108 protein-coding genes, 3 pseudogenes and 2 riboswitches (1 of these 113 running past the window's edge) are annotated in these 115343 nt (G+C 42.4%); of the genes and pseudogenes, 58 read left to right on the plus strand and 53 right to left on the minus strand.

Annotation, left to right across the window (positions count from 1 at the left end):
• Window positions 1-426 precede the first annotated feature (426 nt).
• The 5 genes from pssA to pmbA all read right to left on the minus strand — a co-directional run bounded on the left by pssA (window position 427) and on the right by pmbA (window position 6482).
• Window positions 427-1272 (minus strand): CDP-diacylglycerol--serine O-phosphatidyltransferase, encoded by an 846-nt coding sequence (gene pssA / locus VQ643_RS01245; protein ID WP_414197445.1) that lies wholly within the window; start codon window positions 1270-1272, stop codon window positions 427-429.
• A gap of 128 nt (window positions 1273-1400) precedes the next feature.
• Window positions 1401-2417, minus strand: a complete 1017-nt coding sequence (ilvC, locus tag VQ643_RS01250) for a ketol-acid reductoisomerase (protein WP_414197447.1) — start codon at window positions 2415-2417, stop codon at window positions 1401-1403.
• Between the two features lie 43 nt (window positions 2418-2460).
• Window positions 2461-2952: an acetolactate synthase small subunit gene (gene ilvN, locus VQ643_RS01255; protein WP_414197449.1), complete on the minus strand. Its 492-nt coding sequence runs from the start codon at window positions 2950-2952 to the stop codon at window positions 2461-2463.
• Between the two features lie 2 nt (window positions 2953-2954).
• Window positions 2955-4679, minus strand: coding sequence for an acetolactate synthase 3 large subunit (locus VQ643_RS01260; RefSeq protein ID WP_414197451.1), 1725 nt, complete (start codon window positions 4677-4679; stop codon window positions 2955-2957).
• Between the two features lie 453 nt (window positions 4680-5132).
• Entirely contained in the window at window positions 5133-6482 is a 1350-nt protein-coding gene (gene pmbA / locus VQ643_RS01265; RefSeq protein WP_414197452.1) for a metalloprotease PmbA, read from the minus strand.
• A 76-nt stretch (window positions 6483-6558) separates the two neighbouring features.
• Between pmbA and yjgA the strand changes: the two genes are divergently transcribed.
• A complete protein-coding gene (gene yjgA / locus VQ643_RS01270) occupies window positions 6559-7077 on the plus strand; it encodes a ribosome biogenesis factor YjgA (protein ID WP_414197453.1) in 519 nt (172 codons plus the stop codon).
• 29 nt (window positions 7078-7106) lie between these two features.
• On the opposite strand, the gene tldD is transcribed toward yjgA, so the two are convergent.
• Both tldD and VQ643_RS01280 read right to left on the minus strand, forming a co-directional pair.
• The gene (gene tldD / locus VQ643_RS01275; RefSeq protein ID WP_414197454.1) at window positions 7107-8549 is read right to left on the minus strand and encodes a metalloprotease TldD; all 1443 of its coding nucleotides are present in this window, start codon (window positions 8547-8549) and stop codon (window positions 7107-7109) included.
• Window positions 8549-9409, minus strand: coding sequence for a carbon-nitrogen hydrolase family protein (locus tag VQ643_RS01280; RefSeq protein ID WP_414197455.1), 861 nt, complete (start codon window positions 9407-9409; stop codon window positions 8549-8551). Before VQ643_RS01280 ends, tldD begins: the two co-directional genes overlap by 1 nt.
• Before the next feature lie 100 nt (window positions 9410-9509).
• Between VQ643_RS01280 and VQ643_RS01285 the strand changes: the two genes are divergently transcribed.
• From VQ643_RS01285 to ppk2, 3 genes are all read left to right on the plus strand, one after another.
• Window positions 9510-12137 carry a DEAD/DEAH box helicase gene (locus VQ643_RS01285; protein ID WP_414197456.1) on the plus strand — a complete coding sequence of 876 codons (2628 nt, stop codon included), beginning with the start codon at window positions 9510-9512 and terminating at the stop codon, window positions 12135-12137.
• The gene (locus VQ643_RS01290) at window positions 12103-12744 is read left to right on the plus strand and encodes a 2'-5' RNA ligase family protein (RefSeq protein WP_414197457.1); all 642 of its coding nucleotides are present in this window, start codon (window positions 12103-12105) and stop codon (window positions 12742-12744) included. Before VQ643_RS01285 ends, VQ643_RS01290 begins: the two co-directional genes overlap by 35 nt.
• Window positions 12745-12896: 152 nt before the next feature.
• Complete coding sequence (ppk2, locus tag VQ643_RS01295) at window positions 12897-13868, plus strand: polyphosphate kinase 2 (RefSeq protein ID WP_414197458.1); 972 nt, start codon at window positions 12897-12899, stop codon at window positions 13866-13868.
• A gap of 45 nt (window positions 13869-13913) precedes the next feature.
• Here the strand turns inward: ppk2 and VQ643_RS01300 are convergent, their stop codons facing one another.
• Both VQ643_RS01300 and VQ643_RS01305 read right to left on the minus strand, forming a co-directional pair.
• Window positions 13914-14549: a hypothetical protein gene (locus tag VQ643_RS01300; RefSeq protein WP_414197459.1), complete on the minus strand. Its 636-nt coding sequence runs from the start codon at window positions 14547-14549 to the stop codon at window positions 13914-13916.
• A gap of 6 nt (window positions 14550-14555) precedes the next feature.
• Window positions 14556-15212, minus strand: a complete 657-nt coding sequence (locus tag VQ643_RS01305; protein WP_414197460.1) for a hypothetical protein — start codon at window positions 15210-15212, stop codon at window positions 14556-14558.
• A gap of 115 nt (window positions 15213-15327) precedes the next feature.
• Here VQ643_RS01305 and VQ643_RS01310 point away from each other — a divergent pair, with 115 nt between their 5' ends.
• Complete coding sequence (locus VQ643_RS01310; RefSeq protein ID WP_414197461.1) at window positions 15328-15594, plus strand: YebG family protein; 267 nt, start codon at window positions 15328-15330, stop codon at window positions 15592-15594.
• On the opposite strand, the gene VQ643_RS01315 is transcribed toward VQ643_RS01310, so the two are convergent.
• Entirely contained in the window at window positions 15591-15920 is a 330-nt protein-coding gene (locus VQ643_RS01315; protein WP_414197462.1) for a DUF1820 family protein, read from the minus strand. The genes VQ643_RS01310 and VQ643_RS01315 overlap by 4 nt on opposite strands.
• A gap of 203 nt (window positions 15921-16123) precedes the next feature.
• On the opposite strand from VQ643_RS01315, the gene VQ643_RS01320 reads away from it, so the two are divergent.
• The 4 genes and pseudogenes from VQ643_RS01320 (at window position 16124) to VQ643_RS01335 (ending at window position 19238) form a co-directional block, all read left to right on the plus strand.
• A complete protein-coding gene (locus VQ643_RS01320) occupies window positions 16124-17416 on the plus strand; it encodes an NCS2 family permease (protein WP_414197463.1) in 1293 nt (430 codons plus the stop codon).
• Window positions 17416-18516 (plus strand): tRNA (uridine(54)-C5)-methyltransferase TrmA, encoded by a 1101-nt coding sequence (trmA, locus tag VQ643_RS01325; RefSeq protein WP_414197464.1) that lies wholly within the window; start codon window positions 17416-17418, stop codon window positions 18514-18516. Before VQ643_RS01320 ends, trmA begins: the two co-directional genes overlap by 1 nt.
• Window positions 18517-18754: 238 nt before the next feature.
• A pseudogene (locus tag VQ643_RS01330) lies at window positions 18755-18949 on the plus strand (hypothetical protein); the annotation flags it as partial.
• A gap of 64 nt (window positions 18950-19013) precedes the next feature.
• Complete coding sequence (locus VQ643_RS01335) at window positions 19014-19238, plus strand: Ail/Lom family outer membrane beta-barrel protein (RefSeq protein ID WP_414197654.1); 225 nt, start codon at window positions 19014-19016, stop codon at window positions 19236-19238.
• Window positions 19239-19269: 31 nt separating this feature from the next.
• On the opposite strand, the gene rsmI is transcribed toward VQ643_RS01335, so the two are convergent.
• Window positions 19270-20130 carry a 16S rRNA (cytidine(1402)-2'-O)-methyltransferase gene (rsmI, locus tag VQ643_RS01340; protein ID WP_414197465.1) on the minus strand — a complete coding sequence of 287 codons (861 nt, stop codon included), beginning with the start codon at window positions 20128-20130 and terminating at the stop codon, window positions 19270-19272.
• Between the two features lie 125 nt (window positions 20131-20255).
• On the opposite strand from rsmI, the gene VQ643_RS01345 reads away from it, so the two are divergent.
• Genes VQ643_RS01345 through VQ643_RS01365 form a run of 5 tightly spaced genes read left to right on the plus strand, consistent with a single transcriptional unit; the run spans window position 20256 to window position 24052 of the window.
• A complete protein-coding gene (locus VQ643_RS01345; protein WP_414197466.1) occupies window positions 20256-21992 on the plus strand; it encodes a penicillin-binding protein activator in 1737 nt (578 codons plus the stop codon).
• Entirely contained in the window at window positions 21979-22353 is a 375-nt protein-coding gene (locus VQ643_RS01350) for a YraN family protein (RefSeq protein ID WP_414197467.1), read from the plus strand. The genes VQ643_RS01345 and VQ643_RS01350 overlap by 14 nt, the downstream gene beginning before the upstream one ends.
• Before the next feature lie 26 nt (window positions 22354-22379).
• Entirely contained in the window at window positions 22380-22967 is a 588-nt protein-coding gene (locus VQ643_RS01355; RefSeq protein WP_414197468.1) for a phosphoheptose isomerase, read from the plus strand.
• A complete protein-coding gene (locus VQ643_RS01360; RefSeq protein ID WP_414197469.1) occupies window positions 22967-23494 on the plus strand; it encodes a BON domain-containing protein in 528 nt (175 codons plus the stop codon). The genes VQ643_RS01355 and VQ643_RS01360 overlap by 1 nt, the downstream gene beginning before the upstream one ends.
• 30 nt (window positions 23495-23524) lie before the next feature.
• Window positions 23525-24052, plus strand: a complete 528-nt coding sequence (locus VQ643_RS01365) for a GNAT family N-acetyltransferase (RefSeq protein ID WP_414197470.1) — start codon at window positions 23525-23527, stop codon at window positions 24050-24052.
• Between the two features lie 51 nt (window positions 24053-24103).
• Here VQ643_RS01365 and VQ643_RS01370 read toward each other — a convergent pair whose 3' ends face one another.
• The 7 genes from VQ643_RS01370 to rplM form a co-directional block, all read right to left on the minus strand.
• Window positions 24104-24547, minus strand: a complete 444-nt coding sequence (locus VQ643_RS01370) for a ClpXP protease specificity-enhancing factor (protein ID WP_414197471.1) — start codon at window positions 24545-24547, stop codon at window positions 24104-24106.
• A 2-nt stretch (window positions 24548-24549) separates the two neighbouring features.
• Window positions 24550-25170 carry a glutathione S-transferase N-terminal domain-containing protein gene (locus VQ643_RS01375; protein WP_414197472.1) on the minus strand — a complete coding sequence of 207 codons (621 nt, stop codon included), beginning with the start codon at window positions 25168-25170 and terminating at the stop codon, window positions 24550-24552.
• Window positions 25171-25268: 98 nt separating this feature from the next.
• Complete coding sequence (locus VQ643_RS01380; RefSeq protein ID WP_414197473.1) at window positions 25269-26054, minus strand: cytochrome c1; 786 nt, start codon at window positions 26052-26054, stop codon at window positions 25269-25271.
• Complete coding sequence (locus VQ643_RS01385) at window positions 26054-27265, minus strand: cytochrome b (protein ID WP_414197655.1); 1212 nt, start codon at window positions 27263-27265, stop codon at window positions 26054-26056. The genes VQ643_RS01380 and VQ643_RS01385 overlap by 1 nt, the downstream gene beginning before the upstream one ends.
• Before the next feature lie 8 nt (window positions 27266-27273).
• Window positions 27274-27867: a ubiquinol-cytochrome c reductase iron-sulfur subunit gene (gene petA, locus VQ643_RS01390; RefSeq protein WP_414197474.1), complete on the minus strand. Its 594-nt coding sequence runs from the start codon at window positions 27865-27867 to the stop codon at window positions 27274-27276.
• 264 nt (window positions 27868-28131) lie between these two features.
• Entirely contained in the window at window positions 28132-28524 is a 393-nt protein-coding gene (gene rpsI / locus VQ643_RS01395) for a 30S ribosomal protein S9 (protein ID WP_414197475.1), read from the minus strand.
• Between the two features lie 15 nt (window positions 28525-28539).
• The gene (gene rplM / locus VQ643_RS01400) at window positions 28540-28968 is read right to left on the minus strand and encodes a 50S ribosomal protein L13 (protein WP_414197476.1); all 429 of its coding nucleotides are present in this window, start codon (window positions 28966-28968) and stop codon (window positions 28540-28542) included.
• 299 nt (window positions 28969-29267) lie between these two features.
• Between rplM and VQ643_RS01405 the strand changes: the two genes are divergently transcribed.
• The 5 genes and pseudogenes from VQ643_RS01405 to VQ643_RS01425 form a co-directional block, all read left to right on the plus strand.
• Complete coding sequence (locus tag VQ643_RS01405) at window positions 29268-30401, plus strand: ATP-grasp domain-containing protein (protein ID WP_414197477.1); 1134 nt, start codon at window positions 29268-29270, stop codon at window positions 30399-30401.
• Window positions 30394-31524, plus strand: a complete 1131-nt coding sequence (locus VQ643_RS01410) for a hypothetical protein (RefSeq protein ID WP_414197478.1) — start codon at window positions 30394-30396, stop codon at window positions 31522-31524. Before VQ643_RS01405 ends, VQ643_RS01410 begins: the two co-directional genes overlap by 8 nt.
• Before the next feature lie 90 nt (window positions 31525-31614).
• On the plus strand, window positions 31615-33363 hold the full coding sequence (gene dauA / locus VQ643_RS01415) for a C4-dicarboxylic acid transporter DauA (protein ID WP_414197479.1): 1749 nt from the start codon (window positions 31615-31617) through the stop codon (window positions 33361-33363).
• Window positions 33364-33396: 33 nt separating this feature from the next.
• Window positions 33397-33846, plus strand: a complete 450-nt coding sequence (locus tag VQ643_RS01420) for a hypothetical protein (protein WP_414197480.1) — start codon at window positions 33397-33399, stop codon at window positions 33844-33846.
• A 12-nt stretch (window positions 33847-33858) separates the two neighbouring features.
• Window positions 33859-34038, plus strand: a pseudogene (locus tag VQ643_RS01425) (CPCC family cysteine-rich protein); the annotation flags it as partial.
• 62 nt (window positions 34039-34100) lie between these two features.
• Here VQ643_RS01425 and VQ643_RS01430 read toward each other — a convergent pair.
• Entirely contained in the window at window positions 34101-34658 is a 558-nt protein-coding gene (locus tag VQ643_RS01430; RefSeq protein WP_414197481.1) for a hypoxanthine-guanine phosphoribosyltransferase, read from the minus strand.
• Window positions 34659-34799: 141 nt separating this feature from the next.
• On the opposite strand from VQ643_RS01430, the gene upp reads away from it, so the two are divergent.
• The 3 genes from upp to VQ643_RS01445 all read left to right on the plus strand — a co-directional run bounded on the left by upp (window position 34800) and on the right by VQ643_RS01445 (window position 37660).
• Window positions 34800-35438 (plus strand): uracil phosphoribosyltransferase, encoded by a 639-nt coding sequence (upp, locus tag VQ643_RS01435; protein ID WP_414197482.1) that lies wholly within the window; start codon window positions 34800-34802, stop codon window positions 35436-35438.
• Between the two features lie 3 nt (window positions 35439-35441).
• The gene (locus VQ643_RS01440) at window positions 35442-36707 is read left to right on the plus strand and encodes a uracil-xanthine permease family protein (protein WP_414197483.1); all 1266 of its coding nucleotides are present in this window, start codon (window positions 35442-35444) and stop codon (window positions 36705-36707) included.
• A 92-nt stretch (window positions 36708-36799) separates the two neighbouring features.
• Entirely contained in the window at window positions 36800-37660 is an 861-nt protein-coding gene (locus VQ643_RS01445) for an alpha/beta hydrolase (RefSeq protein WP_414197484.1), read from the plus strand.
• Here VQ643_RS01445 and VQ643_RS01450 read toward each other — a convergent pair.
• The 6 genes from VQ643_RS01450 to nadC are packed head-to-tail and all read right to left on the minus strand — an operon-like array spanning window position 37657 to window position 43078.
• Window positions 37657-37965, minus strand: coding sequence for a putative quinol monooxygenase (locus VQ643_RS01450; protein ID WP_414197485.1), 309 nt, complete (start codon window positions 37963-37965; stop codon window positions 37657-37659). The two genes, VQ643_RS01445 and VQ643_RS01450, sit on opposite strands and share 4 nt — an antisense overlap.
• A complete protein-coding gene (hemH, locus tag VQ643_RS01455; protein ID WP_414197486.1) occupies window positions 37946-38974 on the minus strand; it encodes a ferrochelatase in 1029 nt (342 codons plus the stop codon). Before hemH ends, VQ643_RS01450 begins: the two co-directional genes overlap by 20 nt.
• 11 nt (window positions 38975-38985) lie before the next feature.
• Window positions 38986-40320, minus strand: a complete 1335-nt coding sequence (locus tag VQ643_RS01460) for an MATE family efflux transporter (RefSeq protein WP_414197487.1) — start codon at window positions 40318-40320, stop codon at window positions 38986-38988.
• Window positions 40321-40331: 11 nt separating this feature from the next.
• A complete protein-coding gene (gene trxA, locus VQ643_RS01465; RefSeq protein ID WP_414197488.1) occupies window positions 40332-41210 on the minus strand; it encodes a thioredoxin in 879 nt (292 codons plus the stop codon).
• A gap of 15 nt (window positions 41211-41225) precedes the next feature.
• Window positions 41226-42221 carry a methyltransferase gene (locus VQ643_RS01470; protein WP_414197489.1) on the minus strand — a complete coding sequence of 332 codons (996 nt, stop codon included), beginning with the start codon at window positions 42219-42221 and terminating at the stop codon, window positions 41226-41228.
• 8 nt (window positions 42222-42229) lie between these two features.
• The gene (gene nadC / locus VQ643_RS01475) at window positions 42230-43078 is read right to left on the minus strand and encodes a carboxylating nicotinate-nucleotide diphosphorylase (RefSeq protein WP_414197490.1); all 849 of its coding nucleotides are present in this window, start codon (window positions 43076-43078) and stop codon (window positions 42230-42232) included.
• Window positions 43079-43204: 126 nt separating this feature from the next.
• Between nadC and VQ643_RS01480 the strand changes: the two genes are divergently transcribed.
• The 3 genes from VQ643_RS01480 (at window position 43205) to VQ643_RS01490 (ending at window position 45479) form a co-directional block, all read left to right on the plus strand.
• Complete coding sequence (locus tag VQ643_RS01480) at window positions 43205-43687, plus strand: L,D-transpeptidase family protein (RefSeq protein ID WP_414197491.1); 483 nt, start codon at window positions 43205-43207, stop codon at window positions 43685-43687.
• A 129-nt stretch (window positions 43688-43816) separates the two neighbouring features.
• Complete coding sequence (locus tag VQ643_RS01485) at window positions 43817-44641, plus strand: DUF1266 domain-containing protein (RefSeq protein WP_414197492.1); 825 nt, start codon at window positions 43817-43819, stop codon at window positions 44639-44641.
• Between the two features lie 43 nt (window positions 44642-44684).
• Window positions 44685-45479 carry a DUF1266 domain-containing protein gene (locus VQ643_RS01490; protein ID WP_414197493.1) on the plus strand — a complete coding sequence of 265 codons (795 nt, stop codon included), beginning with the start codon at window positions 44685-44687 and terminating at the stop codon, window positions 45477-45479.
• Here VQ643_RS01490 and VQ643_RS01495 read toward each other — a convergent pair.
• Complete coding sequence (locus VQ643_RS01495) at window positions 45476-45730, minus strand: DUF1289 domain-containing protein (protein WP_414197494.1); 255 nt, start codon at window positions 45728-45730, stop codon at window positions 45476-45478. The two genes, VQ643_RS01490 and VQ643_RS01495, sit on opposite strands and share 4 nt — an antisense overlap.
• A gap of 393 nt (window positions 45731-46123) precedes the next feature.
• On the opposite strand from VQ643_RS01495, the gene nrdA reads away from it, so the two are divergent.
• From nrdA to yfaE, 3 genes are all read left to right on the plus strand, one after another.
• Entirely contained in the window at window positions 46124-48400 is a 2277-nt protein-coding gene (nrdA, locus tag VQ643_RS01500; RefSeq protein ID WP_414197495.1) for a class 1a ribonucleoside-diphosphate reductase subunit alpha, read from the plus strand.
• 71 nt (window positions 48401-48471) lie between these two features.
• Window positions 48472-49602 carry a class Ia ribonucleoside-diphosphate reductase subunit beta gene (nrdB, locus tag VQ643_RS01505; protein ID WP_414197496.1) on the plus strand — a complete coding sequence of 377 codons (1131 nt, stop codon included), beginning with the start codon at window positions 48472-48474 and terminating at the stop codon, window positions 49600-49602.
• A 2-nt stretch (window positions 49603-49604) separates the two neighbouring features.
• Window positions 49605-49877, plus strand: coding sequence for a class I ribonucleotide reductase maintenance protein YfaE (gene yfaE, locus VQ643_RS01510; protein ID WP_414197497.1), 273 nt, complete (start codon window positions 49605-49607; stop codon window positions 49875-49877).
• On the opposite strand, the gene VQ643_RS01515 is transcribed toward yfaE, so the two are convergent.
• On the minus strand, window positions 49874-50383 hold the full coding sequence (locus VQ643_RS01515) for a hypothetical protein (RefSeq protein WP_414197498.1): 510 nt from the start codon (window positions 50381-50383) through the stop codon (window positions 49874-49876). The two genes, yfaE and VQ643_RS01515, sit on opposite strands and share 4 nt — an antisense overlap.
• 21 nt (window positions 50384-50404) lie before the next feature.
• Between VQ643_RS01515 and VQ643_RS01520 the strand changes: the two genes are divergently transcribed.
• The gene (locus VQ643_RS01520) at window positions 50405-51253 is read left to right on the plus strand and encodes a DUF4349 domain-containing protein (RefSeq protein WP_414197499.1); all 849 of its coding nucleotides are present in this window, start codon (window positions 50405-50407) and stop codon (window positions 51251-51253) included.
• A 38-nt stretch (window positions 51254-51291) separates the two neighbouring features.
• Here the strand turns inward: VQ643_RS01520 and VQ643_RS01525 are convergent, their stop codons facing one another.
• Window positions 51292-51786 carry a TIGR00645 family protein gene (locus VQ643_RS01525; RefSeq protein ID WP_414197500.1) on the minus strand — a complete coding sequence of 165 codons (495 nt, stop codon included), beginning with the start codon at window positions 51784-51786 and terminating at the stop codon, window positions 51292-51294.
• A gap of 1187 nt (window positions 51787-52973) precedes the next feature.
• On the opposite strand from VQ643_RS01525, the gene VQ643_RS01530 reads away from it, so the two are divergent.
• Entirely contained in the window at window positions 52974-53633 is a 660-nt protein-coding gene (locus VQ643_RS01530; protein ID WP_414197501.1) for a hypothetical protein, read from the plus strand.
• Window positions 53634-53712: 79 nt separating this feature from the next.
• Here VQ643_RS01530 and VQ643_RS01535 read toward each other — a convergent pair whose 3' ends face one another.
• On the minus strand, window positions 53713-55134 hold the full coding sequence (locus VQ643_RS01535; RefSeq protein ID WP_414197502.1) for an FAD-dependent oxidoreductase: 1422 nt from the start codon (window positions 55132-55134) through the stop codon (window positions 53713-53715).
• Between the two features lie 32 nt (window positions 55135-55166).
• A complete protein-coding gene (gene gltB, locus VQ643_RS01540; RefSeq protein WP_414197503.1) occupies window positions 55167-59612 on the minus strand; it encodes a glutamate synthase large subunit in 4446 nt (1481 codons plus the stop codon).
• Between the two features lie 248 nt (window positions 59613-59860).
• Here gltB and trmL point away from each other — a divergent pair, with 248 nt between their 5' ends.
• Window positions 59861-60325: a tRNA (uridine(34)/cytosine(34)/5-carboxymethylaminomethyluridine(34)-2'-O)-methyltransferase TrmL gene (gene trmL, locus VQ643_RS01545; protein ID WP_414197504.1), complete on the plus strand. Its 465-nt coding sequence runs from the start codon at window positions 59861-59863 to the stop codon at window positions 60323-60325.
• 720 nt (window positions 60326-61045) lie between these two features.
• Window positions 61046-61315: an outer membrane protein gene (locus VQ643_RS01550; RefSeq protein ID WP_414197505.1), complete on the plus strand. Its 270-nt coding sequence runs from the start codon at window positions 61046-61048 to the stop codon at window positions 61313-61315.
• Between the two features lie 57 nt (window positions 61316-61372).
• Here VQ643_RS01550 and aceF read toward each other — a convergent pair whose 3' ends face one another.
• Together aceF and aceE are read right to left on the minus strand one after the other, a co-directional pair.
• Entirely contained in the window at window positions 61373-63325 is a 1953-nt protein-coding gene (gene aceF / locus VQ643_RS01555; protein WP_414197506.1) for a dihydrolipoyllysine-residue acetyltransferase, read from the minus strand.
• Window positions 63326-63337: 12 nt separating this feature from the next.
• Window positions 63338-65986 carry a pyruvate dehydrogenase (acetyl-transferring), homodimeric type gene (gene aceE, locus VQ643_RS01560; RefSeq protein ID WP_414197507.1) on the minus strand — a complete coding sequence of 883 codons (2649 nt, stop codon included), beginning with the start codon at window positions 65984-65986 and terminating at the stop codon, window positions 63338-63340.
• Between the two features lie 406 nt (window positions 65987-66392).
• On the opposite strand from aceE, the gene VQ643_RS01565 reads away from it, so the two are divergent.
• The 5 genes from VQ643_RS01565 to VQ643_RS01585 all read left to right on the plus strand — a co-directional run bounded on the left by VQ643_RS01565 (window position 66393) and on the right by VQ643_RS01585 (window position 72375).
• Entirely contained in the window at window positions 66393-66995 is a 603-nt protein-coding gene (locus VQ643_RS01565; RefSeq protein WP_414197508.1) for a nitroreductase family protein, read from the plus strand.
• Window positions 66996-67063: 68 nt separating this feature from the next.
• Window positions 67064-69997 (plus strand): bifunctional [glutamate--ammonia ligase]-adenylyl-L-tyrosine phosphorylase/[glutamate--ammonia-ligase] adenylyltransferase, encoded by a 2934-nt coding sequence (gene glnE, locus VQ643_RS01570; protein WP_414197509.1) that lies wholly within the window; start codon window positions 67064-67066, stop codon window positions 69995-69997.
• Between the two features lie 47 nt (window positions 69998-70044).
• Window positions 70045-70968 carry a branched-chain amino acid transaminase gene (locus VQ643_RS01575; RefSeq protein WP_414197510.1) on the plus strand — a complete coding sequence of 308 codons (924 nt, stop codon included), beginning with the start codon at window positions 70045-70047 and terminating at the stop codon, window positions 70966-70968.
• A gap of 134 nt (window positions 70969-71102) precedes the next feature.
• Window positions 71103-71621, plus strand: a complete 519-nt coding sequence (locus VQ643_RS01580) for a tetratricopeptide repeat protein (protein WP_414197511.1) — start codon at window positions 71103-71105, stop codon at window positions 71619-71621.
• 112 nt (window positions 71622-71733) lie between these two features.
• Complete coding sequence (locus VQ643_RS01585; RefSeq protein WP_414197512.1) at window positions 71734-72375, plus strand: c-type cytochrome; 642 nt, start codon at window positions 71734-71736, stop codon at window positions 72373-72375.
• Window positions 72376-72434: 59 nt separating this feature from the next.
• Here the strand turns inward: VQ643_RS01585 and murU are convergent, their stop codons facing one another.
• Complete coding sequence (gene murU, locus VQ643_RS01590; protein ID WP_414197513.1) at window positions 72435-73109, minus strand: N-acetylmuramate alpha-1-phosphate uridylyltransferase MurU; 675 nt, start codon at window positions 73107-73109, stop codon at window positions 72435-72437.
• Window positions 73106-74134: an aminoglycoside phosphotransferase family protein gene (locus VQ643_RS01595; RefSeq protein ID WP_414197514.1), complete on the minus strand. Its 1029-nt coding sequence runs from the start codon at window positions 74132-74134 to the stop codon at window positions 73106-73108. Before VQ643_RS01595 ends, murU begins: the two co-directional genes overlap by 4 nt.
• Window positions 74135-74260: 126 nt before the next feature.
• Here VQ643_RS01595 and VQ643_RS01600 point away from each other — a divergent pair, with 126 nt between their 5' ends.
• The 7 genes from VQ643_RS01600 to glpE all read left to right on the plus strand — a co-directional run bounded on the left by VQ643_RS01600 (window position 74261) and on the right by glpE (window position 81745).
• Window positions 74261-77017, plus strand: a complete 2757-nt coding sequence (locus VQ643_RS01600) for an LPS-assembly protein LptD (RefSeq protein ID WP_414197515.1) — start codon at window positions 74261-74263, stop codon at window positions 77015-77017.
• On the plus strand, window positions 76998-78293 hold the full coding sequence (locus VQ643_RS01605; RefSeq protein WP_414197516.1) for a peptidylprolyl isomerase: 1296 nt from the start codon (window positions 76998-77000) through the stop codon (window positions 78291-78293). Before VQ643_RS01600 ends, VQ643_RS01605 begins: the two co-directional genes overlap by 20 nt.
• Window positions 78290-79279 carry a 4-hydroxythreonine-4-phosphate dehydrogenase PdxA gene (gene pdxA / locus VQ643_RS01610; RefSeq protein WP_414197517.1) on the plus strand — a complete coding sequence of 330 codons (990 nt, stop codon included), beginning with the start codon at window positions 78290-78292 and terminating at the stop codon, window positions 79277-79279. Before VQ643_RS01605 ends, pdxA begins: the two co-directional genes overlap by 4 nt.
• A 114-nt stretch (window positions 79280-79393) precedes the next feature.
• Window positions 79394-80206 carry a 16S rRNA (adenine(1518)-N(6)/adenine(1519)-N(6))-dimethyltransferase RsmA gene (rsmA, locus tag VQ643_RS01615; protein WP_414197518.1) on the plus strand — a complete coding sequence of 271 codons (813 nt, stop codon included), beginning with the start codon at window positions 79394-79396 and terminating at the stop codon, window positions 80204-80206.
• 4 nt (window positions 80207-80210) lie between these two features.
• Window positions 80211-80591 (plus strand): Co2+/Mg2+ efflux protein ApaG, encoded by a 381-nt coding sequence (apaG, locus tag VQ643_RS01620; protein WP_414197519.1) that lies wholly within the window; start codon window positions 80211-80213, stop codon window positions 80589-80591.
• Window positions 80591-81406, plus strand: coding sequence for a symmetrical bis(5'-nucleosyl)-tetraphosphatase (locus VQ643_RS01625; RefSeq protein ID WP_414197520.1), 816 nt, complete (start codon window positions 80591-80593; stop codon window positions 81404-81406). Before apaG ends, VQ643_RS01625 begins: the two co-directional genes overlap by 1 nt.
• 21 nt (window positions 81407-81427) lie before the next feature.
• Window positions 81428-81745, plus strand: a complete 318-nt coding sequence (gene glpE, locus VQ643_RS01630; RefSeq protein WP_414197521.1) for a thiosulfate sulfurtransferase GlpE — start codon at window positions 81428-81430, stop codon at window positions 81743-81745.
• 122 nt (window positions 81746-81867) lie between these two features.
• Here the strand turns inward: glpE and ahpF are convergent, their stop codons facing one another.
• Together ahpF and ahpC are read right to left on the minus strand one after the other, a co-directional pair.
• Window positions 81868-83421 (minus strand): alkyl hydroperoxide reductase subunit F, encoded by a 1554-nt coding sequence (gene ahpF / locus VQ643_RS01635; protein ID WP_414197522.1) that lies wholly within the window; start codon window positions 83419-83421, stop codon window positions 81868-81870.
• Window positions 83422-83535: 114 nt separating this feature from the next.
• Window positions 83536-84099 carry an alkyl hydroperoxide reductase subunit C gene (gene ahpC, locus VQ643_RS01640; protein WP_414197523.1) on the minus strand — a complete coding sequence of 188 codons (564 nt, stop codon included), beginning with the start codon at window positions 84097-84099 and terminating at the stop codon, window positions 83536-83538.
• Between the two features lie 217 nt (window positions 84100-84316).
• On the opposite strand from ahpC, the gene VQ643_RS01645 reads away from it, so the two are divergent.
• The 3 genes from VQ643_RS01645 to VQ643_RS01655 all read left to right on the plus strand — a co-directional run bounded on the left by VQ643_RS01645 (window position 84317) and on the right by VQ643_RS01655 (window position 89163).
• Entirely contained in the window at window positions 84317-85564 is a 1248-nt protein-coding gene (locus VQ643_RS01645) for a multifunctional CCA addition/repair protein (protein WP_414197524.1), read from the plus strand.
• A 190-nt stretch (window positions 85565-85754) separates the two neighbouring features.
• Window positions 85755-87527 (plus strand): acyl-CoA dehydrogenase C-terminal domain-containing protein, encoded by a 1773-nt coding sequence (locus VQ643_RS01650; protein ID WP_414197525.1) that lies wholly within the window; start codon window positions 85755-85757, stop codon window positions 87525-87527.
• A gap of 226 nt (window positions 87528-87753) precedes the next feature.
• On the plus strand, window positions 87754-89163 hold the full coding sequence (locus VQ643_RS01655) for an aspartate ammonia-lyase (RefSeq protein ID WP_414197526.1): 1410 nt from the start codon (window positions 87754-87756) through the stop codon (window positions 89161-89163).
• A 61-nt stretch (window positions 89164-89224) separates the two neighbouring features.
• Here the strand turns inward: VQ643_RS01655 and VQ643_RS01660 are convergent, their stop codons facing one another.
• The 3 genes from VQ643_RS01660 to VQ643_RS01670 all read right to left on the minus strand — a co-directional run bounded on the left by VQ643_RS01660 (window position 89225) and on the right by VQ643_RS01670 (window position 93370).
• Window positions 89225-89740 carry a hypothetical protein gene (locus VQ643_RS01660; RefSeq protein ID WP_414197527.1) on the minus strand — a complete coding sequence of 172 codons (516 nt, stop codon included), beginning with the start codon at window positions 89738-89740 and terminating at the stop codon, window positions 89225-89227.
• Window positions 89741-90220: 480 nt separating this feature from the next.
• Complete coding sequence (locus tag VQ643_RS01665) at window positions 90221-92644, minus strand: Lon protease family protein (protein WP_414197528.1); 2424 nt, start codon at window positions 92642-92644, stop codon at window positions 90221-90223.
• 102 nt (window positions 92645-92746) lie between these two features.
• The gene (locus VQ643_RS01670) at window positions 92747-93370 is read right to left on the minus strand and encodes a LysE/ArgO family amino acid transporter (RefSeq protein ID WP_414197529.1); all 624 of its coding nucleotides are present in this window, start codon (window positions 93368-93370) and stop codon (window positions 92747-92749) included.
• 140 nt (window positions 93371-93510) lie between these two features.
• Here VQ643_RS01670 and VQ643_RS01675 point away from each other — a divergent pair, with 140 nt between their 5' ends.
• Window positions 93511-94392 (plus strand): LysR family transcriptional regulator ArgP, encoded by an 882-nt coding sequence (locus VQ643_RS01675; RefSeq protein ID WP_414197530.1) that lies wholly within the window; start codon window positions 93511-93513, stop codon window positions 94390-94392.
• 75 nt (window positions 94393-94467) lie between these two features.
• On the opposite strand, the gene gdhA is transcribed toward VQ643_RS01675, so the two are convergent.
• Window positions 94468-95811: an NADP-specific glutamate dehydrogenase gene (gdhA, locus tag VQ643_RS01680; protein WP_414197531.1), complete on the minus strand. Its 1344-nt coding sequence runs from the start codon at window positions 95809-95811 to the stop codon at window positions 94468-94470.
• A 221-nt stretch (window positions 95812-96032) separates the two neighbouring features.
• On the opposite strand from gdhA, the gene VQ643_RS01685 reads away from it, so the two are divergent.
• The 5 genes from VQ643_RS01685 (at window position 96033) to VQ643_RS01705 (ending at window position 99933) form a co-directional block, all read left to right on the plus strand.
• Window positions 96033-96587: a ZrgA family zinc uptake protein gene (locus VQ643_RS01685; RefSeq protein WP_414197532.1), complete on the plus strand. Its 555-nt coding sequence runs from the start codon at window positions 96033-96035 to the stop codon at window positions 96585-96587.
• A 2-nt stretch (window positions 96588-96589) separates the two neighbouring features.
• Entirely contained in the window at window positions 96590-97291 is a 702-nt protein-coding gene (locus tag VQ643_RS01690) for an ABC transporter ATP-binding protein (RefSeq protein ID WP_414197533.1), read from the plus strand.
• Window positions 97291-98559: an ABC transporter permease gene (locus VQ643_RS01695; protein ID WP_414197534.1), complete on the plus strand. Its 1269-nt coding sequence runs from the start codon at window positions 97291-97293 to the stop codon at window positions 98557-98559. Before VQ643_RS01690 ends, VQ643_RS01695 begins: the two co-directional genes overlap by 1 nt.
• Window positions 98556-99038: a DUF3299 domain-containing protein gene (locus VQ643_RS01700; protein ID WP_414197535.1), complete on the plus strand. Its 483-nt coding sequence runs from the start codon at window positions 98556-98558 to the stop codon at window positions 99036-99038. The genes VQ643_RS01695 and VQ643_RS01700 overlap by 4 nt, the downstream gene beginning before the upstream one ends.
• Before the next feature lie 60 nt (window positions 99039-99098).
• Window positions 99099-99183, plus strand: a riboswitch (glycine riboswitch).
• Window positions 99184-99279, plus strand: a riboswitch (glycine riboswitch).
• A gap of 24 nt (window positions 99280-99303) precedes the next feature.
• The gene (locus VQ643_RS01705) at window positions 99304-99933 is read left to right on the plus strand and encodes a trimeric intracellular cation channel family protein (protein WP_414197656.1); all 630 of its coding nucleotides are present in this window, start codon (window positions 99304-99306) and stop codon (window positions 99931-99933) included.
• On the opposite strand, the gene VQ643_RS01710 is transcribed toward VQ643_RS01705, so the two are convergent.
• Genes VQ643_RS01710 through VQ643_RS01725 form a run of 4 tightly spaced genes read right to left on the minus strand, consistent with a single transcriptional unit; the run spans window position 99934 to window position 102881 of the window.
• Window positions 99934-101349 (minus strand): hypothetical protein, encoded by a 1416-nt coding sequence (locus tag VQ643_RS01710; protein ID WP_414197536.1) that lies wholly within the window; start codon window positions 101347-101349, stop codon window positions 99934-99936.
• 16 nt (window positions 101350-101365) lie between these two features.
• Window positions 101366-101842, minus strand: coding sequence for a hypothetical protein (locus VQ643_RS01715; protein ID WP_414197537.1), 477 nt, complete (start codon window positions 101840-101842; stop codon window positions 101366-101368).
• Window positions 101824-102450, minus strand: coding sequence for a hypothetical protein (locus VQ643_RS01720; RefSeq protein ID WP_414197538.1), 627 nt, complete (start codon window positions 102448-102450; stop codon window positions 101824-101826). Before VQ643_RS01720 ends, VQ643_RS01715 begins: the two co-directional genes overlap by 19 nt.
• Window positions 102447-102881 carry a type IV pilus modification PilV family protein gene (locus VQ643_RS01725; protein ID WP_414197539.1) on the minus strand — a complete coding sequence of 145 codons (435 nt, stop codon included), beginning with the start codon at window positions 102879-102881 and terminating at the stop codon, window positions 102447-102449. The genes VQ643_RS01720 and VQ643_RS01725 overlap by 4 nt, the downstream gene beginning before the upstream one ends.
• Before the next feature lie 173 nt (window positions 102882-103054).
• Here VQ643_RS01725 and VQ643_RS01730 point away from each other — a divergent pair.
• Window positions 103055-103186: pseudogene (locus VQ643_RS01730) on the plus strand (transposase); the annotation flags it as partial.
• A gap of 826 nt (window positions 103187-104012) precedes the next feature.
• Here the strand turns inward: VQ643_RS01730 and VQ643_RS01735 are convergent.
• Genes VQ643_RS01735 through VQ643_RS01765 form a run of 7 tightly spaced genes read right to left on the minus strand, consistent with a single transcriptional unit; the run spans window position 104013 to window position 110629 of the window.
• Window positions 104013-104429, minus strand: coding sequence for a type IV pilin protein (locus VQ643_RS01735; protein ID WP_414197540.1), 417 nt, complete (start codon window positions 104427-104429; stop codon window positions 104013-104015).
• Window positions 104430-104438: 9 nt separating this feature from the next.
• Window positions 104439-105038 carry a hypothetical protein gene (locus VQ643_RS01740; protein WP_414197541.1) on the minus strand — a complete coding sequence of 200 codons (600 nt, stop codon included), beginning with the start codon at window positions 105036-105038 and terminating at the stop codon, window positions 104439-104441.
• On the minus strand, window positions 105035-105871 hold the full coding sequence (locus VQ643_RS01745; RefSeq protein ID WP_414197542.1) for a PilW family protein: 837 nt from the start codon (window positions 105869-105871) through the stop codon (window positions 105035-105037). The genes VQ643_RS01740 and VQ643_RS01745 overlap by 4 nt, the downstream gene beginning before the upstream one ends.
• Window positions 105868-106377 carry a type IV pilus modification PilV family protein gene (locus VQ643_RS01750; RefSeq protein ID WP_414197543.1) on the minus strand — a complete coding sequence of 170 codons (510 nt, stop codon included), beginning with the start codon at window positions 106375-106377 and terminating at the stop codon, window positions 105868-105870. The genes VQ643_RS01745 and VQ643_RS01750 overlap by 4 nt, the downstream gene beginning before the upstream one ends.
• Window positions 106378-106387: 10 nt before the next feature.
• A complete protein-coding gene (locus VQ643_RS01755) occupies window positions 106388-106744 on the minus strand; it encodes a hypothetical protein (RefSeq protein WP_414197544.1) in 357 nt (118 codons plus the stop codon).
• Window positions 106741-110136, minus strand: a complete 3396-nt coding sequence (locus VQ643_RS01760; RefSeq protein ID WP_414197545.1) for a pilus assembly protein — start codon at window positions 110134-110136, stop codon at window positions 106741-106743. Before VQ643_RS01760 ends, VQ643_RS01755 begins: the two co-directional genes overlap by 4 nt.
• Window positions 110137-110155: 19 nt before the next feature.
• A complete protein-coding gene (locus VQ643_RS01765) occupies window positions 110156-110629 on the minus strand; it encodes a Tfp pilus assembly protein FimT/FimU (protein WP_414197546.1) in 474 nt (157 codons plus the stop codon).
• A gap of 190 nt (window positions 110630-110819) precedes the next feature.
• Here VQ643_RS01765 and VQ643_RS01770 point away from each other — a divergent pair, with 190 nt between their 5' ends.
• The 4 genes from VQ643_RS01770 to lnt all read left to right on the plus strand — a co-directional run bounded on the left by VQ643_RS01770 (window position 110820) and on the right by lnt (window position 114674).
• Entirely contained in the window at window positions 110820-111797 is a 978-nt protein-coding gene (locus VQ643_RS01770) for a PhoH family protein (protein ID WP_414197547.1), read from the plus strand.
• Window positions 111790-112245, plus strand: a complete 456-nt coding sequence (gene ybeY / locus VQ643_RS01775) for an rRNA maturation RNase YbeY (RefSeq protein WP_414197548.1) — start codon at window positions 111790-111792, stop codon at window positions 112243-112245. Before VQ643_RS01770 ends, ybeY begins: the two co-directional genes overlap by 8 nt.
• Window positions 112246-112269: 24 nt before the next feature.
• The gene (locus tag VQ643_RS01780) at window positions 112270-113103 is read left to right on the plus strand and encodes an HlyC/CorC family transporter (protein ID WP_414197549.1); all 834 of its coding nucleotides are present in this window, start codon (window positions 112270-112272) and stop codon (window positions 113101-113103) included.
• Between the two features lie 62 nt (window positions 113104-113165).
• Complete coding sequence (gene lnt / locus VQ643_RS01785) at window positions 113166-114674, plus strand: apolipoprotein N-acyltransferase (RefSeq protein WP_414197550.1); 1509 nt, start codon at window positions 113166-113168, stop codon at window positions 114672-114674.
• A gap of 17 nt (window positions 114675-114691) precedes the next feature.
• Here the strand turns inward: lnt and VQ643_RS01790 are convergent, their stop codons facing one another.
• Both VQ643_RS01790 and VQ643_RS01795 read right to left on the minus strand, forming a co-directional pair.
• Complete coding sequence (locus VQ643_RS01790) at window positions 114692-114988, minus strand: PilY2 family type 4a fimbrial biogenesis protein (protein WP_414197551.1); 297 nt, start codon at window positions 114986-114988, stop codon at window positions 114692-114694.
• Window positions 114981-115343, minus strand: partial view of a pilus assembly protein gene (locus VQ643_RS01795; RefSeq protein ID WP_414197552.1) — the final stretch only. Its footprint extends 3117 nt past the window's final position; only the last 363 of its 3480 coding nucleotides appear in the window; the start codon falls outside the window, past its right edge; it ends in the stop codon at window positions 114981-114983. Before VQ643_RS01795 ends, VQ643_RS01790 begins: the two co-directional genes overlap by 8 nt.

Below are 115343 nucleotides of genomic sequence, written 5' to 3' on the forward strand. Positions count from 1 at the left end.
GCATGTGTTAGGCCTGCCGCCAGCGTTCAATCTGAGCCATGATCAAACTCTTCAGTTAAATCTTGTGAAGCTAAAAGCTTCTAATTTTGGCTCAGCAATCTAAATAAACTCTTGTGAATTCACAGAGTTACTTGTGTTGCTGATAAATCTTGCGATCCTCAGTCTTTCTACACAAGCACCCACACGAATTGCTTGATTCAATTTTTAAAGAACTGTGATTAAGACAACTCGTCGTCTCAATCGAGGCTGCGTATCTTACAGCAACCTAACTTAGTGTCAAGGATTATTTTAAACTTTCGTTTAACTTCTTTGTGAAGTAAAAACCCTTGAAACTTCAACAAGATCAACCGTTTAACCTGCTACCCTGTTGGTGGACGCGCATTCTACAGCACGCCCATTCATTGTCAACAATTAATTTAAAAAAGATTAAACTTTTTTCGTCTTACGTCTTCTACGCGCACGCTCTACTAAATAAAGCGGTCCTGATAAGGCGTAACAGAAGAAAACTATAAAGAGCACACGTGGCGTATCCATAGAAAGAATGGAAATCGCCAGCACTACGATTAAGATAACAACAAAGGGCACCCGCTCTTTAAAGTTAAAATCTTTAAAGCTGTAGTATTTGACATTACTCACCATAGCCAAACCAGCTGCCGCCACTAAGCCTGCAAAGAAGATTGTTAATATGACGGGAATTTGCTCTCCTGCAAAGCCTGACTTTGCATCAAACACTACTACCGCCCAAACACAGCCTGCCACCACGCCTGCCGCCGCTGGTGATGCCAAACCAACAAACCAACGCTTATCCACCTTGCCAATTTGCGTATTAAAGCGCGCTAAACGCAGTGCAGCACAAGCTGCATAAATAAAGGAAATACTTAAGCCAATATTACCTAAAGTATGCAATACCCATTGATGCGCCAAAAGTGCAGGGGCCAAACCGAAAGCCACCATATCAGCCAAAGAGTCATACTCTGCACCAAATGCGCTTTGCGTATTGGTCATGCGTGCAACACGCCCATCAAGCCCATCCATCAACATGGCAATAAAGATAGCAGCCGAGGCTGAAGTAAAGTCACCTTTAATAGCGCAAATAATTGCGTAAAAGCCGACAAACAAATTAGCGGTAGTGAAAAGATTAGGTAATAGATAGACACCGCGATGCCGCACCTTTTTACCCTCTTCGTCATGCCCTTCTTCTATGTGCTCATCCACAAATGGCACATTCTCTACCCCCGATACTTTTCCGTTTTCTTCGGGACTATTTGACATAAATACACCTTAACTAAATAGAAATGCTTGGCTTATTGTAAGACTCATTGACCCTTTTGTACTAGATTAGTGCAATAGAAACAAAAAAGCGCAGCCGAAGCTGCGCTTTTTGTGATACTGAGCAATGATTAGTTTTTGCTCTTATCCACGATTTTGTTAGCGGCAATCCACGGCATCATTGCACGCAGTTTCTCGCCAATAATCTCAATACCATGAGCCGCATTATTACGACGATAGGCTGTCATTGATGGATAGTTAGCAGCACCCTCTGTAATAAACATTTTCGCGTATTCGCCATTTTGAATGCGTTTTAGTGCATTACGCATAGCTTGACGTGACTCTTCGTTAATTACTTCTGGGCCTGTTACATACTCACCATACTCTGCGTTATTAGAGATAGAGTAGTTCATATTGGCAATGCCGCCTTCGAACATCAGGTCTACAATTAGTTTAAGCTCATGCAAGCACTCAAAATAAGCCATTTCTGGTGCATAACCGGCTTCTACTAAGGTGTCGTAACCAGCTTTAACTAACTCTACACAACCACCGCAAAGTACAGCTTGCTCACCAAATAGGTCAGTTTCAGTTTCGTCTTTAAAAGTAGTTTCAATAATGCCTGTACGTCCACCACCTACGCCGCTAGCATAAGAAAGCGCAACATTTTTTGCGTTGCCTGATGCATCTTGGTAAATAGCGATAAGGTCTGGAATACCACCGCCTTTTACAAACTCAGAACGTACAGTATGGCCTGGTGCTTTAGGCGCAATCATGATTACGTCTAAGTCTGCACGAGGTACAACTTGGTTGTACAGAATGGAGAATCCATGAGCAAAAGCTAAGGTTGCGCCTTTTTTCAAGTTTGGTTCTAGCTCTTCACGGTATAGCTGACCTTGAAACTCATCTGGGGTTAAGATCATTACTAAATCAGCTTGCTTAACAGCATCAGCAACGCTCATTACCTTTAAGCCATGTGCTTCTGCTTTTTTTACAGAAGATGAGTTAGTACGCAGACCAACAACAACATCTACACCTGAGTCTTTTAGGTTGCATGCATGGGCATGACCTTGTGAACCGTAACCGATAACGGCTACTTTCTTACTTTGAATGATAGAGAGATCGCAATCTTTATCATAATAAACTTTCATGGAACACTCCTAAATTAAGCGCTTTGCGCTCTTATTTTAACTATTACAGACTCAGTACTTTATCGCCGCGCGCAATACCTGTTACACCACTACGTACAACCTCAACCACTGAAGCTGCTCCAATGGCTTGGATAAAGCTATCAAGTTTGTCCGATGTACCTGTTAACTGTACGGTATAAACGCTTGGTGTCACGTCAACAATTTGCCCACGAAAGATATCCGCTGTTCGCTTAATCTCTGCACGCTGTGAGCCATTTGCTTTAATTTTGATCAGCATAAGCTCACGTTCAACGTGAGCACTTTCTGACAAATCAACTAACTTAACCACCTCAATTAATTTATTAAGGTTTTTCGTGATTTGCTCAATCACTTCTTCACGGCCAATAGTAGTCAACGTCAAACGTGATAACGTTGGATCTTCTGTCGCCGCTACGGTTAAGCTTTCAATGTTATAGTTGCGCTGAGAAAACAAACCTACAACTCGAGACAATGCGCCCGGCTCGTTTTCCATCAACAAAGAAATAATATGTCTCATGGTTAGGTACGCTCCGTTTTGCTCAGCCACATGTCGCGCATGGCGCCACCACTAATTTGCATTGGATACACATGCTCACTAGTGTCAACCTGAATGTCTAAGAACACCAAACGGTCTTTCATTGCAAAAGCTTTTTCCATTGCAGGTTTTAAGTCTTCTAATTTAGTGACCTTAATTCCCACATGACCATAGGCTTCCACCAAACGCATGAAATCTGGTAACGATTCCATATACGACTGTGAATGTCGACCACCATAATTCATGTCTTGCCATTGACGAACCATGCCTAGTACGCCGTTGTTCAAGTTAATAATCTTCACTGGCAGACCATACTGCAAACAGGTTGATAGTTCCTGAATATTCATCTGGATACTACCTTCACCGGTAACACAGGCTACGTCATCGTCAGGGAAGTTAAGCTTCACACCCATTGCTGCTGGAAACCCAAATCCCATAGTGCCTAAGCCACCTGAGTTAATCCAACGGTTAGGCTTGTTAAAACGGTAATATTGGGCAGCAAACATTTGGTGTTGACCAACATCTGAAGTAACAAAAGCATTACCTTTAGTAACTTCACATAATACTTCAACAGCTTTTTGCGGCTTAATAACCACGCCATCCCCTTCGTTATAAGGGAACATTTTGCGGTTACCGCGCCACTCTTCAATTTGCTTCCACCAACTAGCAATAGCGTCTTTATTTTGCTTATCAGCTTCTTCTTTAACTACTGATAGCATTTCTGTTAGCACGTTATGCACAGGCCCTACAATAGGAATGTCGGCCTTGATGGTTTTTGAAATCGAAGCAGGGTCAATATCAATATGAATAATTTTCGCATTCGGGCAGAATTTGGTAGCACCATTGATCACACGATCATCAAAACGGGCGCCCACGGCAAAAACCACATCACTATGATGCATAGTGACGTTAGCCTGATAACTGCCATGCATACCTAACATACCTAAAAACTGACGATCATCGCCAGGATATCCACCCAAGCCCATTAAGGTATTGGTTACAGGCAAATTAAGTAGTTTAGCTATTTGCGTTAAAGGCTCGGCTGCTCCCCCCATAATTACACCGCCACCTGAGTACAACACAGGGCGTTTAGCAGCGATTAAGAGCTCAACCGCTTTGCGAATTTGCCCTGAATGCCCACGCGTGGGCGGCGAATAAGAACGCATTTTTACTTTGCTTGGATACTCATAAGGATATTTATTAACGGGATTCGTCATATCCTTAGGAACATCAATCACTACTGGGCCAGGACGACCTGATTCGGCAATGTAAAAAGCTTTCTTAATAACTTCTGGAATTTCAGCAGGGTCTTTAACAATAAAACTATGTTTCACAATTGGACGTGAAATACCAATCATGTCTGTTTCTTGGAATGCATCGCTACCTACAAGGTGTGAAGGGACCTGCCCAGAAATCACCACCATCGGAATAGAGTCCATAAAGGCCGTTGCAATGCCTGTAATAGCATTGGTTGCACCTGGACCTGAAGTAACGAATACGACTCCCGCTTTACCGGTTGCACGAGCATAGCCATCAGCCATATGCGTGGCTGCTTGCTCATGACGGACGAGGACGTGCGTAATCTCTGGCTCTTTAAATAGAGCATCATAGATATGTAATACGGCCCCGCCGGGATAACCGTAGATATATTTAACGCCTTGATCGCGCAGCGAGCGGATTACCATTTCCGCGCCTGATAAAAGTTCCACTGTTCACACCTCTAAAACGCCAGAATATTGCTCATCAAGCAATCTGTTTAGGTTACTGCTAGTTCAAATTATGAGCGACTGTGGTCGCCGGCAACTTAGCCTCTTGTTCTGAACAACGCAGTAGCGGGAGCTAACTGTGCTTCCCTAACCCAGTGCGAGGTAACGCGAGAAGGGCCTAGCGGGCGGCGCGGGTACGCACCATTTTTCGAACTACTGCGAGAGCCTTTGTGAAGCTGCATCACAGTGAAGGTCTGATTGTTATTATTAAGCGCCTACAAGTCAAGAAAAAAAAGCTTAAAAATTCTATATTTAACGCAAAACACAAAGAAAAATAGCGCAAAACCTGTATTTTTATAGTTAAAAATTACAAATTTTACGCTATTTCGGCAATTTTATTTCAGTTTTATTCACTAAGCGCTATTCGCTTGCGAAATACACTTTTTATCGACTGGCTTAATCTCGTCCAGCAATCATCATCTGCTCTAGCAATACAGATCCAGTACAAACTGAGGAGCGTCGCTCTAGATCACAGCCAACATCAACAATAGATTTAAACATATCACGCAAATTACCTGCAATGGTAACTTCTTCTACAGGAAATTGAATTTCCCCATTCTCGACCCAAAAACCAGAAGCTCCTCTTGAGTAGTCACCTGTTACCATGTTAATTCCCTGCCCCATTAACTCTGTGACTAATAATCCACGGCCCATTTTCTTGATAATCTGGGTTTGATCAAGCTCACCATGAGTAACAAAAAGATTGCGTGCGCCGCCAGCGTTAGCGGTGCTTGGCATACCTAGTTTGCGTCCAGAATAAGTGCTGAGCATGTAGTTTACTAACTGCCCTTTTTCGATAAAATCTTTATCGTAGGTTGCCAGACCATCACCATCAAAGGCGCAGCTTGATAATCCACCGATTAATTGAGGTCGTTCATATAAACTTAACCACTGCGGAAATAGTGACTGTCCAAGCGCATCCAACAAAAAGGAGGACTTGCGATACAGGCTACCACCTGAAATAGCTTGTAGAAAATGGCCAAACAAGCCTGCCGCTACGTTAGCTGAAAACATAACTGGTGCTTTGCAGGTGGTAACAGGACGCGCACCTAAGCGCGCCACTGTTCGTTGCGCTGCCTGCTGCCCAATACGTTGAGGACTCATTAGTTGGGCCGCATCGCGTGCATAATCATACCAATAATCACGCTGCATCTGCCCTTGTTGCTGAGCAATAACCACACAGCTTAAGCTATGTTGTGTACCTGCTTGTCCTGCAATTAAACCATGGCTGTTACCATAGACTGCACAGCTTGAATGGCTATTTAAGCTGGCTCCTTCGCTGTTGCTAATACGGGCATCAAATGCCAAAGCCGCCTGCTCACAAAGCTGTGCTTGTTCAATAGCCTGCTCTGGTGAAATATTCCATGGATGCCATAAGTCCAACTCAGGAAATTGCGTTGCCATAAGGCTAGCATCTGCCAAACCAGAATACTCATCCTCAGACGCATGACGCGCAATAGCTAGAGCGGCGGCCACTGTCTCTTTAATGGCTTGCGCATCAGTACTGCTAGTGCTAGCCGAGCCTTTACGCCGTCCATCATATAGGGTGATCCCAAAACCTTGATCGCGATTAAACTCAACGGTTTCTACTTCGCCTTGGCGTACACTTGTAGATAATCCTTGACTAAGAGAGACAGACACCTCGCAGGCACTTGCCCCTTGTTTTTTTGCCTGATCAAGAACTTCTTGAACTTTAGTTTGTAAGCCTAATAAGGCTTGCGGCCCCACTGTTTGTACTTCATGCATAATTAAACTCCAAAGCTTGTTTTTGTCACACTAGCAAGCTCTGTTATGATGGCGACAAAATTGCTAGGTATTTTCCATGTCTGACATCATCGACGATGAATTTGAAGAAAAAAGCAAATCGCAAGTAAAACGCGAAATGCTTGAGTTACAAGAGCTAGGTCTACGTTTATCGGCTATGAAACCAGAGCTTTTAGATAAACTTCCACTTAGCAATATGCTACGTAAAGCCTTAGATGATACGGCCAAACACACCAGCCCTATTGCCCGCAAACGCCATAAGCAATACTTAGGCAAGCTACTGCGCGGTCACGATTTAGAAACTATTATGCAACCTGTACGTTTGGCGGATACTAATAGCCGTGAGTACAATGAACGTTTTCATAATCTTGAGCGCTGGCGTGATCGTTTAATTGAGCAAGGCGATGAGGCATTAAATGCTTTTGTTGCACTTTACTCAGAAACCGATATCCAACATCTACGCAGCTTAATTCGCCATGCTCAACATGAGCTAAAACAAAACAAAGCGCCTACAGCAGCGCGTAAAATCTTCAAATACATTCGCGAACTCGATGAAGTTCAACGTGGTTTAAAATAACGTTTTTAAAGCTCGCCTTAGCGAGCTTTTTATTGAGCGGTACCGCCCACTGTAATGGCATCTAGCTTCAATGTAGGCTGACCTACACCAACAGGCACAGACTGCCCTGCTTTACCACACATGCCTATACCTGGATCGAGCTGTAAGTCATGACCTACCATAGATACTTGAGCCATAGCTTCCGGTCCGTTTCCTATCAGTGTTGCGCCTTTAACAGGTGCTGTAATTTTGCCATTTTCTATTAAGTAAGCTTCGCTGGTAGAGAAGACAAATTTGCCACTGGTAATATCGACTTGGCCACCACCTAGACTGGCACAGTACAAGCCTTTTTTAACAGAGCGGATAATTTCCTCTGGATCGCTTTGGCCTGCCAGCATATAAGTATTGGTCATGCGGGGCATAGGCAAATGCGCATAGGATTCTCGACGACCATTGCCAGTACTGGCTAGGCCCATTAGGCGTGCGTTAGTTTTATCTTGCATATAGCCGCGCAAAATACCTTTTTCAATCAGCGTAGTGCATTGTGTTGCAGTGCCTTCATCATCAATTGATAAGGAACCACGGCGATGCTCCAAAGTACCATCATCGACAATAGTACAAAGCGTTGAAGCAACCTGTTCGCCAATGCGTCCACTGTAGGCGGAGCTGCCTTTGCGGTTAAAATCACCTTCAAGCCCATGACCTACTGCTTCATGCAGTAAAACGCCACTCCAACCTGGACCCAAAACCACGGGCAACGTGCCTGCCGGCGCATCAATAGCTTCTAGATTGACTAAGGCTTGGCGCACGGCTTCACGGGCATAACTCATGACACGATCATGCTCTAAAAAGTAGCTATAATCACGCCGTCCACCTCCGCCTGAGCTACCACGTTCACGTCGTCCATTTTGCTCAACAATCACACTGACATTAAAGCGAATTTGTGGGCGAATATCTGCAGCCAAGCTGCCATCCATTGCGGCTACTAAGATATGTTCCCATGAGCCCACTAGGCTAAGACTTACTTGTACAATACGTGGATCTAAGGCACGCGTTGCTAAGTCAACTTGCTTGAGCAAAGCCACTTTATCTTCACGACTCATAACATCAACGGGATTAGTCGCTGGATACAGCGCATTGGCTTCAACCGCACTAAATACCTGTACCTTGCCTTGCTGGCCGGCTTGGGAAATACTGCGTGCGGCCGTTGCAGCCTGTAATAACGCACTTTGATTAATATTATTGCTGTACGCAAAACCTGTTTTCTCGCCTGTTTGGGCGCGCACACCAACGCCTTGATCTAAATTAAAGCTACCTTCTTTAACAATGCCGTCTTCTAATACCCAGGCTTCGCTTAGGCGGCGCTGAAAATAGAGATCAGCGGCATCAATACCAGGTCCTGCTAACTGGGCCAAAATAGGATTAAGCTGTTCAAGGCTTAATCCATTTACAGCTAACAGTTGCTCACTTACCTGCGTTAGGCACTCTGTCATTAAAACTCCTCATTTTGGCTTGAATTTAAGCCTGTTAAAGCAAAACGTTGATGCGTTAGCACTGGCATTTTTTCACGTACTTGTTGTAAATAAGCCAAATCACACTCAGCCGTTAGGATAGCTTCTTCTGTACCTGCTTGGCTGAGAATTTCTCCCCAAGGGCTAACAATCATTGAATGTCCAAAACTAGCACGAGTTGCGCTGTGCTGCCCAGTTTGGTTTGCAGCAAGGATAAAACATTGAGTCTCAATAGCCCTTGCCTGCAATAAAACCTGCCAATGCGCTTGTCCTGTTGGCACAGTAAATGCCGAAGGAACACTAATAAACTGCGCTCCTGCTTCACGTAATGCCTGAAATTGCAGTGCAAAACGTAAATCATAACAAATACTCATGCCCAACTGTCCTACTTGGGTGTTCGCCACCACTAAATTTTGACCTGCTGCATAGTGTTTGGACTCCAAATATTCTTGTTGTTTATCAGAAACTGCTGCATCAAACAGATGAAGCTTGTCATAACGTGCTACTTCTTGACCTTGTGTATTAATCAGTAAGCTAGATGCATAGGGTTTAGTATCCTGAGCTTCTCTTAACAACGGCAGACTGCCTGCCACAATTTCTATTTGTAACTTTTTAGCTTGTGCACTTAGCCAACGCCGAATAACACCGTCACCTTGCCACTCTGATTGTGCAAGTTTAAAGACGTTTTCGTGCCCTAGTGCTGCAAAGTTTTCTGGTAGTACTACAAGCTGCACCTGCTGATCAGCCGCTTGTTTCAGCATTTTTTCTGCTTTTTCTAAATTCTGCTCAATACAATTTGTACTAGAAAGCTGAATTAATGCAATTTTTGCTAACAAAGTCATTCTTTAACTCAACTAAAGGGGAAGATGTTCAAGCTAGATAATGATTGCTAGTATGAGAGAATGGCAAATTGTTTGTAAAAAGTCTTTTTGGGTTTGAGCTTTGAGTATTACATCATTACGTCCCGCACTTTGGCGTCATGCATTTTCTACTGCGACTTTTATTCGTGGTAAGAAATACGCTGAGCAAAACAAAAGTCGCCTATTACAAGTCAATGGCTGCAAAATACAAGCTTGCTGCGATGGTTCACAAGAAATACCCTATCAGCAAACAATTCAACTTGAGCTAAATGACCAACAACAGTTTGATGTGGATGGTCGCTGCACCTGCCCTGTGTCTTATAATTGCAAACACATTGTTTCAGCACTGCTAGCCGCACATAAAGCCTATGGTGAAATTAAATTAACCGAAGCTTCTTTAACTCAAAAGGTTAGTGGCAGGCCAACGGCTGTATTGCACCTAGGCAGCGCTCAGCGCTTAGTCTTTGATAATCGCAGTAATAAAGTTCGTGAGCAATGGCAACATCGTGCGGCTTTACGTTTTAGTTATGAAGGCCATCTGGTGCCTTTGCGCGCACAACAAAACTGGCAGGAATACCATAACCAAACGCAAGCTATAAATTTCCAACGTGATACGGCAGCAGAACAACACCTACGCCAACAGCTGCTTAATCTAGGTTTTAAAGTTGCATTACGACGCAGCGAAGCCTTACCAGAGGAAGCTGGTGAACCTTTTGAACTGGCGTCTGAGCGGCTTTGGTTACAGTTTACTCATCAACACCTAAATGAATTACGCGCCCAGGGCTGGCAAATTCATCAACAAGAAAATTTTTATTTTAACTTACGCCAAATACAGCAATGGCATATTCGCTTAAATGAAGACCCAAGCCATCAATGGTTTGACTTAGAAATGGGTATAGAGGTAGATGGGCAAAATATCAGCTTACTGCCTATTTTGCTGCAATGTATCAAGCAAACTCCCGCTTTGTTAAAAACAGATTTTTTATTTCAAAAACAAGATAATGACGCTCTTATTGTTAATCTGCCTAACCAACAACGACTAGCTTTACCCTATGGGCGAATCCGCCCATTACTCCAAACACTCGCTAATCTTTATGCCGAGCATGGTAGTGCTGATAACGATAAATTACGTTTAAGCCATGCCGATGCAATTAAACTCAATGAGTTTGATCAGCGAAGCGGTATCATTTGGCATGGCGATTTACATCTAAGACAGCTTGCGCAAGACTTACAGAACCTTACGCAACATGAAGTTCAAGTTCCTGACGACTTACAAGCTGACTTGCGCCCTTATCAACTCCAGGGATTCTATTGGTTACAGAATTTAATGCGCTTAGGCATGGGGGGGGTGTTAGCTGACGATATGGGGCTAGGTAAAACCTTACAATTATTAACTCATATTCTGTCTGAAAAGCAGCAAGGCAAACTTAGGCTACCTGCGCTTATTGTAGTTCCTACAAGTTTACTCAGTAATTGGCGTAAAGAAACCGCACGCTTTACTCCTAGCTTGCGCTTACTGATTCTACATGGGCAAGAGCGCGCCCAAGCTTATAACCAGCTAGCAGAGCAGGATATTGTAGTAACCACCTACTCCTTGCTTTCACGTGATCAAGCTATTTTAGAAGCTCAAGCTTGGCATCTAATTGTGCTCGATGAGGCACAAAATATTAAAAACCCACGTAGCAAAGGCGCTTTAGCATTACGCGATTTCACAGCAAAACAACGTATTGCTTTAACAGGCACACCTATTGAAAATAATTTAGGAGAACTTTGGTCGTTATTTAACTTTGTACAACCGCACTGGCTAGGCGATCAAAAAACCTTTAATCAACAATACCGTTTCCCTATTGAAAATAATGCCGATGAAGAACGTTTGCAGCATCTCACAGGGCGCTTAAAACCTTTTATTTTAAGACGCACTAAAGAACAGGTTGCCCCAGAACTACTAGGCAAAACTGAACATATTATTCGCGTTGAGTTAACTGATTTACAGCGCGATCGTTACGAAACGCTGCGTTTAGCTATGGATAAGAAAGTTCGCGCAGAAATTCAAAATATGGGCTTGGCCCGCAGCCATATCACTATCTTAGAAGCCTTATTGCGCCTACGCCAAGTATGCTGTGATTTACGCTTAGTTGATCCCGAAACTACAGCGAGCTTCGCCGACTCTGCCAAACTACAAGCCTTATTAAAACTGGTCGTACGATTACGTAAAGAGCGCCGCCAAATTTTAATTTTTTCGCAATTTACCCAAATGCTTAGCCTTATTGAGCAAGTACTGGCGGCACAAGGCATTAATTACACTCAATTAACAGGAAGCACTGTAGATCGCACTACACCTGTTGAGCTTTTTCAAAGCGGGCAAGTACCTGTCTTTTTAATTAGCCTTAAAGCTGGCGGTGTTGGTCTGAACCTAACGGCTGCTGATGCCGTGATTCATATTGATCCTTGGTGGAACCCAGCAGCAGAAAACCAAGCCAGTGACCGCGCTTACCGTATTGGGCAAGATAAAGCTGTGGATATCTATAAACTGATTGCACGAGGCAGTGTTGAAGAGAAAATTCAGCAGTTGCAACAGCGTAAAGCCGCCCTCTCACAAAGCGTACTGGTGCAAGGCGCCAGTAATAAGGCCACGCTAGATGCGCAAGATATTGAGAATTTACTGGCCCCATTACATGAACCAAACCAACCTACAACTAAAGCAATTTAAGCAAACAGAGTGTTGCTTAAATCGTGATTATGCAGAATGGCATAAAGGCCGTAAATACTACTGTGTTTGGTGTATTTTGATCGACCAAGAAGACATAGTACAGCGGGCTAAACTAGCCCAACAGCTACTGCACCCAGCATTGCATAGCCAAACTCAACGCCAGCTGCATATTAGCCTATTTATAAATGGTTTTATTGGCTTAGAGGCCAGTTATAACGATGATATCTCAATAAGCTGTTTACAACGTCAAATAAACGACTTAGAACAACTAAAGCTTGCCCCATTTAGCCTAATAGTTACGGGCTTAGATAGCTTTGCTAGCGCAGCGTTTTTACAAGTTGATGCAAGCGCAGAACTTAAATTATTGCGGGAAACTTTATCAAGCGCTTCTGAAGTTCGTTTTCAAGCTTACATTCCTCATATTACGCTAGGGCTTTATAAATTACCGCTTTGTCAAGATCAATTGCTGGCTTATCGTAACTATTTAAATACTCAAACTTTAACGTTAAACGTGCGTTCTATTTCTTTATGTTTGTACAATGCTAGTGCTCTATTTTCCTCTTTAGAGGAAATATACCGGTTAGAACTACATCCACCTAACACATGAAGTAAGCACTAACTCTCAAAGTCATAAAAAAATACAATTTAGCTAGATGGCTCCTTAGTTTCTTGTTGAGACACTGATCTTCCACAGCTACCCTACAATTTCTTTAACTATACTTACTAACCCAATCTTTCTTAATGGAGCATGAGACCAATATGGGTAATCATTCAGAAGATAAAAAACAAGCTAAAAAAAATACTGAACATACCAGCACTCCTGCTTCCAATGACACAACTGAACTTGAGACCGTGCCTACTATTACAGAGCAAGTGCATACAGGTCCAGGTGAAGAAGAGCACATTAGCTTGCCTGCCGAGCTACTGGCCGAAAATAACGACGACGAGCCTTTATCTAAGTCCTACCCTTACCCTAAACGCATGAAACGCTCAGTTTATGAGCGTGAAAAACGTATTTTGCAAATTGAACTACTAAAAGTACAAAAGTGGGTTAAAGAAACCAATCAACGCATTGTTTGCTTATTCGAAGGGCGAGATGCGGCGGGTAAAGGGGGAACTATTAAGCGTTTTATGGAACACCTTAACCCTCGTGGAGCTCGTGTTGTTGCGCTAGACAAACCCACACCAAAAGAGCAAGGCCAGTGGTATTTTCAGCGCTATGTCCAGCAATTACCTACATCCGGTGAAATCACCTTCTTTGACCGCTCATGGTATAACCGTGCTGGTGTAGAACGAGTAATGGGCTTTTGTAATGAAGACCAATATCTGGAATTTATGCAGCAAGCGCCTGAGTTTGAGCGTATGCTGGTTAAATCAGGCACTATTTTATTTAAATTCTGGTTCTCTGTAAGTCGACAAGAGCAACTACGTCGTTTTAGCTCACGTCAGACAGATCCATTAAAACGCTGGAAATTATCGCCTGTTGATGTTCAATCACTCGATCGTTGGGATGACTACACAGAAGCAAAAGATGCTATGTTCTTTCATACCCACACCACAGATTGCCCATGGACTATTATTAAATCAGATGATAAAAAACGCGCACGTTTAAACTGTATTCGCTATTTTCTAACGCAATTAGACTACCCTGGCAAAGATTTAGAACGCATCCGCGAAACTGATCCTAAACTAGTCAAAGAGCCTAAAGCCCAGTACCCCTCTAAAAAATAGCTGACTTCAGGCGCTGCTAACCCTGCACCCAAGTGTTAGCAGCATCTATACCTTATTTGTAGTGTATAAAATCTTAGCCTGTAACTGTTTTAGCTTAGTTAGCACGCGCTGGCGATTTTTACCTACTTTAAGGTAAATAGGTAAGCTATGACTAGCGCTACGACACATGCCCTCATTTGGCTTTTGCCGTAAATCTGCCGCAACATAGGCTTGTAAATACCTTAAGTGTTGAGGGTTAAGTGCCCAGATTAGCTGCTTAGGCGCTAGCTCGACGCATAAATAAAACGGTAAATTAAAGAAAGGATCACATCCTTCTCGCTTGGCTTGTTGCCGATAGCTCCAATAAGTTGCATTCACCTTAACCTGCCCTTGTACCTTTTGATTACAATGGGGGCAACTAACATTATACTTATTAAAACAAGCGTTTTTAGCTGCAATAGGCACATTAAAGTAACGCCCACAATGGCCGCACTGCCCTTGTGAGTAAGTGTCATAAAGACATTGCCTTTGATAGCTATTAATCCATGCACAATGATCACAGCTAACATAAAAACTGTTATCCCGCTTATAGAGTTTAGCTAGCTGCTCACACTGTGGACAGCACAGCCAGATCGCTTCGCCTCGGTAAAGGCATGTGCGTATATCAAAATAATAAGCGCTTTTATCAATAAAGCTCGACATACAAAACTATGGGGTTGCAATTAGTCTATTGAGTTCGCCATATAGTACTTTGTTACGCTCTATTTCAATTTCCAACAAGGCTCTAGCCTTGGCTATTTTATCGCGATTACTCAAACGTTCCGCCTTCATAAATTGATTGTCAAAAATGTGATGAATAGCCTCTGCAGATTTACTTTCACACTCTGCGGTTAAAATTCCTGCTTTATGTGTATTAAATTGCGCTAGTAGTTGTTCTTTCTGCTTATAAAAATCAGCTATTTCTTTTTCATATTTTACCTGAGACATAGTCGTATTATCTCTTTTGGAAACTGAAGGCTTTTCCAGTAACTGCATTAAGCGATCTTCTAAATATTGCAAACGATTAGCTCTATGTTGCATATCTACTTTTATTGACCCTTTATTACATGCCGCACCAGGCGACGGCTGCACTACCACTAGCTCCTTATTGAAATCGCTACTGGTCAGGTCATTAATATGTGTAACACTGCTATAACACTTAGTCGGCGTGTCTGATAAGGTGATTTGGTCACCCTCTTTACAAACAAAAAAATAACGTGCAGTTTTTTCTGGCTCTTTAGCCTGCACCTTTAACGGGCAAGCAGCCCACATACTCGTAGACAACAGGCTAAAAATAGCCACACTGAGTCCTAATTTTAATTTCATTACCTAAACCTACCTTGGAAATTTTTGCCATCCTATCACCAATTAGGCAATTAACTTTTGACTTATATCGCAACAAGAAGTACTGTATATAAAAACAGATACCAGAGTGATTACTATGGCCGTTGAAACCCTATACCGTAGCTCACGTGATCCGGAGACTTTATTTATGGACAAAGCGTTAGCTGATCAGCACGATAAAATGCTCGAATTAGCCGAGCGCTTAGCTGATATCCTACAAAAAGTCACCCCTGATTTAAGCGAGCAAAATGCCGAAGACCTTGGCATCTATATGGCAAAAAACCGTGATATTTTTGCGCGCGCATTTAAAGGTAAAGCTGAAATTTTAGATGAGTTAAGTAGTGAGGTAGCTGAGCAAGCCTAAGACTTGCTCGGAGGAACTGGCATAGGAAAAGGCATTACATTGCCACCTGCGGCATCGCTAATCCGCGCTACACCAAGGCGCTCTACTTCATCAATACGCACTATTGAATGCAAAGGTACATAAGTGCGCACTACGCCATCAAATTGTGCCTTTAATTTTTCCTCACTAGGATCAACTACTACCTGTGTACGTTCGCCAAAAACAAGCTCTTCCACTTCTAGGAATCCCCAAAGATCACTTTGGTAAATAGCTTTAGCAAAAATTTCGTACACTTGGCCTTGATTGACAAAAATAACTTTAAATAACGGATTATCTGTAGAACTCATGTTACCTATATCTCACAAGTATTGAGGTCGCGCAGCTTAGCATAGCCAGTGCAAATTTGTAGAGTATCTACTCAGTTTATGTTGCTTCATTAACCGCTAGTCTTGAGCTCGCCTCTGCTTCTTGTCTCAGGCTAACGATTCTGAGTAATGTCTGCTATTATTTGCCCCCTTTTTTATAGGGCAACATCCTTCGCGGAGCTAGCATGCTGGAAAAACTCTTCCACCTAAAAGCCAATAACACTAGTGTAAAAACAGAAGTTATTGCTGGCATCACTACATTTTTAACTATGGCTTATATCTTGTTCGTCAACCCTAAAATGTTGTCGAGCATAGGTATGGATTACGGCTCAGTATTTGTTGCGACCTGTCTTGCTGCCGCTATTGGTTGCTTTATTATGGGCTTAATTGCTAATTACCCTATCGCGCTCGCACCTGGTATGGGGTTAAATGCCTTCTTTACCTATACCGTTGTTGGGCAAATGGGCTATACATGGCAAGTGGCATTAGGTGCTGTGTTTCTTTCGGGTGTTATTTTCCTCTTTCTTTCTTTATTTAAAATCCGCGAATGGGTTATTAACAGTATCCCTATGCCGCTACGCTTATCTATTACTGCTGGTATAGGTCTTTTTCTTGGGCTTATCGCTTTACAAAAAGCCGGCATAGTTGTTTCAAACCCCGATACAATGGTTGGTTTAGGCGACCTTAGTAAGCACGGCCCAATTCTGGCTGCGCTAGGTTTTTTCATGATAGTTGCACTGTCTTACCGCAAAGTAACAGGCGCGGTATTGATTAGTATTTTTGTGATTACGGCCATTGCAGTTACCTTGGGCGACACTCAATACCATGGCGTCTTTAGCCTACCGCCAAGCATTATGCCAACCATTATGGAGCTTGATATTAAAGGCGCTCTTGATATTGGCTTAGTTAGCGTTATTTTTGCCTTCTTATTTGTCGACCTGTTTGATACATCAGGCACCCTAATTGGTGTTACCCAAAAAGGGGGATTACTGGATAAAAATGGCAATATGCCGCGTCTAGGCCGCGCGCTCTTGGCTGACAGTACTGCCACTATGGCAGGCGCTGTACTAGGTACATCAACCACCACCAGTTATGTTGAATCAACCGCAGGTATTACAGTAGGTGGTCGTACTGGTTTAACTGCCTGCATTGTTGGCTTGCTGTTTTTATTGTGCTTATTTATTTCGCCTCTTGCACAGATGATCCCTATTTATGCTACTGCCCCAGCGCTGTTTTTTGTTGCAGTATTAATGACCTCTGGCTTAGCCCAAATTGATTGGGAAGATTTAACAGTCGCTGCTCCCGTTGTGACAGCCACCCTGTCTATGCCATTAACCTTTTCTATCGCTAACGGTATTGCTTTTGGCTTTATTAGCTGGACTGCCATTAAACTTATTAGTGGACGCTGGCGGGATCTAAGCCTTGCTATGTGGGTGCTCTCTCTTCTTTTTGTAATAAAACTAGGATTTTTTGCTTAATGTTGCCTACTGATTTTTCAGAAATAGCTTATAACCAGCAGTTAGCGCAAAAGGTTGCTCGTCTAAAATCATTATTAACCCCATTTACAGACATTACGCCAAGTGTTTATGTATCCCCTTTAACACATTATCGTATGCGTACCGAGTTTCGTTTATGGGTCAATGGTGAGCAGCGTGATTATGCCATGTTTGAAAAAGGCACAAAGAATCAGCCTATTTTGCTCGATAACTTTCCTATTGCCAGCGAACTGATCAATGAGCTTATGCCAAAGCTTAAAACGGCATGGCAAAAAAGCTCAATTTTAAGTAATCGTTTATTTCAGGTAGAGTTTTTAACAACACTATCCAATCAAGCCTTAGTCACTCTGTGCTACCACGTACCTATTAATGAAGAATGGAAACTAGCTGCCGAACAATTAGCTAAAGAACTTGGCATTAGCATTATTGGTCGCTCACGAGGTAAGCGTGTTGTTATTGGTAAAGACTATGTAGTGGAAAAACTGAGCGTAAACCAACGTGTTTTTAGCTACCGTCAACCTGAGGGCGCATTTAGCCAACCTAACGCTGAAGTCAACCAGAAAATGCTACATTGGGCATGCCAAGCATTAGGGCAGCGCACTGACGACTTACTAGAACTCTACTGTGGGAATGGTAATTTTACCCTTCCCTTTTCAACTCAAGTACGCCAAGTGCTTGCCACAGAAATCAGCAAAAGCTCAGTAAATGCTGCTTTAGCTAATCTTGAAGATAACAATATCAATAATATTCGTTTAGTGCGCTTATCTGCTGAAGAGCTCACACAAGCACTTAATAAAGTTCGCCCGTTCCGACGTCTTGCCAATATTGATTTAGACAGCTATCAATTTGGTACAGTTTTTGTTGATCCTCCAAGAGCTGGAATGGATCCAGATACCTGTGAGCTCACACGCCGTTTTGATCGCATTTTATATATTTCCTGCAACCCTGAAACACTTGCTCAGAATATTGCGCAACTGGCTGATACCCATGAAATTACAGCCTGTGCGCTATTTGATCAGTTTCCTTGGACAGATCACATGGAAAGCGGTGTATTGCTAGAACGCAAGATCAAAGTAAGCTAACAGCTTACTTTGATCTTTGTCATATACAGTAACAAGTTCAAATAAAGTGATAATAACTCCCTCACCTTTATCGGCTAGCGTTATAGAATAAAGTTCTTACGTTCAAGAAGGATTTTGGAATGAAAAAACACTACTTGCCACATTGATTCTGTCTTCTGTTATAGCAGCACCAGCTTTTGCTGGGCAAAACACATTATCTATTGGATATGCTTAGGGTAAAGTTTCCAGTGGCGATAAGCTAAAAGGTATTAACTTTAAATATAACTATATGTTTGATGACCAACTTGGCGTACTAGCTTCTTTGAATTATTTAAAAGGTGACAAAAGCAATATCAGCTTTGTTGAGGCGCTGGATGGCGATATATTTACGAATGGTAAACGTGATACCAAATATATGTCTTTACTCGCTGGACCTTTCATACAAAGTGAATGATATGTTCAACCTTTACCCCTTAGTAGGTTGGTCACACACAAAAAGCAGTGAAAGCATGGCTTAGATTAATTATGACGACGATGATATAAACGGTAATCCAGTTTACACTGATGAAGGTAGAATCAAAGGAAGCGCTACTAAAAACGCATTTACTTATGACTTAGGTGTTCAAATTACACCAATACCTAATTGGTCAGTTGATATTAGCTACGAAGGCGCTAAATCTAGCAATGGCTTTAAAGATAAAAATCTTAATATCTTCGATATTGGCGTAGGCTATTCGTTTTAAGATAGCTATCTAAGTAAAAAAGCCTGAATACTTATTCAGGCTTTTTATTATCTAATGCCCACTGATACAGCACGTTTTTACGCAAGCCGGTTATGTTTGCTGCTAATGCAGCGGCTTTTTTTACTGGCAGCTCAGCCATCAGTAACTGCATTATCTGTTGTGATTTAAGATCAACATCTACACTATGTTCTTGCTCAAAACCGGAAATTAAAATAACGCACTCGCCTCTCTGCTGATCGCTATCCTGAGAAATCCAGTCATGCAACTGAGCCAAAGGCAAAGCTTTAATGGTTTCAAAGGTTTTTGTTAGCTCACGAGCTAAAACAGCCAAACGCTGGGCGCCAAATACATCGCGCATTGCAGCAACACTTTCTAATAATCTGTGTGGTGCCTCATAGAAAATCATCGTCCTTGTTTCTTCACGCAATAACTCTAAACGGCTATTTCTAGCCACACTTTTGGCTGGTAAAAAACCTTCAAAAGTAAAGCGATCAGAAGGTAAACCAGCGGCTGAGAGTGCAGCAATCACAGCAGAAACACCTGGGATAGGTACAACTTTAATACCTGCTTGTCGCGCTTGCTTAACTAGATGAAAACCTGGATCAGAAATTAATGGCGTACCCGCATCAGAAATCAATGCAACATTATCACCTGCTAATAAACGCGAAATAAAACGTCCGCCTTCGTCGCGCTCATTATGATCATGGCAGGCCGCTAAAGGCGTACGAATAGAGAAATGTTGCAACAACCGGGTGGAATGTCGCGTATCTTCTGCCGCTATCAGGTCAACTTCTGATAACACTCGGATTGCACGCGCTGTAATATCTTCTAAATTACCAATAGGGGTAGCAACAACATACAAGGTGCCTGTGGTAGTTTCTGTTTTATGCATGTTTTTCACGCTACTCTTGAGTAAATAAATGTATATTGTAGCCTGTTTCGTTAACAGAATATCGCACCAATATCTGCGCTTAGGTACAATTACTTGAAGAACACTGATTTTAGGAATTTTGTTTCATGAATAGTCGTTTACAGTTGTTATCCGCTTTAGCGCTGGTAGGTTTTTTAAGCGCTTGCACAACCACGGTAGGAACAGGAGACTTCCCCTCTTATTCGGCTAAAGCAACTGTTGCTGAACTATTTGAGCAAGCCTCTCAAAAATCTGGGGAAAAAGCAGATGGGCTGTATCTTGCTGCTGCTGACCTCGCCTATCAACAACAGCAAGCTAAGCAAGCTTTAGATATATTGAATAAAATCAATTTTGCTAACTTAGCTATTAATCAGCAGATTTTTGCTTATACCTTACAAGCAGAAGCCGCAGTTGCTAATAAACAAGCAGCATTGGCTTTAACAGCCATAGAGCAGCCTGTGTTTGACCAGCTTTCAAGTGTTTCAACAAAGCTGCAAATTCGCGCACAACTTGCTCGAGCCTCCACACTACAAGCAAATAATAAGCCACTTGCAGCAATGCGTGAGCGGGTATTTATTGCTCCTCTACTTTCAGGCAAGCAAGCACAAAAAAACCACGAAGCCATTTGGGCTATCGCTGAAAAACTACCCAGTGTTGCTTTAGCTAAAACAGGTGAACAAGATTTAGTTGGCTGGCTTGAACTGGCAAAACTAATCCAGCAACCCCAAACGCTAGAGTTACAACAAGCCACTTTGCGCCAGTGGATAGCTAATAACCCTCAACACCCTGCTGCACGCAATTTACCTAAAAATCTTGCCACCTTATTAACATTAGAAGCACAAAACTACCAAAATATAGCCTTGGTGCTACCCGTTCGCGGTGATAACCAATATGTATTTGACGCTATACGCGACGGCTTTTTAGCAGCGCACTATCAACAAGCCGCACAAGGTACAACTGTGCCTAAGTTACATCTTTACGATAGCGCTCAAATAGGTTCTATGGATGCGCTTTATCAACAGGCCCTGAAAGATCAAGTTCAGTTCGTCGTAGGCCCTTGGGAGAAAGAGCAAGTAAAACTGCTGACACAAAAGCAAAGCCTTCCTATCCCAACATTAGCTTTAAATTACAGTGATAGTCTAAATAGCTATGCAGCTGAACTTTATCAATATGGATTAGCCGCAGAAGATGAAGCTAAGGGAGCGGCACGCTTAGCATGGGACAACGGACACACAAAAGCAGCTATTGTTACGCCTCAAGGTGATTGGGGAAACCGTGTTCAGCAAGCCTTCCAACAAGCCTTTACCGATTTAGGAGGGCAAGTGGTAGGCAGTACTGCAATTACCCGTAATATGCCTGTTACCACCCAGTTAGATTCTTTTGGTAGCAAGTTAGAACAAGCCAACTTTGTGTTTATTGCAGCCCCCACACAATATGCTCTTGGGCTAAAACAAACCTTGGCAAAAAAATCAATTAACATCCCTATTTTTGCAACCTCTGCTATTAATCCAGGCAACCTCAGTGCTGACACCATCAAGCAACTAGATGGCATTATTTTTTGCGAAGTGCCCTGGCTACTCAATACTAGCAATGCAGTATATGACAGTGTGATTCGTGAATGGCCACAATCATTAGGCAGTCTTGGACGGTTTTACGCAATGGGCATAGATGCCTACCAGCTTACGGGTCGCTTAGCTCAACTAAAAACGATGCCTAACAGTCAGATCCCAGGCTTATCTGGTTCATTAAGCTTAACAACTAACCAGCGTATTGAACGCCAACTATTATGGGCTGCTTTCGTTAACGGGCAAATTCGCCCACTGGTTGAAAATGAGTTCAACTAACTCCCGCCAACGCGGTCAACAATATGAGCAACAAGCCCTAGCCTTTCTTGAGCAAGCTGGGCTTGAGTTAGTTAGTAAAAACTGGTCATGCCGACTAGGGGAAATAGACCTTATTATGTGTGACCAAAAAACATTAGTGTTTGTAGAGGTACGTTTTCGTAAAAATCAACAGTTTGGTGGCGCGTTAGAAAGTATTGATCAGCGTAAGCAGAATAAGCTTAATGCAACCGCTGAAACATTTTTACAGCAAAACTCAATCTGGAATGATTACAATTGCCGCTTTGATGTGGTACTTGTAGAAGCCACACAAACACCCCATATACATGAGATCAACTGGATTAAAGACGCCTTTGACGTCTAACTCTGGAAACATCAAAAGGCCTTATTATGCAGTCTCGTATTCAACAAATGTTCCAAGCTAGTATCGAAACCAAACAAAAAGCTATGCAAGTGCTACCTGAACCTATTGAGCACGCTAGTTTTTTAATGGTTAATGCGCTACTGAGTGAGGGGAAAATTCTATCTTGTGGTAATGGCGGTTCTGCTGGTGACGCTCAGCACTTCTCATCTGAATTACTCAACCGCTTTGAGCGCGAACGCCCTGCTTTACCTGCTCTTGCACTAACCACAGACAGCTCCACTATTACTTCAATTGCCAATGACTATAGCTACGAAGAAGTATTTTCTAAACAAATTCGAGCATTAGGACAGGAAGGCGATGTGTTATTAGCCATTTCAACCAGTGGTAATTCAGCGAATGTAGTTCAAGCCATACACGCAGCCCATGATCGCGGCATGCACGTTGTGGCACTAACAGGACGCGACGGCGGCGCTATGGCAGGTATTTTGTTACCTACAGACGTTGAAGTTCGCGTACCGTCAAAAGTTACTGCACGTATTCAGGAAGTCCACTTAGTTGTGATTCATAGCCTGTGTGATTTAATTGACCGCCAACTTTTTGGGAGTGAGGATTAATGATTCGCCAACTTATTGCTATTACCTTAAGTGCACTTGTACTAACTGCCTGCGGATCACGCAGTATTGGCAATAATATTGATGATAAGTTTATTGCTCCTGAAGTGCGCAGTGCCATTTATAAAGCAAGCCCTGAGCTATCCACCACCAACTCACATGTGGTTGCCACTGTTTATAATGGTGTAACCTTGTTAGCAGGACAAACACCTCGTGCTGATCTTAAAGCATTAGCAGAGCGAGCAGCAGCAAGCGTTAACGGTGTTAAACGCGTACAAAATGAAATACAGGTTGCCGCCCCTTCATCTGCCAGTGCCCGTGCTAGCGATATTGCCCTAACCACAGCGGTTAAAGCGCGCTTAGTTGCCACCAGTGATGTTCCATCAAGGAAAGTCAAAATACTCACTGAGAATGGCGTTGTATATTTACTAGGAATTTTAACTCGCGCAGAAGCAGCACGTGTTACTAGCGCTGTTCAAGAAGTCGCTGGCGTGCAAAAAATTGTGCGTGTTTTTGAATATGTAGATTAATCATCCATTTTTCTGATTGAATTGACGATAATGACTTTTACTGATGATATTGTGATTGAAACTGAGCGGATGCGCTTAATACCTGTGCACGAAGGCTTAAAAGCAGATATTTGGCATGCTTTAACACCAGAGGTCACAGAGTTTTTACCCTTTGATCGAGCTGAAAGCATTGAAGCAACTCAAGGCTTTATTGATTACGCCCGCAGCCAATTACATAAAGGCGAAGAGCTGACTTTGGCCATGACCGATAAACAAACAGGTCAGTTTATTGGCTGCTGTGGCTTACATGACATTAGCTCTGAACTTGCTTCATTAGGGCTGTGGCTATGTGCTGAGGCACAGGGTAAAGGCTTAGGTACTGAAGCCATTATCGGACTAATCGATTTTGCAAAAAAGCAGCTCAAGCCAAGTTTTTTAGTCTACAACGTCGAAAAAGAAAATACTGGGAGTTGCCGCATTGCAGAGAAACTAGGTTTCTCTTTGCACCGCGAATGGAAACAAGTTAAAAACGAGCATAAAACACGCAACATGTTAGAGTTACGCCGCTACTTAGCGTAAAGCCTGTAACGCACAAAAAGCCCAGTTCAGATTCAATAACTGGGCTTTTTATTACTTAACGACACGCAGGTTCGGACGACCTGTAGGTCTTGGCGGTTCATCATCAGGTGTAGGATCATCTTCCGTTACCTCCCTAACAACCTCAAAAGCTGTCTGCTCTACTTCATCCTCAACTTCATCAAACAACTCATCTTGATCAAAGAACATGCCTTGCCCATTTTCACGCGCATAAACAGCCAGAATAGCCGCTGTAGGGACGTATAACGTAAAAGGTACGCCACCAAAACGAGCCTCAAAGCTAACAGCTTCATTATCCATATGCATGTAACGTACAGCACTAGGTGCTGCATTCAATACTATTTGCCCATCTTTAGCATAGGTTTGAGGCACCTGAGCTTTAGGATGCTCACTATTGACTAACAAATGAGGAGTGCAATCATTATCTACAATCCACTCATACAAGGCTCGAATTAAATAAGGACGACTGGACTTCATTATCACACTCTAAATAATTTTTCTGCTTTTGATAAACTCGCTTGGAAGGTTTCACGAGCAAAGCTGCGCGCCATATAATCTAATAGTGGCGCAGCTGTTTTAGGTAGCTCAATACCTAAAATAGGTAAACGCCATAGCAAAGGTAATAGACAGCAGTCCACTAAACCAAACTCTTCACTCATAAAGTAAGGTAATTCAGCAAAGATAGGCGCCACACCAATTAGGCTTTCACGTAGCTCTTTACGTGCTTTAGTGCGTGCTGTTTCTTTGGTTTTTGGATCTAAAATTTGCTCAGCGAGTACACACCAATCGCGATCAATACGGTGCATTAGCATGCGACTATTGGCACGCGCTACAGGATAGACAGGTAATAATGGAGGATGCGGATAACGCTCTTCCAAATACTCCATAATGACTGTTGGATCATAGAGTGCTAAATCGCGATCAACCAAAGTTGGCACGCTAGCATAAGGGTTTACTTCAGCAAGCCCACGTGGGCAAGAACCTGCTGTTACATCAATAGTTTCGGCAATCACTGCCTTTTCTGCCAACACCAAACGCACACGATGTGAATATTGGTCTGTTGGATCAGAGTAGCAGCCCAACTTATTAGGGGCAGCCATAGCATCTCTCCTTATGATTAATGACTATACGGCATGAAAACAAAAACGCACGCACCCAATAGAGTGCGTGCGTTGATACTTAACAAGCAGCAAAGCTATTAATGCACATCTCTCCAGTACTCACGTTTTAATGCATACGCAAATATGAAGAAGAAGGCCAAGAATAACAGTACATAAGTACCAATGCGCTGACTTTCTAATTTATTAGGATCAGCAGAGTAAGCTAAGAAAGTGACTAGGTTTTTCACTTTAGTATCAAACTCACTTTCTGTTAATAGTCCCTTTTTAGGAATCACTAACTGGTCACAACGCTCTTCTGTCACCAGTTGGCCGAAGGTGTCGTAAACTTTTTTGCCCTTTTCATCTAGCTTAGCAGCCTGGGCACAACCTACAGTTTGGCTACCTTGTAAAGCAGCCAGTACGTTAGGCATACCAACGTTAGGGAATACAACGTTGTTTGCACCTAGAGGACGACTTGGATCCTCATAGAAAGAGTGCATGTAGTTATATAACCAATCTGTACCACGTACACGTGCAACCAAGGTTAGATCAGGTGGAACCTGACCAAACCAAGCTTTTGCATCAGCAGGAGCCATACTGGATTTCATGTGATCTCCAATTTTTGCTCCAGTAAAGACAAGGTTTTCCATCATTAGATTTTCAGGAATACCAATATCTTTTGCTACGCGTTCATAGCGTTGGAATTGCGCGCCATGGCAACCCATACAGTAGTTCACAAAAGTACGTGCACCATCTTGTAATGCTTCTTTGTCTGTAAGATCAATATTTACAGACTGCATTTCATACTGTGGAACTACTTTCTCAGCTGCAAAACCGAAAACAGGTAAGGCAGCAAGTATTAATGTAGCAATTTGCTTTTTCATTAGCCTGTCACCCTTTCTGGAACCGGTTTGGTTTTCTCCATTCTGGTGTAGAACGGCATCAGAATGAAGTAAGCAAAGTAAAGAACAGTACAGATTCGAGAAATCAATGTGAATTCAGGTGTTGGTGGCAATACGCCCATTACGCCTAGAATTATGAATGAAATACAGAAAATCCATAACCAAAGTTTGCTCATCCAGCCTTTGTAACGCATTGAGCGTACTGGGCTGCGGTCTAACCAAGGCAACACGAACAGCAATGCAATAGAACCACCCATGGCAATAACGCCCATTAGCTTATCTGGAACTGCACGCAAAATCGCATAGAAAGGTGTGAAGTACCAAACAGGTGCAATATGCTCAGGTGTTTTCATACCATTTGCAGGTTCAAAGTTTGGTTTTTCAAGGAAGTAGCCACCGCCTTCAGGGAAGAAGAAGATGATTCCACAGAACACAAACAAGAAGACTACAACACCCACAATATCTTTTACTGTGTAGTACGGATGGAAAGGAATACCATCTAAAGGTACACCGTTTTCATCTTTGTGTTTCTTAATATCTACGCCGTCTGGGTTGTTAGAGCCTACTTCATGCAAAGCAATGATGTGTAATACAACCAAGGCTAAAATCACGATAGGCACAGCAATAACGTGTAAAGCGAAGAAACGGTTTAGTGTGATACCTGAAATTAGGAAGTCACCACGAATCCACTCGGTTAAATCTCCACCAATAACAGGAATTGCACCAAATAAAGAGATAATTACCTGCGCGCCCCAGTATGACATTTGTCCCCATGGTAATAAGTAACCCATGAAAGCTTCTGCCATTAGTGCAAGGTAAATTAACATACCAAACAGCCAAACTAACTCACGTGGTTTTTGATATGAACCGTACATTAAGCCACGGAACATATGTAAATAAACCACAATAAAGAAGGCTGATGCACCTGTTGAGTGCATGTAACGTAAGATCCAACCGTAATCTACGTCACGCATAATGTATTCTACAGAGGCAAAAGCGCCTGTTGCAGAAGGCTCATAGCTCATAGTTAACCAGATACCCGTAAGGATTTGGTTAACCAGTACTAATAACGCCAAAGAACCAAAATAGTATAAAAAGTTAAAGTTCTTAGGTGCGTAATACTTAGCTAAGTGGTCGTCCCACATTTTGGTGGCAGGGAAGCGTGCATCCACCCAACCCATAAACTTAGTCATCAGGCTCATTATGCGTTCTCCTGATCTTCACCAATGATAATCACATCATCAGTTTCATACTTATATGGCGGTACAGGTAGGTTTAAAGGCGCAGGCTGGCCTTTATAAACTCGTCCTGCCATATCATAACGAGAACCATGACAAGCGCAGAAGTAGCCACCAATCCAGTCTTTACCTAAGTCAGCCGGAGCCACTTCAGGACGGAAAGTTGGTGCGCAACCTAAGTGAGTACAAACACCTTCAAGCACAAGAATTTCTGGCTTGATAGAACGTACTTTAGGATCTACGTAGCTTGGTTGTTCAGAGGCTTTAGATTCTGGGTCTGCGATATCGCCTGTCAGCTTATCTAAACCTTGTAGAATCTCAGGAGTACGGTGAACGATAAACATAGGCTTACCACGCCACTCAGCAACAAGCTGCTGACCTGGTTCTACCTTGCTTACGTTGACTCTCACCGGTGCACCTGCAGCCTTAGCCCTTGCACTAGGGAACCATGACCCGACAAACGGGACCGCAGCTCCTACCGCCCCAGCAGCGCCCACTACAGAAGTGGCTGCCACTAGGAAGCGACGCCGGCCTTTATTGACGCCGTCATTGCTCATTAAGTCGTCTCCCATCAGCTGTTTAGCTCTTATGCGAGCTTATAGTATGTAAGAAAAGCTAGCCGCATGATCTAAAAATCCTTTAAATGTTAAAGAAAAGCCGCCTTTATGACAAGGCAAACTCATCTTTTCAACAAGGAACTAACGCGCTTAGCGTCTCAGATCAATTTGCGACGAAAAAATAGCTAAAAACTGCATAAAAAACGCCCAAAATCCTCGCGGAAGTGGGCGTTTTTCGAAACATATAAGCCAGTAAACGTTGAATTAACGTTTTGAGAACTGTGGACGCTTACGTGCTTTGCGCAGACCAACTTTCTTACGTTCCACTTCGCGAGCATCACGAGTAACGTAGCCAGCTTTACGTAGTGCGCCACGTAAAGTTTCGTCGTATTCGATTAATGCACGAGTGATACCGTGACGAATAGCGCCTGCTTGACCGCTAATACCACCACCAGAAACAGTAACAGTAACATCAAATTTCTCTAATGTTTCAGTTAGCTCTAGCGGTTGACGTACGATCATGCGCGCAGTTTCGCGACCAAAAAATACGTCTAGAGTGCGGTTATTGATAGAGATATTGCCAGTACCTGGACGTAGAAAAACACGTGCTGTAGCGGTTTTACGACGACCTGTACCATAATTTTGATTTGCTGACATAATCAACTATTCCCGTTAAATTTTTAGCTCTAGGGGTTGCTGTGCAGCATGCGGATGCTCAGCACCAGCATACACTTTCAGCTTGCGATACATGTCGCGGCCCAGTGGGTTTTTAGGAAGCATACCTTTAACAGCGTTTTCAATCACGCGCTCAGGAGCTTTCGCTACTAACTTTTCAAAGCTAATTTCTTTGATTCCACCTGGGAAACCAGAGTGAGAGTAGTAGATTTTGTCAGTAGTTTTTTTACCAGTTACACGAACTTGAGCTGCATTGATAACTACAATGTAGTCACCTGTATCAACGTGTGGAGTGTATTCTGGTTTGTGCTTACCACGTAAGCGTAATGCGATTTCGGTAGCCAGACGACCCAGGGTCTGACCTGCAGCGTCAACTACATACCAGTCGCGCTTAACAGTTTCCGGTTTTGCTGTAAAAGTTTTCATTCGCTATGGCCTCAAGGCCGTCCTTATTAATAAGACGGCGAATCCTACAAAATAGTGTGTGCCTTTACAAGTTAAAGGCGACTAGCAACATTAAGCGCAGGTACGGGGAAACGGGTCTAAACGCTTAATGACTAGGTAAACATGGTGATGGCATCTTCACCGATTCCTGAATTCTTTAAACTAGGCTTTGTCTCAAGAAAAAGGAGCACGTATTATGCCCAAACCTGTGAAAAAAGCAACGTGCAAACTTCATCTACTTCGCGTATTGTTCAGAATTTGCAGATTAATCTCTATTTCATATGCAAATTTTAATTTTAGGGGCACGTTCTCCTGCCGCCTTAGAATGGACGAGAGCATTTGCCACAGCACAGCATTCTGTCTTTGTTGCTGACTCATTAAACTTTGCATTAACACGCTTTAGCCGTCACATACAACGCTATTTAAAGCTTCCCGCCGCCGCTCAATTCCCTAACACATGGCTTAGCACCCTTATAGATTACATCCAAAAATATAAAATTGATTATCTACTGCCCACTTGTGAAGAAGTTTTTTATTGTGCGCACTTTCACAAACAAATTAGTCGCCACTGCACCTTGTTATGCAGCCCATTAGATTTGCTCAATACTCTGCATAATAAGTTTAGCTTTGCACAATTTAGCCAAGACTTTTTAATTCAAGCGCCTGAGACCTTGCTCGTCAGTCAACCTGAACAAGTTTCCTCTTTAAATACGCAAGATTATGTACTCAAGCCTGTTTATTCTCGCTTTGCAGACCAAACACTAATCCGTCCTACAGCGCAAAAAGCCAGCCAAATTCAATGCTCTGTGCGCAGACCTTGGGTTGCTCAGCGCTATATTAAAGGGACTGAGTTTTGTAGTTTTAGCATTATGCAACACGGCAAGCTTCTTGCTCATTGCTGCTATCAGCCAACTTACCGTATAGGACAAGGTGCGGGGATTCTTCTAACACCGCAAAGACAACAGAAAATTGAAGCTTTCCTACATCAGTTTGCTCAGCGCACTCAGTTAACAGGGCAAGTTGCCTTTGATTACATGGAAGATACTGCGCAAGAAAAACTGTACTTATTAGAGTGCAATCCGCGCAGTACAAGCGGCATTCATCTATTTACTCAACCCACACAGCTAGTTGATTGCTTAATGAATAATACTGCGCTGCAAAATGCACAATTGCAAACCCGCTGCGTCAGCCTAGCACTGCTACCCTATTTTTTTAGTAAACATATTACGCAAAAAACTTTTTGGCAAAATCTGCGCCAAGCATCGGATGTGGTTTGGGATAAACAAGACCCACTACCTAGCCTTGCTCAATTTATCTCGGCCAGTGAAATCCTAGCAACCGCATTAATTAATAGAAAAGCTGTACTCAGCACAACTACAGTAGATATTGAATGGAACGGGCAAGACATTGTATAAGCTAATCCGCGCAGAGCAGTTATCCGCCTACACTGACAATGAACTGAGTCTAGCAGGGCGTTTTGTGCGGGATATTGGACAGGACATTAGCCTGCATCTGAGCAATATTGCACAGGTTGAACTACAGCTTCTCGTTACGCCTTATCAGCAAGTACCTATCAGCCTTAATCCGACAAATCTAATTAAAGGCAATTGCTACGTGGTCTCACCCTATGCCATGTATATCAATTATGCCCATGAAGAACTACACAAACTAAAAAAGCCGATCTTAGAAAAAGCCATGATTCCTTTCCTTAAAGGAATGGCGGCTATATTACGCTGGGCAAATATTGACCGTGTGCTTTGGGTGAATAATCATCTAGTGTCAACCAACCTATATGACAACTCAGTATGGCTAGCAGAGGATATAGCTGAACTAACCCGCTTTCTCATTACTCAACAACCGCATCATGCCACTGGCTTTCGCTCGCTTAATGATCATCAGCATCAAGCATTTATAGCCCGTTTACAGCAGCATGGTTATATTGCCGTTCCCTCAAGACAGGTTTATATCGCCACCGACCCTACGCCTTATAGCGATACAAAAAAAGATAAAAAACTATTTAATAACAATCAGTTACATATTAAAAAAGGGATAGATTTTACAGCTCAAGACTATTTACGTTGTAAACAACTCTATGATCAACTCTATCTTGATAAATACTCCGTACTAAATCCGCACTATCAAGTTTCTTGGCTGAGTAAAGGGCAGCAAAGTGGCTGGTTAGAATTGATGGGGTTGCATGAAAATGGGCAAGATTTATGCGCTGCCTTAGGCTGGATACAAACCGCACAAACAGTGACTACACCTATCTTTGGGTTTGCTACAGAGCAACCCGTACAACTAGGCTTATACCGCCAACTAAACTATTTAACCTTTCGCCAAGCCAAGCACAAGCAACAGAGTATTAACATGAGTTCAGGCGCACCGAAATTTAAGCGTAACCGTGGTGCTAAACCTGCCATTGAATACAGCTTGATTTACTGCAAGCATCTACCAAAGAAATCACAATGGGTTTGGCAGTTGCTCTCTAGAGCACTAGTATATGGCGCAGTGCCACTATTAAAAAAACTAGAACTCTAAATCTCAACTAGTCTTTATATAAGCATGAAGCTCGTCTTTTTAGATACCGCTGTATTTCTCAGCACCCATTAGATTAGGCTAAAGCAAACTATGTATTTACCTCCCCTTTTTACCGCATGGCGCCAAACCCTAAGCACTGGCTATAAGTTAGAAAACTTACGTCACGATATTATTGCTGGCATTACAGTTGGGGTAATTGCTATTCCTTTAGCCATGGCACTGGCGATTGCTGTCGGTGTTCCGCCGCAACATGGCTTATATACCGTATTAATTGGCGGCTTTTTTATTGCCTTGCTGGGTGGTTCACGCTTTAACGTATCAGGCCCTACAGCCGCCTTTGTTGTAATCTTAGTGCCTATTACGCAACAGTTTGGTGTGGGCGGGCTATTACTTTGCACTTCTATGGCAGGCGCCATTATGATTTTAATGTCAGTGTTACGCGCTGGCTCCTTACTACAATTTATTCCTTATCCCGTCGTCTTAGGCTTTACTGCGGGTATAGGCATTGTCATTGCCACCTTACAAATTAAAGATGCTTTAGGGCTTACTCATTTAGCCGAATACACTAATTATCTTGAACAATTGCAAGCGCTTTTTTTTGCACTACCTAGCATTCAATGGGGTGATACATTAGTCACCCTCATTACGTTGGCCACATTGCTTATATGGCCTCGTTATGTGAGCAAAATGCCTGGACATCTTGTCGCTATTCTTCTGGGAACATTATTAGCGGTTGCGCTTAAATATTTTGGTGTTCCTATTGCCACTATTGGCGAACGTTTTAGTTATGAAGTTAATGGTCAGACTTTTGCTGGTATTCCTTCATTTTTGCCAAGTTTTTTATGGCCTTGGGAGCTAACAGGCAGTGATGGCCAAAGCCTATTACTGAATTTTGAGTTAATTCGCCAACTATTAGCCCCCGCATTTGCCATTGCTATGTTAGGTGCCATTGAGTCTTTACTCTGTGCTGTCGTAGCCGACGGTATGACCAACACCAAACATAACTCCAACGGTGAACTACTGGCCCAAGGTATAGGAAATATCATTACTCCAATGTTTGGCGGTATTACCGCTACAGCAGCTATCGCGCGCACTGCCGCCAACGTCAGAGCAGGTGCCTTTTCACCACTAGCTGGTATGACACATGCCTTAGTTGTACTAGGCGCAATGTTATTATTAGCACCATTATTTAGCTACTTACCTATGGCTTCTATGGCTGCCTTATTGCTTGTAGTGGCATGGAATATGAGCGAGCCAAAGAATGTACTGCGCACCTTACGTATAGCGCCTCGTAACGATATTTTAATCCTACTAACCTGCCTTGTACTTACAGTACTCTTTGATATGGTACTAGCCGTTGGCGTTGGTCTACTGCTGGCTGCTGGTTTATTTATTAAACGCATGAGTGACTTAACAGACACCTCTACCGTTTCTCCTGAACAAAGCGAAGCCTTACGCGACATGCCCGAAGGCGTTATTACCTATGCTATTCGTGGTCCACTATTTTATGGTGCAGCTGAGCGTGCATTAAGCGTTCTTATGCGTTTTAACCCCAATGCCAAAGTCGTCTTAATTGATATGTCAGCAGTACCTATGTTGGATATGACAGCGCTATCAGGCTTGGAAAAAGTAATGAACAACTTCCATAAAAACGATATAAGCGTAATTTTAGTTGGCACAAGTACTGATATTCGAAAAAAAATGCGCAAAGCTGGCATACGTTTACGCCGTGGAAAGCTCTCTTATGTACAAGACCTTACATTAGCTAAAGAGCGCGCCACTCGCTGGTTGCATTTAGATACCCCTAATGATGAGTTAATGCCAGAAGAGCAGGACTAAATACACAGCGATTATCGCTTTTAGGAATACATAATGCGCTATATAAAATCTTTTATCTTACTTGCTCTATGGTTGATTAGTTCAAGCAGCTACGCCCAAACCACAGCACTTAATTTAGGCACAACCTACAGCATTATGCCGCCTATTAATGAATATTTAGTAGATGAATACTCATTAGCCAATGCCGAGAAAATGGAGGTTTGGCAAGGTGGTTACCGTATTCAATTTGATGCTAAAAGCAATAGCTTTAGGTTATATGAGGTATCTAAGTGTGGAAACCAATGCTTCTATAGCAGCGCAGGAAGCTTTACTGTATTACCTGACAATCAAATTAACCTAACACTAACACAACAATCGGTCGACGGCAGCAGCCCTTGCTCTGAACACTACAGCAAACAAATGTCAGTTAACTTAGGGATATTTCAAATAGAACCACAGGCAAATGGCAGCATTTTATTAAAACGCGTTAAACAATTAGATTAACCAGCTTGTGAATACCTTGTATTTGCGAATACTGAAGCCGCATTCTTTGAAATTTGCCCTGTTTGTAACTGGCAAAATGATAGAATAGTTGGAGATGATTACAGCAGCTGTAACCGCACTACATTAAACCGCTATAAAGCGAGCCTGTTGTTAAACGAACAGCATTTACAGCAGACCAAAAAACCACACTAAAGATAAACCTTAATACCTGCAACCAAGCCGAACACAGTTAGGTTCGGCTTTGATTTATCAGCTCACATGCCTTTTACCGCATAAATACCGGCGGCGTTACGCCAGTAACCTTTGTAGTCCATGCCATAACCAAAAATATAACGGTCAATGCAATGCAAACCTGTAAAGTCCGCTTCCCAACCAGGAATTGCTTTACGGTCATGGTCTTTATCCATCAGTACTGCACTATATACCGCAGTTGCGCCTTCTGCTTTGCAGTATTCAATAATGGCAGCAAGGGTATGACCTTCATCAAGAATGTCATCCACAATAATAACTGAGCGATCACGAATTGAGATTTCTGGTTTTGCTTTCCAAAATAACTCGCCACCGCTGGTCTGATTTCGATAACGGCTGGCATGTAAATAAGATTGCTCTAATGGAAAGTTGAGTTTACTTAATAACTTTCCAGCAAAGATCAAGCCACCATTCATGACACAAAACACAACAGGATTAGCGTCTGCTAAGCGCTGGTTGATCTGGCTAGCAACCTTATCAATTGCTGCTTCAACTTCGGCTTCTGTATAAAGTACATCAGCCTGCGCCATCACTTGGCGAATATGTTGTAAATCGGTGGACACCTTATTTACCTCCAAAAAGAAAGCGGCAAAAGGTACTGCGAGTTAGCGTTAAGAGCAAGTACCAGTCGGCAAATAAGATGCCGTTTTTACGCTTTTCGTTTATCCTTAGGTTATTTTGTAAAATAACCGGGAAATTTCACAATGCCAGTGCATGAAATCCAACACCCTCTTGTGCGTCACAAAATCGGCTTAATGCGTCGTGCCGAAATTAGCACTAAGAACTTTCGCGAGCTTGCTCAAGAAGTGGGCGCCCTACTCACTTATGAAGCGACCAAAGACCTGACGCTAGAAGAATATCAAATTGATGGCTGGAATGGTCCAGTTACGGCACAAAAAATCGCTGGCAAAAAAATCACAATAGTACCTATTTTACGCGCTGGCATAGGCATGCTTGAAGGTGTACTTAGCCTAATTCCTAGCGCTAAAGTCAGTGCGGTAGGCGTTGTGCGCAACGAAGAAACCTTAGAAGCTAACACCTATTTAGAAAAGTTAGCACCTGAAATCCATGAGCGTCTTTCATTAATTATTGACCCTATGCTGGCGACCGGCAACTCCATGGTTGCCACTATTGACCTGTTGAAAAAAGCTGGCTGTCGTGAAATTCGCGCTATGGTATTAGTGGCTGCGCCGGAAGGTATTGAAACAGTGCGTAAAGCCCATCCAGATGTACAAATTTATACAGCATCTATTGATCAGGGTTTAAATAGCAAAGGCTATATTATTCCGGGTCTTGGCGATGCTGGCGATAAAATCTTCGGCACCAAACAGAAGGAAAGCTAAGTTATGAACACCACTGTTCATGACCCGCTATGGCGCCAAGCACTGGCAGGCGCTCAAATGCTATTTGTAGCATTTGGCGCTTTAGTCTTAATGCCACTGATTACAGGAATGGATCCTAACGTTGCCTTATTTACTGCTGGTTTAGGCACACTTTTATTCCAGATTGTTACCAAGCGCCAAGTCCCTGTATTTCTAGCATCAAGCTTTGCTTTTATTGCGCCTATTCTGGCGGCTAAAGGGCAGTTTGGTATGCCAGCAGTATTAGGCGGCATTGTTGCGGCGGGTGTGGTTTATATCTTGCTCAGTGCCGCTGTTAAGATGAAGGGGACTGGCTTTATTGACCGTCTGTTACCGCCAGTTGTAATCGCTCCCGTTATTATGTGCATTGGCTTAGCCTTGTCACCTAACGCTGTTCATATGGCAATGGGCATTGATGGTTCAGGCACGCAACTAGTTGCTTATGAAACCTCAATCATCATTTCAATGAGCACTTTAATTGCGACATTATTGGTGGCAGTGCTAGGGCGCGGCTTGTTTCGTTTAATCCCTATTCTCATAGGCATTATTGTTGGCGTTAGCCTATCTATCATGTTCAACATTATTGATAGTACTGCTATTAACCAAGCACCTTGGTTTGCCCTGCCCAAATTCATGCTGCCTGAGTTTCATCTAGGCGCTATTTTGTACATGCTTCCCGTCGCCTTGGCTCCCGCCATTGAGCATATTGGCGGTGTTGTTGCTATTGGCAATGTAACAGGCAATAACTATCTGCAAAAGCCAGGTTTGCATCGCACTCTCTTAGGTGATGGTGTGGCAACTTCTGCTGCTGGATTTTTTGGTGGACCGCCTAATACAACCTACTCCGAAGTAACAGGCGCTGTCATGCTAACCAAGAACTACAACCCTAAAATTATGACGTGGGCAGCCGTTATCGCCATTGTTTTAGCTTTTATTGGCAAGTTTGGTGTGGCACTACAAAGCATTCCACTCCCCGTTATGGGCGGTATTCTTTGCTTGCTGTTTGGTTCTATTGCTGTCGTAGGGCTTAATACCCTTATACGCAACCAAGTGGATTTATCCATTCCTCGCAACCTTATTATTGTGTCGGTCACCTTGGTATTCGGCATTGGCGGTATGAAGTTAGGTAGTGGCGAGTTTGCGTTAACCGGTATTTCACTTTGTGCATTAGTAGCCATGTTACTTAATCTTATTCTGCCAGGCGGTAGCGCATGGAAACGCAACCCGATGGAAGATCCACTGATTAAATAGCCAATATGTTCACTGCTCAAGGAAATACCTAGGAGCAGTGAGCAACAGCCACTTAATCTTAGTTTCGTTGTTTACACAGGGAATGTTGCACAATGAGCAAAAAATTACTCTTTCTATTAAGCTTCTGCATCTTACTTCTTGTATTGGCAGCTGTTGCTTCAAGGCTGGCACAAAATCAGTTTTATTATCCAGATCAAATAGATTATGGCCGCTCACCCGCACACTACGGGCAGACCTTTACAGAATTAACCATAACAACTGCCGATGGCGAACAACTACATGGTTGGTTTGTGCCTAGCCAATTGCACGACAACCCTAAAGATGCCCTAGGTACAATTCTGCATTACCACGGCAATGCCGCCAATATTACAGCACATTATCTCGCCGTTGCATGGCTACCTGGGGAAGGCTACAACCTCATTACCTTTGATTATCGCGGTTATGGGAAGTCAACAGGCGAGCCTTCATTTAAAGGGGTTTATCAAGATGGCATCAGTGCTTTGGCATTTGCAGAGAACTATCCAGAAATTGATCCAAGCAAGCTATTTGTATTTGGTCAAAGCTTAGGTGGTAATGTGGCTATCGCTAGTGTTGGTAGCAGCGCTACACAACATGTACGAGGCATGATTATTGATTCAACATTTTATGGGTACTCTAAAATTGCTAATGATAAATTGTCAGGTATGCAATGGCTTGTGAGCGATGAGTTTAGCGCTTATCAGTACCTTGATAAGCTACATATGCCGATTTTTTATTTTCATGGGGATGCCGACCAGTTAATACCTCACCGCCATAGCGCAGAATTGTTTGCTAAAACCAACGCGCCGAAAGCCAACATGGTACTAGCTGATACTAGGCATATTGAAGGCATCTTTAACCCTCAAGTACAGGACAATTTTTTAGTTTTTTTACAACAAGCACTGCAACCAGGTTGTTGCAACCTATCTCCTTAGAGAATACTGCCGCTAACTTCAGTAAAGGCTTGCAAGTGTGTAAAGCGCCCTGCTTTATAACTGTATTGGTCAATTTGTGGTACTAAACGCTGAAAGTGTTCAGAAGCTACATGAGCATCTAGTGCTGCATAATCTTGCCATGTTTCAATAAATACAAAGTGCCCTTGTTCTCTCAAATCATGACATAGCTCATAACGGATACAGCCGGCTTCTTGGCGCGTTTTATCAAGTAGTTCGCGGTATAGCGGCAGTACTTTAGCTATGTGTTCAGGAGCAATAAAATCTTCAGCGATCAGCTTTAACATGCACCTTCCCCAAATCAGCAACCACCTGCGCCCATTGTACGTTGTCATTTAAACAAGGCAGTAAAACCAACTCTTCACCACCGGCAGCTAAAAACTGCTCTCTCCCACGAATGCCTAACTCTTCTAAGGTTTCAATGCAATCGGCTACGAAAGCAGGAGACATCACTAAAAGCTTTTTTACACCCTGTTTAGCCAATTCATCTAAACGCTGTTCAGTATAAGGTTCAATCCATTTAGCACGACCTAAACGTGACTGAAATGAAACCGACCATTGCTCTGCAGTTAAACCCGCTTTTTCTGCAAAGGCTTGTGCGGTTAAGAAGCATTGCACGCGATAGCATTGAGCAATCGTCTGTGCATCGGCTGCCGAACAGCATGTTGCGTTATTCAAATACTCGCCAGCTTTAGCATCATTTTTGTGGAGATGACGTTCTGGTAAACCATGAAAACTCAGCAATAAGTGGTCAAAACCAGCCTCTAGTTGAGGCTTTACGCTAGCCACTAAAGCATCAATATAAGCAGCATTATTATAAAAAGCATCTACTGTATTTAGCTTCATTGACAAACTATGCTGTTTAATTTGACGCTGAGTTTCTTTGATCACAGTAGTTGTAGTGCTATCAGCAAACTGTGGATACAGAGGAAATAAAGTCACTTCTTTAATACCTTGCTTAGCTAACTTAAGCAAAGCGCTCTCAATAGAAGGCTGAGCATAACGCATAGCCAGTTCAACGGGGCCGTGCTCCCACAAAGGCTGAACTTGCTTAGCTAACCGCTGGCTAATGACTACCAAAGGCGAACCTTCATCCCACCATATAGATTGATAGGCATGCGCAGACTCAGCTGGGCGTTTGAGCAAAATAAGCGATACCAACAAGCGGCGAATAGGCCAAGGCAAATCCACCACATAAGGATCCATCAAAAACTGATTTAAATAACTACGGACATCAGCTACTGATGTGGAATTTGGCGAGCCTAAATTGACCAGCAGTAAAGCATGTTGTGTCATTTAACCATTTCCTATACAGGTTTAAACCAGCGTGAAATATGCCTAGCAGGAATCAGTAAAAAACCTGCACGTAAGGCCATAAACAATAAAAAAGTTATCCATAAACCATGATTGCCTAATGGCTGCAAAATATAGCCAACGGGCAAACTTACCAGCACAGCTAGCAGCATTGCATTACGCATTTCTTTTGCCTTGGTCGCACCTATAAATAGTCCATCGAGAATATAGCTCCAGACCGCCACTAAGGGTAACACGGCAAGATAGGGCAAATACGGCTGAGCGGCTAAAAATACGCTTTGAATATCCGTTTGCAGCAAGATAAATTGCGCACCAAATACGAGAAAAAATAGCATAAATACAAAGCTTGCTAACAGTGCATAACTACTTGTTAACAAAAGTGCACGGCGCAATGCCAGCTTGTTATTAGCGCCTAAAGCATGACCTGTTAATGACTCTAACGCATGCGCTAAGCCATCTAAAGCAAAGGAGCATATCATTAAGCCGTTTAACAGCAGTGCATTGGCTGAAACTGTAGTGTCACCTAAACGACCGCCTTGAATAGTTATAACCAGAAAGACCGCTTGCAGTAATAGTGAACGCACTAAAATATCGCGATTAACACCTAGCAATGGCTGCCAGTTTGCCCATTTTTTCAGACGCTTAACTAAATCTTCACTACGAATTAAGACTCTCCAAGCAATACTGAAACCAACCAAAAAACCCGCCCACTCTGCAATGGCGGAGGCTCGTGCGGCACCTTGCACGCCCCAATCCAGAACAAAGACAAACAACACATCTAATACAATATTGATCAGGTTACTGGCCAAGCTCATCAACAAAGCGGCTTTAGCGTTTTGAATGCCAATTAACCAGCCTGTTAATGCAAAGCTGCCTAATATCGCCGGCACACCCCATAATCGGGTGGTAAAATAAGCATAAGCATGGGCTTGCAACTCTGTACTAGTTTGCATATTAGCTAACGCCAGCCAAAATACAGGCTTAGCCAAGAGAATGATAAGCAATGCAATAATGCCAGCTAGCAATAATCCTTGATAAAAAATCTGGGTAAGCTGTGCATTATCTTGCTTGCCCGCAGCCTGAGCCGCAAAGCCTGTTGCGCCCATCCGCAAAAAGCCAAACACCCACGCCATAGTAGTAAAAATCATGCCACCAACAGCAACCGCTCCCAACTGATAATCATGGGGTAAATGCCCAACTACAGCGGTATCCACCAAGGTTACCAAGGGTACTGTAAGATTACTTAGAATCATGGGAATCGCCAGCGCCCAAATGCGCTGACGTGTTTGAGCATGTTGCCATGCATCTTTCAAGGCCAGTAAAAACAACGCACTACACCTTAATACAAGGCTTGGTATAGCTTACGACGATACTGAGTGACTAAGGCGTGCTCATTTCCTAATAAGTCAAAAATTTGCAATAGCGTTTTATGGGCTGCGCCTTCTTTAAAGCTACGATTGCGGATAAACAGCTGCAATAAAGACTCTAGTGCTGCTTCGTATTGCTGGCGGGCCATATGTTGTAAAGCTAATTGCAGACAGGCTTCATCATCTTGTGGGTTTTGCGCTAGGCGTGATTTTAAAATAGCCATTTCGGGCAAGTCTTCTACTTCACGCAAAAAAGCGATCTGTGCTTTTGCAGCAGCTAATGCTTGCTTGTGCTCATCGCTTTTAACCGCCGCTAATACAGCTTCTGCTTCTTCAAGCTCATTACGTTCAGCTAGACAACGTGCGAATAAGATCAAAGCTGCTTCATTCGTGTTATCTTCTGTTAATAGTTGCTTGAGCCATTCTTCAGCTTGAGCGAACTCGCCTTGATCAAAAGCGATCTGTGCTTGTTCCAATACATTTACTTCTTCAGCTTGTGGCGTTGGCAAGCCAATATGCCGCTCTAACAATTGTCGAATTGCCGACTCTGGCTGAGCGCCTGAAAAACCATCTAAAGGCTTACCATCTTTAAATAACACCACTGTAGGCAAATTACGCACGCCCATTTGCGCTACAACTTCCTGCTGTTCATCACAGTTAACCTTAGCTAACAGTAATTCACCTTGATATTCGGATGTAATTTTCTCTAGTAGAGGCATTAACACTTTACAAGGCGCACACCACTCAGCCCAAAAATCAACTAAAACAGGTTTGCTTGCAGAGGCTTCAACTACGTTTTGAATAAAATTAGTAAAGCCATCTACTGCAAAAATATAACTCTCTTCACTCATTTCAATATCTCGTCATTAACGGGCTTTTTCAGCGTTATAAATAGAAAAACCACGCTCTTGCGCTAGCGTAGTACAGGCTGACAAATGTTGTTCAATAATAGGGGGATACTTTAAAAAGCTATTAGCAACAATGCGTAACTGGCCATTTTTTTGCAAATGCTTTTCTGCTTGTTTGAGCATCTGTTCAGTCGCCGCATAACTGGTATGCACGCCCTGATGAAAAGGTGGATTACTCACAATAGCGCTCAGCCCTATAGGCGCATCACCAATACCAGAACCTGCAATAACATGTGCACTCAATTGATTTGCGGCCAAGGTTAACTGGGCGCTAGCAAGCGCGAAAGCATCTACATCTAATAATGTAACTTCACTATCAGGATAGGTTTTAGCTAATACAGCACCAATCACTCCTGCACCACAGCCAAAATCAAGCATCTTTCCTTGGGGCAGATGCTCTAAATGCGCCAGCAATAAAGCGGTACCTTGATCCAACCGCCCATGGCTAAAAACACCTGGCAAGGTTTTAACCACTAATGGTTGCTCATTAACAGTAAGCTCAATATGTTTGGCTAAAGCCAATAAGTCAGGTGGCGCTGCCTTTGCCTTAATATCACAACGCCATAGCTGACAATGACGCGCACTGTCGAGCTTATACGCCTTGCCATAAGCTGCCAGCTGCTTCGCTGCACGTTCTACACCAGCGCGTTTTTCACCGACCAAGTAAAGCTGTTCAACCTTAGCGGCCAAGGCTTGTAATAAGTATTCAGTAAGCTCTTTTGACTTAGGCAAAAAAAGTACGCCTACCGCAAAGTGTTGTTCTGGTGCTTGAGTAGAGAAACTAACACGTGAAGCATAGCGCTGTTCTAGCTCGGCATAATCTGCTGCGTTCCAACACCAAGCTTGCGCGTGTGGAAGATGGCTCAGTAAATCATCAGAAGCCAAACCTGCTATCAACAAAGGCATTGTAAAGGCTTCTGGATGACGTAATATAACTTCGCTGCGTGGATCCATAACCTGCCTTACATACTAAAGCGCATGGATAAATCCACCGCTGTTATATCTTTAGTTAAACTACCAATGGAAATGTAATCTACGCCAGTTTGCGCTATAGCCAAAATGCTGTGCTCATTAATACCGCCAGAAGCTTCTAATTTAGCCTTACCTTGAGCCAAACCAACAGCAATACGCATATCTTCTAAGCTCAATTCATCTAACATAATAATATCAGCACTCGCTGCTAGCGCTTGTTCTAACTCATCAAGATTTTCCACCTCAATTTCAACAGCTTTATGCGATGCAATCTGTTTTGCGGCTTGCACCGCCTGAGCCACACCACCACAGGCAGCAATATGATTTTCTTTAATGAGAAAGGCATCGTACAAACCAATACGATGATTATGACAACCGCCGCAGGTTACAGCATATTTTTGTGCTAACCGTAGTCCAGGTAAGGTTTTACGCGTATCCAATAATTTAACCTGAGTGCCTTGCACTTTATTAGCAAAAAACTGACAACGTGTAGCAACACCTGATAATAATTGTAGGAAATTCAACGCGCTACGCTCGCCTGTCAGTAATGAACGAGCGGCCCCTGACAATTCAAATAACACTTGATTAGGTGTTACCTTGTCGCCATCTTTCACATGCCACGTGACTTGCACCTGTGGATCCACCTGACGAAATACTTCGTCAACCCAAGCACAACCTGCAATAACCGCAGGTACTCGGGTAATAATTTTTGCACTGGCACTAGCTGTTGCCGGAATAAGCTGCGCAGTAATATCACCTGAGCCTACATCCTCAGCTAATGCACGCTCCACATTCAAACGAATTTCTGTTTGTAACTCTGCCAACGTAAGATTTGCCATTGCTCATGCCCATCACTACAAATGCGCTTGATTTTGACATTCATTGCTAACGAATGAAAGGCTAAACGCATGGAACCTTTTTTCTGGTTAAAATTCTACATAACAAACCGTTTTAAGGATTCACAAATGAAGCGCTTAGGCTTATTTATTGCTCTACTCTACTTATGCTTAACAACTGCTTATGCAGCTGTCGACCATGTTGTGGTATTTAAAGAGCAACGCATTTTGCAACTTATGGATAAACAAAAAATAATCAAAAGCTACCATATTGCATTAGGACGAAACCCACTAGGACACAAACAGCAAGAAGGTGATAGTCGCACACCAGAAGGCACCTATAAACTTGATTATATTAATGAGCGCTCAAGCTATTACCGTTCAATGCATATTAGCTATCCAAATGCTATAGACAAGAAAAATGCTAAGGCGCGCGGTGTTTCACCTGGAGGGCTGATTATGGTGCACGGTCAACCTAATGGCTATGAACAGTTTTCTAGCCTCACACAACAACGCGATTGGACAGATGGCTGCATTGCATTAACCAATGAAGAGATGGATGAATTTTTGTCGCTAGTCAAAGTGGGAACACTTATTAGTATTCACCCCTAAAATGACCCTTTTTTTTATGAGAGAATAGTCAAATAGTTAACATATACATGCAAAGTATTATATTTTTATTTAGTATAGAGTCTTATTAATTAGTAAGAATTAATATTCTTATCTTGGAGAACAGCGCTTATGGAAGGGCTCGGCTACTCTCTACTGCTATTACTTATATTAATCGGCTTAAGCTTTCTCGCCGTTTGCCTTAGTTTTATTCGTGAAAAAAAGATCACTGCCGAGCAGCAAGCGCAAAAAGCTCAAGATGAAATCTATAAATTTCTAACTGAACAACCTGTCCCCCCTACAACACACCAACAGCAAGCATGGCTCGCTTTTGGGGCACCTATATTTTTGCAGTTCAATGAACCTCTTAAAGAAGTGCGACCAGAGGTTAGCTTGCTTTCTATCAGTCAATATCGTCAATTTCTCAAACAACGCTGGTGCATTACTGACAGCGAAAGCGCACAAGTCATTATTGAGCATTTATTAACCTTACAAGATGCTCATCAACTTGACGCGTTACTAGAACATAAACAACAAGAAGTTCAGCAATACCTTGCTGCATTCACAGCAGATAACGACCCCACCTCATTGGAAGAGGCGAAAAAAACCAGCTCGACCTATGCTTGGGATACAGCGCGTGCGATTGCAGTAACACGTTGGTGTTTTTGGTGCGGCTACTTAACAGAAGAAACGATGTGGCGCTATATCAAACAAGCAGCACAAACGGCACAAACCTGTGGCTTAGGCTCTTGGGTTGATTACTCTGTATCTATTCTTCTTGGGCAAAAGCTATCTGAACCTAAACGCTTACATCGTAATTTAGACTCTGATTTACTCCGCTTACTGGGTTCGAGTGTTTACAGCCCCCGTACAGCTGACCATTTACCACCTGCACGTGAGTATGAAATCGCTATTTGGCGTGAGTTTGATTTTATCTATCATGCTAAAGCGTTTTAACCCTGTATGATTTATAGATTTACTGTTTATAAGTCATGCTATTATGAACTTCACTTATCTTATTATTCTGTTAATTTCTGGCGTATTAGCCATTAAAGTCATCCAGGCCATTTGGCGCACACTATACCGTATAAGACTTAACCACCAGCTTATCGAAAAAAACCGTATAGAACTCGCTCATTTCAATCAGCAACACCCTTGCCCCACTCTTACTGAATGGCAAAAGCAAGGTTTAGCTTTAGCTGCACCTTATTTTCTACATGATGGCGAACCTATTGCGACACTGACGGCAAGTAATCAATCCGCTTATTACAGTCTTAGCAGCCTGCGCTATCTATTAGATAAAGAATGGGAAATTTTCAATTCAAACTCTGCCCGAACAGTCATTGAACACAAACTAAGTCTTGTTGATAGCTTCCAGCTTGATCAAAAGATGCAGGATGATCCAATACAAAAACAGCAGGCACTCAAGGCTATTGCTGAAAAAACGGATAACCAACTGCAGATCGAACAACCCGAGCAGCTTAGATCAACCTATGCTTGGGATGTTTGTTTAGCTGTTGGCTTGGCACGTCGCTGCTACTGGGCTAGCTATATTTCACAACAAGACCTGTGGCATTGTCTTACTAAAGCACTTGCCATCACTGCCAGTAAAAGTAGCTCTTGGCTGGAGTATGCTTTATCCATTCATTTAGGCTATGTGTTTGCTGATGTAGAGGAGCCTTACCTCTTAAATGAGATTTACCTATTGCTGATTAGCTATGATGACAGCAACTGTACAACGCTCACTGAGGCTCAAGCATGGCAAGATATTCCTTTTCCAACCCTAGCAGATTAATCTGCAAACAAGTCATCTTCTGGCAGGTTATCTATTGACTGCAACGGCAAACCTTCTTGCTTTGCTTTTAAAACTCGCGCCTTGCGCTGCTGACAAAGGCGAATCACATCACGCTTTTGCACATCCGTAAGCTTTAACCAATACAAACGCTCATCGCGTGAACGAAAGCAGCCTTTGCAATAACCTTTATTATTGGCCTGACAAACCCCAACACAAGGGCTTGGTATGTCAAAAAACTCAAGTTGCTGCATAGGGCTTGCTCTACTAGGAGATTTTCTGAGTATAATGATCGGCTTAACGAAACAAAACCTGTCATTTGGAAAAACAAAATTAGCATGAAAATATAATATTTTTTCAAGGAACTAATTCCGTTTTTTGCAAGTACAAATCTACAGATTTCACTTATTAATTTTTTAAATCAATTTTTAAATAATGATAAAAAAATAACTGTCTGCAGCTAAGCCAGACGTCATCAAGCTTACAGCATTTATGCTCAAAATCTAACCAGCTTACTTGGTTGATGCTCTCAGATAAATACCTTATATTGCGTTCATTATTCATTAAAGACACACTATATTGTGTTCCAATTCACATGGAGACACTATATGAATGTGCGACTTATTCTTCCTTAAAGGACTCTCACCATGACAGACTTTGATTCTATCCAAGTACTTAAACGTGATGGCCGTAAAGAGCCAATTGACTTGGATAAAATTCACCGTGTAATCGAGTGGGCTGCTGAAGGGTTAGATAACGTATCCGTTTCACAAGTAGAGTTAAAATCACATATCCAGTTTTACGATGGTATTCGTACTAAAGATATCCACGAAACCATTATCAAAGCCGCTGCCGATTTAATTTCTCAAGAAACGCCTGATTATCAATATTTAGCAGCGCGTTTAGCGATTTTCCACCTGCGTAAAATAGCCTATGGTGAGTTTGAGCCGCCTCATTTAAAAACCCATGTTGAAAAACTAACGCAAGACGGTCGTTATGATCAGCATATTTTAAACGATTACAGCAACGACGAATTTGAGCAACTCAACAGCTTCATCCACCATGAACGTGATATGGACTTCTCTTACGCTGCAGTTAAGCAGCTAGAAGGCAAGTATCTTGTACAAAACCGCGTCACCAAAGAAGTCTATGAAAGCCCACAGATGCTCTACATCTTAGTGGCTATGTGCTTGTTCTCAAACTACCCTAAAGCAACGCGATTGGACTACATTAAGCGTTTCTATGATGCTACGTCACAATTTAAGATTTCATTACCTACACCTATTATGTCAGGTGTACGCACTCCATCTCGTCAGTTCAGCTCATGTGTACTTATCGAATGTGACGACAGCCTAGACTCGATCAACGCCACTACCTCTGCAATTGTTAAGTACGTTTCTTTACGTGCCGGCATTGGTATTAATGCTGGCCGTATTCGTGCTGTTGGCAGCCCTATTCGTGGCGGTGAAGCTCAGCACACAGGCTGTATTCCTTTCTTTAAACTGTTCCAAGCGGCCGTTAAGTCCTGCTCTCAAGGCGGTGTTCGTGGTGGTGCTGCCACTTTGTTCTACCCAATGTGGCACTTAGAAGTTGAGTCTTTATTAGTACTAAAAAATAACCGTGGTGTCGAAGAAAACCGTGTCCGTCATATGGATTATGGTGTGCAATTAAACAAACTAATGTACGAACGCCTATTAAAAAAAGGCAACATCACTTTGTTCTCACCGCATGATGTACCTGGTTTATATGACGCTTTCTTTGCTGATCAGGACGAGTTTGAACGTCTCTATGTCAAATATGAGCAAGATGAAAGCATTCGTAAACGCTCGCTACCTGCGGTTGAGCTGTTCTCTTTAATGATGCAAGAGCGCGCTTCAACAGGTCGTATTTATATTCAAAACGTTGACCACTGCAATACGCATAGCCCGTTTGATCCGCGTGTTGCACCTGTACGCCAATCAAACCTATGTTTAGAAATTGCGCTACCCACTAAACCACTGCAAAACATTAACGATGCCGATAAAGAGATTGCCCTTTGCACGCTTTCTGCACTGAACTTAGGCGCTATTTCCTCAATTGATGAATTAGAAGAACTCGCTGAGCTTGCAGTACGTGCATTAGATTCGTTACTGGACTACCAAGATTACCCAATTGAGGCTGCACGCAATGCTTCAATGACGCGCCGTACACTAGGTATTGGTGTAATTAACTATGCGTATTACTTGGCGAAAAACGCTGTACGCTACTCTGATGGCTCAGCCAATGCCCTCACTCACCGCACCTTTGAAGCGATGCAATACTACTTGCTTAAAGCTTCAATGAAACTTGCTCAAGAATATGGCGCTTGCCCTGGCTTTAACGAAACCACTTATGCACAAGGCATTTTACCTATAGATAGCTACAAAAAAGATATTGACGCTGTATGTGACGAGCCTTTGCATTTGGATTGGGAAAGCCTACGCGCGGATATTGTCAAGCACGGTTTACGTAACTCAACGCTATCTTCGTTAATGCCGTCCGAAACCTCTAGCCAGATCTCTAACGCAACCAACGGCATTGAGCCACCACGTGGTTTAGTCAGCGTTAAACAATCTAAAGACGGTATTTTAAAGCAGGTTGTACCTGAGTTTGAGCGCTTACGTTTTGACTATGAACTACTTTGGCAAATGCCGAACAACACAGGCTATTTGCAATTGGTTGGCATTATGCAGAAGTTTGTTGACCAAGCTATTTCTGCCAACACCAACTATGATCCTAAGCGTTTTGAAGGTGGTAAAGTACCTATGACGCAACTGCTCAAAGACTTACTAGTTGCCTATAAGTTAGGGTTAAAAACGCTGTATTACCAAAACACCCGCGATGGCGCAGAAGACGTTCAAGGCGATATGGATGACGGCTGTGCAGGCGGTGCTTGTAAGATTTAATACCTTGACCGTACGCTTTCGTGCGTGCGGTCATGTGTTTTTAGTTTCTTCTTTGTTTTAGGTTAAATATTATGTACAGCACTTTCTCGCAAAACGACAATGACCAGCTCAAAGAACCCATGTTCTTTGGCCAACCTGTTAACGTCGCTCGTTACGACCAGCAAAAATATCCAATTTTTGAAGCCTTAATTGAAAAGCAGTTATCATTTTTCTGGCGCCCTGAAGAAGTTGACGTTTCTCAAGATCGTATTGATTACGGCAAACTGCCTGAGCATGAAAAACATATTTTCATCAGCAATTTAAAATACCAAACCTTATTGGATTCCATTCAAGGTCGCAGCCCCAATATGGCGTTTTTGCCATTGGTGTCCATTCCAGAATTAGAAACCTGGATTGAAACTTGGTCATTCTCTGAAACCATTCACTCACGTTCCTATACACATATTATTCGCAATATTGTGAATGATCCATCAGTGGTATTTGACGACATTGTACGCAACGAACATATTATTAAGCGTGCCAGTGATATCTCTAAGTACTATGACGACTTAATTCTGCATACGCAGCTTTATTTAAAGCTAGGCACAGGTGTACATCAGATTAATGGCAAAACAGTTGATATCAACCTGCGCTCACTGAAAAAGAAACTCTATTTATGTGTCATGTGCGTCAACATTCTAGAAGCTATTCGTTTCTATGTAAGCTTTGCCTGTTCCTTTGCCTTTGCTGAACGTCGCGTGATGGAAGGTAATGCAAAAATCATCCGCTTAATTGCACGAGATGAAGCGCTGCATTTAACAGGAACGCAACATATTTTACATATTATGCAACAAGGTGAAGACGACGCCGAAATGGCAGAAGTTGCCAAAGAATGCGAACAGGAATGCTATGACATGTTCTTGCATGCCGCTGAGCAAGAAAAAGAATGGGCAAAATACCTATTCAAAGATGGCTCAATGATTGGCTTAAATCTAGGTATTTTATCGCAATACGTAGAGTACATTACTAACCTGCGCATGGCGGCTGTAGGCTTAACTCCCGCTTTTGATAAAGCTTCACAAAACCCAATCCCATGGATTAATGCATGGCTTGTTTCAGATAACGTACAGGTTGCACCACAAGAAGTAGAAGTCAGCTCTTACTTGGTAGGTCAAATTGATTCTGAAGTATCTGTTGATGAGTTAGGAGATTTTGAGCTGTAAGCATGCGTATTTTCACAGAGGATACGTTTTTCGATCTTGAGGAGGGTGAAACCCTCCTCGATGCATTAGAACGTACAGGACATTTTGTTGAATACCAATGCCGTAGTGGTTACTGCGGCTCTTGCCGTATAAAGCTGCTGGTTGGTAGCGTTGACTACCCTAAACCACCCTTAGCCCTTATTAAACGCGATGAAATCCTGCCTTGCTGTTGCCGTGTCAAAGAAGACTTAAAAGTACGAGTAAGGCTAAAAAGCAATATGGCTAGTGAGGATTAAATATAGAGCTTACCTTTGCTATTAACTAAGTGAATAACCCAGGTTTGAAAGTCAACAAAGTCGGCATCTTCCAACCAATATTCAGGATCCACATCAGGGTAGAAAAAAGCAAAATTTCGCTCTGCTCGAGTTAAATCAAAACCAGCATAAAAATTATAATTCAGTAAACCGGCACATAATAACAACTGCGTAAAGGGATCTGTGCCGTAGTTTTCAAAAACTGCTGCCGACCAATGCTGTAGCTTATCTGGGGCCACGAACTCAACTGCCGCAGTGTACTCCCCAATAAACAAACGGGCAGCGCCAACTTTTTGCAAAAAATAGCAGTACGCTTCGCCCAATTGCACGCCATAGTTTTCTTCAAAAGTTGATATATCGCTAGCTGTGAAGCGTTTTTCACACAAAAATGCATAACTTTCTGTAGAATCGATGTCTATAGGCTGACCTTGGCTCTGTTCTATCCACTTCGCCAGTTGATTACATGCTTGAGTAAACTCTAATTTCATCTGCCACTCCAAGGATTCTATATGCTGCGCTTAACTACAGCTATTGTATTAAGTTCACTATTACTTACCGCTTGTAGCCCTTCGCCAGACGCTCGACAGACTGAGATCAGCCATGCTGATGCTTCTAACAGCCTGCTAGCGGTACCTGCCCCCATGCATAGCGAAGCTTCTGAACCTGCTTCTGCCAACACCTACTTAGCTTACGAGCATTTTGTTACTGTTAATGTTCAACGTGAAGCAGCAAAACAACTGCTCGATACGCTTATTCAAAACTGTAAAGCCACTGAGAACTGTGCTGTTTTAGAGTCTGAACAGTCAAGTGAAGGTTATCGTCTTGGCCGTTTAGTAGTACGTGCACCAGCACCTAGCATTACGCTTTTGCTCAAGCAAGTTCAACAAGGTGGTGAAGTTAAACAACTGACCAGCCGTGCTGAAGATTTATCCGGCTCTATTATGGATACAGAAAAGCGCTTAGCACAACTACGCCAGTACCGCACACAGCTAGATGAGCTCGCTAAACGGGCTGACCATGATGTGAATGCTCTGATTCAAATTCACCGAGAGCTAGCCGAAGTACAAGGGCAAATAGAAGATTTAACTGGTCAAAGTGCCTACTTGATTAAACGTGTGCAAACCGAGTTACTGACCATTGATATACAAGCACTTAGTCAATACCAAGAGCGCTCGCGCTGGAGTCCTATTAGCTCTGCATTAGATGATTTTGTAGAAACCCTTGCCTCTAGCTTTGCCGCTTTTGTTACCTTTATTGCTGTTATTGCCCCTTGGTTAATCATTATTATTCCTGCTATCTGGGGAATACGTAAATTATGGCGTCGCCGTAAACAACGCTTAGCCAATAAAACCGCTTAATGCAGATACAAAAAACGCCACATTCAGTGGCGTTTTGCTTAATGAGCGCTACGGGAAATCTTATCCAGATAACCCATCGCAAAAGCAGAGACAACAAACGTCATATGCAATAACATGTACCACATAATTTTATCGTTATCCGTGCTTTGTGCACTCATAAAAACACGCAATAAATGGATAGAAGAAATTGCCACAATAGAAGCGGCTACTTTATTTTTCAAAGAGCTAGCATCCAGTTTACCTAACCATGATAGTTTTTCGACAGAGTCATCTAAATCAATGCGTGATACAAAGTTTTCATAGCTAGAAAACATCACCATTACAATCAAACCTGCCACCAAAGCAATATCTATCAAAGAAAGTGTTACCAAAACCAGGTCAGCTTCTTTCATGGTAAAAATAATGGGAACAATATGAAAAATTTCTTGGAAGAATTTAATGGCTAACGCCAACAATACTAGGCTTAAACCAATATAAATAGGGGCTACAATCCAACGGGACGAGTAAAGCACTTTTTCGAGTATGCGTTCCATAGCTTGTTCCAATAAAAAATGATCGGCAATTTTACGCTAGCTACTTAAAACTAGACAATTGGGCAACTCATTTTTTTAGCATTATTCGTCTATTTGATAGCTTTTAGTGCAGTCAAACACAGCATTAACCTGAACAAAGTACCGTGAAAGCAGTAAAACCCTGCCTTTGTTCCTCTACCAACAAGCGCGCTTAAGGATATTATTGCTACTAATAGGCACTGTTCTAAATTTATCTGGCTGAATGTGCGCAGCGCACTGTTTTTATAGATGTAATCAATGGCCTTAATCTAGCTTTTAGGTAACGATTTCTGTCGTCGTCTTGTAGTTATTTGAACACTGTACATCCACTCCTTCCTACAAGGCTGATTTCAACTCCACCAACAAACTAAGCACGCCTTACCTGCTAATAATAACCAGCAAATATATGAAAATATCAATCTGTCCGCTCTATTCATGCAAAACAGGATAACGGTCAGGCTATAGGGCTCACTCTACCAAATATTAATGCTCTAAATTAACTGAAAAACGGTTGTACCTAGCGGAACTCAACTATTAATTTCTGTAGTTATGATCTCCGACATAAAACCTGTAGGCTTATACATTTATTATAATTCTATCTTATATTCTAGATGGTAATTTAATATTTTATTTGGTTTAAACAATGAGCTCATTTATATTCTGGATAATAATATTTAGTATTTTTGGTTTATATTCTGATAAAAAAAGGCGTAACTTTTATTACCATGAAAACCAAGATCCTGATTCGCCAAGTTTCGATACTAACTACATCCTCGCACCCAGCATGAATAATGACATTTTTAAATATATTACGGGTAAGAAAAAAACAGTAAATCAAACAAAAGAATTACGAACATTGAAAATACACTTTGTTATTTTCCACCTATTACTACTTAAAGTAGTCCATGCCGGTTATCTCTATCAACTAGGATAACTAAACTCTTTTTCGCCTTTTAGAGTGGCGATATTCTAAAATACCTTCCGCCACTTAGCGACTTTATGTGATACATATCACAATTTAATTCGACCTATGGACATCTAGCCTAGCAAGCGAGATAAATAGTTACGTCTAACCACAACAAAGACAGTACTTATGAGCTGCATCAAGCGTCTCTACTCATAAGTTTATACAGTAACGAAAATTCCTTTTCTTCTCCGTAACTCAATATATGCGTACCATCTCGCTATTGTTTTTATTACTTTTCTCATCTCTAAGCTTAGCTACTGGCCCATCTTATGTTGAGGCGCAATTGAATCCTTTAGCACTAAATGCACAAGGTGCTATTTTGTATAAGTTTTTTACCACCACCAACAGTAGCGGAGGGCATTATCTACAGCCCGTTCAGTATGGTGTGGGAGTATTTCAAGACGGTAGTTTTCATCAACTAAAAGAAACTCAATTAAACACCAATACACTAACAGACCCTGAAGAAGCCTTTTATTTAGCACAAAATGCAGCCTTGTCTACATGGTTTGATGCCCGTTGCAGCCAAGACGATCTATTCACTGATTTTAAAACCTGCAATTTAGCACCATACAGTGTTAAACAAGCAATGAGCGTAAAAGCCTTTAAAGCTAAATATGCTATCGACTTACACCAAGCCAAGTTACATAGCTTGATGCCTGCCAAATTCTATGCAGCAAATGAGGATAGCACCCTTTTTGTAGATTATGACTTTGGAAAAATGTTAGTTTTGCACTTTAAGCAAGAGTGCTCTCTAGAAGAAAACCAAGCACAGATGATGGTTATTAATAAGCCCTTAAGTGATCATATGGAGGAAGAAATTACCTATGATTGCGGGACAGTATCCGCCATTGTGTACAAGTAAATACACTGTTAAGCATAAAGCGCCGCAATGAACTAACTTTTTTGGAGTCAGCTCACAAAGGCGCTTTATTTATTCTTGCTTAAAGCCCTAGGTACTCTAAGATCCCTTCGGCTGCTTTTCGCCCTTCTGCAATAGCGGTTACAACTAAATCTGAGCCGCGCACCATATCGCCGCCTGCAAAGATTTTTGGGTTGTTCGTTTGCATTAGATACTTGCCAAACTGATCAACCTTTACTCTGCCTTGTTCATCTAGCTCAATATGTTGCTGGCTAAACCAACTAGCTGGGCTTGGACGAAAACCAAAGGCTAGGACCACCACATCAGCTTGAATAACATGCTCACTGCCTTGTATTTCCACAGGCTTACGCCGACCTTTGGCGTCAGGCTCTGATAGTTGCGTTTCAATAAACTTAACCCCTGTCACCTGCTGAGTACCCTCAATAGCTAATGGCTGACGATTAAATAAGAACTCTACACCTTCTTCTTTGGCATTTTTTACTTCACGGCGTGATCCTGGCATGCTTGCAGCATCGCGACGATACACACAGGTTACTTGTTTAGCCCCCTGACGAATAGCAGTTCGCGTACAGTCCATTGCCGTATCACCGCCACCTAACACCACCACCTTTTTATCTTTAAAGTCGATAAACTGGTTTTTATCAGCAACAAAGCCTTGCTGGTAATTTGTATTGGCAATCAAATAATCCAGCGCGTTATAAACACCTTGTAATTGCTCGCCAGCAAAACCACCCTGCATGGCGTTGTAAGTTCCCATTCCAATAAATACAGCGTCATATTCAGCAAGTAACTGCCCTATCTGTACGTCCTTACCAATTTCCGTATTGAGTTTAAACTCAACGCCCATTTGCTGAAAAATAGTGCGGCGACGTTGCATAACAGATTTTTCTAATTTGAACTCTGGAATCCCAAAGGTGAGCAAACCACCAATTTCAGGATGCTTATCAAAAACCACTGGGGTAACACCGTTACGCACCAAAATATCAGCACAACCTAAACCGGCTGGACCTGCGCCTATCACTGCCACTTTTTTATTGGTTTTACTCACCTGTGACATATCTGGTTGCCAGCCCTGAGCCAGTGCTTGCTCGGTGATATACTTCTCTATTGAGCCAATAGTCACAGCACCAAAGCCTGTTTCATTGAGAGTACAAGCACCTTCACAGAGTCGGTCTTGCGGGCAAACCCGTCCACAAACCTCAGGCAAGGTATTGGTTTGATGCGCCAGCTCAGCTGCTTCAACCACTTTTCCTTCTGTCGCCAAACGTAACCAATCAGGAATATAGTTATGCAATGGACATTTCCACTCACAGTAAGGATTACCACAGGCTAAACAACGTTCAGCCTGCTCACTTGCTTGTTCGGGTTTGAGCAAATCGTAAATTTCAATAAATTGTTGCTTACGTTGGCGCAGCATTTTTTTACGTGGATCATTACGGGCGACTTCTAAAAACTGGAAGTCGTTGTGTTCAACTGGGTTCATAATCACTACCTCAAAAAGTAAATAACAACGACTTATTGCGGGTCAAAACACATGCTGCTAAGCAAGGATTTCAAACTGGCGGCTTTAGGTTTTACCAGCCAGAAATGGCGATAATGATCATCAATATTGCTTAGCATGTGCTGTGCATAACAACTCTGGGTATGCAGGATATATTCCTGTAACACACTGACTAAATAAGTGCGATGACGCTCCATGTCCTCACCGCTAATGCGAAATAGCTCTACTAGCTCATGATTGACTCGGTCAAAAAAACCGTTATCTGCATCAAATACATAGGCAAAACCGCCGGTCATACCTGAGCCAAAGTTTTTGCCTGTACGCCCAAGTACGCAGACAAAACCACCTGTCATATATTCACAAGCATGATCACCAACACCCTCAACAACCGCATGTGCACCAGAGTTGCGCACAGCAAAACGCTCACCAGCGGTGCCGGCAATAAACACACGCCCGCCTGTTGCGCCATACAAACACGTATTGCCAACAATGGCACTGTGTTGGCTAACTAACTGACTATCAGCACTTGGATAAATACTGATACAACCACCGGCCATACCTTTGCCCACATAATCATTGGCATCACCTTGTAGATTGAGCTGCATGCCCGCCACATTCCAAACACCAAAGCTTTGTCCAGCACTACCTTTAAAGTTAAACGTAAGAGGAGCGCCTTCAAGCCCTTGGTTTCCATAATGACGCGCAATTTCTCCGCTAATGCGTCCACCAATAGAGCGGTCTAGATTACTAATTTCAAAATTAAACGTAGCACTAGTTTTACTCTGGATAGCAGGCAGTGCTTTGTGCAACATATGCTCGGCCAACAATCTAGGTTCAGGCGCTACATTACGCTCTGTTGTACAGTATTGTGGCGCGTTGGCGGCAACATGACTGCTGGACAGCAAATCTGTTAAGTCTAAGTGCTGTTGTTTAGCTGTAGTTCCAGGAAGTACCTGAAGTAGATCGGTACGACCAATTAAATCAACTAAATGACGCACACCCAACAGCGCCATCCATTCACGGGTTTCTTGAGCCACAAATTTAAAATAGTTCATAACCATTTCCACTGTGCCTTGGAAGTGGTCATCGCGTAGCTGTTTATTTTGTGTTGCCACACCCGTTGCACAGTTATTTAAATGGCAAATACGCAAATATTTGCAACCTAAAGCAATCATAGGTGCAGTACCAAAACCAAAGCTTTCAGCACCTAAAATAGCGGCTTTAATCACATCCAAACCTGTTTTTAAACCGCCATCTGTTTGCACCCGAACTCGATGGCGCAAACCATTGCCACGCAAGGTTTGCTGGACTTCAGATAAGCCTAGCTCCCACGGACTGCCTGCATATTTAATTGAAGTTAAAGGAGAAGCCCCAGTGCCACCGTCATAACCGGAAATAGTAATTAAATCGGCATAGGCTTTAGCAACGCCTGCTGCAATAGTGCCTACTCCAGGTTCAGCCACTAATTTCACTGAAATTAGTGCCTGTGGATTAACTTCTTTTAAGTCGTGAATTAGCTGTGCTAGGTCCTCTATTGAGTAAATATCATGGTGTGGCGGTGGGGAAATTAAGGTCACACCTGGGACGGCATAGCGTAAGCGAGCAATCAGTTCATTTACTTTACCGCCAGGTAATTGCCCGCCCTCACCCGGTTTTGCACCCTGCGCTACTTTAATTTGTAACACCTGAGCATTAACCAAATACTCGGCTGTGACACCAAAACGCCCCGTAGCCACTTGTTTAATTTTTGAGCTTTTTTCTGTGCCATAGCGTGCAGGATCTTCACCGCCTTCTCCTGAGTTAGAGCGCGCACCTAAACGATTCATCGCCACGGCAATAGCTTCGTGTGCTTCTGGTGATAAAGCACCTAAAGAAATACCTGCCGAATCGAAACGCGGTAATAGGCTTTCCAGCGGTTCAACCTCATCCAATGCCAAGGCCTTTGCCGCTAAACGCAGTTGCAAAAGATCACGTAAGGTTGCTACAGGGCGGTTATCCACGGTAGCGCTAAACTGCTTAAATAATTCATAATTGCCTTGTTGCACTGCGGCTTGTAGCGTACGCACAACATCAGGGTTAAATGCATGGTACTCACCCCCATGTACATATTTGAGTAATCCACCTTGGCTTAACGCTTTACGCGCGCTCCATGCCAGCTCCGCTAAGTGCTGCTGATCTTCTTGGAGATGCGCAAAACTTGCACCTGCAATACGGCTACGCATGCCTTTAAAACAAAGATTAACAACAGCCTCATCTAAACCTATTAACTCAAATAGCTGAGCCCCACGATAAGACGCAATAGTGGCAATTCCCATTTTCGAAATAATCTTTAACAGCCCTTTCGCAATGCCTTTTCGATAGGACAAAAAGGCATCACTAATACTGCTCTCTAAACGCTGTTCGCTAATCAAAGCAGCCAGCACTTCATAGGCTAAATAGGGATAAACAGCACTCGCACCGCAGCCAATCAAGACTGCAAAATGATGCGGATCTCGCGCGGTAGCTGTTTCTACTAAAATATTACAGTCACTGCGTAAGCCTTGTTGTACTAAGTGCTGATGCACTGCGCCAACAGCCAAAGCAGCATGGGCGGGTAATTTGCCATGACTGATATTTCTATCCGTTAATACCAGCATCACACTACCAGCCCGCACGGCTGTTTCTGCTTGATGGCAGATCGTTTGTAAAGCTTGTTCTAAACTTGTGTTTTCAGGATAGTTAAGATTGATAAAGGCGCGTTCGTAACCTGCTTTATCTAGCTGTAATAAATAATCCCATTTGCGTGGTGAGAGAATAGGTGTGTTAAGCACGACTCGATTGGCATGTTCAGCTGTTTCCTCAAAGAGATTATATTCACGCCCTAGTACAGTTTCTAAAGACATCACTATGCGTTCACGTAGCGGGTCAATGGGTGGGTTAGTTACCTGGGCAAACATTTGGCGAAAATAATCGTACAGGCTGCGCACATTACTGGATAACACGGCCATTGGAGTGTCATCGCCCATAGATCCTACAGCTTCTTGCCCTAGCTGCGCCAACGGGCGCAAAACTTGCTCACGCTCCTCATACGAAACATTAAACATCTTCATATATTGATGAAGCTGCTGGGTGTTATAACTAGCGCTACCATAGCTTTCATCCATGCTTGCTTGTACACGCAACAGATTTTCACGCAGCCATTGGCGATAGGGATGACGTGCTTGTAATTGTTGGTCAATGTCTTGGCTTGTTAAAATTTGTCCTGTTTGCGTATCTACTGCAAAAATCTCACCAGGCCCAACACGCCCTTTAGCTGTTACTTGATGCTCTTGATAATCCCAAACACCAACTTCTGAAGCCAAAGTAATGTAACCATTATCCGTAGTTACCCAACGCGCTGGGCGCAAACCATTGCGATCCAACAAACAAACGGCATAACGGCCTTCTGTAAGCACCACACCAGCAGGACCATCCCATGCTTCCATATGCAATGAGTTGTACTCATAAAATGCTTTTAAATCTGCACTCAGTGTTTGCACGTTTTGCCATGCAGGCGGCAATAACATACGCAGCGCACGAAATAAATCCATGCCGCCTGTTACCAACAACTCCAGCATGTTATCCATGCTCGAAGAATCAGAGCCTGTCAAATTAACAATAGGGTTGATATTGGCTAAACCAGGTAATAATGGGTTAGCAAATTTGTGACGACGCGCCACTGCCCATTGACGATTACCACTGATGGTATTGATTTCACCGTTATGTGCCAAAAAGCGAAATGGCTGTGCCAAGTGCCAACGCGGTAAGGTATTAGTCGAAAAACGTTGATGAAACACACAAATGGCACTATGTAAACGCGCATCAGCTAGGTCAGGATAAAATGCTGCCAGTTCCACAGGCTGCATTAAACCTTTATACACCACGTCTTTAGCAGACAAACTGCACACATAAAAATCACTATCAGTGGTCAATTGCTGTGCAGCCAAGCGTCGTGCAAGGAATAGTTTTACCGCAAACTCTTGTTCAGTAAACCCTGCACCTGAAACAAAAATCTGCTCAATCTGTGGCAAGTTCTGTTTTGCCAGATCGCCTAATACATCGGGATTAGTGGGCACAATACGCCAACCCACCACAGTTAAACCTTGCGCCAGCAACTGCTGCTGCAAAACAATTTTAGCCTGCTCACGTAATTTTGTTTGCTGACTAAGAAAAACCATGCCCACCGCATAATTATCCGGCAAGTGCGTAGCAAAAAGTTCCGCCGCTAAAATACGAAAAAACAAGTCGGGCTTTTGCAATAATAAGCCACAACCATCACCCGTTTTTCCATCTGCATTTAAACCACCTCGATGTGTCATACGTGCCAGTGCTGTAATAGCTGTTTGCACCAAATGATGGCTTGGCTGCCCATGCATATGAGCAATCAAACCAAAGCCACAGTTATCTTTAAATTCGTCTGGGCGATACAAACCTTTATTCATCAGGGCATCCTCAAGCATTAAGCAGGCTATTTTTCTATACTTTGTTTATTGCAAGCAGCATGCCAACCTTGAATGCCCCTAAAAATACAGCCTAGCGCTTTTTTGGAGCATACAATCCACAATAATTGCACTTTCTTAGTGCGTTTATGCACCAAAATAATGCAGAACACTTATGCTGAAAATTCTGTTTTGAAAAAAACATTCTGAGATGAGGTAAACTAATATTTTATTTTGACTGTTTAACCACCATGTTTAATATCATTTTGTTCGAACCAGAAATACCACCCAACACTGGCAATATTATTCGTCTATGCGCTAATACGGGCTGCGCCTTGCACCTTGTTGAACCACTAGGTTTTCGTTTAGAGGACAAGCAACTGCGCCGCGCAGGACTGGATTATCGTGAATTTGCCGAAGTTAAAGTGCACGCTAATTTAGACGCTTGCCTTGCACAGCTTGGCGAAACGCGTTTATTTGCATTTAGTACTAAAGCCAGTCATTCCTACGCAGATGTACAGTATCAAGTAGGGGATAGCTTTATCTTTGGCCCAGAAACCCGCGGTTTACCTCAAGAGGTGCGCGACAGTATTCCCCACGAACAGCTAGTGCGCTTACCTATGTTAGAAGGCTCTCGCAGTTTGAACTTATCCAACAGTGTAGCTATTGCAGTGTATGAAGCTTGGCGCCAGCATGGTTTTGGTAGTCATCCTTAATATAAAGAGCCCCAGTAATTATAAAATAGCTGGGGCATTTAAAGTAATTCTTTTAATTTTTCATTTATTTAATATTAGTAACAGCCCGCCCCTTGGAAAGCCTGCTAAATACTTTTAAGTAAATTTACTTCTAAAATTGCTTAACAAAAGCTGAATAACATATTATAAATTTAATATATTGTTATGTATTTCATTAAGTATAACAATTAACCGTTAGACCAGATTAAACCTATCGATTTTGATGCGTTTTGCCAACTAAATCACATTAGATTCTCATATGAAAAAGCTTGTTATTATTTCAATGCTATTTGTCGCCTCAACCTCTACTGCCTTTGCTGAAGAGTTTAATCAATACATATCTGCGAAAGGCGCTCTTGTTAATATCAGTAGTGATTTTAAAACCAATACGGCTTACCACTATAAAAAACAATGTTTCCAATATGGGTGCCTCTACCAATGCCAAAGATACAGTTATAGGTATGCGTTTAGCATACGGTCTGGCTTTCCCTGCTCCTAATGGAAAAAATCGTGCTGAACTTGAGTATAGCCGGAATGAAAAAGCCAAAGATTTCTCTTGGACTACAGTCAAGCTTGGTAAAAAAGCAGAAAGTACTTTTAAGTACAATGTTAAAACCAGCATCCAGAACACATGGATGGTTAACGATTATTATAACTTTGATACCCAAACATTATTTACACCTTACGTAACAGCAAACCAAAGTGACATTAGAAGGTGCAGGCAAAGGCTCGATCCCTGTCAACAATAAAACAACAGATAACAATATTGCATGGAATCTAGGTTTAGGCGTTGCTTATGCTGTTACATCAAAGCTGTCTTTAGATGTAGGCTACAAGTACACTAACTATGGTGAAATAAAAACTAAGCATGTTGATGTAGGCTCACAAGGTTTTGCGGGTAACTTTGTTGACACAATGAAAGCTAAAGTAACCTCTCAAGAACTAACGGCTGGCGTGCGTTATCAGTTTTAGTCACTAAAGCACAAAACGCCGAGCATTTAGCTCGGCGTTTTTGTTTATTATAAAAAGCTACAATAACATGCTGCGAATATCTGCTAAAACATCACTTAAACGACGAGTAAACAATGCAGCCGCAGCACCGTTGATTACGCGATGATCATAAGATAATGACAGCGGCAGCATTAAGCGTGGCTCGAAGGCTTTACCGTCCCATACTGGCTGCATAGTGGCACGTGACACACCTAAAATAGCTACTTCTGGCGCATTAACTATAGGTGTAAAGCCTGTACCGCCGATATGGCCAAGACTGGAAATAGTAAAGCAAGCGCCTTGCATTTGCTCTGGCTTTAGCTGTTTATTACGGGCTTTGTCAGCTAGCTCTGCAGCTTCTTTTGAAAGTTGCAATAAGCTTTTTTGATCAGCATCTCGAATAACAGGAACCAATAAACCGTCAGGCGTATCTACCGCAAAACCAATGTGCACATACTTTTTATGAATTAACGCTTTGCCACTGGCGGCTAACGAGCTATTGAAGTCTGGCAGCTCTTTTAGCATTTGTGCACAAGCTTTAATTAAGAATGGCAATACGGTTAGCTTAGTACCTGCTTTTTCAGCAGCGAGTTTTTGTGCTTTGCGAAACGCTTCTAAATCAGTGATATCGGCGGATTCAAATTGCGTCACATGCGGCACATTTAACCAACTGCGATGCAAATTTTGCGCGCCAATTTGGCGTAAACGCGACATTGGTACTTCTTCAATTTCACCAAAGCGTGAAAAGTCCACTTCAGGAATTGCTGGAATACCAGCGCCTTGGGTAGTAGCCGAGCCACCTTCAGCTTGCGTTTTCACTAGGGTTTTCACATACAGCTGCACATCTTCTTTTAAGATGCGTCCATGTGGCCCTGTCGCTTTAACATTCACCAGATCAATACCAAATTCACGCGCCAATAAACGCACTGCAGGCCCTGCATGAACCTTAGTCGATTCTTTGCGTGGTTGATCGGTTACTTGGCGTGCTAGTTTGCTTTCCATATCATCTGTTGGGGCAAACTCGGCACCTACTCGCCCTTGCTCTGCAGCGATAGGTGCCATTACAGGCTCAATATGAGCAGGCGTGCTACTGGCCAGTGGAGCAGCGCCTGCAACTTCCAATGCAATAAACTTATCGCCTTCTTTTAAGCGATCGCCCATTTTGAAGTGCAGTTTTTTTATCACTCCAGCTTCTGGAGCAGGAATCTCCATGCTGGCTTTATCCGATTCTAAGGTCAAAATGCCTTGATCTTTTTCAACCAAGTCGCCTTCTTTGACCATAATCTCAATCACCTGCCCCTCACCACCTAAGTCTGGCACAAGTAGTTCTTTTACTTGTGCTGTACCTGCAGCTGGCACAGAAGGAACTGTATTTTGACTAGCTACAGAGGCATTCATTGCCGCTACCGAAGCTGGAGCTGGAGCAGCAGTTGCAGACGCCTCTGATACGACTTCTAAGGCCATTAGCGGATCACCTTCTTTGAGTTGATCGCCCATTTTGAAGTGCAGCTTTTTGATAATTCCTGCTTTTGGCGCTGGAATTTCCATACTGGCTTTGTCAGATTCAAGCGTAAACAAACTTTGATCTTTCTCTACAGGGTCGCCTTCACGAACCATGATTTCGATCACCTGTCCTTCACCACCTAAATCAGGAACCAAGATTTCTTCTACACTAGCTGTTGCCGCAGTCGCGGCTGCAGGAGCTGCGACCTGCTCTGGCGCTTGTACTGCTTTAGCAGGAGCAGGCTCAGAAACTGCGGCAGCTTCAATATCCAGCTCAAGCAGATCGTCACCCTCTTTCAGGCGATCGCCCATTTTAAAGTGCAGCGCTTTAATGACACCGGCTTTAGGTGCAGGAATTTCCATACTGGCTTTATCAGACTCTAATGTCACTAGACCCTGATCTTTTTCAATGTGATCGCCTACTTTAACGAGAATTTCGATCACTTCACCCTCACCGCCTAGGTCGGGTACGCGAATTAATTCACTCATCGCTCTCTCTCCTTAGCAGTACAGTGGGTCAGCTTTTTCTGGGTCGATGTTAAATTTCTTCATCGCATCCAGCAGTACTTGACCATCAATTTCACCACGCGCTCGCAAAGCATCTAGCGCCGCCAATACTACCCAGTAACGATCAACTTCAAAGAAGTGGCGTAACTGTGCACGTGTATCACTGCGACCAAAGCCATCAGTACCAAGCACTTTATATTGATCTTGTGGCACCCATTCACGGATTTGGTCCGCATAGAGTTTCATATAGTCAGTTGAAGCAATTACTGGGCCACGGCGCTCTTTTAAACACTGCTCAACATAGCTATCACGTGATTTTTCTGATGGGTGTAAACGATTCCAGCGCTCAGTAGCTAAACCATCACGACGCAATTCATTAAAGCTGGTAACGCTCCATACATCGGCTCCTACGCCAAACTCATCACGTAAGATTTTTGCCGCTTCACGTACTTCCAATAAGATGCTACCGCTACCTAATAACTGTACATGCAGTTTGCTTTCGCGCTTGTCTTCATCTAGCAAGTACATACCGCGAATAATGCCGTCTTCTACACCAGCTGGCATGGCAGGATGGGCATAGCTTTCATTCATCATAGTGATGTAATAGAAGCAGTCATTTTGCTGCTCTAGCATCTGATGAATGCCTTCACGGATAATTACAGCCATTTCATAGCCATAGGTTGGGTCATAACTATGGCAATTTGGAATAGTGCCTGACAGAATCAAGCTGTGTCCGTCCTCATGCTGCAAGCCTTCACCATTCAACGTGGTTCGCCCTGCTGTGCCGCCCATTAAGAAGCCGCGTGCACGAATATCACCTGACGCCCAAGCCAAGTCACCAATGCGCTGGAAGCCAAACATCGAGTAAAACGCATAAAACGGCAGCATAGGTTGGTTATGATTACTATACGCAGTAGCCGCAGCCACCCATGAAGACATAGCGCCAGATTCTGTAATACCTTCTTCGAGAATTTGACCTTTTTTATCTTCGCGGTAATACATAACTTGTTCGTGATCAACAGGCTGATAAAGCTGACCAACGGATGAGTAAATACCTAGCTGACGGAACATGCCTTCCATGCCGAAAGTGCGGGCTTCATCAGGAATAATAGGCACAATACGGCTGCCTAGATCTTTATCTTTAACCAAATGCGAAAGAATACGCACAAACGCCATGGTAGTAGAGATTTCACGCTCACCTGTACCGTCTAAAATCGCTTTTAGCGTTTCTAATGGTGGCGTTGGAATACTAAAGCTTTTTTGCCGGCGCTGAGGCACAAAGCCGCCTAATTTTTCACGGCCTTTGAGCAAGTATTTAATTTCCGGACTATCAACGTCAGGACGATAGAAAGGCAATTGTTCTAAATCGCTATCATCAATAGGAATGCCGAAACGGTCACGGAATTGACGCAAGCTTTCTAGGTCAACTTTTTTCACGTTATGCGCTGTATTTTGCGCTTCACCGCTGCCAGTACCATAGCCCTTAATAGTTTTAGCTAGGATGACACTTGGCTGCCCTGTGTGATTTACCGCTTCGTGATAGGCTGCATAGACTTTAAATGGATCGTGACCGCCGCGGTTTAGCTTCCAGATTTCATCATCTGTAAGATCTTCCACCATTTTCAATAGGCGAGGATCTTTACCAAAGAAGTCTGAGCGAACAAAAGCACCATTGTTGGCTTTGTAATTTTGGTAATCACCATCTACAGCTTCTTCCATGCGTTTTTGCATCACACCATCAGTGTCTTTGGCAAACAATGGATCCCATAAACGCCCCCAAAGCACTTTAATAACGTTCCAATCAGCACCACGGAAGTTACCTTCCAGCTCTTGGATAATTTTGCCGTTACCACGCACAGGACCATCAAGACGCTGTAAGTTACAGTTGATAACGAAAATCAGATTATCCAATTTTTCGCGGCCAGCTAAAGAAATAGCACCTAGCGCTTCTGGCTCGTCGGTTTCGCCATCACCTAAGAAGCACCACACTTTTTGTTTGCCTGCAGGAATAAATCCACGATGCTCAAGGTACTTCATAAAGCGTGCTTGGTAGATGGCCTGAATTGGACCTAGCCCCATAGATACTGTTGGGAACTGCCAAAAATCTGGCATTAACCATGGATGAGGATAAGAAGATAAACCATTACCATCTACTTCACGGCGGAAGTTATTAAGTTGATCTTCACTAATACGTCCTTCAAGAAAAGCACGTGCATAAATACCAGGCGCAGCATGACCTTGGAAATAAATAAGATCTCCACCATGTTCTTCGGTAGGGGCTTTAAAGAAGTAGTTAAAGCCGATGTCGTACAAGGTAGCACTCGAAGCAAAGGTCGAAATGTGTCCACCTAAGCTTGAATCAGCTTGGTTAGCACGCATCACCATAGCCAATGCATTCCAGCGTACCAACGAACGAATGCGGCGCTCCATGAAGAGATCGCCAGGCATACGCGCTTCGTGCGTAACGGGAATGGTATTACGATACGGAGTAGTTATCGCATAAGGCAGTGGCGTTCCATTACGGCTAGCAAATTCGCTTAAACGAGAAAGAATGTAATGAACGCGTTCATCGCCTTCTTTTGCTTGTACAGATTCTAGCGAATCTAGCCACTCTTGAGTTTCAACAGGATCTAAATCTTGCATGTAATACTCCAAAAGCAGAGACCTTGAGAGTGAGGTCTATAAACAAGGTAAATGGATAATTAACCTTGCTGTTAATTATTCTGTGATTCAGGTTATGTTGTAGTTTTACTACAAAATGACGCAAGAGTCAGCTTTTCTCTCGTAAATCTTTGGTCTACATCCAATTCTATGACTACTAAGTCTCACCTAAACGCTCACAATAAAATGCGACTTAAATCAGCTTAGTTAAAGATAACCGAGCCGATAAATAGCGTATAGCGACTGCTGCACAATCAATATCAGTAAATATAACTAGCATTTGATGACAGCTTCATTAGAGAATCTGTAACATCCTATGTAATGCCCACTTCGAGCTAGTTTTTCTGTTATTTTTCTACTGTTTTTTACTTAGTTAGGAGCTTTGCACATGAGCCAGTCTACATTTCTTCAAAGCATGAAAAAGCGTCGTTCAATCTACAGCCTAGGCGATAAAGTCAACCTCTCTGAAAATCAACTCAACGAGCTAATCATGACCGCAGTAGAACAATCACCTGCTGCCTTCAACTCGCAAACCTCTCGTGTGCTTGTCCTACGTGGTGCTGAACATCAAAAGCTGTGGAGTATCACTAAAAACATTCTTAAAGGCATTACAACGCCTGAGGTGTTTGCAAAAACTGAAGAAAAGTTAGATAACTGTTTTGCTTCAGGTTTCGGCACTGTGTTGTTTTTTGAAGATCAAGATGTTGTAGCAAACCTACAAGCACAGTTTCCAGCTTATGCTGAAAATTTCCCTGTTTGGTCAGAACAGCATTCTGGTATCGCTCAATTTGCTGTATGGACGGCATTTGCTGAGGTTGATATTGGCGCATCGTTACAGCATTACAACCCACTGATTGATGAGCAAGTTAAAAGCACGTGGAATATTCCTCAGTCATGGAAACTACGTGCACAAATGCCTTTCGGTTCTATCGAAAATGCGGCAGCCGAGAAAACATTTATGCCGCGCAGTGAGCGTTTCTTGCTGAAATAAGCAAAACCACAAAAATCATCTCCATAATCTATCTGAATGCGCTATTGTAAGCGCATTCAGGTCTTTTAATGATGGTTATTATGCTCCCGCCACTACTTGAAAACCTTCCAGCGCCGCTCCAAGCCATTAGCCAACATGCTCTGCAAAGTTGGATCAAAACCTTATATGAAAACGGTTTAGATTTTGAGCCATGGAGCCCATCAGTGCAGCATGAGTTTTTGCATTTATGTGGTCTGAGTGATTTTGTTAGTAATCAAGCGATTCGCCATCCCAACATCTTCAATGAACTAGTATGCTCTGGTGAACTACATAGAACCTTAGCGCCTGGCGAAACCCGTTACCAGCTGATGCAAGCCATTGCTCAGTGCGAAACTGTTGAACAGCTAATGCGCAGCATGCGCCTTTTCCGTAATCGTCAACAGGTACGCATTATTTGGCGGGATTTGAACCGCCATAGCGAGCTAGGCGAAACCTGCCGTGATCTTTCAGCCTTAGCAGATGCCTGTATCGACTTAGCCTATCAATGGGTGTATCAAAAACAGTGCGAATTATTAGGCACCCCTATTGGTCGCAGCTCGGGGCAACCACAGCACATGGCGATTATAGGCATGGGAAAACTCGGTGCCTATGAGCTGAACCTTTCTTCTGATGTTGATTTAATTTTTGCCTATCCTGAGTCTGGTGAAACCCAAGGCGCTAAACGCAGTGTTGATAATCAGGAGTTCTTCACCCGTGTAGGTCAAAAATTAATCAAAGTACTCGACAGTATTACTGTGGACGGCTTTGTTTTTCGTGTTGATATGCGTTTACGCCCTTACGGTGCTAGCGGCCCATTAGTGTCTAGCTTTAACTCACTGGAGCAGTACTATCAAAACCAAGGGCGTGACTGGGAAAGATACGCCATGATTAAAGCGCGCATTGTGGCAGGCGCACAAAATACTGGAACACGCTTATTACAAATTCTGCGACCTTTTATTTATCGGCGATACTTAGATTTTTCGGCGATTGAAGCCTTACGTTCAATGAAGGTATTAATACAACAAGAAGTACGCCGCCGCGATATGGACGACAATATCAAGCTAGGTTCTGGCGGCATTCGTGAAGTCGAGTTTATTGCGCAATCTTTCCAGCTTATTCACGGCGGACGCGATCTGAGCTTACAGCAACGCCCGCTACTAAATACCTTAGATACTCTTGCAGCTCAAGGTTACTTATCTGCGCCTGATGTGACTGAGTTAAAAGAGTCTTATCGTTTTCTGCGTTATTTAGAAAATGCCTTACAGGCTGTTGATGATAGGCAAACACAAATGCTGCCTGATAACACTATTGAACAATTGCGTGTTGCGGCCATGATGGGTTTTGATAACTGGTTGGACTTTAAACAAGCATTAAATAACAATCGTAAACGCATCGAAAAACACTTTCGCAACGTCATATCGGACCCTGATAGTGACGATGATGTTATCTATGGCGCACAGTGGCTCCCCATCTGGGAAAATACGCTTGAATATGACAGTGCTCTTGCTGTTATTTCAGAAGAAGGTTTCCTACAGCCACAACAAGCCTACGAACAACTCCACGCATTACTTAATAGCAAGCAAGTACGCGCCATGCAACGTATGGGACGTGAGCGTTTAGATGCTTTTATGCCTCGTTTGCTAGCACAGGTCACCGAAAATGACGATCCTGACCTAGTACTTACTCGCGTTTTACCTCTTATTGAAGCTATTGCCCGCCGTTCAGCTTATTTAGTTCTACTCACGGAAAACCCTGGTGCTTTACTGCGCTTAATTACACTCTGTGCCGCCAGCCCTTGGATTGCTAGCCAGCTAACGCGCTTTCCAGCCTTATTGGATGAATTGCTAAATGAAGGGCGCCTGTATAGCCCACCTAAAGCACCTGAACTAGCCAACGAACTACGTGAGCGTTTGCTACGCATTCCAGAAGATGATCTTGAGCAGCAAATGAACGTGCTGCGCAATTTTAAGTTAGCTCACCGCCTACGTGTGGCGGCTTCAGAAATTGCTGGCACCTTACCGCTTATGAAAGTCAGCGATTATTTAACTTGGCTGGCTGAAGCTGTATTAGATCAGGTTCTACACCTTGTGTGGAATGAAATGATCCGTAAACACGGACGACCTCGCCGGGCTGACGGGGAGCTATGTGATTTAGATTTCATTATTATTGGTTATGGCAAGCTAGGTGGCATTGAACTCAACCACAGCTCAGACTTAGATCTTGTTTTTCTTTATGACTGCGACCCAGATGCTGAAACAGATGGCGCTCGCCCGATTGATGGCTCACAGTTTTATACCCGTTTAGGGCAACGTATTATTTCAATGCTCACCACGCGTACTACCTCTGGCTTTTTATATGAAGTTGATATGCGCCTGCGTCCAAGTGGTGAGTCAGGCTTGTTGGCGAGCACCCTGCATGCCTTTGAACGCTATCAAGCCAATGAAGCTTGGACGTGGGAACATCAAGCCTTAGTGCGCGCTCGTGTTATCACTGGCTCAGCCTATTTAACGGAAGGTTTTGAGAAAACACGATTAACTATTTTAGGCCAAAAACGTGACCTAGATACGCTGCGCTCACAAGTCAGTGAAATGCGCCAGCGCATGCGCGAGAACCTGTCTACCAAAGCAACACAAGGCGGATTGTCAGCAAATGCCTTTGATCCTCAAATACCATTTGACTTGAAGCATGATGCTGGTGGTATTGTAGACATCGAATTTATTGTGCAATACGCTGCATTAGCATGGTCATGGCAATATCCTGAGCTAGTGACCTACACGGACAACATCCGCATTCTCGATGCACTGGGCGAAACACATCTATTCACAACAGATGATGTTGCTATTATGCAAGAAGCCTACAAGGCCTATCGAGCAGTATCGCATCGCTTAACCTTGCAAAAACAACCCAGCATAGTGAGTGGCGAACAATTTCATAACCAACGTCTAAGTGTTATGCGTATTTGGCGTGAGTTAGGGTTATCCTGACGTTACGCTGACGTAAACGTCTGATTAATTATTTAGGAGTTAACAAAATGTCGATGGCTGATCGTGATGGTTTTATCTGGTACGACGGCAAAATGGTGGACTGGCGTGATGCGAACACTCATGTTCTAACGCACTCTCTACATTACGGCATGGCCGTATTTGAAGGTGTGCGCGCCTATGAAACCCCACAAGGGACAGCTATTTTCCGTTTACAAGCACATACCGACCGCTTGTTTGAGTCTGCTCATATTATGGGCATGAAGATTCCGTTCACACGTGAAGAAATCAACCAAGCTACCATTGCTGCGGTACGTGATAACAACTTAAAAAGCGCTTATATCCGCCCTTTAGCTTTTTATGGTTCAGAAGGCATGGGCATTCGTGCTGACAACTTAAAAGTACACGTAGTAGTAGCCGCTTGGCACTGGGGCGCATACATGGGCGAGGAAGCGCTAAAACAAGGCGTTCGTATCCGCACTAGCTCCTTCACGCGCCACCATGTCAACATCACTATGACACGTGCTAAATCAAGTGGTGCTTATGTCAACTCCATGCTCGCACTACAAGAAGCCATTTCTGGTGGTGCCGATGAAGCGCTACTATTAGACCCAGAAGGCTATGTCGCCGAAGGCTCGGGTGAAAATATCTTTATCGTCAAAAACGGCACTATTTACACGCCTGAAGTGACGGCTTGTCTAAATGGTATTACACGCAATACCGTATTGACCTTAGCTCAAGAGCTCAATATTCCAATCGTAGAAAAACGCATTACGCGTGATGAGGTCTATATTGCAGATGAAGCCTTCTTCACTGGCACAGCCGCTGAAGTAACCCCAATTCGTGAAGTGGATGGTCGCCAAATTGGTATTGGCAGCCGTGGACCAATCACTGAAAAACTGCAAACCGCTTATTTTAATTTAGTATCTGGCAAAACAACTGAGCATGCTCAGTGGCGCACACTAGTAAAATAAGTAGCAAAACACGCCTAGGTTTTTAATGCATTAGTCTATATTTAAAGACCTAGGCACTAATTTAAAGTGGCATTTACACAGTAAATTGCTCATAATGTCACCGAATTTTTCTTGCGAGCAAATCTGCAATTACAATGATCCGTTTGGTTGGCACTGTACTCTTAAGTACCCTTTTGCTTAGTCCATTGATGGCAAGTGCAAACACTCTCATCTCTGAACCCGCTAGCTGTGAACTGCAACAAGCGGATAATCCCCTATCGCTTAATCTAGCGCTATGCCAACAACTGGCCAAATTAGGGGATGCTAACGCACAATACTTGCTAGGCGATTATTGGAGCGCTGATGTTCAAGAGAATGCAGATTTAGCTACTGCAGCCAACTGGTATGAGCAAGCTTCTGCCCAAGGCAATGCTCAAGCGCAATGGAAATTAGGGCAAATGTACATGCAAGGACAAGGCGTACATAAGAATTTATTACAAGCGTATATCATCCTAAAGATGGCTTCTGTAAATGGGATTGATGAAGCGCTCTACCAAGCTGACGAAGTCGCTGAGCAGATGGATAAACGAGATCTTTTGCTTGCTAACCAGATACTAGGGCAAGTATTTCAAAGCTATTTGGCTGAGCTAAAAACATTAGATAGTTTTGAATAAACTATCCTATGTCATTGCTTTATTGACATACCTCTCAGCCATATAAATAAATTCTCCGTATAGTTTACTTCAATTTGCATGGTTTTAATGCTTTTACTTACGGAACCTTACTATGCGCTTATTTTCAGCTCTACTGCTATTTATTTTACCGACTTTAGCTTCAGCTGCTTCGCAAAGTGAAGTTGATCTTGCTTTATCTCGCTTTCAAGCTGTTATGCAAAACCCAACGCAAAAAGCTGCAGCCTCGGAGGCTGGAGCTCAGCGTATTGCCTTCTGCCAGCACTGTCACGGTAAAGATGGCAACTCATTACGCGACTATATTCCCAATATAGCTGAACAAAACCCCGTTTATTTATTTACCGCATTTGAAAAGTTCGGCACAGGTGAGCGCAGCGACTTTGTGATGTCAAAGTTAGCTAAAGAGTTATCACTTGATGATCGCATTAATATTGCGGTGTATTACAGTACTCAACAAGTACGCACCCTAGGCTATCAAGGGGCCGATATGGCGCAAGTTGAGGTTGGAAAAACAGTTTACCAAACGACCTGTTACGCCTGCCATGGAAATGATGCTAAAGGGCAAGATGACCGCCCTCGCTTAGCTGGACAACCGGCTGAGTACATGCGTCGCACCTTACAGTTATTTAAAGACGATGATCCAAGCCGTGCAGGCTCTTTAATGGGGCCTATTGCTAAAACCTTAAGCACCGAAAAAATCGAAGCCGTTGCTGCTTATTTACAAGGCTTAAAATAAGTTTTTACTGGTCACCAAAAGCTCTACCTAGGCCTAGGCAAAGCTTTTGGCTTTTCATTTTACTTGCTATTTATTGCCACCTGCTCAGCTTGAGCAAGACGCTCTAATGTCCCCACATCAATCCATGTGCCAGTAAATTCTTCGCCTGTGACTAGCCCTTTAGCTATGGCTTGGTTAAATAGCATAGGCAAACGAAAAGGTTTAACTGAACATCCTGCAAATAGCTTGGGATCAATGATAGCAATACCGCAATAAGTCAAGGCTGGCTTAGCTTCTTGCGGCAAGCTCACTACCCCTTGAGTTAGCACATAATCCCCTTGATTGTGTGCTGGATTTTGAGTTAACACTAAGTGTGCCAAACCACTCATAGACTTTCTTAATCCAGCACAGTCAATATCACACCAAATATCGCCATTGATCAGCAAAAAGGGCTCATCTCCTAATAGCGGCAAAGCTTTACAGATACCACCACCTGTTTCCAAAGGCGCATCATGCGGTTCTGCTGAGTAATTAATCTGTGCACCAAAGCGCGAACCATCCCCTAAATAGTCTTCAATCTGCTGCCCTAACCAGGCATGATTAATCACTATTTGATGAAAGCCAGCAGCGACTAATGCTTTAACTCGGTGCTCGATTAAAGGAATACCTGCAACTTTGACCAAGGGCTTTGGTGTATGCAAGGTTAAAGGGCGTAAGCGCTCGCCTTTGCCGGCGGCTAGAATCATAGCTTTCATACGAGTACTTTCAGGCTAACTAATAATTGTTTTAATGGTGCTAAAACTGGCTGGCGATCAATTGCAGTTTTAATATAACCCAACATACGCGGTGCATCTTTGACATATTTTGGCTTGTGATCACGATGGCAAATACGCGCAAAAATACCCACTACTTTTAAATAACGCTGCACCCCCATTAAGTCCACTTGATACTGGAATAGTTCCCATTCTTGAGCAACAGGCACACCAGCCGCACGGGCTTTATCCCAATATAGCTTTAACCATGTTTGTACACGTGCTTCTGGCCAGCTAATAAATGCATCTTTAAATAAACAGGCAATATCATAGGTTACTGGACCATACACCGCATCCTGAAAATCTAAAATACCTGGGTTAGGCGAGCTATACATTAGGTTACGTGGCATAAAATCACGATGTACAAAGCAACGTTCTTGATCTAATGCATTATCAATCAGCAGCTTACAGCTAAGTTGCCAATCACTCTGTTGTTGCTCAGTTAAACTTTGCTTAAGTTCTTTTTTTACATACCAATCTACAAACAACTGCAAATCACGATTTAGCAGCTTTTCATCATAGAGCGGATAGTCCACATGCATAGTTTGTTTTTGCATAACAATCAACGCATCTATAGCTTTTGCAAAATATTCATCTGCATTTTGCTCATTGAGCGCTGTTAACCAGGTTTCCTCCCCAATAACCGTCAATGCAAGGAAACCTTGCTCAACATCTTCTGCTAGAATCTCGGGCACATGTAGCCCACAGGCTTTTAATTGCTTAGCGACCTTAATAAAGGGTCGACAATCTTCCGTTGCAGGAGGGGCATCCATTAGAATCATGGAATACTCACCAGAGTGCCAGCGAAAATAGCGTCTAAAACTGGCATCAGAACTGGCAGGCAAAAAAATTGACTCAGATAAATTGCTCCAACCTTGCTGAGCAGTTATGGTAGGCAATACTTTTTGTAACCAGCTTTGCAGCTGCTCCAAACGGCTATCTGTAGTGTTTTTTGCATTATTTTGCATTATGGATCTCCAACGGTGCTAGCCGTTCTGCGGGTCATGCTTTATTATCACGTATCTTTTCCAGCCCTTCGAGAGGCGTGTGATCTTAAGTTGATCATTGGCACGCAGGAAGCACGGACTTAAAAAATGGCAGCTAAAACTTATTTGTTTCAACGAAAATTTCCACTGCTAATCGCCAGCAGTGTATTAGCAGTGCAGCCTCTGACAGCTCTATATAGTGTTGCAGAAGAACAATATGCTTGTCAGATCAGCGCATCTGGCGGCTGGGACTGTACTACATTTGCAGCGGATCCAACACTACCGGCACGCCCAACAGTAGTAGAAAAAGTCATTCCTAAACCAAGCAACCCAGTAGTTGCGACATCAGTCACAGCGGCAGTTGCAACTGAAAAACAATTTAAGTCCACGCTGGGTCGTACTGTTAACTATGCAGATATTGACTGGGTCCCGCAGGATCAACTAACAGAAGAACAGCAAGCTGAAATGGGCGCTTACTGTGGTGGTCGCTATATTGAGCCATTACGTCCTGGCATGGATGACACTACACCTATTGATGAAGTTCCGACGTATCTTTCAGCGAAAGTGTCGCGTTATGATCAACAAAATCAAGTGGCAACCTTAGCTGGTGACGTCGTAATGCGTCAGGCCAGCCAGCAAGCCGAAGCAGATGAGGCCCACCTTTATCAGCTAGAAAATCGCGGAGAGCTGGTTGGCAATGTTAAGCTACGTGATAATGGCGCGCTAATTACTGGTAGCCGCGCTGAGATCCAGCTAGATAACGGTGCAGCGCAAATTGAAGATGTTAACTATGTAATGCACCAGAGTGGTACGCGTGGTGAAGCACGTTATGCTAAACGCGAAGAGTCCGCAATTATTCGCTTAAAAGACGGTACTTATACACGCTGCGCACCAGGTAGTAACACTTGGTATCTACGTGGTAATAACATCAAACTTGACCCTAATACAGGTTTTGGTAGCGCTACTAACGTCACCTTACGGGTGAAAGATGTCCCGGTTTTCTACACACCTTATATTTATTTTCCAATTGATGACCGCCGTCTTTCTGGCTTTTTAGCACCAAGTTTTAGCACCAGCGGACGTCGTGGCACAACTTTAATAACGCCTTACTACTTTAACTTAGCTCCCAACTATGATGCGACCTTGTATCCACAGTACATGAGCAAACGTGGCTTAATGCTAGAAGGTGAGTTCCGTTACCTCGGCCAAAATAGCCGCACTGAAGTAAGTGGTTCCTTCTTAAGCGATAAAGAAGATGAGCGGAAACTACAAACGGATTACACCAAAGATCGTTGGTTAGTTAATTTACAACATGACTATGGTTACAACCAACGCCTCTTAGGTGAAATTGATTACACCGACATTAGTGACCCTTATTTCTTTGACGACCTAAGTTCATCGCTACCTAATGTTACTAGTGCATCCTTTGTTGACCAAAAAGGTAGTCTGACGTGGCGTGGTGATAGCTATACGGCACGCTTAGGCGTACATGCTTATGAGCGCGCTAACATCACCGACTTAGCGCCTTACGATAAAATGCCACAGCTTACATTAAATGGTAGCTTACCCTTTGAGCCGGCTGGTTTAAGATTTGCTTATAACACCGAGCTAGTACGTTTTGATCGCGACTTAACAGATAAAATCTATCGCGATAAAGACGGTAAGCCAGAAATCAACTTTGACCAAAACGTTGTAGGTATTTCACGCGCAACCGGCAACCGTTTGTACCTAGCCCCTGAAATGAGCCTACCAATTAACTGGAGCTGGGGTTATGTAACACCAAAAATCAAGCTCACCTATACCAAGTATGATCTTGATATTGACAGCCGTGGCCGCCGTCAAATGACGGCTAACAATCAAAAATTCCGCCAAAACCAATCACGTACAGTCCCTATTTACAGTATAGATAGCGGCCTTTACTTTGACCGCAATACCACATTATTTGGCAGCAACTACCGCCAGACCTTAGAACCTCGTTTGTACTATCTCTATGTACCTTACGAAGATCAAAGTGATATTCCAGTATTTGATACAGGCGAAAGTACCTTTAACTACAACACCATGTTCCGTGACAATCGCTTCACTGGACGTGACCGCATTGGCGATGAAAACCGTATATCCCTTGGTTTAACAAATCGCTGGATTGATGAAAAAGGTATCGAAAGGCAGCGTCTGAGCATAGGTCAAGCTTTCTATATGCGTGACCGCAAAGTACAGATGCCAGGTGTCATGTGGAAAGATAAAAAAGATGCCACCTATAGCCAATCTCCTTATGCGTTAGAATATATGTTGCGCTTAAGTGATAACTGGCGCTTTACCTCTGACTATGTGTGGGACAAAAACACCCATAGCCCGCGTTCAGGTAGTGCAATGTTCCACTACCAAGACAAAAATGACCTTAATAAAATCTTTAACATTGGTTACCGCTTCCGTAATGACTTTACACGTTACAACCGTGTAACTGGCGTCTGGGAAACCAGCAGTGACTACGGTTCTCCTGGCCAAGCAAACTACGTTAAAAACTTTTATAAGGTTGATCAGTCAGACGTATCTGTCATGTGGCCTATTATGCCGCGCTGGAATGCCATTGCACGCTGGCAGTATGACTACAACGGTAGCCGTACACTGGATGCCTTCGGTGGTTTTGAATATGACAGCTGCTGCTGGAAAGTTCGCCTAGTACAACGCTACTGGGTAGATTATGACGAATACAGCCAAAACCCTAATGATAACCGTAAGGGTGACCGTGGCGTATTCTTACAAGTAATTTTAAAAGGATTAGGCACTGTATCAGGTGCTAAAGTTGACACATTCTTAGATGATGGAATTCGAGGATACCGCGAACGTGAAGACAATGCTCTCTAATCGTCTACGCCCCTTAGTACTGGGTGTAGCACTACTCGCATCGGCGGTACAGGCGCAAGTACAACCTCTAGATAGAATTGCGGCTATTGTGGATAACGACGTTATTATGCAAAGCCAGTTTGACCAACGCTTGAAAGAAGTTCAGCGTACTATCACAAGCCGTGGCTTAGAGTTACCGCCTGAAGACACATTACGCCAACAAGTAATGGATCGCTTAATTATTGATAATTTGCAAATGCAAATGGGTGAACGTGCAGGTATTCATATTAGCGATGAAGAGCTAAATGATGCTGTACTTATGGTGGCTGAGCGTAATGGCTTAACACTTAACCAGTTTAAGCAAGCCTTAGCAGCTGACGGTTTGTCTTACGATGATGCTCGTGAGCAAATTCGTAATGAAATTGTTATTTCACGTGTGCGTCAGTACGCTGTTTCTGAACGCATCCAAGTATCAGATCAAGAAGTACAAAACTTCCTAAAATCTGATCTCGGTAAAATGCAGCTTTCTGACGAATACCGTGTGGCCAATATTCTAATTCCATTATCAGATGCACCCTCACCAGCTGAACTGCAACAAGCCGATAAAAACGCCCGTTTAGTCTATGACCAGCTTAAAAAAGGCACTAAGTTTGAGCAACTTGCCGTTGCTTATTCGGCTAGCGAAAACGCTTTAGAAGGTGGAGACATGGGCTGGCGTAAAGCGATGCAACTGCCACCACCCTTTGATCGCTTAGTCGGTGACCTACAAGTAGGCCAAGTCAGTGAGCCTATTCGTATTTCTGGCGGCATTGTATTTTTGAAACTCAATGATAAACGCAGCTTAGCTGAAGCTAAACGTGACGAAACTCATGCTCGTCATATTTTACTCAAGCCTAGCGCCATTCGTAGCGCTGAAGAGACTAAACGCCTAGCCGAACGTATTTACGAGCGCCTACAAAGTGGTGAAAACTTTGCTACTTTGGCTAAAAACTTCTCAGAAGACCCAGGCTCAGCATTAAATGGTGGCGATCTAAATTGGGTTGATCCACAAGCGCTTGTACCGCAATTTCGCGAAACCATGGCACGCACTAAAATTGGTGAGATATCAAAACCTTTTCAAAGCCAATTTGGCTGGCACGTTCTAGAAGTTTTAGATCGCCGTACTACAGATAGCAGTACAGAAGTGCGTGAGCAACAAGCACTCAATATTTTACGTAATCGTAAGTTTGAAGATGAAACTCAGGCCTGGTTGCGTCAAATTCGCGATGAAGCCTATATCGAAGTTAAGCAAAAATGACATTACGCTTTGCTGTAACACCAGGCGAGCCAGCAGGTATAGGTCCAGACCTATGCCTACTGCTGGCCCAAGAGCCACAACCTTACCCGCTAATAGCTATTGCCAGCCAACAACTATTAGTAGAAAGAGCACAGCAGTTAAATCTACCCATTGATCTCATTGTCGTCGATCCGCACAAGCTTCCTAGCCAAGCGGCCCCGATCAACAGTTTATACGTTTGGGATACGCCACTCTGTGCTCCTGTAAGCCCTGGAAAAGTAGATTCTGCAAACGCCAACTATGTGCTTGAAACCTTAACCCGCGCTGGAAACGGCTGTTTAAACGGCAACTTTGCTGCCATGATCACCGCACCTGTGCATAAAGGCGTAATTAACGAAGCAGGTATTGCTTTTTCAGGGCATACCGAATTTCTCGCTGAGTTAACTAATACCCCACAAGTGGTAATGATGCTGGCAACCCATGGCTTACGCGTAGCCTTAGTCACTACTCACCTTCCATTACGTGAGATTGCGGATGCTATCACCCCTGATCGAATAACACGGGTTATCCGTATTTTAGACCACGACTTACGTACTAAATTTGGCATTCAGCAACCTCGCATTCTAGTTTGCGGGCTTAATCCCCATGCTGGTGAGGGTGGCCACCTAGGCCATGAGGAAATTGAAATTATTAGCCCTACGCTAGATAAACTACGCGCTGAGGGCATTCAGCTTGAAGGCCCTTTACCCGCTGACACGCTCTTTACACCCAAGTATTTAGAACATTGTGATGCTGTGCTCTCCATGTATCATGATCAAGGCCTACCTGTGCTCAAACACAAAGGCTTTGGCGCTGCAGTCAATATTACGCTAGGTATGCCCATTATTCGCACTTCGGTAGATCATGGCACCGCATTAGATTTAGCAGGTACAGGTCGAATTGACCTCGGCAGCATGCATGTTGCCCTTAATACCGCTTATCAAATGGCTGAGAGCCAGCAAAAATAATATAAGACGCCAGGAAGTTCGTCTTATTTAACCTAGATATTACCTTTCTTGAATTTGCCCAAAAAACTGGCTGTAAGCTGTTAAACTAGGCCTATTCATTAGTGGAGCAGCCAGATGGCAGAGATTTTTCAGCACCGTGCACGTAAGCGCTTTGGACAAAACTTTTTACATGATGCAGGCGTTATTGACCGCATTCTGCGCGCTATTAGCCCTAAATCAGGGCAACGCCTACTTGAAATCGGGCCTGGACAAGGGGCACTTACCGAAGGCTTAGTGAACAGTGATGCGCAACTGGATGTTATCGAACTAGATAACGACCTTATTCCATTATTGAAACTACGCTTTGGCTTAAAAACCAACTTTAATCTGCACCATGGCGATGCCATGAAATTTGATTTCACTGAGCTAAATGCGCAGTCTCATGAGCTACGTGTTGTAGGGAACCTGCCCTACAACATCTCAACACCCTTAATTTTTCATTTATTAAGTAATGCTCATCTAATTAAAGATATGCATTTTATGCTGCAAAAAGAGGTTGTTGAACGCTTAGCTGCTCAGCCGGGCACTAATGATTGGGGCAGGCTTTCTATTATGGTGCAGTATCATTGCCGTGTGGAGCATCTATTCAATGTAGGCCCTGGTGCTTTTAATCCACCACCTAAAGTGGACTCTGCAATTGTTCGCCTGATTCCACATGAACACTTGCCACACCCAGCAAAAGACCATAAGTTACTAGAAGTTGTTGTCCGCGAAGCCTTTAATCAGCGCCGCAAAACACTACGCAACACCTTAAAGAAACTATTGCCTGTGGAAGCTATTATAGCAGCTGATGTTGATCCTAGTCTGCGCCCCGAGCAGCTTGATTTGGCAGCCTTTGTCCGCCTTGCTGATCAACTCGCTATGCGTCCATCTGTCACCGCCGAGTAATACTATGTCAGATCCGCGTTATCAAATTGATGTACAGGTAAAAACACGTTTTTTACCTGACCATTCTGAACCACAAGAGCAACGCTTTGTGTTTGCTTATGATATCACCATCGTAAACAATGGCAGCATCAGCGCCCAACTATTAAGCCGCCATTGGTTAATTACCAATAGCAATGGGCAAACACAAGAAGTACGTGGTGATGGTGTTGTAGGTGAGCAGCCTCATATTCAACCCAACAAAAGCTTTAGCTATAGCAGTGGCACTATATTGGCAACCGAAGTTGGCAGCATGCAAGGTAGCTTTACCATGCAAGCTGAAGATGGCTATCAATTTGACGCCCCTATTGCACCTTTTAGTCTAGCTATTCCAGGAATCATGCATTAATGCGTTGCTATGCCGTTGGTGATATTCAAGGCTGCCTTGATCCGCTCATGTGCTTACTGGACAAAGTAGGCTTTGATCCACAACAAGATCAATTGTGGTGTGTTGGCGATCTTGTCAATCGAGGCCCTAAGTCGTTACAAACCTTGCGTTTTTTATATGGAATAAAAGACAGCGTAATTAGCGTTTTGGGTAACCACGACCTGCACCTTCTAGCATGCTACTTTGATCCCAGCCGCTTAAAACGCAAAGATACGCTTATTGAAATTCTCCAGGCGCCTGATTGTGAAGTTTTAATGGAATGGCTGCTGAGCCTGCCATTAATGCACTATGATGAGCCACGTAAAATAGCTATGGTCCATGCGGGGATAGCACCGCAATGGTCAATTCAACAAGCGCTTGGCTATGCCAAGGAAGTACAGACTATTCTAAGTACGCCGGCTTTACGTCCTGTGTATTTTTCACACATGTATGGCAATCAGCCAGATACCTGGGATGAGTCCTTGCAAGGCCCAGAGCGCTGGCGGATGATTACCAATTACTTTACCCGTATGCGCTTTATTAGCCCTAATGGACAGCTAGAATTTACCAGCAAAGAAGGTTTAGATACAGCACCTGAAGGCTACTACCCATGGTTTTTCATACCCAAACGTAAGGTTCAAGAAGAACAAATTATTTTTGGTCACTGGGCGGCCCTTGAAGGCGCTTGCGTGGTACCCAATATCGTTGCCTTAGATACCGGCTGTGTATGGGGTAATGCCATGACCCTTTATAATATTGATACTCAAGAAAAACATCTCTGCGACTGCAAACAATAAACAACGCCGCGAGGAATAATTATGTCTTATACGTGCATCAGTGTGGCTCAAGCCAAAGAGCTACAAGAACAAGGGGCGGTAGTGGTAGATATTCGTGATGCGGATAGTTTTAATGCTGGGCACATGCCTAAAGCTATTCATTTGGATAACTATTCATTACCTGACTTTTTAGCCAATGCGGATTTAGATAAGCCTACTATTGTGGTCTGCTACCATGGCCATTCAAGCCAAAGTGCAGCCGCTTATTTACATGGGCAAGGCTTTGAACATCTGTACAGTATGGATGGCGGCTTTGAATACTGGCGCCAGCTATTTCCCGAGGCTGTAGTCGCCCAATAGCTCTTGTAAAAAACCTTTCCAATTTGCTTCTTTTTCAATTAAACGCATGATTTTCTCCTAAAAAAAAGACCGCTTTAGCTTACGCCTCAGCGGTCTTATGCACACAATGCAAAACAGCTGAGTTATGAACGAATCAAGTGATCAAAGGCAGCTAACGACGCTTTAGCCCCTTCACCCATGGCAATAATGATCTGCTTATAAGGCACAGTAGTTACATCACCTGCGGCAAACACGCCTGGAATATTGGTTTGTCCGCGAGCATCCACCTCAATTTCGCCAAACTTGGTTAGGCTTACTGTACCTTTTAACCAATCACTGTTAGGTAATAAGCCAATTTGTACGAATACGCCTTCTAGTTCAACAGTGTGTAAATTTTCAGTAGCGCGATCTTTGTAAATCAAGCCATTTACTTTCTCACCATCACCTACTACTTCTGTGGTTTGCGCATTGGTAATGATGTTTACATTAGGCAAGCTGCGGAGTTTCTTCTGTAATACATCATCAGCACGCAGTGCTTCGCCAAACTCAATCAAAGTAACATGCGCCACCACGCCTGCCAGATCAATTGCTGCTTCTACACCTGAGTTACCGCCGCCAATAACAGCCACACGTTTGCCTTTATATAAAGGGCCGTCACAGTGTGGGCAATACGCCACACCACGAGCACGGTATTCAGTTTCACCTGGCACATTCAGTTCGCGCCAGCGAGCACCGGTAGACAGAATAACTGTTTTAGCTTTTAACTTAGCGCCAGAGGCAAATTCAACTTCATGCAAACCGCCTTTCTCAGGTGCAGGAATCAAGCGGCTAGCACGCTGCAGATTCATGATATCTACTTCGTATTGACGAACATGCTCTTCCAGTTGTCGTGCAAGGGTTGGGCCTTCTGTTTCTTTAACTGAAATAAAGTTTTCAATCGCCATGGTATCCATTACTTGACCACCAAAGCGCTCAGCAGCTACCCCCGTGCGAATACCTTTACGTGCAGCATAAATGGCAGCTGCTGAACCGGCTGGACCACCACCAATCACAAGCACATCAAAAGCGTCTTTCTCATTTAGTTTTTCAGCCTCACGAGCTACTGCACCTGTATCTAGCTTGGCGATTAATTCTTCAACCGTCATACGACCTTGCTCGAAGAACTCACCATTGAGGTAAACGCTTGGCACTGACATTACTTTACGCTGATCCACTTCATCTTGGAAAAGCGCGCCATCAATAGCCACATGGCGAATATTAGGGTTTAGCACTGCCATTAAGTTTAATGCTTGAACTACATCTGGGCAGTTTTGGCATGACAGTGAAAAGTAAGTTTCAAAATTAAACTCACCTTGTAAATTCTTGATCTGCTCAATCATTTCAGCAGATAGTTTTGATGGGTGGCCACCTACTTGCAATAGCGCCAAGACTAGTGAAGTAAATTCATGGCCCATAGGAATACCAGCAAATCTTAAGCTAATATTGCCCTTGATACGGTTAAGTGAGAATGATGGTTTACGTGCATCTGTCCCATCTAAGCGCAAGCTAATTTTATCGCTTAAACTGACGATATCCTCTAGTAAGCCTTTAAGCTCAGCTGACTTTTCACCTTCATCTAGCGACGCAACGATCTCGAATGGCTGCGTCACCTTTTCTAGGTAGGCCTTTAATTGAGTTTTTAAGTTAGCGTCTAACATGACGAAAGCTCCGTTTTACATATTCTGGATACAAAACGCCCGGACAACCAGTGCCCGGGCGTCGGGTCACTCACTAAATATTCAGTAAGCGCGAAGGTAAACTAAGGTTAAACCTTAGATTTTACCTACTAAGTCTAGTGATGGAGCTAAGGTTTCTGCACCTTCTTTCCATTTAGCTGGGCAAACTTCGCCAGGGTGCGCAGCAATGTATTGTGCTGCTTTCACTTTACGTAGAAGCTCTTGTGCGTCACGGCCAACACCGCCAGCATTGACTTCAACAATTTGAATTTTGCCTTCTGGGTTGATAACGAAAGTACCACGGTCAGCAATACCTTCAGCTTCAATCATGACATTGAAATTGCGAGTTAAAGTACCTGTTGGGTCACCAATCATTGGGTATTGGATTTTCTTAATGGTATCTGAAGTGTCATGCCAAGCTTTGTGAGTGAAATGCGTATCAGTAGATACTGAGTAGATTTCAACGCCTAGTTTTTTGAACTCTGCGTAGTTATCAGCTAGGTCGCCTAACTCTGTTGGGCAAACGAAAGTAAAGTCTGCTGGGTAGAAGAAAACTACAGACCATTTACCTTTTAAATCAGCTTCGCTAACGTCAATGAAGTTACCGTTGTGGTAAGCTTTTGCGTTGAATGGCTTAACTTCGCTATTGATGTAAGACATCGTAGACTCCTTAGAGTTATTTAGTTTTCGGATACTATACTAGGACAAAATAATAGTTAGGTATAATTAATTAATACCATAGTTACGATTATTTTTTACTATCAGCATACTATACCCATTAAGATCACTTATTGCAGCTGTGGGACAGTATAAAAACTTATCCGTTGCAAATTCATTGCAGACTCTGCATAGGCATTTATTAAAGGTAAGGATGATCATGCAAATATTCAAGGTGGGGGGCGCAGTCCGTGATCGCTTACTCAATCAGCCTATTACCGATATTGACTATGTGGTGGTAGGCGCTAGTCCACAACAAATGCTAGATGCAGGCTTTCAGCCAGTAGGCGCTGACTTCCCGGTTTTTTTACACCCTGAAACAAAACAAGAATACGCCCTTGCCCGCACTGAACGTAAAAGCGGTCATGGCTATGGTGGATTTGAAATTTATTCAGCACCTGATGTCAGCCTTGAAGATGATTTAATCCGCCGTGACCTTACCATTAATGCCATAGCTGAAGATGAACAAGGCATTATTTATGACCCGCATAACGGCCAAGCCGATATAGCTCAGCGTGTTTTACGCCACGTATCCCCTGCTTTTGCTGAAGATCCTTTACGGGTCTTGCGTGTTGCTCGCTTTGCTGCCCGTTATGCCAATCTTGGTTTTAGTATCGCCCCTGAAACCTTAGAACTGATGCAACAATTAGCGCAAAGCGGCGAACTCAATCATCTAACGCCTGAGCGCGTATGGAAAGAAGTTAGCCGAGCACTGATGGAGCCACGTCCTGACGTATTTATATCCAGCTTACGTGAATGCCAAGCACTTAGCGTATTATTTCCAGAAGTAGATGCACTCTTTGGCGTTCCACAAAATCCTAAGTCGCACCCCGAAATAGATACCGGCTTGCATCTGCTGCATGTCTTGCGACAATGTGCGATACATAAACAATCTCTAGCTGTACGTTGGGCATGCTTACTCCACGATCTTGGCAAAGGGTTAACAGACAAAGATCAACTACCACATCATCCAAATCACGATAAAGCAGGTATCCCCTTAATAAAGGCGGTTAATCAGCGCTATCGGATACCTAAAGAACAGGCGGCAATGGCTGTGCTAGTTGGGCAATACCATAGTCTTTGTCATCGCGCACTAGAGCTCAGCGCTGAACAGATAGCCCAGCTTCTCTATGCTTTAAATGCGATTCAACATCCTCAACGCTTAATAGAATTTTGTGCAGCTTGTGAGATGGACTCCTGTGGCCGTTACGGTTTTGAGCAACAGCCTTATCCGCAAAGTGATTTTCTACGTGGCGCACTAGACGCCGCAAAAGCTATAAGCAGTCAACCGTTTATCGAACAAGGTTTAAAAGGTCCAGCCTTTGGTGAAGCCTTATTGACTGCACGTACAGAAGCCATCAAGCATTACATGGTGCATTATCAAGATATAAATCAACTTATCGAATAGGCTCGACCATCGTCTAACAAAGCTGCTACACAGCCGCTTTTAAGCATATGATAACTGTCTAGAGTGCGGTTTCTGATTATTATTAACTAATCATGCAACCGCTTTTTAAGGAATACTGCTTTACGTTTACGAAAACGCAATAAGTAAGATTCGCTTATCATTCTCTCTCTACACCTCAATAGGAATAGTCATGGCCGATTACCAAGCTCCTGTGCGCGATATGCGCTTTGTTCTTCACGAAGTATTCCAAGCTCCTAAATTATGGGCTCGCTTACCAGCCTTGAATGAAACAGTAGAAGCTGAAACGGCCGATGCTATTTTAGAGGAAGCGGCCAAAGTTACTGGTGGGCTTATTGCTCCACTTAATCGCAGCGGCGACGAGGAAGAAGCCCGCTGGAACAATGGCATTGTTACCACGCCAACAGGTTTTAAAGAAGCTTATCAAACCTACGTAGAAGGCGGCTGGGTTGGTTTAACAGGCAATCCTAATTATGGCGGCATGGGCATGCCTAAAATGCTATCTGTTATGTTTGAGGAAATGCTCTACAGCGCTGGCTCTAGTTTTGCACTCTACTCAGCTCTTAGCTCAGGCGCCTGTTTAGCTATTGACGCGCATGCCAGTGAAGAACTAAAAAACCGCTTCTTACCACCTATTTATGAAGGCCGTTGGTCAGGCACCATGTGCTTAACTGAAGCCCACGCGGGTACTGACTTAGGTATTATCCGTACACGTGCAGAACCTCAAGCCAATGGTACCTATCATATTACTGGTAGCAAAATTTTCATCACTGGCGGCGAACAAGATTTAACCGAAAACATTGTTCACCTTGTCTTAGCTAAATTACCTGATGCGCCAGCTGGTGCTCGTGGTATCTCATTATTTTTAGTACCTAAGTTTTTAGTGAATGCTGATGGCTCATTAGGTGCAAAAAATACTGTTAGTTGTGGCTCTATTGAGCACAAAATGGGTATTAAAGCCTCTGCTACCTGTGTAATGAACTTTGATGGTGCTGAAGGCTACCTTGTTGGTGAAATCAACAAAGGGCTGGCTGCTATGTTCACCATGATGAACTACGAGCGCCTCTCTATTGGTATACAAGGTATTGGCTGTGCTGAAGCTTCCTATCAGAGCGCGGTTGAATATGCACGTGAACGCTTACAAAGCCGCTCAGCTACTGGTCCACAAGCTAAGGACAAAGTAGCAGACCCTATTATTGTGCATCCTGATGTTCGTCGCATGCTATTAACCATGCGTGCACTCAATGAAGGTGGACGCGCCTTTGCCTGTTTAGTTGGTGAACAACTAGATATCGCCAAGTTTAGCCAAGACAGCGAAGAAGCAAAAAAAGCGGCTGGCCAAGTTGCGCTGTTAACGCCTATTGCGAAAGCTTTCTTTACTGATAACGGTTTTGAAAGTTGCGTACATGGCCAACAAGTTTTTGGTGGACATGGTTATATCCGTGAGTGGGGACAAGAACAATTAGTGCGAGATGTGCGTATTGCACAAATCTATGAAGGCACCAATGGAATTCAAGCACTCGATTTAACTGGACGCAAAGTAGTCGCTAATGGCGGTGAATATGTACGCGACTTTGCCCAAATTGTACGTGAACATATTGCACAACCAAATACCCTATACGCTAGCGAAGTAGAGCAAGCACTACAGCGTTTAGAGAAAGTAACCGCTTGGCTACTAGAGCATGCTGCGAAAAATCCAAACGAAATTGGTGCTGCCTCTGTTGAGTATCTGCATCTTTTTGGCTATACCGCCTATGCTTGGATGTGGTCAAGAATGGCAACAGCAGCAGAACAAAACAAAGCACAAGAGCCTGCTTTCTACCATGCTAAGTTAGGTACAGCTGAGTTCTTCTTTAAACATCTAATGGCACGTACACTAGGTTTAGAAGCCAGTATTTGCGCTGGCAGTGATTCATTGTTTAATTTATCTGCTGAACAGTTCTAACCTCTTAAAAGCGCAGGCTAGACCTGCGCTTTTACTTCCTTTCCCTCTCTAACATAGCGTTAACCAGTTTCTCCCCCGCTCTTAAAGGTGACATCTTTTCAGACTTTGTAGTCTTACTACATGACAGGTTTCTATCGACCCTGTCATTGATCTTTCCCATTAGCAGTTTATTGCCATAAGGCATACCATCTAGGAGTTATTCCTACTCCTATAAGGACTAATCCCTATGTCGGCTCCAGCATTTCGTACAGAAAAAGACCTACTTGGTCAGCTAGAAGTACCCTCAGATGCCTATTACGGCATACAAACCTTACGTGCTAAAAATAACTTTCACTTAAGTGGTGTGCCTTTATCGCATTATCCTAACCTTGTTATTGCATTGGCAATGGTTAAACAAGCCGCAGCCGACGCTAACCATCAGCTAGGTTATTTAAATAAAGAAAAACACCAAGCCATTACAACAGCGTGCCGTAAAATTATTGCAGGCGAATATCATGAACAGTTTATTGTTGACATGATTCAAGGCGGCGCTGGCACTTCTACCAACATGAATGCCAACGAAGTCATCGCCAATATTGCACTGGAAACTATGGGTAAAAACAAAGGTGAATACCAATATTTACATCCTAATAATGATGTGAATATGGCTCAGTCCACCAATGATGCTTACCCAACGGCTATTCGGGTTGGCTTACTATTAGGCCATAACCGTCTAATGGATAGCCTTGAGCAATTGATTAAAGCCTTTGCCGACAAAGGCGTTGAGTTTGCACAAGTACTTAAAATGGGGCGTACTCAGCTACAAGACGCAGTGCCTATGACATTAGGTCAGGAATTTAATGCTTTTGCCAACAACTTGCGCGAAGATATGGAGCGCTTCCAACAACTGGTGCCTATCTTACTCACAGGAGTGAACCTTGGTGGTACCGCCATTGGCACTGGCATTAACGCTGATCCTAAGTACCAAGCTTTAGCCGTTGAGCGTTTAGCCGTGATTAGTGGACATCCGATTAAAGCAGAACCTGACTTAATTGAAGCCACTTCTGATATGGGCGCTTTTGTCTTACTTTCAGGATTACTCAAACGCACTGCAGTTAAACTTTCAAAAATTTGTAATGATCTACGCTTGTTATCAAGCGGTCCTCGTACAGGCATTAATGAAATTAACCTGCCACCACGCCAGCCTGGCAGCTCTATCATGCCAGGCAAAGTAAATCCTGTTATTCCAGAGGCAGTTAACCAAGTAGCTTACGATATTATTGGTAACGACCTTTCCTCTACGATGGCAGCCGAGGCTGGTCAATTACAATTAAACGTAATGGAGCCTTTGATTGCATGGAAAACCATGGATTCGATTCGCCTATTAGGCCGTGCTATGGATATGCTACGTGAGCATTGCATCACGGGTATTACAGCCAATGAAGATCGCTGCCGTGAACTGGTTGAACATTCTATTGGTTTAGTCACTGCGCTTAACCCCTACATTGGCTACGAAAATGCTACCCGCATTGCCAAAATAGCATTAGAAACTGGGCGTGGTGTTTTAGAATTAGTGCGTGAAGAAAAACTATTGGAAGAAGACTTATTAATGGATATTTTACGCCCTGAGAATATGATTGCGCCACGCTCACACTAAGCACTCAAGCCAAGCGTTTGCTAGTTCAGTAAGCGCTTGGCTTTGACTTATTAGGCATCCCCTACTTACGTAGTGACTTAATCAAAATACTATCTCCGTGTGCAATACAATCCTGTATAACTTGCATTACCCCTTTCTCCTCCCAATCAGCCATATGCAAAGGCTCAGCTAGCGGAACCAATGACCTTAAATCAATATAGGGTTTAGCAAAAATTAACGAGTCTTTAACTGTATTTAAGTCTTTATTATTTTCAGCACTGGGCAACTCCCATCTGATAAGTTGCTGCGTATTCAGCCAATACACCAGCCATTGGCCTTTTTCGAGTTTGTCTTGTTGGTGATAAGCATAACCTATAACACAAAACTTATTCACAGCATGGCTCTGCTGATCAAACTCACTTAAATACCGCAAACTGCTCTGTAAATAGCCTTTGTTTAGCGGAATCTCTGCAGTCTTATAGCGTGCAATAGGCACATGCGTAAATAACCCCCAAGGCGCACTATAATTAATATCCTCGGCGTACAGCATGGGAGGTATAAAGAAAATGCTAAGATAAATAGTTAACCAGCGCAGCATAAAGCTTATCCAGCAAATAATTTACTTTTGACCTACGCTTATGCTGAAAAAATACATCTACGTGGTCATTTGTATAAGTACTTGATCAAGATCAGTCCACAGTCGCTATCTGCTCAATAGTTTTCTGCAAAATACTTATCCAAAAAATCTGTGGATAAAGCTGTTTAAAGCTCTTTCAAAAAGAGTGCAATAACGGAAACAAAAGGATTACAAGCAGTTGATTAAAAAATAACCAACAGGCTAACTGGTTATTATGACAGTAGTATTATAGTTACCAAGCTGATTGTCAAAAAGCCTTATAAATCTTGCATTTGAGTAGTTTTGTGCAATGATTACAAAATATGTCTTCTAGATCAAAAGAAATGCTCAGGTCAAGCTTAAATAACAAATAGATAGTATATTTTTAACTAGAACACATACCCACCTCCCTGTGGATATCTTTGTGCATTATTTCTGGAATAATTTAACTCTTGGGTATAATTATTCGTTAGCCTGTGCCATGGCGTTTTTTAACACTTCCTCTAAGGCTTCATCTGTTGTTTTGTCTTGTTCGGCTATTTCTTGCAGACGCTTAACCACTAACGCATTTATTGAGCCTTCTGGGAAATTGCCTTGATCATCAACAGCACCTGCTGACTGTCCTGTCAAAATTTCTAATGCATCATCAACGCAGCGCACCGCAAAGACGTTAAACAAACCTTGTTGCACAGCGTTAAGCACTTCGCTATTGAGCATTAAGTTGGCCACATTAGCTTGAGGAATAATAACACCTTGCTCGCCCGTCAAGCCCCGCGCTTTACAGAGTTGGAAAAAACCTTCAATTTTTTCATTCACGCCGCCAATTGCCTGTACTTCGCCAAATTGGTTGAGTGAGCCTGTAATCGCAAAGCACTGTTTTAATGGTACTTTGGCTAATGCTGAAATCAATGCACAGCCCTCGCCTAGCGAAGCGCTATCCCCGTCAATATAGCCATACGATTGTTCAAGAGCGATGCTTGCAGATATATCTAATGGATACTTTTGCGCATATTTAGAACCTAAAAAGCCTGTTAAAATCATCACACCTTTGGAGTGAATGGATTGTCCTAGGCTGGCTTCACGCTCAATATCCACAATGCCATTATTGCCAGGGTAGACAGTGGCAGAAATGCGTGCAGGCGCGCCAAAAGAGGAGTCACCAATACTCAGTACTGTTAAGCCGTTGCACTTACCCACAGCCTCGCCCTGGCTATCAATCAAGATAACACCAGCTAAAATATCGTTTTGAATTTGCTGGCTAATACGTCCAGTACGGTATTCACGCGCACGTATGGCTTGAGCGACATGATTAGCATCAGTATGCACTTCACCTAGCTGTAGGCGAATAAAATCAGCTTCACTGACAACTTGGAAAACATCACTGATACTGGCAGATAAGCGCTGTTGATGCTCTGCCAAACGTGCACTATAACGAGCCAACGCGGCCACAGCACAGGCTGTTAACGGCGCCATTTCTTCCTCAGTAGTGCGCGTTTTCATGAGCTGGGCAAAATGCTCTAAGCTATCTTCATCAATAGCCACTTCTGAATCAAAATCTACCAAAACACGAAACAGCTCTTGAAAGTCTGCATCATATTCTTGCAAGGCGTAATAAAAATTAGGTTCACCAATAATAATAACTTTAACCTGTAAGGGTATGACTTGCGGGCTTAAGGTAACTGCAGCAAAACGTCCTAACTCTAACAGGGGGGATTCCATCTTGATCTGACGTGAATGCAAAGCTCGCTTTAGCGCATCCCATACAAAAGGCTCAGTTAATAACTTCTCTGCCTCTAATACCAAATAACCACCATTGGCTTTTTGCAAAGCGCCTGCCCGTAACTGACGGTAATTGGTTGATAGCCCTGACTGGTCGCTAACATATTCTATGCGGCCGAAAATATTATCATAAGTAGGATGCGACTCGAAAATCACAGGAGCTCCAGCCGTTGCATGATGCCCAACAATCAAATTAGGGCTATATTGCAGCTCTAGAATTTGACGACGCACTGGCTCACTGCTTTCCTCTGTCACTAGCTGATCTACTACTGTTTTCAACAAATTACCTTGCATAGCTTGTAAATAGGCTAGCACATCAGGAAAGTCGCTATAGGTTTTAGCCAGTGGAGCCAATAATGGCTCTAGTGCTTGAGCAATAGTCTCTTCATTGAGTTGGCGTAGTTTATTACTGGATTCACGCTTCCATTGTGGCAAAATCGAAAGTTTCTGATTAAGCAACTCTTCAAGCTCAGCAATATCAGCATGAAACTTCTCACGCTGTTCCTCTGCTAGCAAAGCAAACTCAGCTTCATCTAAAGCCTTGCCTTCATACATAGGTGTAAAAGAAATACTATTACTGTCACGATAGAGAGCGACACTTTTCTCTAACGCTTTTTTCTCAATAAAGTCTAAAACACTGTCGTAATTACGATTAAACTCACGATCAATAGTACTTTTTTTCTGCTGCCAAGTAGGGGTTTCGAAAACAGCTGGAAAAGTAGCCAGAATATTTGTCAATAACTGATCAATATCTCGACAAAAAGCACTGCCCTTACCTGCTGGTAACTGCAAAGCCAATGGCTCACGTGCATCATTGAAGTTATTTACATAAAGCCAATCACTGGGTGTGCTTTTACGCTTGGCTTCATTGGCAAGGTAGCGTTTTACATAAGAATAACGCCCAGTTCCAGCATAGCCCATAACAAAAACATTATAGCCAGGGCGTGGCATAGCTACACCAAACTGTAGTGCTTCTACTGCTCGCTCTTGCCCTAAAACACCACGAAACGCAGGTATTTCATCAGTGGTGGTAAATGCAAAGTCATCAGCACTAAATTGACGTGCTAATTGTTCCAGTACAAGGGGTTTTACAAAAGGCAGCGACATGTAGTGTCCTTGAATGCAAAGGTACAAAAAACACCATTTTGGACTGCCACCTAACTTACTGCAAGCAAGCATCTACTTTGTTTGCAGGCCTTAGGTCAGGTTCTATTTAAGTTGATAGAGATTATAAGCAATAACCAGCATAACTAGAGCAACAACTAAATCAAAACAACGTATTACCCAAACCTTAGTAAAAAGCTGGGCAGCAGACTTGGCTGCATAAGCAATACCAAAAAACCACAAGAAAGAAGCAAGACAAGCACCAATAATAAAGCTTAGCTTATTCATTCCCGCAAATTCTGAGCCTAGATTGCCCAAAATCATAAAGGTATCAAGATAAACATGTGGATTTAATAAAGTGAAACCTAAAGCAGCTAAGGCTACTGTTTTACCAGCTGTTTTTTGTTCAGCATCTGCAACTACGTTAGCCCAACCTCTTGGTTTTTGGCGCAGTGCATTAAGCAAAGATAAAGCGCCATAATACAGCACGAAAACAATGCCTAACCAGCGTGCAGCTGGCACAAACCAAGGTAATTGGTCTTTCAAACTGGCCATAAAAAAAACGCCAGCAACTATTAATAAAAAGTCGCAGCTTGCGGCAATAGAAGCCGCTACAAATACCTTGCGTTGCTGTAAGCCAGTTTTAATGATAAATACATTTTGCGCACCAATAGCAACAATTAGCCCTAAGCCTATAAAAAAAGCAGAAACAACCACTTCAAAATTCATTTTTATCTATTACCTTACAACTACCTATGCTCTATTCTTATCAGCTTATCCAGAAAAGTAGCGGACAGCTATTTTCCTGAAAACAATTCAAGCTGCATTAATTTTTCTTAACTTAGCGACCAATAGAGCCAACACAACCTATGAAGCTGGACAGTAAAAAGACCCAAGCCCTATTAGCTATTATTGACACAGGTAGTTTTGAGCAAGCAGCACACAAACTAAAGATTACCGCTTCGGCTATTTCACAGCGTATCAAGGCTTTAGAAAGCCAACTGGGTGTTCCTTTAGTTAGCCGCACGCGCCCTTGTCACTCAACACAAGAAGGGTTAATGCTGGTTCATTATTTGCGCCGCAGCCAAGCGCTGGCTCAAGAATTTGAAAGCGACTTTTATAATACGGTTGGCATGCGAATCCCTATTGCCATCAATAATGACTCTTTAGGTACTTGGTTCTTACCAGCGCTGAGCGATTTTCTGCAAACAGAAAATATCATGCTGGATATTTTAGTAGACGATCAAGACTTCACTCACACTGCATTAGAAGCAGGCACTGCACTGGCAGCTATATCCGCTAAAAGTACAGCGATGAAAGGCTGTAATGCTAGGTTACTGGGTTCAATTCGTTATCGTTTATTAGCATCCCCCAGTTTCTACACCCGCTACTTCAAACAAGGGCTTAACCGAAATAGTATTTTAAAAGCGCCTTTATTGGTGTTTGACCGCAAAGACCAACTACAAGCTAGCTTTCTACATGAACATTTTAGCGTCCATCAAGATAGCTGCCCTATTCATTATATTCCTTCTACAGAGGCTTTTTATCATGCCATTAAACTTGGCTTAGCCTATGGCATGGTGCCGTCTATTCACTGCACAAAAGAGTTAGCTAGTGGCGAAATAATAGATCTCGCCCCTGGATGCTATATAGATACGCCATTGTATTGGCATCATTGGGATATTCAATCACCCAAACTCGCTCAGCTCACCCAATGTTTAATTGAGCAGAGTAAACGTTGGTTATTCTAACTAGGAACTACAGACTAACCAAAAGGCTTGATTTGATAATTAGCAAACCAAACCTTTCAGATATCACTCACTTATTTAAACAATACCTTGCGCCAGCATGGCATCAGCAACCTTCACAAAGCCAGCAATATTGGCGCCTTTAACATAGTTAATACGGCCATTTTCTTCGCCATACATAACGCAGGCATTATGAATACTTTGCATAATACTATGTAATTTGGCGTCCACTTCACCATCGGTCCACAGCAAGCGCATAGCGTTTTGACTCATTTCTAAGCCACTCACAGCCACACCACCAGCATTAGAAGCCTTACCAGGTGCATAGAGCACATCAGATTCTAAGAAGTAATCCACTGCATCTAAGGTTGATGGCATATTGGCGCCTTCGGCAATACAAATACAGCCATTTTTCAGCAACAGCTTAGCATCGTCCAAATTCAGTTCATTTTGTGTTGCGCAAGGTAATGCAATACTGCAAGGCACTGACCAAGGGCGCTGTCCGGCTAGGAATTCAAGACCAAAATGTTCCGCCAATTCTTGAATACGTCCGCGGCGAACATTTTTTAGATCCATTAAATAAGCCCAGTGCTCTTGGGTCATGCCTTCTGGATTATTAAAGTGCACCGTACCAGCAGAGTCAGACAGCGTAACTACCTTACCACCTAACTCGTAAACCTTTTGTGCAGCATACTGAGCAACATTACCTGAGCCAGAAATAGCCACTCGCTGTCCCTCAAAGCGCATGCGGCGGCTTTTTAGCATTTCTTCTGCAAAATAAACACAGCCATAACCCGTAGCTTCTGGACGTATCAAACTACCACCATAGGTCATACCTTTACCTGTTAATACTGAGGTAAATTCGTTAGCTAAGCGCTTGTACTGACCAAACATATAACCAATCTCACGAGCACCTACGCCGATATCGCCTGCAGGAACGTCAAGATTATGTCCTATATGACGGTATAACTCTGTAATAAATGATTGGCAAAAACGCATGACTTCATTGTCGCTTTTACCTTTAGGATCAAAGTCAGAACCGCCTTTACCGCCCCCCATTGGCAGTGTTGTTAGCGCATTCTTAAAAACTTGTTCAAATGCTAAGAACTTGAGAATTCCTAGATTTACAGAAGGGTGGAAGCGTAAACCACCTTTATAAGGACCAATGGCACTATTCATCTGAATACGATAGCCACGGTTAACATGCACCTGACCTTTATCATCAACCCAAGGCACTCGAAATAAAATTACGCGCTCTGGCTCAACCATACGCTCAATAATTCCAGCCTTAACGTACTGCGGGTTATCTTCTAAAAACGGCCATAACGTTCGCAACACTTCTTCAACCGCTTGGTGAAACTCTGGTTGATCCGGGTCGCGTTGTTTTATACGAGCAAGAAAAGCATCAAGTGTGTAAGACATTTTTAAGAACCTCGGCAGACCAAACAATGGCCGTATTTTTAACCCTGAAACTCTAACAGTGCTTTATAGCTCAACCAAAGCTAAAAAGAAAAATATTTTTACGATTTTTTCATGCAATGCCTGTTAACAACGCCAGTAAATCGCAAAAATCACTTGCTAAAGGCGATTTTCTTCTGCAACATAAATGTTATATTATAACTTTTCAGCAGAGAGTAATTGACATGTTTAAACCCACTCTATCCGTACTCGCATTATTCATTTGCACAGCCCCTGCGCTGGCAAACGAAGAAAGCTTAGCCTCTTTAGGCACACATCAGCACGGCTTAACTGAGCTCTTTGTAGCTATAGAGCAAAACCAGCTCGAAATTACCATTAGCAGCCCTGCCTATAATTTATTGGGATTTGAGCACCAGCCACATACCCCAGAGCAAAAAGCAAAATTACAGCAGGTAACTCAGCAACTAGAACAAGCAGACCAGCTTATTTGGCTGCCACAGCAGGCGGCATGCCAACGCACCAAAGTGCAGCTTACCCAGCCTAATGACCACGACCACGACCACGACCACGACCACGACCACGACCACGACGATCAGCATAGTGACTGGTTAGTACATATCAACTATCAATGTGCGGCAATCGACAAAATTAATCAATTAGACGTAAAGCCTTTATTTACAGCTTTCCCATTAATTGAAAAAATTCAGATGCAACTCATTAGCCCTGATATTCAAACCAGCACCCGCTTTACAGCGCAACAAACACAATGGAAGTGGTAACCATGCCCAACCCTGTTCTTGTATTAGATCAAGTACGCTTTGCCTATCCTAAGCAAAAAGACATTCTAGATATTCCAAGCTTTTCTATGCTGCCACAAGAAAAGGTCTTTCTCCAAGGCCCTTCTGGCAGTGGGAAAACCACATTATTAGGTTTACTGGCTGGCGTACTTACAACCAAATACGGACAAATTCGTTTACTGGACACATCACTATCAAGCTTATCTAACAAGGCCCGCGATCAATTTAGAGCTGATCATATAGGCTTTATTTTCCAACAATTTAATCTATTGCCCTTCCTAAGTGTGAGACAAAATGTCGCTCTTAGCTGTCGCTTTTCAAAGCAACGTAAAGCACGTTTAGGTGATGCTCAGGCCATTTCACAACGTATTGAGCAGCTACTCAGCCAGCTGGGGCTAGAGCCTGACTTATACGAACAGCGTGCAGACCAACTTTCTATTGGCCAGCAACAGCGCGTTGCCGCAGCACGGGCGTTACTTGGCTCACCTTCATTAATTATTGCCGATGAGCCCACATCAGCACTTGATTACCAAACACGAGAACATTTCATTGAGTGTCTATTTGAGCAATGCACAGCGACAGGTAGCAGCTTATTGTTTGTCAGCCATGATCAAAATTTAGCCCCTTTGTTTGATCGCACAGTAGCACTGCAAGATATCAACCAAGTCGCTAAGGAGAACGTATAGTGTCTCTATTTTCTTTGGCCTTTAAAAGCTTGATGAATCGACGCTTTAGCGCGCTTCTAACCTTAATTGCAATTGCGCTATCTGTTTGTTTATTGCTCAGTGTCGAACGTATCCGCAGCGAAACAAAACGCAGCTTTGCTAGCACTATTAGTGGCACCGATTTAATTATTGGCGCGCGCTCTGGCTCAATCAATCTGTTATTGTACTCAGTATTTCGTATTGGTAATGCTACAAACAATATTCGTTGGTCAAGTTTTCAACACTGGCAAAAGCACCCCCAAGTTAAATGGGCTATTCCGCTTTCATTAGGCGATTCTCATAAAGGTTACCGTGTTTTAGGCACTAACCAAGACTATTTACGCTTCTATCAATACAGCAACAAAAAACACCTACAACTAGCACAAGGCAAATGGTTTGCTGAGGATGACCCATTACAGATTGTATTAGGCTTTGAAGTAGCAAAAGCATTGGGCTATCAGTTGAATGACGAGGTTATTCTAGCCCATGGTGTTGCCAAAGTAAGCTTAGTACAGCATGACGATAGTCCCTTTAAAGTGGTTGGTATTTTACAACCAACAGGCACTCCTGTAGACCGTACTTTGCATATATCACTAGAGGGTATGGAAGCTGTGCATCTAGGCTGGCATAACGGTATACCAGCCTACTCGGGAGCCAAAACAACTAAAGCTGATCTGCAAAAAATGGATTTAACCCCTAAGTCCATCACGGCAATGTTAGTTGGCTTAAATAGTAAAACCGCAACCTTTGGATTACAGCGCCAAATCAATCAATGGACAACAGAACCCTTGCTTGCCATTTTACCTGGCGTAGCGTTGCAAGAACTATGGGGCTTAATGAGCAATATTGAAAAGGTCTTGTTTATTATTTCTTTATTTGTTGTGTTCACGGGGTTAATAGGCATGCTGGGCATGATTCTCGCGAGCCTAAATGAGCGGCGCCGTGAAATGGCCATACTGCGCTCATTAGGCGCACACCCTCGGCATGTCGCCAGCTTACTGCTGATGGAAGCCTTTATCCTCAGCGCCTTAGGCATACTACTCGGTGTTGCACTCTTATACTTGTTAATTGCATTCTTACAATCACCATTACAAGCGTTATACGGGCTTTATTTACCCATTAGTTTTCCTAGTGGATACGAACTCACATTACTCGCCTGTGTGCTAGGTACAGCTGTTATTATCAGCCTTATTCCTGCCATGGGCGCCTACCGTCATTCACTGGCAGATGGCTTGAGTATTAAATTATGAAACGTCTTATCTGTGTTTTTTGCCTACTTGTTGCTTGTAACAGCCACGCAGAAGAAGCACGCAAAATTACTTGGAAAGATCTGCGCCCCGCGCAACAAGCGCTGATCATGGAACCAATGCATGCCAGTTTAGATGATGAATCAGCCCCAGCAGCCCTACAGTTAGAACCTAATGCCCCTGTGGTCACTGAATTTGACGGGCAATATGTACGTATTCCTGGTTATATTGTGCCTTTAGAGTTTGATGATGATGACCGAACGCGCGAATTTTTTCTCGTCCCTTATATGGGCGCTTGTATTCACGTACCACCACCGCCTTCTAATCAAATTATTTGGGTAACCACAGAAGCTGGTGTTGCCCTCAATAGTTTATGGCAACCTTTTTGGCTTGAAGGCCGGCTTAAAGTAGAAAGTGATAGCAATGAACTTGCTAGCGTTGGCTATAAAATGGAGGCCGATAGTGTTGAAATTTATCGCTAAGCTATTTAGCTAAAAGATAATGAACAGCGGACTGTTCAAGACTGGTTGAATACGTATAATGCACAGATTGCAGGAGAGCGAGGCTTGCCTCCGCCGAAGGCGCAAACTCCCATAAACGCTCAGGCTCATGTACTGCAATCTTTTTTCGTCGCCAACTGGAGAGAGAAACGCTAAGTTTCCACCGAAGGGGCAAGTAGCTAAGGCTACGTAAACTCTCAGGTAAAAGGACAGAGGGAGGGGCAATAGACTCATGATCGAGGTCTTTGTGCTTCTCTATATCTATATTATGGCGATTACTGCCGAAGCTATGTCTGGCGCGTTAGCCGCCGGGCGACGCAATATGGACTTATTTGGCGTTGCCTTTATCGCCTTTTTAACAGCTTTAGGGGGCGGCACTGTTCGGGATATTATTCTGGGCAACTACCCTATTTCTTGGACGCAACACCCACCTTACATTTATCTTACTATTTCTGCTGGCCTATTCACCATGCTGATTGCGCGCTTTATGCAGCGCCTTAATCGCATGTTCCTAATTTTAGATGCAATGGGACTTATCGCCTTTACCATTATTGGCTGCAACGTAGCTCTAAGGTTAGAGGCTGAGTACCAATACAGCACTGTAGTGGTCATTATGGCAGGAATGATTACAGGTATTTTTGGCGGCATTTTACGTGATGTCATGTGTAATAGAACTCCACAAGTGCTGCGTCATGAACTGTATGCCAGTGTATCCTTATTAGTTGCCCTACTGTATTTGGGGCTCAAATATATGGGGCTGGATGAAAATATTAATATGCTGATTTCATTTATTGTAGGTTTAGCCATTCGCTTGGCCGCTATTCATTGGAATCTGTCTTTACCTGTATTTTCCTATTCACCTGGCAAATGGAAATAATTATGGAACAAGCTCAGGTGGCATGACATACCATGTATGCCGCCTGTTATGGCGTGGATCCACTTGAATTCTAATGGCCGATCCTGGCGCTATATGTAGTCTTGCATCAGGCGATATTAAAATTGAAGACCTATTGGTTTCTAGAGCAATAATAGCTTGCCCATCAAACCAATCTAATTCAGAGAAATGACCATCTTTATTTAAGTCTAACACTACAAAATCAGGACTATTTCCAGTGTTGGGATCCAGCAAAAGTAAAACGTAATTACTTTTTCCTATGTTTTTTTCATAGCTGATTAGCAACAGCTTACCAATAAGCTTCACACCTACAATCTTATTAACAGATAATGCTCCCAGATTAAGCTTCCAGCCTAAATATTTTTGCCAATCAAAGGAGTCTATTAAAGGAGTTATATAAACTGAGTATCTATTACCTCCCACAGAGTAGTTTTTTTCTTCAATACTTGCCAAATTTTTTATATTTAAATCACGCACAAAGTCCTGTCCATTATCCCAGATACCCATCAGCTTTAAATTATGGTCTTGTTCTTTATAAGAAATAGTTAGTATTTCCCCAACACCTGAGGGATGAGGGACTATACCTACTAGGTCTAGCCTAGTTACTAAAGAACTATAAACTTTTCTTGGATTAGAAAATCTCGCCAAGTCGAAAAACCAAACATCACCATTAGAAGAGCTCACATAGAGTCCGCTAACTAATTTATAAGAATTATACTTAAAAAGCGGTATACCTACACTAGCGGCATCACTAACCGTCAGTGCAAATTCGTTAGCTGTCGAAGTTAATGAATAAAATTTTAATTCATTCGTTTCACTAGTAACGACATAAGGCTGTTTATTTAATGTTTCTATTATTTCAATTTTAATAGTATTTAAGCGCACAGATTTTTTCCAAATCAAATTAAATTTTCCACCACTTATATCATAGGCAGACAATCTATCATTTGAAAAAATAAATAGAATTTTCTTCCAAGCATCATCAAGATAAATATCCTTAATTTTTAACAAGCTAGAGGCTGAAAATATTTCAGAAGAAACTTCTCTGCTAACAAAATTATCCAGACTAACCTTCTCCAATCTGTTATTAGCATTTATAAAATAAAGAGAGGCTAACGGTTTTTCAGAGGCCACAAAAGAAGCATAAGCACTACTAGAGTTTAGTGCATCATGCCTAGCACTAGACTGCAAGTTACTTAAAGCATATAAATTCAAAGGAATTGATTTCTTATATAGTTCTCCAGAAACATATATATCTCTAAAAACATGCCCTGTCGCAGATTTATAAATAATACTATAATCGGAAGCAGATTTAGTATATAGCAGCACTTCATCATACACTGAAGAATATGAATACCCTGATAAAAAAATCACCCAAAGAAATACTAAAATACGCATACATAACACCGTTACACTAAAAATAATAACGAGAAAAAATACTACGCATATAAATTTTTTCGCCATAATTATTTTCAGCGCCTGCAGTAACCTCATAAAACTTCAAGTTCGAATATTCGACTGGGTACTCACCAGGAGTTATTTCCTTCCAGTACCCTTTTAAACTATAAGTCTGATTATAAATATTAATCTGCTTTAAGTTTCGTAACCGCTCAGCTTCTATAAAATAACTTCCATTATCTATTATAAAATTACAGCCATTTTCATTTAGAGGAACACAAGCATCGGCTGATACTACTAAGTTAGATATTTCGTTCTCTATAAATAACATCGCTTTTGTAGCCATGTGTTTTAAATGCTCTGTATCTGAGGAGTAACCTATCACTTTAGTTTCTAATATCACCATGCGCCACGCAGTAGCAGAAAGCATTCCCATTATTAGGATAAAGCAAATAACCATTAGCATGCTATTTCCTAGTTGTTTGCTAACCATAATGCATTCCTTAAATATAGCTTACCAATAACAGGATTAGTATTTCCCAGAAGGTATATTTCATAATAAACAGCCTTTACATAGCGCCCCTTTAAAGAATATTCTTCGATAATATCAAAGTACACACTGTCTATACTTTCTAAAATAGAGTGCCCATTACAACGTAACACTTTGTTATGTTTATCAAAATAGATTCTTGTGCTTACTAAGGGTAAATCAGCCGCTTCCTGTCTATTTTTAATATCCCTGGAAATATTACGTCCATCACAACTAAGTTGATTTGGATAAATAGGCTGATACCTAATGAGTAAATCTGATTCACTTCTTAATAGGACAACCTGTCCTGCAGCAAGCTTTTTTTCCACATCTTCTGGAAAAGCCTGCTTTGAAGGTAAGAAAACTTTATTATGAAAACCAGCACGTATAATTTGATTTTCTAAAAAACCCCGAATAAATCTTTTATTTTCATTATATTGAACTGTATGCTCAATACTAGCATACAATCTTTGATATTTACTATAAAGCGTAACAAGTAACAATACAATACTACTACTAAGCAGTAAAGAAATCATTACTCCTATTAAGGTTAACCCTTGCGCTCTATTCATAAGGGTGTCCTAATATTATATAAACAAATATTTTCTTTTATATGAGAAGAACAACTGCTATTTGGAGAATACCATGCTAATTGCAGTGTTAAAATCTGCCCTTTGCCATCACAGGTTAATGGGCTACTAGAAAAACATATAATAAAATGTGTCTTAAGTAAGTCATCATCAACTGGTAAAAGCTGCTTAACCCTAGCTAGCCAGCGCTGATAAGATGCCAACGAAGGCTTAGATGAACCATTAGCTGCCTCCACTTTTAACATTTCTATGTAGTGCTGGCTTAACTCAATCGCTGTTTGTCTAAATCCTGCATCTGTAGCCGCTTGAAGTGCTTTCACTTGAGCGCCAAAAAGCCCAAAAATAGCAGTATTTAGCAGCACTAAACTAATTAGCACTTCCAATAAAGAAAAACCTTCTACTGAACGCTCCATAAACCAGCTCCTAAAAGGAGTTAACAATTTTTGTTAATAACGGCTTACGTGAAAATTGCAAACTTTTTAGCCGCTTAGTTGGTAATCCCCCCGAACAATAACAGTGCTCTCAACTAGCGTTTACATAAGCTATATGCAAGACGCTTTTGCATGAAAAATAACGATTTACCAACAGCCAAATCCTTTCAGTTTTAAAGCAAGCCGAAAACGGCCTGCCAGTTCCTGAGCTATGCTGCGAGTACAGCATGGGTAACGCAACTTTTTATAAGTGGCGCACCAAGTTAGGTGGCATGGATGCACCATGATAATGCGCTTGAAAATCGTCGGCTCAAGAAGATATACGCCAAAGAACGCTTAAAAGCCACTATTCTCAAATAGGCCATCGTAAAAGCGATAAAACCCTCTCCCCGTCGCAAGATAATGCAGCAGCAGTTACTGCTAGGCCAAACTCAGCCATGAAAACACTGAAATTGCTGACCGGCTGATTGCTCTAACGCATAACCATAGAAACTGGGACTTTAGATTGTGCTTTCTGTATTTGCGTAACCTGAAGGGCTTTCACTGAAACCATCAGGCTGTTTACCCTATCTATCGTTTGATCTGAACCTGCGTACCAAGTTAGAACGGGTTGTTTAGTACGCGGTAAAATTCAGCCTAGGGCAGTTCCAGATACTATGAATATCTGCTAGCCAATGGATTTTCTGATCAACAGAGCGATGGTCAAGATTATCGGTTTTGAATATCATCGCTAACTTTAGTTATGAAAGACTGGGTATTGAACGACAGAGTGAGAGACACGTACACTGGATCAAATTATTAAATGGCGTCGCCTGCCATGCTCAATTGGCTGTGACAATGGCGCAGAATATCTCAGCGGAAAACATGCTGCCTGGGAAGCTGAGTAGGAATTAAACTGGACTTTCAGGCAAGTAATCCACAACAGAATGCTTATATCGGACGCTATAATCGTACTGTGCGCTTACCCAATATTTATTTGAGAGCATTGGCGCAGTTCAAGATCATGCAACTCAATAGCTCTGACACTACAATAACGAACAGCCTAATAGGGGAGCGCAGCATTACACCTAAACAAAAGTCATCCATGGCGGCCTTATTATAAAGGGGTTACCTTTACCAGCAAGTTTCTGCATCTCCGGAGCCTGTGAAGCCTTTTTTTCCTGTTGACTCTATAAAAAAGGTTTCGCATAAAGAATCGCCAAAGGTATTAGTGGCTATTATCTTATAAGTTTGCCTATTAGTGTCAGAGCCAATAGGCGTTACTGATAATGTATATTTTCCAGTTGCTGTTTTGTTATTTTTCAAGCCCAGTTTTGAAGACAGCTCCTCTGTTACAACAACATACTTGGTATTTTGCATATAGAATCTATCCTGACGAGCCGCTAAATCCATGACAGCAGTGCGTCCCTCTGCTCTATAGCTGCGTTCTTTGTATGATAGATACTTTGGAACAGCTATAGAGGCTAAAATTCCAGCAACAATTAAAACAACCATTAATTCAATTAGCGTAAATCCTTTTACCACTCTCATAGAACCCTCTTAATTATTTAATCCAGGATAATAATTAGCAAATATTGATTGTCCAATAAATAACTGTTCCTTTCCATTCTCCATTTTAGAAGATACTGAGTTTACCAGATAATAGTAAGTTCCTCTTCCTTCTAGTTGCTCATCCCATTGAACACTATTCGTCAAACTTGAACTAATAAGATAAGAGTTAAACTTGGTTGGCAGCTCTGTAGCATTAACACCCGATTTTATTTCTGACTTTTGCCAATACTTATCAGCAACTGATAATGGATTATAATAAATTTCTTCTATATCTTCTTTCCTTTCTTGTTTAGCAATTAAGCAAGGCACGCCATACTCATATTTTTTATTAAATGAAGTCTTACAGTTTTCTTTGAACTGATCTACATCATTATCAATGATTTCTCTTAAATTTATCGCACCATAGAGCCTATTCTCCGCTTCCCTCAAGCCTACATCTGAGCTGTTTTTTAGTTTATCATCTAGTATTTTGCTAGCCACCACTTTACTTTGCACAGACACTTCTTGAAAACCAGCAACAGCTAATATTGAGAGAACAATTAAGAATGTGAGCACAACTAAAATAACCGCACCCGATTGCTTATTCATGGTGTAACTCCTTTTAACACTAGGGTTGAGCTAACTATTTTATATAATTGCTTCTTATCGTTATTTATAATGCTTCCTGCATTTTTTATTTTTCCCCACTCATTTAACACTCCTGAAGATTTTGACTGAGCTTTATTATTTTCAGAAGATAGAAGTATATTATATCTAATAGCATAGGCCTTTCTATTTTCTCCCCCCCACTCTCCAGATGAGCCAAACCTTCTAACCTTTCTATTAATCTCATCTCCTGCATTACCTGACCAACCAAATTCAATATGCATATCAGCAATATGGTCTAATAATTCGACCTTAGTAGAGGGCGCATTACTAGAAAGGTTTGTACAGTAAAGTTTGCCATTATTCTTATTGGCTTCTTTAACATGTTCAAAGGCTAAAACAACTAAATAGCTAGGATCTGTAGACATAAAAACTTCTTTTGACTTGTCGAAGCTAACCTTATTACCAACACAGTCTATTTCAGAGTCTGAAGCTGGCTGATAACGAACACAAAAACCTACTTTTCCCTTAAGTTCTGCAACTGCTGAGCCTTCAATAAAAGAACAAGAGTTATCATCTTTGCTATACTTTTTTTCAGGAAATGCTTTTTCTAAAGATACATCGACACCACGTCTGAACCCAGCTTTGTACACCCAGTCTTCTAATACTAATTGAGCAAAGTCTGCACTATCTTGCAGTTGTGCGATACTAGACTCGAATATATAAGATTGTTTATTCTTTAAGTATATATGAGTTACAGCCATTATAAGAAACAAGCTTACTGTTAAGCTCACCATGATTTCAATTAGACTTAATCCTTTAGCATGGTATTTCATATCTCAAATCTCGCTGTATATGAACATTTTTTAGACTTGTTACTCTCAGAATAACAGCTAAAGTCTCCATTACTATTAGTAACAGGGTCCCAAAAAAGCGTGACTATTAAGATATCTCTGCCTGCTACAAGCTCAACCTTTGTACTGCTAATTCCTATATTATTAGCTCTTTCATTCCAGCAAGCTATTTTTCCTGAAACACTGCTTTGATTGCTAATATTACAACTTCCTGTATTTGTTATCTTACCATTTGACCAAAACACATTATTTGATGTCAGTCCTTTATAGTAAAGGCTAGTAGGTATTGTATTTTGATAAACTTCTTGACGATAGCTTTTTACTAAATCGACAAAGTCGTTAGTTAGTTCTATTGCTGCATTATATTTATTATTTTCCAGAATATAACCCGTGCTCCTCGCCTGCATTACTTGTAGGCCAAGAAGGCCTACAGTAATAAGTACGAGTGAAATCAAAATTTCTATTAAGCTAAATCCTTTTATGCTCATAAGTCACCGCTTATTTTTTTCCAACCATATTATGATAATAGTCCTTGTCTTCTTCATATTCTTGAAGGTGCAGGTCTCTTATCTCTGGGGGCATGATTCTAAACTCTAAATTTTCTACTTTATAAATTCCACCAATATACTTTCCTTCTACACTTGCAGTGTCTCCAGCGCTAAGATTTTTAATCTCAGAAAGTTTTATAATCAAATCAGTAGGAAGAAATGCCTCTCTACCGAATATTTCTATCTGGTTTTTAGTCAAATCAATTCCTGTAACATAACCACCAATCTCAAAACTATTGTCCTCAGCCACAGCCATGTTGATTAGTAGAAAAAAAACCATTATTGATTTAAACACTATTTTAATCATTCAACTCTTCTCCATGTTTGTCGACCAATTTCACCCAAGTTCATTTTAAAACAGACTTCAGAAGTACAAATAGTAGGCATAGGTGTCATGCTTAAACTAATACCACCTGAGGCACCCTTGACAGTCATTCCACCGATTACGGCGCCTTCTATGGCCGCTGGCCAATTAGCAAAGAGTCCATAGTCTAACCCTCCGCCAGTAAAGGGATTAATTGCATAAAGCCTACTCTCGGTACCTATTTCACAAGCATTACTGTTTGGCAAAATAGCTTGGAATACAATGTTGTTACCTAGCTTAATTGCATCAGAGACCACAGCTTCATCCTTGCGAAGGAGTAAGCGCCATCCTTTATGCTCTGCTGTACTTGAGCTATTCCACTTAACGCCGTCCCAATTAGCCCAAGAGACCTTGTTTTGTGTAATTGTAAAAAGCTTTTGACTTGGTATTTTATTAATTGACTGCGTTACTAACTCTCTTGGTTGAATTGTTCCAGGATGACTAGCTGAGGGTGTTTTTCTTGGATCCCAAATACCATAGAAATCTTGTCCCCCAAAGAGTGTAGTGTCTTTAGCTGTAAAGTAGCGTCCGGTACCGAATGATACAATGAAGCCATCTTGCTTCGGATGCCTAACAACGAGTGGCGCCGAAGTAATTGATTGGTTATGACCGTCTTTGATTGCTGTATAAAGTGGCGTATTGTTCTCTTTTGCTCCTGTATCTGTTAAGTCAAAACGCCAAAGATTACCCTGCAAGTCACCTGCATAAGCAACATCAGCAACCCCATTGCCATTTGTAGAAATTACTGTAGGGGTGAATAAGCCATTTTCCTCTGAGGTTTTTTGATTATTTCTAACAGCATACTCTCTTTCAATCTTGCCAGTGGCAAGATCGACAACAAATAAACTAGCATAGCCATTCGCTTCATCTTTAGTTCGTGCTGCTGGGCCGTTACCAAACACTACTTTCCAAGAGCCATCCGCAAATCGCACAACACTAGGCGTTGAGTAGCTATAACCTAGCTTTGACTTAGTTCCTGCAAAGTCAGACTGATCCAAGTCCCAAAGCAGTTTTACACCTGAACCATCTGCTTTAGGATCTGTAATATCTAACGCAAAAATTCCTTTTCCTCCAGCACCTAGAGTACCTAGTAAGACGGTATGCCACGAATTATTATAATAAGCATCGGCAACTACAATTTTTCCATCAACGTAGTATCTATGGCTGTTTACCCCATATATTGGGGAAGTTAGTTTATTCAAATAAGGAATAACTGCTTTAGGAATATAAGCAAAGGTTTCAAAACCTGTATTTACATTCACGCCATGTAACATGCCATCATTAGCCCCAACATAAACGTAGGGTGATCTTTTAGCGTTTCGGTCGACTTGGAAGGCTTTATAACTACTTCTTTCATCTGCACTCCAACTGATGCTACTCACTAGGTAGCGTGCATCTTTCACAAAAACAGGTTTGGAGTTGAGAATATCACCTAGCTTACTTTTGCGTGGCGGAAAGGTCTTTCCATTAGCATAGTCTTGACTTCCTTTGATGAACTCAATACGTGCTGGACCATATCCATCATATTTTTTACTATCAGGGTGCGTATTTAAAGCCGCTTTTTGACTATCGCTTAAATTATTCCAATCAAATTTTTGCATTTTTCCAGTACTACCCGCGACCTTAATGTTGCGAGCATTCCAATTGGTTGCACTGAGTCGAGCAGACAAACTCCAAGAAACCCCCTTGCTAGTTGATCCTGAAGGTACTTCTTCAGAACCTTGCAAGTCGCCAGTCCAACCCTCTTTTGTTGAATACATAGTTTGGAAAAAATATTTGGATGACTTTTCTCCAGAGCGAGTGGATGACACTACTGTCATAGGCTGACTGCGGGAGTTACTTTTACTCTCAAGACGTGCAGTTAAGCGATCAAAGGCACGTTGCACATCTGATTTATCCTCGGCATTAAAGAACTCGCCGCGAGAAGCAATAGCAGCATGCCATAACTCATAAGCCCTATCTCTTGGCCATGTAGTTGTCCTAAAGTTACCTTCTGGGTATTTATAGATAAATGCCAGAGATGGCCTGTAAGCATTAGGTTCCCATACAGGTACATGCTGATCTTTAGTTCCACTTAGCCTATTTTTTAAGCCTAGACCCACCATAAAGTTAACCATATGCTGCCATGTAGCTGGGTCATTCTTAGGATGCCAATAATCATCATCTTCCATATAAGGAATGAGGTTATTATCTACATTAGGTAACAAGTCTGTAGACCAATAGAAAAAAGCTACGTTAGCTATACTACCGCGATTATAGTTTTTCCCACTTTGGTAAGGATGCATCGAGCCACTATAATATTTTTCGTCAGGAAAAATATGATCTTCATTTACCCAGTCATATAACTTAACTCGTTTGCCACCATTCTCAACATCAGGAAGATCATACCAACCGGAGTCTGTAGTTTCTGTATCGGTAAACATCATGTGAAAATTTTGGCGACATCCCACTGTTTGCAAGAAAGTATGATCTTCTTTATCCGAAGCGTAGTTTCTTTCTTTTCGAAAGAATAAGCCGGCTCTATTCATGGCCTTATTTAGCGCGCTTCCTCCAGCAAAATCCAAGTCATTTAGCCATTCAAAGAAATGCCTTTTCTGTGCTTTTTCAAAACGTTTAACATATGCAGGCCGTGTGTAACTACTGTAGGGGTATTTATTTCCTTTACAGTCTGCATCAAGCGGACACTTATAGAGATCCTGCCATGAAACCCTAACTTCTTCTGGTAAGTTAGCCATCGCTAGATTTATAGTTGTTTTAACCTGCAAGCCTCTTGTTCGATAAAAAGCATACCAAATAGCAAACTGTTCTACATGATCTGGCCTAGTAAGATCTAAAGTATATTCCGTATAACATTTTTTCAGATGTGTTTGAGTACAACTTTTATGGTGGATATAGAACTTTTGAAAATGTGCTGTTATAAGCCTTCTGTTACTTCCTCTTATATAACCATTTTCCCTAACATACAATTTTCCTTTGTCAATTTTATACAAATCATTTGAAGGGTATCTAGCATAGATATCATCGGTAAGGGCTATCCAAGGTAACTCATACTTACTATCACCTTTTGGATCCATATAAGAAAGCACATTAAATGCTAATTTATTAATATCATGTGAACGTTTTTCGTAACTAGCATCTGACTCCTTATCAGTATAGTCACGATTCATTGATGCTGAACTATCTATAGTTAATACCAAATTTGGAGCCACAGTTTCTTTTATATCTAACGGCGACTGCGAAGGCTCAAATGAGCTAACTACGCTGGCCATACCGTAAGGAGAATAGAATGGTATTACAAGCAGCGCCATAACTAGTTTATAATTAAACCTTATCATGTTAAATATTCCTTTAAACTTAATTGCAACTTTTATTATCTATTGTTGCGACTTCCACTGACATAGAAGATTTTATTTTTACTTCTTTAGAAACTTGATCACTGCAAAAACTAATACTGGAGGACTGCGTTAATAATACGCCATCTGCGCTACTCAATAGCCCTTTCCTATTAAAATAAAGGTCTGTTCCTATATTATTCTTCTTAAATTTTATGCCTTCTGGAATAACAGCTTGCATATTAGGGATATCTTTTTGATCTTTTATTTCAAATCCAGTATTGGTAACACTGACTCTTATTGTCTTAGCGTTAAGAACAGCTAGCCGCCTAGCTTTTCTCACCAAACTAGAAATATCATTAGCTGCAGCTTCTGTTTTATTTTTACTTATAAACTGCGTAAATGAAGGCATTGCTAAAGACGCAACAATACCTATAAGAGCAATTACTGTTAATAGCTCTATTAATGTAAATCCATTTACCCTCTTGCTTAACATAGGCACCTCCTTGTCCTAAATTAAAGATTTCCACAACCAGCAGCTTAATGTTAACGTTAAACGACAACTGGTATATTAGTATGGATCAATGGTTAACGATATGTGACAAAATTCCATATGCTTTATATGATATATAATTAATTAATTGTTTTATTTTATTATAGTCTTTTCGTAGTGGAGATTCTTAGCCTTGACTCACAAAACAGCAAATTTACGATTTTCCTTAACACCCTTTGAAATAGTGCGTTTCGCCAATTTATGCGGTCAGAACAATGCACATCTTCAGCTTATTGAACAACGCCTTGGCGTCGAAATTCTTAACCGGGGTGAGCAGTTTGAGGTGGTAGGTACATTAGACCAGCAAAAAACTGTTGAGTTATTGCTACGTCGCCTTTATCGAGAAACAACCTCCATTGAAATAACGCCGGAGACTGTTCATCTGTTTTTACAAGAAACAACAATGAGCTCATTGCCTGTCGCATCAACCTCAGTCCTTGCCCTCAAGACAAGCCAAGGTTTGATTAAACCTCGTGGAGCCAATCAGCAAGCCTATGTGAAATCTATTTTAGACCATGATATTAATTTTGGTATTGGTCCTGCCGGTACTGGTAAAACCTTCCTCGCCGTAGCCTGTGCGGTAGACGCTCTACTCAAAGAGCAAATTCAACGTATTTTATTAGTTCGCCCTGCAGTAGAGGCTGGCGAGAAGCTGGGCTTTTTACCTGGTGATCTATCACAAAAAATTGATCCATACCTACGCCCACTCTATGACGCTTTATACGAAATGCTTGGTTTTGAACATGTTAATCGGCTCATCGAAAAACAAGTAATTGAGGTTGCTCCATTAGCCTACATGCGTGGGCGTACTTTAAATAATAGTTTTATTATTTTAGATGAGAGCCAAAACACTACAGTTGAACAAATGAAAATGTTTTTGACACGGATTGGTTTTGGGTCGACCGCGGTCATTACTGGAGATATTACTCAAGTTGACTTACCACGCGGCACCCGCTCAGGGCTAGCGCAAGTTATTCAGGTATTAAAAGATGTGCAAGGCATTGCATTTACTCACTTTAAGTCATCAGATGTAGTGCGTCATCCATTAGTGCAGCGTATAGTAGAAGCCTATGCTCAGTTTGACGCGGCTTCGGAGGAAAAACGTGGTTGAGCTTGATCTACAAATTGCATTGGATCATTCATTGCTACCAAGCAAAGCACAGTTCCAAATTTGGTGCGAAACTGCACTGGCTCATCGTACAGGTGATTCTGAACTAACTATTCGTTTAGTTGATCGTGAAGAAGGGCAAATGTTAAATCGCACTTGGCGTAATAAAGACTACGCCACTAATGTTCTTTCTTTCCCAGCAGATATTCCTGAAGGATTATTAGATATTCCACTATTGGGTGATTTAGTTGTCTGCGTTCCTGTGCTGGAGTTAGAAGCACAAGAACAGAAAAAAGCACTAGATGCACATTGGGCTCATCTTATTATTCATGGTTGCTTGCATTTATTAGGCTATGACCATATAGATGAGGATGAAGCAGAAGAAATGGAAAATCTTGAGCGTAAACTGCTCGCTCAATTAGACTATCCAGATCCTTACTTAGTTATTTGATGAAACAGGTGAAAAAGAGTACATATGAGCGACGAACACTCGAGTAACGGGCAAAAGTCATGGTTAGAAAAAATTACTAAAGCTTTTGCCCATGAGCCTAAAAACCGTCAAGAGCTACTAAGGCTATTGCGTGATGCCAACCAAAATAAATTACTCGATAATGACGCACTGGCTATTGTTGAAGGCGCAATTCAAGTTTCTGACTTAAAAGTTCGAGACATTATGATTCCCCGTTCAAAAATGGTCAGCATTAAAGCGACACAACAACCAGAAGAGTTTCTACCAGCCATTATTGATGCCGCGCACTCGCGTTATCCTGTTATTGGTGAAAATAGCGATGAAGTCTTAGGCATACTCTTAGCTAAAGATTTATTGCCTCTTATTTTACAGCGCCCAGCCCAGTTAGATATTACACAACTTATGCGCCCTTGCACGTTTGTGCCTGAATCTAAGCGTTTAAATGTTTTACTCAAAGAGTTTCGCGCTAACCATAACCATATGGCTGTTGTCATTGATGAGTATGGTGGGGTAGCCGGACTAGTAACAATTGAGGATGTACTGGAGCAGATTGTAGGTGATATTGAAGACGAGCACGATGTTGAAGAGGACAGTTACATTCGCCCTCTTCCTAATGGTGATTTTATTATTAAAGCATTAACACCTATCGAAGACTTTAATGAATATTTCCATACTGATTTTTCTGAAGACGATTTCGATACAATAGGTGGCGTTGTCCTTAATGAGTTTGGACATTTACCTAAACGCAATGAGTCCTTAGAGCTAGGTCGATTCCGCTTTCGTGTGGTTAATGCTGATAGCCGTCGCGTACACCTACTGCGCATAACAAGCTTAAAATAACTCTTCGTTAACTTAAAAGCGCTATCTTTTCTTTAAGTAGCGCTTTTTTATTGGACGTTATTATGCCCATTATTTCTCGAGCAGGATGGCTAGCCCATTTTATTGCATTTATTTCAGGCAGCTTAATTACGTTAAGTCTTGCTCCTTTTAATCTCTGGCCACTCGCTATTCTCTCTGTCGCTTTGCTCTATTTAGGTTTAGACAAACTTGGACAGCGGGCAGCTATGGCGCGTAGCTGGTGGTTTGGCTTTGGTTTATTTGCCAGTGGCGCCAGTTGGGTTTATGTAAGTATTCATCAATTTGGTTCAGCCCCCCCCATACTAGCTGGCATCCTAACACTGCTATTTGTTGCAGGGCTCGCTCTATTTTTCATTCCATTAGGCTACTTGTGGGCGCGCTGGTTACGTACCAACAATGCTTTTTTCAATATCTTTAGTTTTGCTGCACTTTGGGTCGCACTAGAGATATTTCGCGGCTGGTTCCTTACTGGTTTTCCTTGGCTCTATCTTGGTTATAGCCAAACCTCTAGCCTATTACGCGGTTTGGCACCTTTAGGTGGTGTGTGGTTAATTAGCTTTGTATTGGCGTTAACAGCGACTGCTATTGTATATACTTACCAGCATCGCATTTTAGGCACTGCTACCCTCTGTTTAATCTGGCTAGCCAGCACGCCTCTTGTTTTGATTAACTGGACAACCCCCTCAAGCAAACCACTCTCGGTACTTGCTGTTCAGGGCAATATTGATCAAAACATGAAATGGGATAGTTATAGGCTATCCTATCAACTTGCACTTTATAGGGATATGACCATAGCCCAGCCTCGAGCCGATCTTATTATTTGGCCTGAAACAGCCGTACCTATTAACAAAGATAGAGCCGAAGTTTATTTAGCGGGTATACAAGCTTGGGCTTTACGCCAAGAAAGCGGCTTTATCACTGGCATTCCTATGTTACTGCCTGATGAAACAGGAAAAACCTACTACTACAATGGCGTTACTGCAGGCGCATTAGCACAAGGGGATTACCTAAAACAAAAGCTCGTACCATTTGGTGAGTATGTGCCTCTGCAAGACTCATTACGTGGCTTAATTGATTTTTTTGATTTGCCTATGTCGGACTTTCGTCCCGGCCCCAAAGAGCAAAGTCTGCTTAGCTTAAAAGATCAAAAAATTGCACCTTTTATTTGTTATGAAGTGGTATATCCTGACTTTGCGGCAGGCCTATCTGCACAAAGTAATGTGCTATTAACTATTAGTAATGATGCTTGGTTTGGCGAATCAATAGGCCCTATACAGCATTTACAAATGGCACAAATGCGAGCCATAGAAGCTGGGCGCTGGATGATCCGCAGTACTAATAATGGCATATCAGCACTCATTGATCCGCAAGGAAAAGTTATTACTCAAGCACCACAGTTTGAACAGACAGTATTAACTGGAAACGTGATTCCAATGCAAGGTTTAACCCCTTACTTGCGCTTTAAATCTTGGCCATTGTTAATACTTATCAGCTTCTTACTCGCCAGTGCTTTTTTATTAGCTAAAAAATACAAAAAAACCATATCGCGCTAACTTAAAGCGCGATATAACTATTTAAGACAACCTTTATCGAATACATATAAGGCCTCTATAGTTTCAACCTTATCAATAACTTTTCCGTTATAGGCAATCTGGCAGCCTTGCTGAAGGGAGTAAATAGCTTGTACATTATTGATTTTAATCTCTGCAGATAGCTTATAGGTTTTATTATATAATTTGATTGCGTTAGCTGTTAGTTCCACTGCCTGAATTTCACCAACACCTTCAAACTCCCCCACATATTCAGCGGCTAAAGCGGGGGGTATCCACAATATTCCTATTAGTAAACCAACACATCTACTATTCATAGACTAACCTCCAAGACTTTCGTCCAACGCTAGTACTTGGCATATAAATTTTTAAACACTCTGCTCCTGTACAAAGTTGATAATCACCATCACTTTGTTGGCCTATAGTAAAACCACCATTACCTTCGATTTTAACTCCGCTAATAATTGAACCATCCGGAGCTTTTCCATCTATTGCCCAAACTTGCTGTTTGGTACGCCCGCCAGTACTAGGGTCTAATGCATACATCCAGTTTTCAATACCTGAACCACAACTATTTTCGCTCAACGTCATAGATTGCAAATAGAATACATCACCTAACGCTTGCCCTTCTTTAACAACCATTTCTTTTCTATTAAACAGATCTAAATACCA

This window comes from Pseudomonas sp. F1_0610 (genome assembly GCF_047470865.1).
GTDB lineage: Bacteria > Pseudomonadota > Gammaproteobacteria > Pseudomonadales > Pseudomonadaceae > JAZDRH01.

Bases quoted from the DNA above. Each gene is read 5' to 3' on its own strand.
- VQ643_RS01780 (WP_414197549.1), top strand. From the start codon at position 112,270: ATGAGCGACGAACACTCGAGTAACGGGCAAAAGTCATGGTTAGAAAAA.
- VQ643_RS01300 (WP_414197459.1), bottom strand. From the start codon at position 14,549: ATGTCGAGCTTTATTGATAAAAGCGCTTATTATTTTGATATACGCACA.
- VQ643_RS01515 (WP_414197498.1), bottom strand. From the start codon at position 50,383: ATGAAATTAGAGTTTACTCAAGCATGTAATCAACTGGCGAAGTGGATA.
- VQ643_RS01665 (WP_414197528.1), bottom strand. From the start codon at position 92,644: ATGTCGCTGCCTTTTGTAAAACCCCTTGTACTGGAACAATTAGCACGT.
- VQ643_RS01490 (WP_414197493.1), top strand. From the start codon at position 44,685: ATGAACTTCACTTATCTTATTATTCTGTTAATTTCTGGCGTATTAGCC.
- VQ643_RS01645 (WP_414197524.1), top strand. From the start codon at position 84,317: ATGCAAATATTCAAGGTGGGGGGCGCAGTCCGTGATCGCTTACTCAAT.
- VQ643_RS01535 (WP_414197502.1), bottom strand. From the start codon at position 55,134: ATGAACCCAGTTGAACACAACGACTTCCAGTTTTTAGAAGTCGCCCGT.
- VQ643_RS01755 (WP_414197544.1), bottom strand. From the start codon at position 106,744: ATGATTAAAATAGTGTTTAAATCAATAATGGTTTTTTTTCTACTAATC.
- VQ643_RS01470 (WP_414197489.1), bottom strand. From the start codon at position 42,221: ATGGATCCACGCAGCGAAGTTATATTACGTCATCCAGAAGCCTTTACA.
- VQ643_RS01790 (WP_414197551.1), bottom strand. From the start codon at position 114,988: ATGAATAGTAGATGTGTTGGTTTACTAATAGGAATATTGTGGATACCC.
- VQ643_RS01600 (WP_414197515.1), top strand. From the start codon at position 74,261: ATGGCAGCTAAAACTTATTTGTTTCAACGAAAATTTCCACTGCTAATC.
- VQ643_RS01370 (WP_414197471.1), bottom strand. From the start codon at position 24,547: ATGAAGTCCAGTCGTCCTTATTTAATTCGAGCCTTGTATGAGTGGATT.
- rsmI (WP_414197465.1), bottom strand. From the start codon at position 20,130: ATGCATAAAACAGAAACTACCACAGGCACCTTGTATGTTGTTGCTACC.
- VQ643_RS01420 (WP_414197480.1), top strand. From the start codon at position 33,397: ATGCGCTATATAAAATCTTTTATCTTACTTGCTCTATGGTTGATTAGT.
- ilvN (WP_414197449.1), bottom strand. From the start codon at position 2,952: ATGAGACATATTATTTCTTTGTTGATGGAAAACGAGCCGGGCGCATTG.
- VQ643_RS01710 (WP_414197536.1), bottom strand. From the start codon at position 101,349: ATGCGTATTTTAGTATTTCTTTGGGTGATTTTTTTATCAGGGTATTCA.
- VQ643_RS01750 (WP_414197543.1), bottom strand. From the start codon at position 106,377: ATGAGCATAAAAGGATTTAGCTTAATAGAAATTTTGATTTCACTCGTA.
- VQ643_RS01310 (WP_414197461.1), top strand. From the start codon at position 15,328: ATGGCCGTTGAAACCCTATACCGTAGCTCACGTGATCCGGAGACTTTA.
- VQ643_RS01440 (WP_414197483.1), top strand. From the start codon at position 35,442: ATGAACACCACTGTTCATGACCCGCTATGGCGCCAAGCACTGGCAGGC.
- VQ643_RS01655 (WP_414197526.1), top strand. From the start codon at position 87,754: ATGTCGGCTCCAGCATTTCGTACAGAAAAAGACCTACTTGGTCAGCTA.
- VQ643_RS01405 (WP_414197477.1), top strand. From the start codon at position 29,268: ATGCAAATTTTAATTTTAGGGGCACGTTCTCCTGCCGCCTTAGAATGG.
- gltB (WP_414197503.1), bottom strand. From the start codon at position 59,612: ATGAATAAAGGTTTGTATCGCCCAGACGAATTTAAAGATAACTGTGGC.
- VQ643_RS01585 (WP_414197512.1), top strand. From the start codon at position 71,734: ATGCGCTTATTTTCAGCTCTACTGCTATTTATTTTACCGACTTTAGCT.
- VQ643_RS01355 (WP_414197468.1), top strand. From the start codon at position 22,380: ATGCAGTCTCGTATTCAACAAATGTTCCAAGCTAGTATCGAAACCAAA.
- ilvC (WP_414197447.1), bottom strand. From the start codon at position 2,417: ATGAAAGTTTATTATGATAAAGATTGCGATCTCTCTATCATTCAAAGT.
- VQ643_RS01350 (WP_414197467.1), top strand. From the start codon at position 21,979: ATGAGTTCAACTAACTCCCGCCAACGCGGTCAACAATATGAGCAACAA.
- ahpC (WP_414197523.1), bottom strand. From the start codon at position 84,099: ATGTCTTACATCAATAGCGAAGTTAAGCCATTCAACGCAAAAGCTTAC.
- apaG (WP_414197519.1), top strand. From the start codon at position 80,211: ATGTCAGATCCGCGTTATCAAATTGATGTACAGGTAAAAACACGTTTT.
- VQ643_RS01495 (WP_414197494.1), bottom strand. From the start codon at position 45,730: ATGCAGCAACTTGAGTTTTTTGACATACCAAGCCCTTGTGTTGGGGTT.
- VQ643_RS01725 (WP_414197539.1), bottom strand. From the start codon at position 102,881: ATGGAGCGTTCAGTAGAAGGTTTTTCTTTATTGGAAGTGCTAATTAGT.
- VQ643_RS01480 (WP_414197491.1), top strand. From the start codon at position 43,205: ATGAAGCGCTTAGGCTTATTTATTGCTCTACTCTACTTATGCTTAACA.
- VQ643_RS01380 (WP_414197473.1), bottom strand. From the start codon at position 26,054: ATGAAAAAGCAAATTGCTACATTAATACTTGCTGCCTTACCTGTTTTC.
- trxA (WP_414197488.1), bottom strand. From the start codon at position 41,210: ATGAGTGAAGAGAGTTATATTTTTGCAGTAGATGGCTTTACTAATTTT.
- VQ643_RS01520 (WP_414197499.1), top strand. From the start codon at position 50,405: ATGCTGCGCTTAACTACAGCTATTGTATTAAGTTCACTATTACTTACC.
- VQ643_RS01525 (WP_414197500.1), bottom strand. From the start codon at position 51,786: ATGGAACGCATACTCGAAAAAGTGCTTTACTCGTCCCGTTGGATTGTA.
- VQ643_RS01345 (WP_414197466.1), top strand. From the start codon at position 20,256: ATGAATAGTCGTTTACAGTTGTTATCCGCTTTAGCGCTGGTAGGTTTT.
- glpE (WP_414197521.1), top strand. From the start codon at position 81,428: ATGTCTTATACGTGCATCAGTGTGGCTCAAGCCAAAGAGCTACAAGAA.
- VQ643_RS01445 (WP_414197484.1), top strand. From the start codon at position 36,800: ATGAGCAAAAAATTACTCTTTCTATTAAGCTTCTGCATCTTACTTCTT.
- petA (WP_414197474.1), bottom strand. From the start codon at position 27,867: ATGAGCAATGACGGCGTCAATAAAGGCCGGCGTCGCTTCCTAGTGGCA.
- trmL (WP_414197504.1), top strand. From the start codon at position 59,861: ATGTTTAATATCATTTTGTTCGAACCAGAAATACCACCCAACACTGGC.
- VQ643_RS01765 (WP_414197546.1), bottom strand. From the start codon at position 110,629: ATGTTAAGCAAGAGGGTAAATGGATTTACATTAATAGAGCTATTAACA.
- VQ643_RS01720 (WP_414197538.1), bottom strand. From the start codon at position 102,450: ATGAATAGAGCGCAAGGGTTAACCTTAATAGGAGTAATGATTTCTTTA.
- pdxA (WP_414197517.1), top strand. From the start codon at position 78,290: ATGACATTACGCTTTGCTGTAACACCAGGCGAGCCAGCAGGTATAGGT.
- VQ643_RS01385 (WP_414197655.1), bottom strand. From the start codon at position 27,265: ATGACTAAGTTTATGGGTTGGGTGGATGCACGCTTCCCTGCCACCAAA.
- VQ643_RS01375 (WP_414197472.1), bottom strand. From the start codon at position 25,170: ATGGCTGCCCCTAATAAGTTGGGCTGCTACTCTGATCCAACAGACCAA.
- lnt (WP_414197550.1), top strand. From the start codon at position 113,166: ATGCCCATTATTTCTCGAGCAGGATGGCTAGCCCATTTTATTGCATTT.
- VQ643_RS01575 (WP_414197510.1), top strand. From the start codon at position 70,045: ATGTCGATGGCTGATCGTGATGGTTTTATCTGGTACGACGGCAAAATG.
- VQ643_RS01685 (WP_414197532.1), top strand. From the start codon at position 96,033: ATGTTTAAACCCACTCTATCCGTACTCGCATTATTCATTTGCACAGCC.
- VQ643_RS01595 (WP_414197514.1), bottom strand. From the start codon at position 74,134: ATGCAAAATAATGCAAAAAACACTACAGATAGCCGTTTGGAGCAGCTG.
- upp (WP_414197482.1), top strand. From the start codon at position 34,800: ATGCCAGTGCATGAAATCCAACACCCTCTTGTGCGTCACAAAATCGGC.
- nrdB (WP_414197496.1), top strand. From the start codon at position 48,472: ATGTACAGCACTTTCTCGCAAAACGACAATGACCAGCTCAAAGAACCC.
- rsmA (WP_414197518.1), top strand. From the start codon at position 79,394: ATGGCAGAGATTTTTCAGCACCGTGCACGTAAGCGCTTTGGACAAAAC.
- pssA (WP_414197445.1), bottom strand. From the start codon at position 1,272: ATGTCAAATAGTCCCGAAGAAAACGGAAAAGTATCGGGGGTAGAGAAT.
- VQ643_RS01485 (WP_414197492.1), top strand. From the start codon at position 43,817: ATGGAAGGGCTCGGCTACTCTCTACTGCTATTACTTATATTAATCGGC.
- yfaE (WP_414197497.1), top strand. From the start codon at position 49,605: ATGCGTATTTTCACAGAGGATACGTTTTTCGATCTTGAGGAGGGTGAA.
- yjgA (WP_414197453.1), top strand. From the start codon at position 6,559: ATGTCTGACATCATCGACGATGAATTTGAAGAAAAAAGCAAATCGCAA.
- VQ643_RS01760 (WP_414197545.1), bottom strand. From the start codon at position 110,136: ATGATAAGGTTTAATTATAAACTAGTTATGGCGCTGCTTGTAATACCA.
- ppk2 (WP_414197458.1), top strand. From the start codon at position 12,897: ATGGGTAATCATTCAGAAGATAAAAAACAAGCTAAAAAAAATACTGAA.
- dauA (WP_414197479.1), top strand. From the start codon at position 31,615: ATGTATTTACCTCCCCTTTTTACCGCATGGCGCCAAACCCTAAGCACT.
- VQ643_RS01305 (WP_414197460.1), bottom strand. From the start codon at position 15,212: ATGAAATTAAAATTAGGACTCAGTGTGGCTATTTTTAGCCTGTTGTCT.
- VQ643_RS01625 (WP_414197520.1), top strand. From the start codon at position 80,591: ATGCGTTGCTATGCCGTTGGTGATATTCAAGGCTGCCTTGATCCGCTC.
- VQ643_RS01735 (WP_414197540.1), bottom strand. From the start codon at position 104,429: ATGAGAGTGGTAAAAGGATTTACGCTAATTGAATTAATGGTTGTTTTA.
- nadC (WP_414197490.1), bottom strand. From the start codon at position 43,078: ATGGCAAATCTTACGTTGGCAGAGTTACAAACAGAAATTCGTTTGAAT.
- VQ643_RS01365 (WP_414197470.1), top strand. From the start codon at position 23,525: ATGACTTTTACTGATGATATTGTGATTGAAACTGAGCGGATGCGCTTA.
- nrdA (WP_414197495.1), top strand. From the start codon at position 46,124: ATGACAGACTTTGATTCTATCCAAGTACTTAAACGTGATGGCCGTAAA.
- VQ643_RS01360 (WP_414197469.1), top strand. From the start codon at position 22,967: ATGATTCGCCAACTTATTGCTATTACCTTAAGTGCACTTGTACTAACT.
- rplM (WP_414197476.1), bottom strand. From the start codon at position 28,968: ATGAAAACTTTTACAGCAAAACCGGAAACTGTTAAGCGCGACTGGTAT.
- VQ643_RS01740 (WP_414197541.1), bottom strand. From the start codon at position 105,038: ATGAATAAGCAATCGGGTGCGGTTATTTTAGTTGTGCTCACATTCTTA.
- murU (WP_414197513.1), bottom strand. From the start codon at position 73,109: ATGAAAGCTATGATTCTAGCCGCCGGCAAAGGCGAGCGCTTACGCCCT.
- VQ643_RS01675 (WP_414197530.1), top strand. From the start codon at position 93,511: ATGAAGCTGGACAGTAAAAAGACCCAAGCCCTATTAGCTATTATTGAC.
- pmbA (WP_414197452.1), bottom strand. From the start codon at position 6,482: ATGCATGAAGTACAAACAGTGGGGCCGCAAGCCTTATTAGGCTTACAA.
- aceE (WP_414197507.1), bottom strand. From the start codon at position 65,986: ATGCAAGATTTAGATCCTGTTGAAACTCAAGAGTGGCTAGATTCGCTA.
- VQ643_RS01530 (WP_414197501.1), top strand. From the start codon at position 52,974: ATGCGTACCATCTCGCTATTGTTTTTATTACTTTTCTCATCTCTAAGC.
- VQ643_RS01700 (WP_414197535.1), top strand. From the start codon at position 98,556: ATGAAACGTCTTATCTGTGTTTTTTGCCTACTTGTTGCTTGTAACAGC.
- VQ643_RS01315 (WP_414197462.1), bottom strand. From the start codon at position 15,920: ATGAGTTCTACAGATAATCCGTTATTTAAAGTTATTTTTGTCAATCAA.
- glnE (WP_414197509.1), top strand. From the start codon at position 67,064: ATGATGGTTATTATGCTCCCGCCACTACTTGAAAACCTTCCAGCGCCG.
- gdhA (WP_414197531.1), bottom strand. From the start codon at position 95,811: ATGTCTTACACACTTGATGCTTTTCTTGCTCGTATAAAACAACGCGAC.
- VQ643_RS01660 (WP_414197527.1), bottom strand. From the start codon at position 89,740: ATGCTGCGCTGGTTAACTATTTATCTTAGCATTTTCTTTATACCTCCC.
- VQ643_RS01670 (WP_414197529.1), bottom strand. From the start codon at position 93,370: ATGAATTTTGAAGTGGTTGTTTCTGCTTTTTTTATAGGCTTAGGGCTA.
- VQ643_RS01290 (WP_414197457.1), top strand. From the start codon at position 12,103: ATGAACCAAACCAACCTACAACTAAAGCAATTTAAGCAAACAGAGTGT.
- VQ643_RS01450 (WP_414197485.1), bottom strand. From the start codon at position 37,965: ATGTTAAAGCTGATCGCTGAAGATTTTATTGCTCCTGAACACATAGCT.
- VQ643_RS01320 (WP_414197463.1), top strand. From the start codon at position 16,124: ATGCTGGAAAAACTCTTCCACCTAAAAGCCAATAACACTAGTGTAAAA.
- tldD (WP_414197454.1), bottom strand. From the start codon at position 8,549: ATGACAGAGTGCCTAACGCAGGTAAGTGAGCAACTGTTAGCTGTAAAT.
- VQ643_RS01565 (WP_414197508.1), top strand. From the start codon at position 66,393: ATGAGCCAGTCTACATTTCTTCAAAGCATGAAAAAGCGTCGTTCAATC.
- VQ643_RS01280 (WP_414197455.1), bottom strand. From the start codon at position 9,409: ATGACTTTGTTAGCAAAAATTGCATTAATTCAGCTTTCTAGTACAAAT.
- ahpF (WP_414197522.1), bottom strand. From the start codon at position 83,421: ATGTTAGACGCTAACTTAAAAACTCAATTAAAGGCCTACCTAGAAAAG.
- hemH (WP_414197486.1), bottom strand. From the start codon at position 38,974: ATGACACAACATGCTTTACTGCTGGTCAATTTAGGCTCGCCAAATTCC.
- VQ643_RS01580 (WP_414197511.1), top strand. From the start codon at position 71,103: ATGATCCGTTTGGTTGGCACTGTACTCTTAAGTACCCTTTTGCTTAGT.
- VQ643_RS01650 (WP_414197525.1), top strand. From the start codon at position 85,755: ATGGCCGATTACCAAGCTCCTGTGCGCGATATGCGCTTTGTTCTTCAC.
- VQ643_RS01715 (WP_414197537.1), bottom strand. From the start codon at position 101,842: ATGGTTAGCAAACAACTAGGAAATAGCATGCTAATGGTTATTTGCTTT.
- VQ643_RS01745 (WP_414197542.1), bottom strand. From the start codon at position 105,871: ATGAAATACCATGCTAAAGGATTAAGTCTAATTGAAATCATGGTGAGC.
- VQ643_RS01690 (WP_414197533.1), top strand. From the start codon at position 96,590: ATGCCCAACCCTGTTCTTGTATTAGATCAAGTACGCTTTGCCTATCCT.
- rpsI (WP_414197475.1), bottom strand. From the start codon at position 28,524: ATGTCAGCAAATCAAAATTATGGTACAGGTCGTCGTAAAACCGCTACA.
- trmA (WP_414197464.1), top strand. From the start codon at position 17,416: ATGTTGCCTACTGATTTTTCAGAAATAGCTTATAACCAGCAGTTAGCG.
- aceF (WP_414197506.1), bottom strand. From the start codon at position 63,325: ATGAGTGAATTAATTCGCGTACCCGACCTAGGCGGTGAGGGTGAAGTG.